Below are 115343 nucleotides of genomic sequence, written 5' to 3'. Positions count from 1 at the left end.
CGGGTCCTGCTCTACGCCGCCCTGATTGTGGCCTTTGTGCTGGGTAAATACCTTTTTTTGGAGGTAATGGGCTATATTTTCGACGTCACGCAGCTGGTAATGGTCCAGTACCGCGAGTTTATGCGCACCATCCTGTTCATGGGCCTTTTCTTGCCGGGCGTCATGCTCCTGTACCTGGGGTTGAACCAGACGCTGCCCGAAACTGTCTTGTGGGTATCCAATGGAGTGGTTTCCTTGATGTTGATTGGTACGGTCATCCGGATTGCCCGCACGCTGCATCGGCGGGCCTCCCTACTAAATCTGCATTTGTTTTCGTACCTTTGCGCCACAGAAGTGATTCCTTTGATCGTTCTGCTCAAGTTGATAGTATTTACTTACTAGCCTGGCCTTAGCAGAAGCTTTCTATTACTCCCAGCGCCGCCTTATTGCCCTAGCTTTACCTTTTTTCTACCTTATGGCCGAGAGCACAGACAAACCGGGGACGGGCCGTCATGCCAAGCGTATCTCCAGCATTCTGGTTACCCAGCCTAAGCCCGCAAACGACGTCTCCCCATATTTTGCCATTGCTGAGAAGTATGGCATCAAAGTCGATTTTCGCGAGTTTATCCAGGTTGACCCCGTTTCGTATAAGGATTTTCGCAAAGAGAAAATCAACATTGCGGAGCACACGGCTGTCATCTTTACCAGCCGTAACGCGGTAGACCACTTCTTCCGCATTTGCCAGGAAGCCAAGTTGGAAATGCCGGCAGAGATGAAGTATTTCTGCATCTCGGAGCAAACCGCCAACTACCTGCAGAAGTACATTGTGCTGCGCAAGCGCAAGCTATTCGTCGGCCAGCGCACCGCCGTCGACCTGTTCGACGTTATCAAGAAGCACAAAAGCGAAAAGTTTTTGTACCCTTGCTCCGATATCCGCAAGGATGATATTCCGGAGTTTATGCGGGCCAACGGCTTCAAGTTTACGGAGGCCGTCATCTACCATACCGTCGCCAGCGACCTGTCGGATTTGTCCGATGTGAAGTACGATTGCATCGCCTTCTTTAGTCCCTCCGGTATCAGTTCGCTCTTTATCAACTTCCCCGATTTTGAGCAGAATGGCACCCGCATCGCGGCTTTTGGCCCTACTACCGCCAAAGCCGTGCTGGATGCCGGCCTCGAACTAGACATTGAAGCCCCGCAACCAAATGCCCCGTCCATGACCGGGGCTATCGAAGCCTACATCCGATTGCACCACGGGCCAGATGTCGGAAAAGAGAAAAATAAAAGCGGCAAACAGAACGCATAGCGCGTAAAACAAGCGGAAGAGCTTCTATGAGCTCTTCCGCTTGTTTTTTTGGTGGTTTGTTGTACTTGGTTTTTTCCATACATTTGGAAACCCCTACGTTGGCCCACCCAAGCCCTAACAGACCACTAATCAATCAGTTCTATGAAGAGAACTTTACTTTCTTTGCTGCTGACCTCAGCAGTTTCCGCCACTGCATTTGCGCAGCAGCAGCCTCAGTTCAGCCATTATGCCTTCAATGGCATGTATCTGAACCCCGCTTATGCTGGCATTAAAGGCCAGGGCGAGATTACGACATTGGGCCGCTACCAGTATTTGGGGTATGGCGGCTCGTTTGATGATGGGGGGTCGCCACAGACCTATGCCCTGACCGCCTCAATGCCGGTGGCAGCTGTTGGTGGGGGTGTTGGCCTGAGTGTCTTCCGGGATAAAATTGCCCAGGCCAGCATCACAAACGTGCAGCTTTCCTACTCCAAGCACATCAAAGTAGGTGAAGGCAAGCTTGGCCTCGGTGTCCAGGGTATCTTCAACCACTTGAGCAAAGGCCTGTATCGTGCCGCCGACCTGCGGCCTGACAGCAGCGTCCCACAGGACGGTTCCGACCGGAAGTTTGACGCGGGTGTTGGCGTGTGGTACGAGTCGGACAAGCTGTACGCGGGCTTGAGCGCCAACAACCTGTTGCGCGCTGAATACCGCTTCAAAAGCGACGGAGGAACGAAGGGGGCGAAGGCCATCGGAGAAAACCACGCTTATCTGACGGCCGGCTACAATATTGAAGCTTCTTCATCCGTTGTAGTCACCCCTACCGTGTTGGTAAAGATGGTGTTGCCCGGAAAGTTTGGCGACAACAATAAATTCAACTTGCAGAACAACTCGTACGAAGGCGGTGTTCGGGCTACGATCAACGACAAGTTTTGGGGAGGAGTTGGCTACCGTTACGATGAGTCGATAACGGGTATGTTGGGCATGAGCTTTGCTAAGGATAATGCTTTGCGCTTCGGTTACGCTTTCGACTTTATTGCATTTAACCAAGCTGCGCGTGCATTCAGCTCTCACGAAATCATGCTCTCCTACCGCCTGCCCAAACCGGGCTTGGCCACCCGTCCAGCCATCCGTACTCCCCGCTACAGCTTCTAGTTTTAGGGGCTTTTCTAAGGATTGTTGGCTGGCTGAATGCCTACACGATGAATTAAGAGGGGCATTTACACTAACTCACTGCTTACCATCGTTTAACCGGTATCCGTACCAGTTCGTAGACAAAAGGTAAGCATTGAGCGACAGGCTTGCGAACGAGCGTAATATTCGCTAGATTTGCCGGCTCATTAAATTGTAATCTTAGGGTATCGCCGCCTGAACAGTCTTTTTTTCCTTAACATGAACAAGTTTCTCGTATTGCCCCTAGTAGCCCTTTCGGCACTGTTTCTGGGAGGCTGTGGTTTCGGCAAAGGACCGCAAGGCGATTTGGTCGGAGCGGAGGACCGCCCCGAGTTCAATCCCCAGGAGGTACCCTTTGGTATGGTTCCCTGCCCCGGCGGCACGTTCCACATGGGCCAGACCGATCAGGACATATCTGCCTCTATGGTCAACATGAACAAGCAGGTGACTATCGCCGGCTTCTACATGGATGAGACCGAGATTACCAACAACGAATACCGTCAGTTCATGAATGCCATTCGGCAGGATTCGATTGACGTCCTCGGCGAAGAGTACGTGATGACCGAACTCTACCCCGATACTACGGTGTGGGTACGGGACTTCACGTATCACATGGGCGACCCGCTGATGGAGTACTACTACACGCACCCAGCTTTCGACGACTACCCAGTAGTGGGTGTTGACTGGTTTGCTGCCAAGTATTTCTGCAACTGGCGCACGAAGAACAAAAACGCGGCTAATGCCGAAGCCGGCTTGGCTCCAACGCCGAACTTCCGCTTGCCTTCCGAAGCTGAGTGGGAGTATGCCGCTCGTGGTGGTCGTGACCTCGCTACTTATCCCTGGGGTGGTCCTTACCTGCGTAACTCGAAAGGCTGCATGCTGGCGAACTTCAAGCCCGGCCGTGGCGACTACGCCAGCGACGGATATGCTTACACCGCTCCAGTAGGTGCCTTCTTCCCGAACGACTTTGGCTTGTACGATATGTCGGGCAACGTATCGGAATGGTGCGATGATGCTTACATGGAAGCTTCGGTGCCGGTGGTATGGGATATGAACCCCACCAACCCTGACGACAACGAACCCCGCAAAGTGGTGCGTGGCGGCTCTTGGAAAGACATTTCTTACTTCCTCGAAACCGGTACCCGCAACTTCGAATACCAAGATTCGGCTCGCTCTTACATTGGTTTCCGGACGGCTATGATCCAGATTGGCTCAGCTCTCTAGCGAAAACTCAATACCAGCATTCCCCCACGCGTTTACATCATCACACAACATTTTTTCAATTTCAAATTCAAATGGCAGCAAAAGGCGGTAGTTTCCTGTATGACGTGGTTATGCCCAAGGTGTACGGCATCGGGGCCGCAGTCGTAATCGTCGGGGCTTTGTTTAAAATTCAGCACTGGGATGGCGCTAGCGAAATGCTTATCGTGGGTCTCGGTACTGAGGCACTGATTTTCTTGCTGAGCGCATTTCAGCCCGCTTCGCACGAGCCAGACTGGTCGTTGGTGTATCCAGAATTGAGCGAAGGCTACGACCCTTCCACGAACAGCAACAGCTTCTCTACCTCGGATAACAACAGCAAGGGTCTGACCAAGAAATTGGACGACATGCTGAAAGATGCCAACGTAACTCCCGAGGCCATTTCCTCGCTGGGCGCTGGCCTGAATCGTCTGTCGACGACCACGCAGCAGCTTTCTTCGCTGGGCGACGCTACTAACGCTACCGAAGAGTACACGACTAAGGTTCGCTCGGCGGCTCAGTCGCTGGAGAAAATCAACAGTGCCTACTCGAACACGGTAGAGGCCATCACGGCCATGTCGAGCGCTACGGCTGATGCTAAAGAGTACCACCTGCAGGTACAGAACGTTACCAAGAACCTGGGCGCTCTGAACGCAGTGTACGAAATGGAGCTGCAGGATGCCAACACGCACCTGAAGTCCATGAACAAGTTCTACGGTACGTTGAGCCAAGCTATGGAGAACCTGACCGAGGCTGGCAAAGAAACCGACCAGTTCAAGCAGGAAGTAACGCAGCTGACCAGCAACCTGGGTTCGTTGAACCGGGTGTACGGCAACATGCTGAACGCCATGCGCGCTACCAGCTAATTTGGTAGCAGCGATACTAATTTCCGTCCACTACATATAGATTAGGCACGACACGATGGCGGGAGGAAAAGAAACTCCAAGGCAGAAGATGATTGGCATGATGTACCTGGTACTGACTGCTCTTCTGGCCCTTCAAGTAAACTCAGCAATACTGCTCAAATTCAAGTTCCTCGACGATAGCCTTTCTGCTATTAACAACAAGGTATCGAAGTCGAACGATGGAACGGTAAAGGGTATTCAGGCACAGGTTGAGAAGAACCGTAATCAGGCTTCCGACTTAGCAGTTCTGAAACAGAGCGAAGAAATTCGCAAGACTACTCAGGAAATGATAGCCTACCTGGGCAGCGTTCGTGAAAAACTCCTGGCAGCCACTGAAAACAAGGGCAAGAACGAGTTCAAAAACATGAGCGCCGAAGACAAAGTTGCCAGCACTATGCTTGGCGGCAAAAAGGACGGCGTGGCATACGAGATGAAGAACAAGCTGAATGCTTACTCTTCTTACATCCAGAAGTACGTTCCGGGCATTCCTCCGCTGGCACTCGATGCCAAGGATGATCCGATGGTTACGGACAAAGAACAGCGCAATAAGAACTTTGCTGAGCTGAACTTTGAAAACACTCCGGTAGTAGCGGCTCTGGCTACGTTAGCCCAGAAAGAAGCAGAAGTTCTGAAATACGAATCGGATGCTCTGGCTGCTCAATCGGCTAAGGTTGGTGGTAACATCATCGTATTTGACAAAGTTGGTGCTTTCGCCAGCGCTGAGTCGAACACGGTAGCAGCCGGTACCAAATACAAAGCTGAACTGTTCCTGACGGCTTCAGCTACGGGCCTGAAGCCCTCGATGACCCTGAACGGCAGCCCGCTGGCAGTTGGTCCCGATGGCAAAGGCAAAGTAGAGTTCACGGCTCGCCCTGGCTCGTTTGACGCTGCCGGCAACGCCAAAGCCCAGTGGACCGGTACTATCCGCTTCAAGCAGAATGGCCGCGACACGACCTTCAAAGTGACGGTTCCTTACACCGTTACCAAGCCGGTAATGCAGATCCAGTCGGCTTCGGTGCAGGCGCTGTATTTCAAGTGCGGCAACAAGCTTAGCGTACAGGTGCCCGCACTGGGTGCTCAGTACAAGCCAGGTTTCTCGGCTTCGGGTGCTTCGGTAATCACGGGTGCTAAGACCGGTGATGTAACGCTGGTGCCAAACTCGCGCGAAGTAACCCTGAACGTGAGCAGCGGCGGCAACGCTATTGGTTCGCAGACCTTCCAGGTTCGTCCGATTCCCAAGCCCGAGATTAAGTGCATCGTGGGTGGCCGTGAGGCTAACGAGAAACAAGGCACGCCCATCACTGCTGTGCGTAACATGAGCCTGAAAGCTGTGCCGGATGCTGGTTTCGCCACCTTCCTGCCCGACGACGCTCGTTACCGCGTAACGCGTTATGAAGTAACGCTGGTGCGTGGCAAGCGTCCTGCTCTGCCCACGCGTACCATCAGTGGCCCCGAGGCTAACCTGTCGGATGTAGTTAACTCAGCCCGCGAAGGCGACCGTCTCTACATCGAAGTGAAAGAAGTTCGTCGTTTGAACTTCCAGGATCAGCAGGAAGAAGTTAACGTAGCGAAGCAGTTCAATATTCCGTTGCTGTAAGCGTTATTCATCTGAACTAACTGCAGCGCTTTTTTGATTACCACGGTATGAACAAATTCCTTTCCTTCGCCGCTTTGGCGGCCAGCCTGACGCTGTCGGTCTCAGCATCGGCTCAGGAACAAGCTACGACCGCCAGCAGCAACGGCTCGTATCGCCCGATTCCCAATTCGGACATCATGTTCCGGAAAACGATCTGGCGTGCGGTTGACCTTCGCGAAAAGCAGAACAAGCCCATGTTCTCGGAAGGCAAAGAAATCAGCCGGGTAATCCTGGAAGCCGTCAAGCGCGGTGAACTTCAGGCATACCGGAATGACTCTCTGACGTCTACGTTTACCCCCACGGAGGTTTCCGGTCGGATGTCGTACGTAGAGGCCAGTGCCGGTCTGAGCGAAGAGGAAAAAGCCGCTGGTTTCAGCGAACAAACCTCCGACGACGACTGGGGAACTCCCAAGCCTAAAGGCAAGAAGGGTAAGACAACGGCTGCTAAGCCCAAGGCTCCTGCTGCGCCCCCGAGCTACGAGTACCGTTACAAGGACTTGTACCAGATGGAATTGAAGGAGGATATGATCTTTGACAAGAAACGGTCACGGATGTATCACGATATCAAAACCGTTACGCTGCTGGTTCCTTCCACGCTGAGCTCAAACGTGTCGGGCATTGAAACTCCGATTGGCACGTTTAAGTACAGCGACTTGGTTCGGGTATTCCGCGCTAACCCTGATAAGGCTATCTGGTTTAACTCGCAGAACGACGCCCAGCACAAGAACTTGGCTGATGCTTTTGAGCTGTGGCTGTTTAACTCCTACATCGTGAAGGTTTCGAACCCCAACGACTCTCGCCTCGACGAAGTGTACGGTGGTCCTCAGCAAGGGGTGTTGGCTGCTCAGCAGGCTGCTTCCGACCTGATCGAATACGAATACAACCTCTGGAGCTTCTAACAAGCGCCAGACAAACAACAAAAAGGCCCCGCTGAGAAGCGGGGCCTTTTTGTTGTTTTGAATTGTAACGACTCTACTGACTTTCCTGGTTCTGCTCCTGCGCCTCAAAGTACGCCAGCAGAATACGGGCTTTCGCTTTGCCTACTTCTTCGATGAGTTGAGCTTCCGTCAGTTCCTTGATCTTCTTTACGGACTTGAACTTAGTCAGTAGCTTATCCGCTGTGACAGGGCCCAAACCTTTGACGTCGGTTAGCTCCGTTTTGAGCGTGGCGGCGTCGCGGCGGCTGCGGTGGAAGGTGATGCCAAAGCGGTGTACTTCGTCGCGCATACGCTGAAAAAGCCGCAGGGACTCGCTCTTTTTGTCGATGTACAGGGGCAACGGGTCGTTGGGGACGTAGATTTCCTCGAGACGTTTGGCAATGCCGATGACCGGAATCTGCCCCCAGAGGTTGAGGTCCTTTAGGGCTTTGACGGCCATACTGAGCTGGCCTTTGCCTCCGTCGACGATGACGAGCTGGGGTAAGGAGGCGCCTTCATCTACCAGCCGGCGGTAGCGGCGCGTCACGACTTCGTACATGGAGTCGAAGTCGTTGGGGCCTACTACCGTTTTGATGTGGTAGTGGCGGTAGTCTTTCTTGCTGGGCTTCGCGTTGCGGAAACATACCATAGCGGCCACCGGATTGTCGCCCTGGAAGTTGGAGTTGTCGAAGCACTCGATGTGCTTGGGCAGCTCGGTCAGGCGCAAATCCTTCTTAATCGTCTCCATAATGCGAACCTCGTTGAGGTCTTTGGAGCGGTCATTCATGCTTTCCTTCTCCTTGCGCAGGTACATGACGTTCTTGATGGACAGCTCCAGCAGTTTACGCTTATCCCCAATCTGGGGCACCGTAACGGTGGCCCCGGGAATCGGTAGCTCGGGCAGGGCGACGTTCACCAGGATTTCCTTGGACTGGCTTTCAAATTCCTCGCGCATCTGCATCACCATCGGGGCCAGAATCTCGGCGTCGGTTTCGTCGAGTTTCTTCACTACTTCCACCGATTGGGTCAGAATGATGGAGCCGTTCATCACTTTGAGGTAGTTGATAAAGGCATTTTTCTCGTTGGCCGCAATACTGAACACGTCGATGTTGGACAGCGAGGCATTTACCACCGTCGACTTGGCCTGGAACTCGTCGAGCCGGTCGAGCTTCTGCTTGAAGGAGTGGGCCAGCTCGAACTGCTGATCCTGGGCGGCGGCCATCATTTTCTCGCGGAAGTAAGCCTTCGGCACGCTCAGGTTGCCGCTGAGAATATTGCGAATCTGCTGGATGTTCTGGTTGTACGCATCCTCATCCACCAGTCCTTCGCACGGGCCCTTGCAATTGCCCAGATGATACTCCAAACACACTTTGAACTTGCCGGCCGCCACGTTTTCGGGCGACAGGTTGTAGGTGCAGGTGCGGAGCGGATACAGGGCCCGGATCAGCTCCAGCAGAATGTTCATGGCCGTCAGGTTGGCGTAGGGGCCGTAATAGCGCGAGCCGTCGTTGATTTTCTTGCGCGTGGGCAGCAGGCGCGGAAACCGTTCGTTGGTCAGGCACAGGTACGGATAGGTTTTGCCGTCCTTGAGCAGGATGTTGTACTTGGGCTGGTTCTGCTTGATAAGGTTGTTTTCCAGCAGAAACGCGTCGGACTCACTATCCACGATGGTAAACTCGATGCGCTTGATGTTGCGCACCAGCTGCTGAGTCTTCTTGTTGTGGTCCTGCTTGTTGAAGTAGCTGCTGACCCGCTTGCGGATGTCAATGGCCTTGCCCACGTAGATGATGCCTTCATCATCGAAGAACTTATAGATGCCCGGCCGGTGGGGCAGATGCCGAATTTGCTCTTGCAGGTGGTCTTTGGCTGCCATAAGGAATAGGCGTGTGCGGAGGTATGTTTAACTCTGAAAACAAGCTGGAGGTTAGGATAATTCGGCGGGCCGCCCTGTGCGGGCTACGAAGAAACAAAAAGTGGCAGGCGAAACTCACCTGCCACTTTTCGTTCGGCTACAGTAACCTGCGGCTTAAATATCCTCGTCGTCGATGTCCTGCAGATCAGTCTGGTTGAGCTTCTGCTCGTAGGGAATCGTGTCGCGCTGGCCGCCGTAGTAGCGGCTGCAGTCGATTTCGATGGACAGCGGCTGAGCCGGCTTGGGGAAGGGGCTGGTGCTGACGCCGATGCTCTTGTCGGCGTAGACTTTGCGCATAAACAGGCCGTAGATGGGCAGCGCCGCCCGGGCCCCCTGACCATAAGAGCCCGACCGGAAGTGGATGCTACGGTCTTCGCCGCCCACCCACATGCCGCACACCAGGTCGGGAGTGATGCCCATAAACCAGGCGTCGGAGTAGTTGCTGGTGGTGCCGGTCTTGGCCCCGATTTCGTAGGGAAACTTGAAGCCGGTTTTCAGAATAACGGACGTGCCGCCCTGCTCCGTGGTCGAGGCCTGGAGCATATAGGTCATCAGGTAAGCCGTTTCTTCGCTGAGCGCCTCCCGGGTCTGGGGCACGAACTCGCGCAACACGTTGCCGTTCTTGTCTTCGATGCGCGTCACCATCATCGGAGCCGTCCAGACGCCTTTGTTGACGAAGGTGCTGTAGGCGCCGCTGAGCTCGTAGATGCTCACGTCGCTGGAGCCGAAGCCCACGGCCGGCACCGCTTCGATAGGGGAGGTGATGCCGAGGCGCTTGGCGTAGGAAACCACCGTTTCGGGGCCCAGCTTCTGCACCAGCCACGCCGTAATCGAGTTCATCGAGCGGGCCAGGGCCTGCCGGATGGTAAAAGTGCGGCCCGAGAAGCCGCCCTCGAAGTTTTTGGGCGTGTAGGGCGCGCGGCCCGCCACGGCGGGGAAGGTCGTAGCCACGTCGGGGCGCTGGTAGCAGGGCGAGTAGCCCTGGTCGATGGCGGCCGTGTAGACGATGGGCTTAAACGTGGAGCCGGGCTGACGCTTGCCCTGCTTCACGTGGTCATACTTGAAGTACTTGAAGTTGGTGCCGCCCACCCAGGCCTTGATCTGGCCGTTGAGCGGGTTCATGGCCATAAAGCCGGCGTGCAGGTAGCGCTTGTAGTAGGCCAGCGAATCCAGGGGCGACATCAGCACTTCCTTTTCCCCCTTCCAGGTGAAAACCATCATCTTGTACTTCTTCTTCAGGTAGTAGTTGATGGAGTCCTTATTGCCCTCGAAGCGGTTCGACAACGACCGGTACCGCTCGGTACGCTTGATGGAGGTTTGCAGGAAGTTAGGAATGATCTTGCCGTTCTCGTCACGCCAGGGCAGCTGGCCTTTCCAGTGGGCATCAAACAGCTTCTGCTGCTGCTTCATGTGCTCGGCCACCGCCGACTCGGCGTATTTCTGCATGCGCGAGTCGATGGTGGTGTAGATCTTCAGGCCGTCGGCGTAGAGGTCGTGGTCGGTTTCCTTGGCCCACTGCAGCAGCGACTTGCTGACTTCGGTGCGGAAATACGGGGCAATGCCTTTGTTGGAGTTTTCCACGCTGTAGTGCAGCACAATGTCTCTGGCGGCGGCTTTGGCGTGTTCCTCGGGGGTGATGTAGTTGTACTTCCGCATCTGGTAGAGCACCCAGTTGCGGCGGGTTTTGGCGCGCTCAGGGTTCTGCACCGGGCTGTAGCGCGAAGGCGCATTGAGCACGCCCACCAGCAGCGCCGACTCTTCCAGGTTCAGGTCTTTGGGCTTCTTGTTGAAGAAGGTCTTGGCGGCTACGTTAATACCAAAGGCGTTGGAGCCAAAATCGTTGGTATTAAGGTACATGCGCATGATTTCGCGCTTGGTGTAGCTCCGCTCGAGCCGCACGGCCATAATCCACTCCTTGGTTTTAATGATGAGCATCCGCAGCCCGGGCACGTCGTTGAGCGTGCCGTCGTTCAGGTCGTCGCGGGTGCGGAACAGCACCTTGGCCAGCTGCTGGGTGAGCGTGCTGGAACCGCGGCTCCGGCCCGTGGCCACGTAGTAAGGAATGGCGAACAGACCTTTGAAGTCGATGCCGGAATGGCCTTCGAAACGCACGTCTTCGGTGGCAATGAGGGCATCAATCAGGTTTTGGGGCAAATCTTCGTAGTCGACCGGCGTGCGGTTTTCGCGGAAGTATTTGCCCATCAGCACCCCGTCGGCCGAGTAGATTTCCGAGGCCAGCTCACTTTTCGGGTTTTCCAGCGTCTTCAGGTTGGGCATGCGCCCAAACAGGTTCAGGAAGTTGATGCTGACGGCCAGGATGTAAAGAATCAGGCCCAGCACGCCGCCGCCAAACAGCAGCCACAGGGTCCGGGTAATGTTGGTGAAACGGCCCGGGCGCTGGGGTTTCCGGGGAGCCGCTTTAGGCTTGGTGGCGGGGTATGCCATGTATGCAATTCTGAATGATGAATGCGGCGGCGGAAAGCAAATCACCCCGCGTACGTGGGGTTCCTCTCAATCCGGGGGCCGCACCCAAAATTATTTGTAGATCTTCTCGTAGAAGCGCTGATACTCTTCCACATCCTTGCTTTGCAGCAGCAGGGGCAGGTTATCAATACCAATAATGATGGTTTGGTAACCCGCGCCGCGCAATTTGCTCAGCGGCGACTGAGGGCCGCGCAGCTTCAGGGCGTAGCTCTGCGCCACTTTGGCGCCCGGCAAGGATTGTACCACCACCAAGTCCAGATTGTCGCCCAGCACCACCTGCTGCACCTGCAGATTGTTGGCCCGGTAGAAGCGGCCATTGTAGGTACCTAGCTGCGCGGGCAGGGTTTGCACCGGCGCTGCTCCTTTTGGGAAAGCCAGCACCACCGCGTGGCCGGCCGCCAGGTTGGTAGCGTAGGCCGTGGCTGGCTTAACCGGCTCGGAAGCCGGAGCCGTCGGGTTGGTTGGAGCCGGAGTGGTAGTAGCCGGAGTGGTAGTAGCTGCCGGGGTAACGGGGGCGGGCGTTTCGGTTGGAGCCTTAGCTGGCGTTTTGGCCGCCGGCGCGCCTTTCTTCGCGGGAGCTTTGGCCGGTGGCGTGGGCAGCGTGGTTACGGGCGCTGCTGTGGCCGGTGCAACGGGCTGCGGCACCGTAGGCGCGGGCAGCGGCAGGCTGGCGGGCGTTTCGTCGGCCCCGTAGAAAATGCGCAGACGGTTATCTACCTCCCCGGGCCGGAACATCGACACGGATGGCTTATCGGTGGAGGCCAGGGCCCCGGCAATCTGCCCTTCCTCGTAGCGCTTATAGCTGCTGAGCAGCTCCCGGGCCTGCAAGCTCAGGGGGCTTTCCGGGTAGTCTTTGCGGAACTTCTCCACGGCCGCTTTTGCCGCTGCCGGCGGCTGAGTCCGGATGATGAGGAGCATGTTCAGGTAGTCCACCCGGTCGTTCAGGTCATTTACCGGGTTTTTCTTCTTCGCCCGGTTCAGGACGGCCGTAGCCTTCTTGAACTCCTGCTTTTTGTAGAAGGCAAACGCCGAATCGAGCTGAACCGCTACCTGCTCGTTGGCAATGGAAGCCCGCCGCAGATACTCCGGGTCGGCCACTAGGCGGGCATACGACGAGTTCGGGAACTCCTGGCGCAGCCGCTGGGCGTAAGCTTCCGCTTTGGGGTCGTTCAGCTCCTTATAAATCAGGTAGAGGCTGTAAAATACCTCGGGCGAGTGGCTGCTCTGCGGAAAGCGGGCCACCAGCTTCTCGTAGGTTTCGGCGGCCCGGGCCGGCTCCTTCAGCTGCTGGCTGTAAATGCCGCCCAGGGCAAACAGGGCTTCCTCCACCAGTTTCTGCGAAGCCTGCATCTGCGCTTCGGTCAAGGGTAAGTTCTGCCGGTATTGCTTCACCAGCTGCTGGGCCTGCACCGCCGGATCCACGGCGGCGGGCAGCGTCGCGCCCGAGGCCGGGTTTACCGTCGTGCTGCTCGAGCCGGCAATACTCACCGGCACGTTGCCGCCCTGGGCCGTCGTCGGCGACGAAGAGGCCTGGCTGCTGATGCGCCAGTTGTCCTGTAGCTGCCGGTCGCCCCACTTCCGGATAAAGTCCGATTTGGCCGTGCTCAAGGCCGTCGGGTTGTCAAAGTAAAAGAGGGCGCCCGTGGCACCATTGGCCAGGGCCAGCGGGTCAATATCCGGGTCGCCGGGGCGCAGGGCGCTGGCATTGCCGTTGGTGGCCTGCCGCTCGCGCCGCGCGGCCAGCTCCTGCTGGGCCGCCTTTCGCTCGGCCTCGGCTTTGCGGGCCGCCAGCTCCGCGTTGGCAAAGCTCAGCAGCTGGGTGCGCAGGGCCGCCGAGTCCAGGCGGGCCAGGGTTTGCAGGCTGTCCTGGGTTTCGATGGTGGTAATCTGCTTGGCAAACTCCTTGAGCACCTCACTGCGCTCGGCCGTCGCGGCGTATTCCGGTGCTTCCCGGGCCAGGTTCTGCACGGTGCTGTCGTAGTAGGCCGCGGCCAGGCGGTATTTCTGCAGATTTTCGTAGTAGATGCGCCCGGCCAGCAAGTAGGTATAGGCTTTCTGGGCCCGGTTGGTGCTGTTGGCCCGGGCCGCCTTACGCAGCAGCGGCAGCGCGGCTTCGTAGCGCTGCTGCCGGTACTCCAGGCGCGCCATTTCGTAGTATATCTTGTCGGTATACTCCTTATTCTTGGTGTCCTTCAGCAGCTTGGCGAAGTACTTGTCGAGCCGGGCCCGGTCGGTGGCGTTCAGGTCCGAGACTTCGCCCAGCATCAGCTTCGAGAAGAAATCCAGCTCGTAAGGCGGGTTCTTCTTCAGAATCTTGTTGAGCTGCGCGTAGGCCTCCTTGTCCTGCCCGTTGGCCTGGTAGAGCTGAGCCAGGATGTAGCGCGTGCGCGACTGTTCATTCTTGGGCGAGATATACGGAATGGCCTTTTCCAGATTCAGAATGGCCTGCTGCTGGTCGCCGGTCAGCAAAAAGTACTCGGCCCGGGTCAGAAACAGCTCCCGGGCGTTCTGCTCGGCGCCCGTCTCCTTGTCCAGAATGTCGGATACGGCCGCCGCGCTTTCGTATTCCTTCAGCGCCAAGAAGGTGCGCATCAGCCAGATCAGGGCCTCGTGCTTGGTGTTGAGGTCCTTGGCCGTGGTGTTGACGTACTTAAAGGTCTTGCCCGCGTCTTCGTACTCCTTTTTATAATAGCGCGCCTTGCCGATCAGCAGGTAGCTGTCGTCGGTCCAGTCGCTACCCGGGCGGTGCTGAATCGGAATCGACGCCTTCTTAATGATGTCGTCCAGGTCGGCCGTGACGCGGCCGACTGTGGCGTCGTCCAGGGTCGGGAACAGCGGCAGCACCCGGTTGTAGTCGTTCAGGCGGGCCTTGTACAGGGTTTCCTCGACCGCGCGCAGCTTTTCGCGGGCCAGAAAGAAGCCGTTGTCACGGGCCACGATGTTCTCATAGGCATGGCCCACCACGGACTTACGTTCCGAGGAGCAGGCCCCGACGCCGAGCAGCACGGGCAGCAGGGCAGCAGAAGCGGAAAGCAGGCGGAAAAGCGGATACTTCGTCAAAGCAGAGAGTAGGGTCGGGGCCACGGATTGCAGATTGAAACGCGCATTCCCAGCTGATTCGTTCGTTCAGCAAAATGGCGCTCCTTCCCTACAACGCAGCAGGTTGGGTAAAATTACGGTTTTTCCGTAGCCGCCACCCTTTGCCTGCGTATCTGGCAACCATAGGCGCTGTCAGTGCCCGGAAAATCAATACTTTCGCACCCCCAAACCTGCTCCCCTCATGGCCGCTACCCCTTCTTTGCCCCCAGATCCCAACGAGTCGGACCGGCTGCGGGCCTTTGCCAAGTACTCCGGCCTGGGCTTTCAGATGCTGGCTATTATAGGAGTCTGCGCCTGGGGCGGGGTCAAGCTCGACGAATACGTCCACAACGACAAGCCCTGGTACACCATCGGCCTGATGGTCTTCGGCCTGATTGCCGCCACCTACCAGGTTATCCGCTCCCTTTCCCGCAACGACTAATTACCGTACAGTGCTTTTTCTTCGCAACTTTTTGATTTTCTGCGTCGTCCTCTGGGCCATTATCTACGGCCTGCACCTGCAGTTCGGTGCGGCCGTGGTTCACCCCTTGGCCTACTACGTCTTCGGCTTCTTCGCCGTGCTCACCGCCATTACCTATTGGCTCACGGCTCTGCTGCTCAAAGCCAACCCCGACGGCTTCATGGTCGCCTTTTTCGGGGGCATGGTCGTGCGCCTGCTCTTGTCGGTAGCCCTGGTGATGATCTACCTCTATAAAGGGGGCGCCAAAGAGGGCCACGGCACCTGGACGTTCCTCGGGAGCTTCTTCCTCCTGTATTTCTTGTTTGCCGGGTTTGAAATCTGGAGCATCCTGAGTAACTTGCGCCCGTTTTCAAAACCGGGTGAAAGCCCATTGTGAAGGTTTTGTGAGCACCACCCTAACCCTCTTTGAATGAAGCGTTTACTGATAGCTCTCTTTTGCATTCTTTCGCTTCCCGTGTTTGCCAACGAACCCACCGCAACACAGGCCGAAGCAACCGACAAGGAGGCCTTCAGCCCCGGGGAGATGATTCTGCACCACATCGGGGACGCGCACGAATGGCATTTCGCCACCCTCGGCGACGAAGAACACGGCACGCACCTCACCATTCCGCTGCCCGTTATTGCCTACCAGCCCGCCAAAGGCCTGAGCGTTTTCTCGTCCTCGAAGCTGGCCCACGGCGAAGCCTACAACGGCCTGAAGCTGGAGCACGAGCACCTCGTAGCCGAAGACGGCGGCAAGGTATACGATTTTTCGATTACCAAAAACGTAGCCTCGCTGCTGCTGAGCGCCGCTATTCTGCTGCTCGTGTTTACGGCCGTCGCCCGTGGCTACCGCAAAAACCACGGCGGTGCTCCCCGCGGCATTCAGTCGTTCTTCGAGCCCCTGGTGGTTTTCATCCGCGACGAAGTAGCCAAGAAGTCCATCGGTCCGAAGTATGAGCGCTACATGCCCTACCTGCTGACCATCTTCTTCTTTATCTGGTTCAACAACCTGCTGGGCCTGATGCCCGGTGCCGCCAACCTCACCGGCAACATCGCCGTGACGATGACCCTGGCCCTGCTGACCCTGATTATCACCCTGGCCAGTTCCAACTCCAACTACTGGCACCACATCTTCGCGACGCCCGGCGTACCGAAGCCCCTGCTGATCATTATGATTCCAGTGGAACTCATCGGCGTGGTGGTAAAGCCCTTCTCCCTGATGATTCGACTGTTTGCCAACATCACGGCCGGTCACATCGTGGTGCTGAGCTTCATCAGCCTGATCTTCATCTTCGAAAGCATCTTCATCAGCCCCGTGACCCTGGCCTTCGGCCTGTTCATTAACATCCTGGAGCTGCTGGTTGCCATTCTGCAGGCCTACATCTTCACCCTGCTGACCGCCATGTACATCGGTGGCGCGGTAGAAGAGCACCACGATGCCGACTACCAGATGGGCGGCGGCGACGGTGCCGATGAAGCCCACGTAGCGGGCGCTGCTCACTAAGTTTTCCTCACCCTGATTTTTTCGTTTTTCACTTCTCTCTAATTTCTGTTTTATGCTTCTTTCTCTGTTGTTGCAGGTTGCGAATTCTGTTGGTCTGGCTGTAATGGGTGCCGGTATCGGTGCTGGCCTGGTTGCTCTGGGCGTAGGCCTGGGTATCGGCCGTATCGGCGGTAGCGCCATGGAGGCCATCGGCCGCCAGCCAGAAGCTTCCGGCAAAATTCAAACGGCTATGCTGATTGTAGCGGCTCTGATCGAAGGTCTGGGTCTGTTCGCAGTAGTAGTTTGCTTGCTGATTTCGTTCAACCTCTAGAGCTAGGGGCAATGCTAAGCAGCCCGCTGCGCATCGCTTCGGCGCACGGCGCGGCGGGCTGACTTGGCTTTTTTGGGTTGCTGGAAAGGCGCGTAAGCCGCCTTTCTTCTCCTCGATACTCCCACTTTCTACTCTGAGTATATGGAATTGATAACCCCCAATATTGGTCTGATTTTCTGGCAGCTGGTGATTTTCCTCATCGTGCTGTTCCTGCTGGCCAAATTTGCTTGGAAACCCATTCTTGGCTCCCTCAAAGAGCGCGAGGATTCGATTGAAAGCGCCCTGCGCATGGCCGACCAGGCCAAGCTGGAAATGCAGCAGCTCAAAGCCGGTAACGAAAAACTCATCGCCGAAGCCCGTATGGAGCGCGACAAGATGATGCAGGAAGCCACCCAAATGGCCAACCAGCTCATCGAGCAGGCGAAGAACAAAGCTACCGAGGAAGGCAGCCGCATGATCATGCAGGCCCGCGAAGCCATCCAGAACGAGAAACACGCTGCGCTGACCGAGGTGAAAAACACGGCCGCCAAGCTTTCCATCGACATTGCTGAGCGCATCCTGCGCCGCGAGCTGACTGATTCCAGCTCCCAGCAGCAACTGGTGGACTCGTACCTGAAGGATGTAAAGTTGAATTAGTAGTGAGTACTCGGTGCTAATTCGGCTGGTGTGCATCACCTTGCGTTTCGGTACCAACTACCAGCTACTCAATACTAATAACAATGTCTGAACAACGAGTTGCCTCCCGCTACGCCAAGTCCTTGCTGGATTTGGCCGAGGAGCGTGGAACGCTGGAGCAAGTAAAGCTCGACATGGACCTGTTCCGCAAAGCGCTGGAGCAGAACCGTGACCTGCGCCTGCTACTGCGCAATCCCATCGTGAAATCCGATAAGAAGCTGGCGATTCTGCGGGCTATTTTCGGCGGCAAAGTGTCGGAAATCACGGAGAAGTTTTTCTCCATCGTGACCCAGCACAAGCGCGAAAGTGCCCTGGAATGGGTAGCCACCGAGTTTCAGTCGCAATACGACGCGCTGCGCGGCATGCAGGTAGCCCAGGTTACCACGGCTGCCCCGCTGGCCCCCGAGCTGCGCGAGCAGCTCAATACGATTGTTCGCCAACAGTCGGGCCTGCAGAACGTTACGCTCCAGGAATCGGTTGATGAGTCGCTGATCGGTGGCTTCATCCTGCGCGTCGGCGACCGTCAGCTCGACGAGTCGGTGCGCAACAGCTTGCGCAAGCTGCGCAATTCTTTTAAAGAGAACCCCTACCAACACCATATTAATTAACAACATGGCAGACGTGCGTCCGGATGAAGTATCCGCCATTCTGCGGGAACAGTTGTCGAACTTCAAAACCGAAGCCGAACTCGAAGAGGTTGGTACGGTTCTGCAGGTTGGCGACGGTGTAGCCCGCATCTACGGGCTGGGCAATGCCCAGTCGGGGGAATTGATTGAATTTGAAAACGGCCTGCAAGCGCTGGTTCTCAACCTGGAAGAAGACAACGTAGGGGCCGTAATGCTCGGCGACTACAGCGAAATTCGGGAAGGGGCTACCGTAAAGCGGACCAATAAGATTGCTTCTATCCAGGTTGGCGACGGTATCATCGGCCGGGTAGTAAACACGCTCGGTCAGCCCATCGACGGCCGCGGCCCGATTGCCGGCGAAACCTACGATATGCCCCTGGAGCGTAAGGCTCCCGGTGTAATCTACCGTCAGCCCGTAAACGAGCCCATGCAGACCGGTATCAAGGCTATCGACGCCATGATTCCAATTGGCCGGGGTCAGCGGGAGCTCATCATCGGCGACCGTCAGACGGGTAAGTCGACGGTTGCGCTTGATGCCATCCTGAACCAGCGCGAGTTCTTTGAGCGTGGGGAGCCGGTTTTCTGCATCTACGTGGCCGTAGGTCAGAAGGCTTCGACCGTAGCCCAGGTAGTAAACGCCCTGCAGCGCGGTGGCGCCATGGACTACACCGTGGTAGTAGCCGCTTCGGCTTCCGACCCGGCTCCGATGCAGTTCTTCGCGCCCTTCACCGGTGCCGCCATCGGCGAGTTCTTCCGCGACACGGGCCGTCCGGCCCTGGTGGTCTACGACGACTTGTCGAAGCAGGCTGTTGCGTACCGCGAAGTGTCGCTGCTGCTGCGTCGTCCTCCCGGACGTGAAGCCTACCCCGGCGACGTATTCTACCTGCACAGCCGCCTGTTGGAGCGCGCCGCGAAGATCAACGCTTCGGACGTTATTGCCGCCGACATGAACGACTTGCCCGAAAGCATCCGTCACCTGGTGAAAGGTGGTGGCTCGCTGACGGCTCTGCCCATCATCGAGACCCAGGCGGGCGACGTTTCGGCCTATATCCCGACCAACGTAATTTCGATTACGGACGGCCAGATCTTCCTCGAAACCAACCTCTTCAACTCGGGTGTGCGTCCCGCCATTAACGTGGGTATCTCGGTATCGCGCGTAGGTGGTAACGCCCAGATCAAGTCGATGAAGAAGGTAGCCGGTACGCTGAAGCTCGACCAGGCTCAGTTCCGCGAGCTGGAAGCCTTCGCCAAGTTCGGCTCCGACCTCGACGCCTCGACCAAGCTCACGATTGAGCGGGGCCGTCGTAACCTGGAAATCCTGAAGCAGCCCCAGTTCTCGCCCGTCAAGGTGGAAGATCAGGTGGCCATCATCTATGCCGCTACCAACGGCCTGCTCGACCAAGTGCCCGTCAACAAGGTGCGGGAGTTCGAAACCGAGTTCCGTCAGGTGATGCAGTCGCGCCACCCCGAGGAGCTGAAGGCCCTGAAGGCTGGTAAGTTGGACGACAACATTACCAACGCCATCCGTCAGGTAGCCAAAGACCTGTCGGCGGTATACGCTTCTAAGTAATTGATTGATTGCTGGTTGTTGATTGTTAAATATTCCGTGCCATAAGCCGGTTCGTTCAACAATCAACAATCAGCAACTAACAATCAACAATCAACAACCGAATGGCTAGCTTAAAAGAAGTCCGCAACCGCATTGTATCGGTGCAAAGCACGCAGCAGATCACCAAAGCCATGAAAATGGTGGCGGCGGCCAAGCTGCGGCGGGCGCAGGATAACATCCTGCGCATGCGCCCCTACGCCCAGCGGCTCAACAGCATTCTGAGCAACCTCACCAGCCTGGCCGGTGACGACGTGGTGAGCGAGTACGGCGTGCAGCGCGAAGTGCGCCGCGTGCTGATCATCGCCATTACGTCGGACCGCGGTCTGGCAGGCGCCTTCAACAGCAACATCTTCAAGGGGGTGAATGCCCTGATTGCGGAGCGTTACGCTGCGCAGGCGGCGGCCGGCAACATCACGGTGCTGGCCATCGGCAAGCGGGCCCACGAGTACTTCACGAAGCGCGGCCCGGTGCTGGGTAACTACAACCACGTATTCGGTCAACTGTCGTTTGATACGGTGCGCGTGGCGGCCGAGCAGGCGATGGAAGGCTTCCGCACGGGGCAGTTCGACGAGGTGACGATGGTCTACAACGAGTTCAAGAACGTGGCGACGCAAATCGTGCGGGCTGAGCAGCTGCTGCCACTGGTAGCCGCTGAGGCTCCCGCCGCTGCCGCCGCTACCTCGAACGTGGACTACATCTTCGAGCCCTCGAAAGAGGAAATCGTGCAGACCCTGATTCCGCAGTCGCTGAAGGTGCAGCTCTATAAGGCCGTACTGGAAAGCAACGCTTCGGAGCACGGCGCCCGTATGACGGCCATGGACAAGGCTACCGACAACGCCGGTGAGCTGCTCAAGTCGCTCAAGCTGACTTACAACCGTACGCGTCAGGCGGCCATTACCACCGAGATTCTCGAAATCGTGGGTGGGGCCGAAGCCCTGGCGGCCAGCCGCGGCTAAGGAAACGCTGAAAGAATCTATAAAAGGCCCGCTTCCGGAAGGAGGCGGGCCTTTTTTCGTGGCTGGCCCGGTCGTGTGCCTCACCCCGACCCTCTCCCGAGGAGAGGAAGCCTGATGGCGCGTACGGACGAAAGCCGCAGCATCTCAGCTGCAACTTTCGTGTTTCTACCAGCTCCATACTTCAGTAGCAGTTGCGGAGGCGCAAGCTGACGTAGCTGCGTAGAACAATGTCGTCAGGCTCCCTCTCCTCAGGAGAGGGTCGGGGTGAGGATGATGCCCGCCGAACAGAAACCCGGGCTGCCTTCGTGCTTCAGCTTCGACGTCTGATTAGTACTCCGGCCTCAGCCCGCGAGATTTCCTGGGCTCCGCCCGAAGCGCAGAAGGCCCGGAACGACGTTTCTTTCGGCTTCCGGTCCCCACCGCTTAGCTCCCCGAACTCAGTTCGGCCAGCAGGGCTACCTCGGCCCGCAGGGCGGCCACGCGGGCGGCCAGCAGCAGACGGTCGGCGGCAGCCTGGGTGGGGTCGGGCTCGTCGCGGGCCAGGTCGGTGGCCAGCTCGCCCAGCCAACGGGCGTAGCGGGCCGTTTCGGCGGGCTCGGTGGGGAAGGGGGCCGTCTGGAGCTGGGCTACGCCCCGGCGGCGGCGGGCCAGCAGCACGGCGCGGCTTTGTTGCTGGGCCAGGCGCTGCCCATACTGCAGCAGCTGCTGGCGGGCGTCGCGCAGCCGCTGGCGCAGGGGCTCGGGGGCGGGCGTAGTAGCGCCGCTCAGCTCGGTGGCCGCCAGCAGCGCGTCGGGGGCGGGCAGGGGCGCCAGCGTGTCGTAGATGGCCGACTCGGGGGGCTCGGGCGGTGCCGGCGGGCCCTGGCCCAGGGGCGGAGGCAGCAGGCGGCTGAGCACGGTCAGGCGCGGGGCCAGGGCCGCCGGCAAGCCTTTGCGGCCGGTTTCGAGGTGGCTTACAAAGCCGGCCGACACGCCCAAGTAGCTGGCCAATTGGCGCACCGAAAGCCCGAAATGGGCCCGCACGGCCGTTATGATGTTGACTTCCGAATCGGTGGAAAAGGTTGACATGCGCGTGAAAAAGTAGTCTAGGGGCTATGTGAGGCTTTTTAGGAGCAGAATAGTATGGTATACAAAGAAGTAGTAGTTTCAATTACTGTATACTTCAGCAGGTATACGAATACCACTTCTTTCGTCTATAGGTATACCCTCGTTGGTATACTCTTATATGATTTTACCCTACACGTATACAAAAGTGTTTAGTTACCTTTCCCCTCAACCTTCTGCTTATGGACTCGCGCGTTCTAAAATTTTCCCCGCTGCCCTATGCCCGCTTAGGCGGCGCGCTGTATCTGGTCATCATCCTGTGCGGGCTGTTTGCCGAAGGCTTGGTGATGAGCAAGCTGGTGGGGGCCGATGCGGCAGCTACTGCCCGTAACATCTTGGCCGCACCGCTGCTGTGGCGCGTCGGGGTAGCGGCCAACGTGCTGGTGGTGCTGTGCGCGCTGCCCCTGCTCTGGATTGAGTACCTGCTGTTACGGCCCGTGAGCCCGCGCCTGGTGCTGCTGGCCCTGATCCTGAATCTGGCGTCGTTGGCGGTGGAGGCCGTCAGCAAAGTATTTATGCTGGTGGTTGAGCCCCTGCTAAGCAACGCCGGCTACCAGGCCGCTTTTAGCGCCCCGCAGCTGACCGCGCTGGCCAGCCTGGCGCTACGGCTCCACGATATTTCCTTCAACGTTGCGCTGGTGTTCTTTGGCTTTACCTGCGTGCTGAACGGCTACCTGCTGTTCCGGTCGGGCTACTTTCCCCGGCTGTTGGGCGTGCTGATGCAGGTAGCGGGCGGGTGCTACCTGGTGGCGTGCACGGCGGCGCTGTTTGCCCCGGCCCTGGCCCAGAAGCTGCTGCCGGGCATATTGCTGCCCTGCCTGCTCGGCGAGCTGTCGATGGCCCTGTGGCTGCTGATAAAGGGTGTGGACCGCGCCCAGTGGCAGGCCCGGGCGGGCGAGGCTGCCTGACGTTATCCGCACCAGCAACCAGCGGCGGTCTGTCAGCTACTCACTACCTTACGTACTACATTATTACGCTTGGTCCAGCTCAACTATTTCATCTTCTACCCGTGAAAACATCCTTACTACTGGTTGTTGGTTTGCTGGTCTCCTGCCCGGGCTTTTCTCAAAGCTTCGCCATCACCGGCCTGCTACCTGCCCGCAATGCCCCGGCCCCTATGTCAGCCGACCTGAACGTGACTTTTTCGCAGCCCTTGAGTGCGGCCAGTACCGGCGCGGTGCGGGTGTTCGGTAGCCAGCGGCACGGGCGGCTGCCCGGCCAAGCCCTGGTGACAGGCAATACCCTCGTATTTAACCCCCTCTCCGGCTTTATGCCGGGCGAGCTGATATCCGCCACCATCACAACCGCCGCGCAAAGCAGCACTGGCACGGCGCTGGCTACGCCTCAGGTGTTTCAGTTCCGGGCGGCCGCTGTGGGCGGAACGGGGATGTTTCCGAGCGGCAACGAGTTCAATGCGGCATCTCTGGCTACCGTATTTGAGATGGCCGTTGCCGACCTGGATGGCGACGGGGACCTGGACGTGGTGACCCCTAGTAGCGAAACACGGGTAGTTGTAAGAAAGAACGATGGCCGCGGTGGCTTTCCAGTAACGAACGCCACGGTTGCTGAAGTAGGGTATAAGCCAATTAGCGTCATCCTGGCTGATGTTGATAGTGACGGAGATGTAGATATGCTGGCCGTTAACTCCGAGAGCCTCCTGCCGAATCAGCAGAGCACAACGGTCACTGTGCGGCTGAACGACGGCAATGGCGCCTTTGCGGCCCCGACAATAGCCGCCAATGGGATTGTGACCGTGCAGGCCCGGCCTACCGCTCTGGCTGCTGCCGACGTGGATGCCGATGGGGACTTGGATCTGGTCGTGGCGACGGCCGGCAGCTATGCCGGTGGTACCGGCCGGGTGAGCATCCGTTTGAATAACGGCGCGGGGGTATTCGGTGGCAATACGGAAGTAACGGTAGCAAAACCATGCAACGGCCTGGCAGTAGCCGACATCGATAATGATGGGGATGTGGACTTGCTTAGCGCTGACTATGACAGCAATACCCTGAGCGTGCGTAAAAACGACGGTACCGGGCAGTTTTCGGGTACCGGGAGCATTAGCATCATTGCCGGTGGCACCGGCGTGTGGAGCACCCGTGACATTAAAATGGGCGACCTGGACGGCGACGGCGACCTGGACGTGATAATCAGAAATAAGCAGGGGGAGTCAGTCGATATCTTCCTGAACGATGGGCAAGGAAATTTCAGCAGTGGCCAGCGGATCTACTCGCAGGGAACGGCCTGTTTGGGATTAAGTGACCTGGATGGGGACGGTGACCTCGATATTCTGACCCAATACGGGCAAGATGGCACGTCCAGCGCCATCAGCACCTATTTCAACAACGGCCAGGGACGGTTCACCACCAACGTCACCAGAAAGGTGACGGGTAGTATCTACACCCTGTCGACCGGCGACCTGGACGGGGACGGGGACCTGGACTGTGTCACGTTGGCATTCACATCAGTGACGGGAGTAGGCCTCGGGGTCTTTTTCAACGATGGCACCGGCCCCTTGCTGCCCACCGCCAAGCCCACCCACGCGCCGCGGCTCGCGGTGTATCCCAACCCCGCCCAGGGTGAAGCCCGACTGCGGGTGGCCCGGGGCACGCGGGAGGTTGCGGTACTGAATGCCATGGGCCAGCGCCTGCGCGTGGTAGCCATGGCCGCAACCGAAACGGAAGTGCTGCTGCCCTTGAGCGGTTTGTCGGCGGGCGTGTACACCGTGCAGGCCGGTGCGGCGGCCGGGCGGCTGGTCATTCAATAGGGGCAACACAGCCGGAACCAAAAACCGCCGCACGAGCCGACACCCCGCTACCAGCGGCCCGGCTGCGTTTCAGAGCTTCATGTAGTTGCGCTTCGCCCTTTCCTTGCTCGGCTTGGGCACGGGTGAGTGTTGCGCCAGCAGCTCGCGCACCTGCTCCGGGGTAATTTCCGTGAAGTCTTTAATGACCCGTAGCGGGGCTTGGAAGTCGCGGGCTTTGAGGGAGGAAAGCACGGCAATGCAGCGCATGCGCGCTTTGTAAGCGGCCTGCTCGCCCAGAACGGCATCCTCGAACACCACGCACCGCTCGGGCGGTACGCCCAGCTTGTGGGCCGCTGCCGTGAAGGTATCGGCGTGGGGCTTGCCCTTGTCCACGTCGTCCTTGCCCACCACCACATCGAAGTACTGGCGCAGGTCGAGGTGGTCGATGATGTAGCCGATGGTTTCGGGGGCCGAGCCCGTGCCCAGGCCCAGCCGGAACCCGGCGGCGCGGGCGGCCCGCAGAAATACCGAGAGGCCGGGCGTTTGGCGGCGCTTATCCCAGTAGAGCACCCGGTAGAGAAACTCGCGCTGGGCGGCATACTCTTCGAGCTGCTTTTTCGGGACGGGGCCGGTGAACACCGTCTTCAGAATGTTGGTGGCCGGCATGCCGTTCAGGCGCTTGAGCAGCTGGCGGGCGTTGGTGGTCAGGCCCAGGTCGCGGAAGAGCAGCTGAAAGGCTTTGGCCTGGTAGGGCGTGTTGTCGATCAGCACGCCGTCCATGTCGAAGATGAGGGCGTAGGGCAGAGGGGAGGAGGGCATAGTTGGTGGGGGAAAATAACATTGAACCTCATGCCGAGCAGGTGGCGCCTCAAGCCAGGGATGAAGCAGCTCGCTCGGCTGACGTTGTGCTGCCATTACATTCGCATTGCCCGCCAGATGCTTCGGCTGCGCCTCTGCCTGACGTGCTGTAAAAGCAACTACAAACTACGGCGGCGCGGCTATTTTGGCCGGCGGCACCATGATTCCGGGCGCTGGCTGTTACCTTTGCGGCCGCTGTTGGCTATCCGGTGCGTAAAAGCCGGGCCGGCAGCGGCCTAACCGCGTTACTGATTTGAAAAAGAGCCTGTTCCTATTGTGGGCCGCTGCCCTGGCAGTGCCCGCTTTTGCCCAGAAAAAAGCCAAGCCGCTGGAGCGGCCCAAGCTGGTGGTGGGCATCGTCGTCGACCAGATGCGCTACGACTACCTGTACCGCTACTGGAACAAGTACGGCACCGATGGTTTCCGCCGCCTGCTGGGCGAAGGGTTCAGCTTCGAGAACACGCACTACAACTACGTGCCGACCTACACCGGGCCCGGCCACGCCAGCATCTATACCGGCACCACGCCCTCCATGCACGGCATCGTGGGCAACAACTGGTTTGAGCGCGAAACCGGCAAGGGCACCTACGTCACCGAGGATAAAACAGTGCAGCCGGTGGGCGGCTCCCTGGAGGCGGGGCAGATGTCGCCGCGCCACATGCTGACCACCACCATCACCGACGAGCTGCGCCTGGCCACCAACTTCCAGAGCAAGGTAATTGGCGTCTGCATCAAAGACCGGGGCTCGATCCTGCCGGCCGGGCACGCGGCCAACGCCGCCTACTGGTACGACGGCACCAACGGGGCTTTCATTAGCAGCACCTTCTACCAGAACGCGCTGCCCGCCTGGGTCACGCAGTTCAACAGCCAGCAGCGGGCCGCCCAGTACCTCGACCAGCCCTGGGAAACCCTGCTGCCCATCGGCCAATACACCGAAAGCTCCCCCGACGACGTGGCCTGGGAGTCGGCGTTCCGGGGCGAAGACAAGCCCGTGTTTCCGCACGATTTGCCCAAGCTGAGCGCCCTGGCCCCCAAGGCCGTGCAGGGCGCGCTGAAGGCCGAAGGGGAGAAGGCCCCGGTGGCCACGCCCCGCAACCTGGATCTGATTCGCTCCACGCCCTTCGGCAACTCTCTCACCCTGGACTTTGCCCTCGAAGCCGTGCGCGCCGAGCAGCTGGGCCAGCGCGGCCAAACCGACTTCCTGGCCCTGAGCTTTTCCTCGACCGACTACGTGGGGCACCAGTTCGGCACCACGGCCATCGAAACCGAGGACACCTACCTGCGCCTCGACCGGGAAATTGCCCGCCTGCTGACCTACCTCGACAAAAACGTGGGCAAGGGCCAGATGCTGGTGTTCCTCTCGGCCGACCACGCCGCGGCCCAGTCGCCGAACTTTATGCTGGAGCACCACCTGCCCGCCGGCTCGGTGGGGCCGCGCCTGATGCGCGACTCGATTCAGCAGGCGCTGGTGCGCCGCCACGGGGCCGGCAACTGGGTGCTGAGCTACGAAAACCAGCAGGTGTACCTCAACCGCCCCCTCATTGCCCAGAAGCAGCTCGACCTGCGCAAGGTGCAGGACGAAGTGGTGGACATTGCCACCACGCTGGCGGGCGTGACCCGCGCCCTCACGGCCGACGACTTGCAGAAGTCGCACTGGGAAAGCGGCATGCTGATGTACCTGGAAAACGGCTACTTCCCCAAGCGCAGCGGCGACGTGATGGTGGTGCTGGAGCCGGGCTGGCTCGAATCGTACTCCTACCCGGTCAATAAAGGCACCACCCACGGCTCGCTGAACAACTACGACACCCACGTGCCGCTGCTGTTCTGGGGCTGGCACGTGAAGCGCGGCGAGTCGAGCGTATCGGCCAAAATCACGGATATTGCGGCGACGATGGCCCGCCTGCTGCACATTCAGGAGCCCAACGGCTGCACCGGCACGCCCCTGCTCGAAGTTCTTAAATAGCCGGTTTTTCGTTGTTGGTTTTTGGTTTTTGGAACAGACACGTCTTTTGTCTGAACCCCGATTCTTGAAGGCCAAAAACTGAAAACCGAAAACCAAAAACCAATTCAAACAACCCAACAATGGCTCATTTTAACCCTTGGCACGACGTGGAGCGCGGCGAAAACGCCCCCGCCGTCGTGAACGGTATCATTGAAATTCCCAAAGGCTCGAAAGGCAAGTACGAGCTGGACAAGGACAGCGGCATGCTCAAGCTGGACCGGGTGCTGTTCTCGGCCGTGCACTACCCCGCCGCCTACGGCTTCATCCCGCAGACTTACTGCGACGACAAAGACCCGCTCGACATTCTGGTTATCTGCTCGGTCGACATCGTGCCCATGTGCCTGGTCGATGCCAAGGTAATCGGGGTGATGCAGATGATTGACGGCGACGAGGAAGACGACAAAATCATTGCCGTGGCCGCCAACGACATTTCCGTGAACCACTACAACGACATTGCCGACCTGCCCCCGCACACCCTGCTGGAAATGCGCCGCTTCTTCGAGGACTACAAAGCCCTGGAACACAAGCAGGTAACGGTAGAGCGTTTCATGGGCCGCGAAGATGCCTACCGCATCATCGAGGACAGCATCAAGCTCTACAACGAGACCTTCGACGCCTCGGGCGTGAAAAAGTCGACCGGCGTGGAGCTGTAGTCCATTCGACTGCCAATAGGTAGATTCCCCGCTGACCGGCCCGGTTGGCGGGGATTTTACGTTATGGGCCTGTTGCCCGGCTGTGGCTGCACGCCCAGGGTGGCCTGGACGTGTATAATGTATAATATTGAGCATCAGCAAGGGAAAGGTGCCGTTTCGCTCCGGGAGTTTCTGGCCACGTCCCGGTTCTGGTTTCAGTCGTTCCAGAACTGGCAAAGCGAGTTTCTCTCCATCGTGTCCATCGTGGGGCTTTCCATCTTTCTGCGGCAGCAAGGCTCGCCCGAGTCGAAGCCGGTGGATGCCCGCCACGCCGAAACCGGCCGGTAGCGGCCGGAACCCTATCTTTGCGGCGGGGCGTTCTTGCTTTTTGATTCTTACTCCCAGACGCCCGGAGCCATGCGCCAAGTCAGCGACAAACCAGCGGCCGCCGTTCCTGCCTTTTCTGCCGGCCTGAAGCGCTGCCTCGATGCCACGCTGTACAGCAGCGTGCTGGTCGCCGCCGCCGCTACCAGTCTCACCTGGGCCACGTTCCTGTTCTGGCGCGTGCACATTCCCTTTCGGCTGGCCACCCTGATTTTCACGGCCACGCTGTTTCTCTACAACATCGACAGCGTGCTGCCCTACAAGTTCCGGCAGCAGGCGGTATTGTCCGGGCGCAAGCTCTGGATGATTCAGCACCGGCGGGAGCTGTTTCTGCTGGCCCTGGGCTCGTTGGCCGTGGCCGCGCTGCTGTTCTGGCTCGACGGCTGGCGCCACCTGACCTTGTTTCTGGGGCATTTGGCCGCTATTTCCCTGCTATATTCCTTTCCCATTCTGAAGCTGCGCGGGCACTGGCGGGCCCTGCGCGACCTACCCCTGCTCAAGGTATTCCTGATTGCCTACGTCTGGGCGGCCATTACCGTGTGGGTGCCGGCCTTGTATCTGGGCAAAGCCCTGATGGCCCCGGTCGTGATGGTGCTCTTCAGCCGCCGCTTCTTCTTTATCCTGGCCCTGGCCTTCGTGTTCGATATTCGTGACTACACCAAGGACCTGCTCAGCGGCACGCGCACGTTTCCGGGCATTTTCGGGATTCGGGCCGCCAAAGCCATAGCCCTGCTCAGCCTGGCCGTATCGGCGCTGCTCATCCCGCCGGGCCTCAGCGCCACCCACCTGCTCGTCCTGACCCTGCCCACGGTGCTGACCGGGTTCATCATCTGGTTTGCCGACGAAACCCGCCCCGATTACTACTTCGCCCTGCTGGCCGACGGCATCATGGTGGTGCAGTTTCTGGCCGTGTACTGGGCCACGTAGAGCAGTTTGTTAGGGTAGTAGAGACGCAATATTTTGCGTCTCGTCGTTGCACGGTGACGACTGGTAGTTTTCCGCTACGAGAAGGCGCGGTTCTCGTCGTTGCACGGTGACGACTGGTAGTTTTCCGCTACGAGAAGGCGCGGTTCCGGTCGTTCAACGACGAGACGCAAAATATTGCGTCTCTACAGCCCGACGCTGACCGGAGAAATTAGTCAGAATGCTTCGGCGGTAGTCAGCTCCTGTAGGGCCGGGCCCAGAAACCGGGTCAGGTCGCCGGCAACGAGGCCGGCCTCGCCCGTGTGCTGGGCGGCCAGGTCGCCGGCGCGGCCGTGGGCATAGATGCCCAGCAGGGCCGCGTCGAGGGCCGATAGATGCTGGGCGCGCAGGGCGGTGAGCACGCCCGTCAGCACGTCGCCGCTGCCGCCGGTGGCCATGCCGGGGTTGCCGGTGCTGTTGAAGTACAGGGCTCCATCGGGCGTGCCCAGGCAGGTGTAGGCCCCTTTCAGCACGGTGTAGCACTGGTGGGCGCGGCAAAATTCTTGCAGTAGGTCCAGGCGGTGGTAGTCGTCGCGGGCCGGGCCGGCCAGGCGCTCAAACTCCTTGGGGTGGGGCGTCAGGATAGAATCGGGGGGCAGCAGGGCCAGCAGCTCGGGGTTAGCGCCCAGCATGTTCAGCGCGTCGGCATCAACGACCAGCGGTACGGTAGCCGCGCGCAGCAGCTTTTCCAGCACCTGCCGGGCGCTGTCGGCCTTATCTAAACCGGGACCAATGCCAATGGCCGAGTAGGATTTCAGGTCGGGCAGCTCGCTGAGGTAGTCGGGGCTGGAGTCGGGGAGGGCCATAGCTTCGGGGGCCGCGGTTTGCAGAATGTCGTAGCCCACGGCCGGGGTGCGCACCGTGAGCAGCCCCACGCCGCTGCGCAGGCAGGCCTGGGCGGCCAGCAGCGCCGCCCCGATTTTGCCCCGGCTGCCGGCCAGCAGCAGGGCGTGCCCGTAGGTGCCCTTGTGGCCGAACTTGGCCCGCCGGGGCAGGCGCCCGGCCAGCAGCGTGGCATCCACGAAGTACCGGTTGCCGTCGGCCGCCGCCTGAAACTCGCGGCTCAACCCAATGGGCACCGTGTGCCACTGACCGACGTAGGGCGCGTTCTGGGGCAGCAGAAACGCCAGCTTGGGCAGCTCGAAGCTAACCGTGTGCCGGGCCCGGATGATGGGCGAGTCGGGCGGCTGGGGCGCGTCGGCCAGCAGGCCCGAGGGCATATCCACGGCCACGATGCGGGCCCCGGCCTGATTCAGATGCTGCACCAGCGCCGCCGCCAGCCCCGACAAGGGGCGCGACAAACCCGTGCCAAACAGCGCGTCGATGACCAGGGCGGCGGGTGGCACGGCGGGAAGCGCATCGGCCCGCACGGTGCTGATGGGCACCGGCGCCGGCAGCCGCTGCCGGTTGGCTTCGAAGTCGGCGGAATACCGGTCGGCGGGCAGCTCGAACACGCGCACCGCGTAGCCGGCCCCGTGCAGCAGGCGCGCCGCCACCAGCCCGTCGCCGCCGTTGTTGCCGGGGCCGCAGAACACCAGCACTTCCCCCGCTTCGGCCGGGCTCTGGCGGGCCATCAGCCACTGGGTGAAGGCCGCGGCGGCGCGCTCCATCAGGGTGGCCGACGAAATGTTCTGTTCCCGTAGCGTGGCCTGGTCGGCCTGGCGGGTTTGGGCGGCGGTAAGGATTTTCATGGCGGGTAATGTGGATTCTTCCGTGTTGTGGCATCTTCGAGAAAACACCGGCAAGTATAGAGTATGCGTTTTTATGTATTTGTGCTTCTATTGGTAAGCCTGCGAGCCACGGCCCAGCCCGCGCCCACAGCCTCCTACGATACGGCCACTATCAACTTCATGCGCTGGAAGCTGACCAGCGTAAGGCAGAAAACCACTATTCGGCGCCTGTATGAAAAGCCTGTTTACTGGCCCGTCGCTGACCAAAACGGCCTTACCGCCTTGTTTCCTGGTGACAGCAGCATGGCCTACAAATACGCAACGGGCAGTGATACCAGCCGGGTTTTCAAGTATCGACTATTTATTCTGCACTCGGCCGACACGACAATTTACGCGCCGGCTCAACGGTCTGGTTTCCGGGAAACATGGCGCCGGCTGCACTGCCCGGCTGCGTTTAGCCTCGCCGACTTGCGGCAGATGGAGGCTGCCTACCGCCGGCGGATGCTGCCCCGGTGGCCGACTTTCAGGACCATCCACCGCACCCGGCGCCGCGACCGGCAGCAGTCCTATTGTGCCTTTACGCTGCCGTTGTTTAGCGCCGATTATAACCGGGTTGTTGTTTGGCAGTACAGCGGCTGGGTAACGGGCGAATCCCGTTCGCTGCTACTCTACCGGCGCAAGCCCGGGGGAGGCTGGGATGAATGCGTGCTATGGAGTTGGGGAATTGACGAGTAGCAAAACTTCCCGCCCACTCGCCGCGTTTGGCAAAAGGTAGTTTCTCTGAATTTCACCCCCAACCTAGATATGCAAACCTGGAATGATGTTATCCGGCTGGCCAACCACGGCAGCCCGGCGCCCGACCGGCGCGTAGAAAAGACCGATGCCGAGTGGAAGCAGCAGCTCACCGCCGAGCAGTACCACGTCACGCGGCAGCACGGCACCGAGCGGGCCTTCACCGGCGAATACTGCGAAGCCCACGAGGCGGGCCTCTACGCCTGCGTGTGCTGCGGCACCCCGCTCTACGACTCGCGCACCAAGTTCGAAAGCGGCACGGGCTGGCCGAGCTTCACCCAGCCGGTGCAGGAAAACGCCATCCGCTACAAGAAAGACACCAGCTACGGCATGACCCGCGTGGAAGTGCTCTGCAACGTCTGCGACGCCCACCAGGGCCACGTTTTTCCCGACGGCCCGCCGCCCAGCGGCCTGCGCCTGTGCATCAACTCGGCCGCCATTAAGCTGGTCGGCGAGCCGCAGCAGGCGTAAGTAAAACGGCCCTAATTACCCACCAAACCCCGGACTCAAGCGGTGCTGCACGGCTTGGATCCGGGGTTTGGTGCGGAAAATCGGGTCGGGGCTTAGCGCAGGAAGGCGTCGGACTGGATGTTGTAATTGATGATTTTTAGGGAGTCGTGCTCGGTTCGCAGCCCGAAGGTTTCCAGCGCCTCGCCTTTCTCATACTGGTTTTTATACTGCAGCTGAAACGTACTCGAGGGGTTGGAGCCAGTAACCACTTTGCTTTGCCAATCGGCCAGCACCGCGTGTTGCAGGCGGCCCAGCACTTCACCGCGCTTCCGGAACAGCTGCTGCATCTTTTCCTGGGGTGTTACCGTCCAGACTTCCTTCGAATACGCCTGTATCATAGCGGCTTGGTGGCCTTGCTTTTGGTTTATCAGGTAGGCATCGACAAACAGCTCGGCCGCTTTTTTGTCTTCCTCGACATTGACGCGGGTGGAGTTGACCTGGCAGCCTGTGAGCAGCAGAAATAGCAGGCAGCGGCTGGCATTGACGGTAAGAGCGGAAATAGTGGAGCGCAAAACGGACGAATAGAAATAAAGCATTGTTAAAGGTAGATACTAATTGGCGAGGCGACTCGTAAAAAAGTTCGATTTTCGCCTCCCGTTTGCGTACACGCACTACTTTCCCACCCGTAGCTCCCACCCATCATGTCGCTTTTATTCACTGATTTTGCCTCCTGGCAGGCCCATTGCGAGGCCACCGGCGAGGCGCTCTACCAGCCCGTGCTCGACTACGAAATCGAGCAGAAGGGGCGGGCCGAAGCCGATATCTGGCCCGGCCTGCAACGGGCCTACGACGTGATGCGCGACGCGGTGAAAACCGGCCTGACCGAGGACATGACCTCGCGCTCGGGCATGATAAACAACGGGGCCAAGAAAATTGCCGCCTCGCCCGTCACGGTGCTGTCCCCCGAGTTCAAGCAGCTCATCACCCGAGCCCTGGGCGCCAAGGAAGTAAACTCCTGCATGGGCCGGGTGGTGGCGGCGCCCACGGCCGGGGCCTCCGGTATTCTGCCCGGCGTGCTGGTCACCATTCAGGATCTGCACAAGCTCGACGACCACAAGATTCTGGAGGGCCTGCTCGTGGCCGCCGGCATTGCCCTCATTATCGAGCAGAATGCTTCCCTGGCCGGCGCCGTGGGCGGCTGCCAGGCCGAAACCGGCAGCGCGGCGGCTATGGGCTCGGGCGCCATCGTGTATTGCCTGGGCGGCAGCATCGACGAGGTGTTTGCGGCCGTGGCCATTACCATTCAGTGCATGCTGGGCCTGGTCTGCGACCCGGTGGCCGGCCTGGTGGAAGTGCCCTGCGTGGTGCGCAACGCCTCGGCGGCGGCCATTGCCTTCTCCTCGGCCCAGATTGCCATTGCCGGCGTCAACCCCGTTATTCCTGTCGACCAGTGCGTGGCGGCGCTGGGCGAGGTGGGGCAGAGCATGGAAACGCGCTACAAGGAAACCGCCCTCGGCGGCCTGGCCAACACGCCCCGGGGCCGCGAAATCGAGAAGATGGTGCTGGTGCAGGACGTAAACATTCTGCCCGACGAAGACCAGATGTAATCAAGCTGTTTAGAAAGTGGCTCGTAACACGTCAGGCCGTCATGTCGAACGCAGTGAGACATCTCGCGTGCAGTGGTAATCAGATTACTCTGGCAACGTCAGCACGCGAGATGTCTCACTGCGTTCGACATGACGCGCTGTTTTGACTTTCTAAACAGCTTCAGTGTAACGTCACGGTCATAGTACGCCCCAAAAAAAGCCCCGCCGGTAGTACCAGCGGGGCTTTTTGCTTGAGTGGTGAAACGCTTATTCGCGCACCAGCTTCAGGGTTTGCGTACCGGTGTCGGTACTGCTCACGCGCAGCCAGTACATGCCCGCCGGCAGCGCCGACAAATCCACGGGCTGAATGCTAACCGAGCCGGCCGCCTTTTCGGGGTGCAATACCTGCGTCCGGACCGTCTGGCCGAGGGCATTTACCACGGTCAGCTGGGCCGCTTTCGAATAGCCGCGCAGCTCCAGGTGTACCTGGCCGTCGGGCGAGGGGTTGGGGTAGAGCAGGGTGCTTACGCCCGCCACGCCCATCTGGCCCGAGGCCGTTACCACGATGCTCAGCGAGTTGGAAGCCGCCGAAGGGCAGCCGCCCGTGCCCGTCGTCACGACGGTGTAGGTGCCGTTCTGGGCGCCGGACAGCAGCAGGTAGGTCTGGCCCGTGGCGCCGGGAATCAACACGCCGTTGCGGTAGAACTGGTTGCCGGTGGCCGCGCTGGAAGTCAGCTGCACGGCGCCCGAAGGCTGCACGGTGCTGGTGAGCGTGGGCGTGGCCGGCGTGGGGTTCACCGTGACGGTCGTAGCGGCCGAAGTAGCCGCGCAGCCGCCGCCGTTGGTTACTACTACCGAGTAGCTGCCGCTGGCCGAGGCCGTGTAGGTGGCCGCGGTAGCGCCGCTGATGGGGTTGCCGTTGAGCAGGAACTGGTAGGTGTTGCCCGTCCCGGCCGGCGCGGTCAGCACCACCGAGCCGCCCTGGCAGAACGTGGTAGCGCCACCCGCCGTGAGCGTAGCCGTCGGCGCGGCCGTAATCGTCAGCGTGGCCGTGGCCGTAGCCGTGGCGCAGCCGCCCGAGGCCGCAATGGTGTTCGTGATGGTGTAGGTGCCCGCCGTGCTGGAAGCCAGCGTTACTACCCCCGTGGTGGCGTTAATGCTCAGGCCGGCAGCCGGCGAAACCGAGAACGAGCCCGCGCTGCTGTTGGCCCCGAAAGTCGGGGTAACGGTAGCCGCGCTGCCTGGGCAGTACGTGGCGCTGGGGTAGGCGAAGGCCGCCGAAGGAGCCGCTGTAATGGTCAGCGTGGCCGTGGCCGACGAAGGGCAGCTGCCGCCCACGCTATACGTCACGGTGTAGGTACCGGGCGTGGAAGCCGCCAGGTTGATGGCCCCGGTCGTAGCATTCAGGCTCAAACCCGAGGTCGAGCTGAACGTGCCGCCGCTGGTGCCCGTGATGCTCGGCGTGGGGTTGGTGCCGCTCACGCAGAACGTGCTACCCGAGTAGCTGAACGTAGCCGTTGTAGCCGGGTTGATGGTCAGCGTGGTCTGGGCCGTAGCGGCCGAACAGGCTACCGGGCCGGTCGTGGTCAGCGTCAGCGTTACCGAGCCGGCGGCAATATCCGCGGCGGAGGGCGAGTACACGGCGTTCAGGGCAGTGGCGTTGGGCGAGAAGGTGCCCGTGCCGCTGGTCGTGAAAGTGCCACCCGTAGCCGAGCCGCCCACTACGCCGGCCAACTGGTAGGTGGTGCCGGCGCACACCTGGGCCGTAGCCGCCGCCAGACCCGCCGTGGGCAGGGCAATGACGTTGACCGTACGGGTAGCAGAAGTAGAGCAGCCGCCAGCATTGGCCGTTTCGATGGTGTAGGCATTGCTGCCCACCGGCGCGCCGGTAACGGTGAAGGTGCTGGTCGTGCCGCTAACCGCGGGAGCCGAGATGGTGCCGGGGCCGGTCAGGGTCGTGGGCGAAATGCTGGGGTCCGAAATGCTCAGGCTCCAGTTGACCAGCGTGCCGGTGTCGCCGCTGGCGTCGTCATACACATACAGCTTCCAGTCGCCATTGATGGCGGCCCCGTTCAGGGCCGTGGCCGGCAGGGTGTAGGTGCCGGCGGGCGTGCCGGTGCCGCTGGCCAGGCCCGGAGCCGTGGCCGTGGTGCCTTCCGGGGCGTAGGTGCCCGTGAAAGGAGCCGTGCCGGCCGTAATGGCGCCCGTAGCGCCCGTCACCAGCACCGTGTTGGTGTAGTTGTCGCCGCCGCTGCCGTTGTCGGTGGTCAGCTCCAGGGTGCCCGCGTCGCCGGGGCCTACCAGGTACACGTCCACGTCACCAGCGTAAGTGTGGGTGATGTTGAGCGTAACCCGGACCGTGCTGGCCGCCGAAATCGTGGCCGTGGCCGGGGCGCCGCTCAGGGTGATGGTCGACGAAGCCCCGGTCAGGGAGTTGTCGGGAATCGCCACGTTGGGCGCCTGGGTGCCGCTGATGCTGCCGGCGGTGCTGTTGGTCGCCACCGCAATGGTGAAGGGCGCATTCACGCAGGCCGCGGCCGGAGCCGTGATGCTCTGGGTGGGCGTGGCGTTGAGCACGGTGCGGGTTGGGGCGGGCGTCAGCACGTCGTTGCTGGTGTTGCCGTCGCCCTGCACCGTGGCCGTAATGGCAAACGAATACGTGCCCAGGGTGGTCATGTCAACCGTGCCGGGCAGCGTGACGACCTGGGTAGCACCCACGGCCAGCGTACCGCTCGTGATGATGCCCGTCAGGGTCTGGGCCGCACCGGTGGGCGGCGTTACGACTACCGTAACGGTAGCGGGGTTCTGGCCGAAGTTCAGCACTTCCGCACCCACGCTCCGGATGCTGACCGACACCGTTTCGGCGGGGCCGTAGCAGGCCGTGGTAGCGGCCGGCGTCAGCAGCGCCACGGGCGCGAGGTCGGTGGCGACGGGCGTAAACTCGTAGGCACCCAGGTCGGGCGGCGAGGTGCGGGTCGTGCCCAGATAGTCGGTCGTGATGCCGGCAATGGCCACGCCGGCGCCGTTCAGGGCCAGGGCCGAGGGCGTCAGGTTGTAGGGCGCGGTAGTCGTTTGGGCGAAGCCGGGGTCAACGCTGACCGAGTTGGCTTCCTGCGCGGTAGCCGTGCGCCAGGCGGCCAGGTCGGCGGCATCCACGGCGTTGAGGCGGCCGATGCGGGCCAGCCCGGTAGCGCCGGGGGCTACGTACAGGTCGTTGTTGTCGAGGGTGCTGCCGGCGTAGGTGGTAGCCTGGGTGTAGTGCGCATACAGCGGGGTGGTAGCCGTGCCGGCCGTGGCCCCGATGATGCTGAAGATGTTGTTGCGTACGTCGATGTTCGTGGCGAAGGCCGTCACGCTGGGGTTGCCGTTGGCAAAAGCCGCCGAGCCCGCCGTGCCGGAAGCCGCGCTCAGCTGCCCGCTCAAATACACCGTGTTGAAGTAGTACTTGTCGCCGTAGCCGGCTCCGCTGTTGATGCCCACCGTGTTCCAGGTGCTGCTCGTGGCCGAGGAGTTGATGTTGTACACCAGATTGTTCACGACGGTAGCGGCGCTGGGCGCGGCAGCCGTAGCGAAGGCCGTGTTCGAGAGGAAAATGCCCCAGGCTTTGGTGGTGCTGGTGCCGGTGTAGGCCACGTTGTGCACCGAGTTGCGGCTGAGCGTGGCGTTGCGCGAGTCAGCCAGGAAGATGCCGTACACGTTGCTGGTCGTGGTGCCGTTGCTGATGTTCTGCACCTCGTTGCCTTCCAGCAGAATGCCCTGCTGGTACACGGCCCGGATGCCTTCCTGCCCGAAGCCGTTGCCGGTGCCCTGCCCAAACTGGTTGCCGGCTACCACGTTGCCCTGGTCGGGCACGGTGGCCGATACGCCGAACATGAACAGGCCGTAGTAGCCCTTCTGAATCAGGTTGTTGCTGAGCGTGTTGTTGGAGTTGGAAGCCGGGGTGCTGGTGGTGGGCGAAGCAACGCCCGCGCCGCCGCCGCCCACGAACACCACGAACTGGGGCGTGCCCGTGGCCGAGCTGCCGCGCAGCACCGAGTTCTTCACCGTGTTGTAAGTGGCGCCGTCGGTGGCCGAAGCCGCCGCTACCCATACCACCGCGTTGCCGGCCCCGGTCGTGGCCGTATTCTCGATGGTCAGGTTCTGGCTGGTGCCATTGGCCGTGTTCGAGCCGTCGATGGTTACGTAGTCGGCGCCGTTGAGCTTGAGCACCGCGCCGGCCGCCACGCTACCCGAAATAGCGGCCGTAACGCCGCTGTTGGGTTTAATGGTCAGAGTGTTGGCGGTGCTGGCATCGGGGTTGGCGTTCAGTACGACCGGGAAGGTTTCGCCGGTGGTAGCCGAGTAGGCCGCGTCGAGGAGCAGGAACGATACCGCGCCGCTCAGGCCGCTGTTGTTGTAGGCCGTGGCCGCTGCCGTGAGCGTGGCGTAGGTGCGGGCCGGGTTGGGCGAGGTGCCGCTGCCCACGTAGTACACGCCGCTCAGGATGCCCTGAATGGTGTAGGCGTTGGGCGCGGCCGGGGCCGTGCTGCCGGGCGGCGTCGCGCCCGAGCCGCCAATGGGGCTGGTCGACACGTTGCCGGCGTTGTCCTGGGCCGCCACGTAGTACTGCACGACGTCGCCGGCCGTTACGCCGCCGAGGGCCGCGTTGTCGATGGTGAAGGTGTAGCTGCTGCCGCTAATGCTGGTCGCCAGGGCCGAAATGTAGATTGGGCTGGTGCTCTTGCGGTAGTACAGGCGCGGGGCGCCGGCACCGGTAGCCACGCCGCTGGGGTCGGTGATGGTGACGGTCAGGGTGCGGTTGGCGGTGCTGGGTGTGCCAGCCAGGGCCGCGTAGACAATGGCCGGACCGGTAATGTCCTGGGGCGTGAAGGTGCCCTCGTCGGCCCCGATGTCGGGCGTGGTGGTGCTACGGGTTTCCGCGTCGTAGTCGGTAGTAATGGCGCTGATGGGCGTGCCGCCGCTTTCTACCTGCGTGGCCGTGGTGGCGCTGATGTGCAGGAAGGTGGCGTCGGTGCCGGTGGTGCTGCTGAAGGGCGCGTCTTCCGTCACCGAGCTGCTTTCCCGGCTGGCCACGAAGGTTTTGTAGTCAGCCAGGGTTTGCTTGGTGTTGGTGGGCGTAGTGGTGCCCTCCACGTAAATGACGTTGGTAGCCGAAGGCGTACCGGCGAAGTACAGGTTGTTGTTCGAGGCCGCGGCCAGGCTGGCCGGGGCTGTGCCGGCCGTACCCGTCGAGCCGCGCAGGGCCGCCGTGTAGCCGGTGCCGGCCGCCGTGCTTTTATTCACGACCAGGTTGTTGCGCAAATCCACCGTCGAGGTGGCCGTGACGGGGAAGTAGATGCCCGACGTGCCAAACGTGGCCCCCGAGCTGGTAGCGGCCAGGTTGATGGTGTTGTAGTAGGCGTTGAGCGTGGTGCCGGCCGTGAGGTAGAGGCCCACCACGGCGTTGAGGCCCGTGGCGGCCGGGTTGCGCAGGTCGCCAATCAGGTTGTTGTGCACCGTCACGGTGGTGCCGCTGTTCACGTAGAGGCCATACACCAGAGCGCCGGCCGTGCTGCCCGCCAGGTTGTAGATCTTGTTGCGGGAAATGGTTGGCGTCAGGGCCGCCGAGTACAGGCCGTACACCGTGCTGCTGGCCCCGGAGGCGCTCAGGTTGCCGATGGTGTTCGAAAAGATAGCGCCGCCTTGCAGCGAGGAGCCCAGGTAGAGGCCGTAGATAGCGCCGCCGCCACTCAGCCCGGTTGTCGTGTTGCCGCTGATAGCCGAGGTAGCCGCGCCGTAGCCGATGTAGAGGCCATATACCGCGCTGCTGCCGCCGCTGATGCCGGTTACGGAGTTGTTGGTCACGGTCTGCACCTGCGAAGTCGAGGTGTTGACGTAGATGCCGTAGAACGTGGTGGCCCCGGTCAGGGTGATGCCCGCGAAGGTGTTGCCCGAAATCGTCTGGGTGGCCGTGGGCGAGGAGTTGTTGTAGTAGCCGTACACCGTGCCGCCCGCGCCGGTCTTCGAGAAGTTACCGAACGTGTTGTTGCTGATGGTCACGGCGCCGGTGTTGCTGACGCTGTTTTGCAGGAAGTACAACGAGCCGGTCGTGGCCAGGGCCGCCGGGCTGCTGAACTGGTTGCCGGTCACGTTCAGGGCTACGCTGGTCGTGCCGCTGTTATACACCACGTCGTACTCGCCCGAGCCGGTGAGGGTGTTGCCCGTCACCACGTTGCCCGTCACGTTCAGCGTAGGGGCCGAGGCCGAGTTGCGCAGGGCCATGAACGTGCCCGAGGTAGCCGAGGAGGCGTTGCCGGAGATGGTGTTGCTGTTCAAATTCACCACCGCCGCCGAGGCCGTATTCTGAATGGCATAAAACGCCCCGCTGGTCGCCGTAGCGTAGGTGCTGTTCTGAATCGTGTTGCCGGTGATGTTGACCGTGTTGGAGGCCGCCGTCGAGCCGATGCCGTTGTCGATGCCGATAACCGACGAGGTCGTAGCCCCGCCCGCCAGCGTCACGGTGTTGTTGGTGATGTCGATGTTGGACGAGGTGCCGGTGTTGCCGTAGATGCCGCGCAGGGTGGAGGTACCCGCCGTGCCGCCGGCGCTGTTCACCACGTTGTTGGCAATCCTGGCCCCGTTCTGCATGTTCACCCCGATGCCCCAGCCCGACGTAGCCACGCCGCCGAAGTTGGTCACGGTATTCCCCGCCGTCACCCCGATTTCGTTGTTGAGGTCGTAGTTGGCTACCGCTGTCGAGCCGTTGGCCGTCAGGTACATGCCCGACACGGCATTGCTCACCGTGTTGCCGTAGATGCGGTTGCCCGAGTTGGCCCCGGCCGGCGAGGTAGCCGCCACCGAGGTAGCCAGAGCCGCCGTGGAGGCCGCGCCGTAGATGCCGAACGTGCCCGTGTTGGCTTTGTTCAGCGTCACCACGCAGTTGCGGATGGTGTTGAACTGGCTGCCGTCGGTGGGCGAGGGGCGGAACAGGGCAAAGCCGAATTCCATCTGGGTCGTAGCCGTGGTGTTGGCCGGGTTTTCGGCCAGCTCCAGCCCGTCAAACGTCACGTAGTCGGAGCCCGACAGGCCAATGATGGCGTCCAGGTTGGTGGTGGTGCCCACGCCCGCCGTGATTTTGGGGTTGGCCCCCGCCCCGGCTTTCCGGAACACCACCGGGTTGGCGGCCGTGCCCGTGGCCGTGAGCAGCAGGGGTGCGCTCAGGGTTTCGGCGTAGCCCGCCGCCACGTTGATGGTCACCCCGCCGGCCGGTACGCCGCTCGTGTTCAGGTCGGTGAAGGCGGCCTGGAAGCTGGCGTAGTCGCCGGGCAGGGTTTTGGTCGTCTGCGCCCACGTGAGCTGGGTGCTCAGCGTCGTCAGCAGCACGCTCAGGCCCAACAGCCGCGGCCAGGAGGCACTACGGCGGTCAGCACCCGGTGGCGCCACAGCAGGCTGCGGCACCAGGAGTAAAGGTTGTTGCATAGAAAAGTGGTAAGAATGGAAAAAAGAGAAGCACGGGAAGCCGGCGTTCAGCTGAACCGCCGGTAAAAGGATGCGTCCGGTGGTTAGCCGACCAGCATCAGGGCAGAAAAAGGGGAGGCAGGCGCGTAGCAAGCCAGTCGGAACGACTCGCTACAAACTCGGCACCGGGGCCGGATACTCAGAAAATACTGCTGGCGCATGCCGAAGGAGAAGGGAAGAAAAACCTGTATTCCTGGTCGACAAGACGCAATTATACATAGGTAATATCCTAAAATAACAGATTTATAATATTGCCTACAAGTAATTTAGCCAGAATATAAGTCCGGCCGGCCAAAGCAGTTCTTTTAGCGGATAATCAGGTGATAAGCAGGGTGGGCGCGGGGCCGGGCCGCCGGTCGGCCGGCGGGGTTAGCTCTGGTTGCCGCCGATGGATTTCAGCTCGGGCGCCATCACCAGCCGGGCCATAAACCGGGCGGCTTCGCTGTAGCGCGAGCGAAGCTCCTGGTATTTGTGCCAGGCTTCTTCCCGGTCGGGGCGCAGGCTTACGCCCTCTTCCCGCAGCTGGTCGTAGGTGCGGAAAAAGTCGCGGCGGGTGGGGTCCTCAATCGGGTCCTCGGAGCTGATGGCCTCGGCCGGCTCGGCCTGGGCCCGGTCCTGGAAGTAGCGCGACACCCGGTTGACGGCCACGCACCCGGCCTTGAAGCACAGCTCCATGTCCGGGTCGCGCTGCTGCTCCACGGTGCTGATGACCACGGCCGCCGTTTCCAGAATCAGGTCGGCAGTCGTTATCCAGGAGCGGCCCGGCTGGGGCGAGCGGAAAAACGAGAGGATGGGCAGGGAAGTGTGCGTTTCCTCGATTTCGACAAACCACTCCTCCCAGATCTTCCACTGCGGACCGTCGTCGGCTAAGGAGCCGGTGCGGTTCAGCCACAGAATCAGCTCGGTGGCGGTGCGGTTGGTGCCGCAGCGCAGCTCCACGCGGGCCACCACCAGCTCGCGCCGGGTGAAGGCCTGGTACATGGTGGGCAGATAGGAAATCAGCAGCGTGATGAGCAGCAGCCCGAACGTGGCCTCGGAGTGGGTGAAGACGCTGATAATGAAGCTGGAGGCTTCCACCGAGCCCAGCGTCAGCAGGGACGAGGAGCTGAGCAGGTAGCTCACGCTCAGGCTGCCTTCGCCCAGGGCCCAATAAATGCCGGTGTAGCCGAGCGACAGCAGAATCAGCCAGGCAATGGGCAGCATCACCAGGGCCACGGGCGCGTACAGCGCCATGACCCGGTCGCGGGCGGCGTAGGTGCGGTGCCGCGCCGCCAGAAAGCTGAACAGGTAGCGGATAGCCATGAACACCCAGTTGTTGACCAGCACCGACTCGTTGCGGGGCAGTACAAACGACCGGATGGCCGACAGAATGATGGTAACAACCAGAAACGCGCCGCCCAGAAAGGCCGCAATCCGCAACAGTAAATCGAGCATAGGGTATCGGCAACCGCGTGGCTCCGTGCCCGCTACCCCTAGTACCGCTTTGCGGCCGAATAGTTGGGCCGAAGCCGTGGAGCGCGGCCCGTCCGTTAGCTCGGCGGGGCCGCCGAATAACGCAGCCGCTGCCGCCGTTCGGCCAGCACGGCGGCGTAACGAGTCTGCAGTTCGGGGGGTAAAAAAGACCGGTCAATCAACGCCTGAATCTTGTCTTCGTGCTGCACGATGTCGGCCAGCAGCTTTTTTACCCGGGAAAGCGGCAGGCCCAGGCGGCGGCCCAGCTCCAGGAAATCGTCGTAAGCTAGAAAGCCATTGGCTTCAAAGCTTGGTGTTACATACTCATCGGCGAATAGTTCTAACGCCAAACCATTGCCATCGTTTACGTGCAGGGCCGTGTTGAGCAAGTCGTAAGCGGGCGTGAGTTGGTATTCGCCGTTGGGAAGCCGGAATACCGAGAAGTTCTTCAGGTGAGCGTCGCCGTTGGAAATGAGGTAGTTGAAAAGCGTCAGCCGGAAAAACTCATCCAGCGCTGGGGGCACAGCCGTTACGAAGCGCCGAATCAATGCGGCAATGTGCTCGTGGCTGGTTTCGTACTTGAAATTTGTGCCGTTGGTAGCGCGGCTGCGGTTATCGGCCTGGGCAAAGTCTTCCTGGGCAAGCCGGCCGGCCGGCGTTACATCAAAGCGGCGGGTCAGGTAAGCGGCGGTCTGTGCGTCGGCGAAGTACAGACAGGCGTTAGCCGCCGTGCGCAGCCCGAAAACCTGGCGGGCAATCTGCATCGTCAGGTGCTCATTAGCGGGCACGGCTTCCGGGTGTTTGATATCGAAGCTGCGTGGCGGCGGCTTCAGAATAAATTCCAGTGGCCCACGATTGCCATTGATTTCCAGTTGTTTGTCGTTCAGTAGCAGCGGGACTTTGAACTGCACGCCGGAAATCGAAATGCGCTTGATGGTTTCTACTGCCGCCTGCTCGGGCTGGCGAGGAATATCGGTGAGGGAGAAAGCCAGAACCGGCGCTACGTTTCTACTGTCAAACAGCAGGGCCCCGCATTTGGCGCAAAACTGGGGCTTCGCGGCCTTCAACTGCTTCAGGCAACCGGGGCACTTATTCATGATCTGGTAGTTCCCGCACTGTTATGGCTCCGATGGTTTGAGTATGAGCGGTCAGCAGCAACCGGGCAAAATCGTCGGTTTCATCCAGTTGCAATTGTCTGGTCTGCAATGATTTGTTAGTTCCTTCAGCCAGCAGGCCGGCGAAGAATGGGAACAGAAAGTTCGCAATGTAGGTCTGGCGCGTTTTGGGCAAGCTCAAGCTGATGGGTGGCCCATCTGACTGGAAGTAGTCGTCGTCGTACCGAAACGTATATTTCGTGGCTTCCCGAGTCAGCAAGCCCACGCGCTGCCCGTTATCAAGTACCTCCGCTTGCCGTCTTTTCATCAGTAATACGTTTGCTAATCGTGAGCTGAAGGCCAAGGGTATGCAGCAGCGTCAGCAACGTATTGAGTCCCGGATTGGCCTGGCCACTTTCAATTTGCTGCAAAGTGCGCCGGGAAATACCAACCAGCTCGGCTACGTAAACCTGGCTGAAGCCCAACTCGCTTCGTCGGGCTGACATCAATGTGCCTAACTGAGTGGAAGATGTAAGCACACGAAGTTACATTAATTTCTTGAAGGCGCAATATTTTGCGCTAATTGAATTTTGCTTTGGCTTTAATGTGTGTAATTTACACACATTAAAGCCAAAGCGCAATATTTTGCGCTTTTCTAGGTGCTAAGATAGTACGCTCTTTTTGTATAAAATTACCCCCGCGCCTTCCAGAGCTGCTTGAACGACTTGGGCGCAATCTGCAGCCCCTCGCGGCGCTTGTTCCAGCCGGTTTCGCCCAGCAGGCGGCTCAATACCCAGTTTTTACCGCTCACCGGGGCCATGTCCCAGAGCCAGCGGTGCTTCATGCCGTGCAGCCACAAGGTAATGGCGCGCTGCTCTTCCTTGTCGGAATAGCCGGCCTGCACGCTCTGCTGGCGGTTTTTGAGCAGAATGTTGTGGATGTTGATCTTGACTGGGCACACCGAGGAGCAGGCCCCGCACAACGAAGAGGCGAAGCTCAGGTGCTTGTTTTCCTGCAAGCCCGAGAGGTGGGGCGTAATCACCGAGCCGATGGGGCCGGAATAGGTGGCTTCGTAGGTGTGGCCGCCGATGTTCTTATAGACCGGGCATACGTTCAGGCAGGCCCCGCAGCGGATGCAGTGCAGGGCTTCGCGCTTGTCGGGCTGGGCCAGCAGATTGGTGCGGCCGTTGTCGAGCAGCACCACGACCATTTCCTCGGGCCCGTCTTTTTCCAGGGGCTGACGCGGACCGGTATAAATGGTGTTGTACACCGTGACCTGTTGCCCCGTGCCGCTGGTGCTGAGCAGGGGCCAGAACAGATTCAGGTCGTGGACGCTGGGAATGACCTTTTCGATGCCCACAATGGCAATGTGGGTTTTGGGAAAGGTGGCCGACAGGCGGGCGTTGCCCTCGTTTTCGGTCACGGCAATGCCGCCGATGTCGGCCAGCAGGAAGTTGCCGCCCGTCACGCCTACTTCAGCCGAGGTGTACTTGCTGCGCAGCAGGTGGCGGGCCGTGAGCACCAGCTTCTGCGCGTCGTCGGTGGGCTCGATCTTGAGGTGCTTGACGAAGATATCGGCAATGTCCTTCTTGGAAAGGTGCATGGCCGGCGTCACGATGTGATAGGGCCGCTCCCCGTTCAGCTGCACGATGAACTCGCCCAGGTCGGTTTCCACCGAGTCGATGCCGTTTTTGCCCAGGTACTTGTTGAGGTGAATTTCCTCGGTGGTCATGCTCTTGGCCTTCACCACGGTGCGGGCCTTCTTGCGCTGCATGATCTTGCCGATTTCGGTCAGGGCCTCATCCGCATTCTGGGCCCAGATTACCTTGCCGCCGCGCTTGGTGAAGTTTTCCTCCCATTGCAGCAGGTACTGGTCGAGGTTGTTGATGGCCTTGGCCTTGAGGTAGGAAGCCCGCTCCCGCGCCAGCTCGTGGTCCTGGTACCAGCCCAGGCCGGTTTGCACGGCCGCGTTGTACTTGCCGATGTTGAAGCGAATCTTGCGGCGGTGCTCCAGGTCGAAGGCTTTGTGCTCGGAGTCGGTCAGGAATTGGGCAACTTTGGTCATAGCAGTAGGTCGTGAGAAGGAGAAGGGGCGGAGTACAAACAAATATAAAGCGTGGCAGCCAGCGAAGTACGCATTACTTCACCAACTGCCACGCTCCGGACAAGTTTAGACGCGCTTAGGGCTTGGGGGCTGACACGGCGGGGCGGGCGTCGCGGTTGGCCAGCTCCCAGGCCGTGAAGAACACCAGCCGGGCGCGTTCCGTCAACTTGTCGAACTCAATCTTGCTCAGGTCGTCGGTGGCCCGGTGGTAGTCGGGGTGCAGTCCGTCGGTGTAAACGATGCCGAGCACGCCGTTGCGGGCGAAGTTGTAGTGGTCGGAGCGGTAGTAGAGGTGCTCCGGCTCGCGCGGTGCATTGTACTTGTAGTCGAGGCGCAGGCGGGCGTATTGGACGTTGGCGTCCTCGCTGAGCGTGTGCAGCTCCGGGCTTAGCCGGTCTGAGCCGAGCAGGTAGAGGTAGTTGGGCTTGCCGGCGTGGGCTTTGTCGGTGCGGCCGAGCATGTCGATGTTCAGGTCGGCCACGGTGCTGGACAGCGGGAAAACGGGGTGCCCGGTGTAGTATTCCGAGCCCAGCAGCCCCTGTTCCTCGCCCGAGTCCAGCAAAAACAGGATGCTGCGGCGCGGGCCCTGCCCGGCGGCTTTGGCGGCCGTGAAAGCGCGGGCCAGCGCCAGCACGGCCGCCGGGCCCGAGCCCCCGTCGTCGGCCCCGTGGTAGATGGTATCGTGGCGCGTGCCCAAATGGTCATAGTGCGCTGAAATAACCAGTAGCTCCGCCTTTTTGTCGGTACCTTCCAGCAAGCCCAGCACGTTGGTGGTCGTTACTTCCTCGCGCTTGTGGGGCATGGCCACCCGGAAGGCCACGGGCTGAAACCCGGTCGGCGGGTGCCCAAGCTTATAGCTTTCCTTGTCGTAGCGCCACAAGTCGGCCAGAGTAGTGCCCAGCAGGGCCGCACCCAGCGGGCCGTGGGTAATAGTGGTGGTAATGTAGCCCGGCGGCACTTCCTGCCGGTAGGTGTTGTCATCGGGCTGCACTACTGGCGCGGTCAGGAAATAGGTGGGGTGGGCCAGCTCCGGTTGCACGGGCTTGGTCAGTTTCTGGAAGGCCGACGGCGTGGCGTAGGTAACAACCGTCAGGCTGCGGGCGCCTTTGTCGCGGGCCAGCGCGGCCTTGCGGAACACGGAGCTCCACTCGCTGTCCTGCTTGCTGCCCGAAAACAGGTAGCGGCCCAGGCCGTTGTTGGGCTCGCCCTGCAGCACGATTACGTCGCGGCCACGCACGTCGGGCCGGCCGGCGTAGTCGTTGTATTTCTCCGTTTCGATGCCGAAGCCCATGAATACCGGGTCGGCGGGGGCGGAAGTGGCCGGCAGGGTAGCGGCCCCGAAGCTTACGAAGTCCTGCGGGCTAGCGAAGGTGGCGGTGCCCACCTGCATGGTGCCCGGGCCGGTGGGCGTGGTGCTGGCAATGCCGAACGGCTGCTGATAGGCGCTGCTGCCGCCCAGCGGCCCGCTCAGGCCCAGCTGTTGCAGCTGCCGGGTCAGGTAGTCGGCCGCTTTGGCTTGTCCCGGCTTGCCCGACTCGCGCCCCTGGTAAGCATCCGAGGCCAGCTCGCTGAGGTCCCGGCGAATTTCGTCGGTAGTAATTGCGGCGGCAAAGCGCGTTGCCGGACCGCCGGAAGCCGCTGGCGCGGCCGGGTTCTGTCCGGAAGCCTGCCCGGCCAGGCCCACGCCCAGCATCACCAGTAGTAAAGATTTGTTCATGAAAAACAGCCGAAACGGAGGAGTAAAGTGGAAAAGAAGCTGAGCGCAGCCCAGACCACACCGCAGTGGGGCGGTCCAGGTCCGAGCTACGCTCAGAATCGAAAGCGGAAGCGGGAAATTACTACGGCTTGTTGGAATCCACCACGATTCGCTCGTTGCGGTTGGCCAGCTCCCAGGCCGTGAAAAACACGAGGCGGGCGCGCTTTTCCATCTTCGGAAACTCAATTTTCTCTACTTCGTCGCCGGCGCCGTGGTAGTCGTCGTGCACGCCGTTGAAGAAGAATGCCACCGGAATCTTGTGCTTGGCGAAGTTATAGTGGTCGGAGCGGTAGTAGAAGCGGTTGGGGTCTTCGGGGTCGTTGAAGCGGTAGTCCAGGTCAATCTGGGTGTACTTCTTGTTGGCCGTCTCGTTGATGGTGTGCAACTCGGAGGAAAGCTTGTCGGAGCCGATAACGTAGACGTAGTCGCCCTTGCCCTCGTGGTCCTTATCGGTGCGGCCCACCATGTCGATGTTGAGGTCGGCAATGGTGCGCTCCAGCGGGAAAATGGGGTGGTCGGTGTAGTACTCCGAGCCCAGCAGGCCCTTTTCCTCCCCGGTTACGGTCAGGAACAGGATGCTGCGGCGCGGGCCGTGGCCTTCGCCCTTGGCTTTGGTAAACGCCTGGGCCAGCTCCAGCACCGATACCGTGCCCGAGCCGTCGTCGTCGGCCCCGTTATGCACCTGCCCGTTAATCACGCCGATGTGGTCGAAGTGGGCCGATACCACCAGGATTTCGTCCTTTTTGTCGGTGCCTTCCAGGAAGCCCAGCACGTTTTCGGTCGTGAACTGCGACTTTTTCTTGGGCGCCTTGATGGTGACTTTGGCGATTTTGAAGGGGCTGGCCACTGGTTTGCCGGCCTTGTTCACCGCGCTCTGGTACTTGCTCAGGGTAGCGGCCGTGGTGCCCAGCATCTTGTAGGCCACGGCCGGCGACACGAAGAAGGCCGACCGGGCGGCTTCCTTGCTGTCGAGGAACGCCACGGTGGGGCGGCTGATGTAGGGCGCCATGCGCGCGGCGGCCTTGTTGAAGCTGTTGCCGGGCGCGGTTTCCACGAAAAACACGCTACGGGCGCCTTTCTCGGCGGCTTTGGCGGCTTTGGCCCGGAAATCCATGCCCCACTTGCTGCCCTGTCCGTCTTTGCCCAGTACGGGCTTGCCGGCGGCGTTCAGCGGCTCGCCCAGCAGCACAATCAGGTCTTTGCCTTTCACGTCGAGGCCGGCGTAGTCGTTCCAGCCATCCTGCTCGATGCCGTAGCCCGCGAATACCGGCTGAATGGTCGTCTCGTTCTGAAAGGGCGAGCTGCCGTAGGCGTAGAAATCCGTTAGCCAGCCGTAGGTCGAGCCGCCGACTTTCAGGGCCGCGTCGCCGGTCCAGGTGCTGCGCTCCATCGTGAAGTGCTGCAGGTAGGGGTTGTCGGAATCCTGCACCGGGCCGGTCAGGCCCAGGCTCTTAAACTGGTTGGCAAGGTAGTCGGCGGCCATTTTCTGGCCTTTCTCCCCGGTTTCGCGGCCTTCGTAGGCATCCGAGGCCAGAATGGTCAGGTGCTCGCGCAGGTCGGCCTGGGTGATGGTGGAGCCGTAGACGTTGGCCCAGTCGGCTTCTTCGGGCGCCTGGCGGGTGGGTGGGGGCGTGGCCACGGTTTCGGCCGGCGCGGTGGCCGCCTCGGTTTTGCCGCGCTTGTGCTTGACTTTGATTTTCTCCGGGGCCTGCTGGGCTACCGCCGAGGTGGCGCAGCACGCTGCCAGGAGCAGGGTGTAAAGGGAAGTTTTTTTCATATAGGAATGAATGAGTGGATGAGCGAATGAGTGAATGAGTGAAGTACTACGGCCGTAATGGTGCGAGCCGAACGACTACTTCACTCATTCACTAAATCACTCATTCACCGCTAGGGTTGCATGATCAGGACGCTGGCGTAGGCGGCCACGCCCTCGCGCTTGCCCACGAAGCCGAGCTTTTCGGTGGTGGTGGCTTTAATGGAGATGTCGTCTTCGGGAATGCCCATCACCTCGGCCAGCACGCGCTGCATCTCGGCAATGTGGGGGTTCACCTTGGGCGCTTCCAGGCAGATGGTCGAGTCGATGTTGCCGATGCTGTAGCCTTTGGCGCGCAGCAGGCGCATCACCTCGGCCAGCAGCCGCTTGCTGTCGATGCCCTTGTACTGCGGGTCGGTGTCGGGGAAGTGGAAACCGATGTCGCGCAGGTTGGCCGCGCCCAGCAGCGCGTCGCAGATAACGTGGATGAGTACGTCGGCGTCGGAGTGGCCGAGGGCGCCGTGGGTGTGGGGTACCTGAATGCCGCCGAGCCAGAAAGGCAGGCCCTCCTGCAGCTGGTGCACATCGTAGCCGAAGCCGGTGCGGATTTTCATACGGAAAGAAAGAAGTAGAGCCAGAAAAGAATGGGCCCCAAGGTACGGGAAATGGCGCATGAGTGCCGTGGTGCAGGAGCGAAGTAGCCTGCTCGTACTACCGCGCCAGACGAATACTTCACTCCTGCACCACGGCACTCCTTCGCTGTCGATAGAAATATAGTTGCGCCCGCATAAAGTATTTGCCGCCGCTGATCGTCACTCAGAACGGACCCACAGGCCGGAAAATGGATAGCAAAAAATTGATGGAAACTTTGGAATCGTTAAAAGTTTCCGTTGTACCTTTGCCCCGTGAGTATGGAAATCAAGGACCGGATCTTAGTAGCTGCCATCGAGCTGTTCATGCGCAACGGCATCCGCAGCGTTTCGATGGACGACATTGCCACGCACCTGGCCATGTCGAAGAAGACCCTCTACAAATGGTTTGAAAACAAGGACCAGATCGTGCTGGCCGTGATGCAGAGCCGCCTCACCCGCGAGGAAGGCGACTGTGAGCAGGCTTTTGCCACGGGCAGCAACGCCATTGAAGCTATGTTCAACCTGGTTACCTGGCACAAGGAAATGCTGGCCAGCATTCACCCCAGCATTTTCCACGACCTGCAGAAATATTACCCCCAAGCGTGGCTGCTGTTCGAGCAACACAAGAACACCTTCATCCTGGAGAAAATCCTGACCAACCTGGGCCGGGGCATGGCCGAGGGCCTCTACCGCGCCGACCTGGACGTGGAGGTGCTGGCCCGCCTGCACCTGGCGGAAATCGAGCTGATGTTCAACAACGTGGTGTTTCCGCCCAAGCAGTTTGGCCTGCAGCGCGTCAACATTGTGATGATTGAGCACTTCCTGACGGGGATTTCCACCCTGAAAGGACACCGGCTCATCAACCAGTACCGCCAGGTAACGGAACCCGAAGAATAACCCTGCCACCTGCTCTGCCCCCTTTCCTTTCCGCTTATCGTTTTTCGCGCTTTATGAAAAATACGCTTCGCTTTCTGTTCCTGCTGGCGGCTCTGGCCTTCATCGGCGTCCAGCAGCTTCTGGCACAAACGCCGGCTCTCAGCCAGTCGGCGCCTGCTATCAACTCGCAGTATTCCCTGCAGCAGGCCATCGACTACGCCATTAAGAACAAAGCCTCGCTGCAGGCCACGCGCCTGGGCGAGCAGACGGCCGCCGCGAAGGTGGGGGAAATCCGCTCGGCCGGCCTGCCCCAGGTGAACGTGGCCGCCAACCTGGCCGACAACTTCAAGCTGCAGAAAAGCCTGGTCGACTTCGGGGCGCTGGGCGGCGGGTCTTCGGCCACGCAGCTCAGCTCCACCGACATCACCAATGCCCAGAACGGCCAGACGGTGAACCTGAAAACGGTAACCGTGGCCTCTGACCCGGTGCCGCCCCAGGCCTTCGCCTTCGGCCTGCAGTACGCCGGCAACACCAGCGCCTCGGTGTCGCAGCTGCTCTTCGACGGGGCCTACCTCATCGGCCTGAAAGCCGCCAAGGTGTATACGGAGCTGGCCAAAAAGCAAACCCAGCAGGCCGAAATCGACGTGGTGGAGCAGGTGAGCAAAGCCTACTACAGCACGCTGGTGGCCCGGGCCCGCCTGGGCCTGCTGGCCCGCAACGTGCAGCGCCTCGACACGGTGCTCTACCAGACCAGTGAAACCTTCAAAGCCGGCTTTGCCGAGAAAATCGACGTGGACCGGCTGCGCGTGCAGCGCAACAACCTGGTGGTGGAGCAGCAGAAAGCCCAGCGCCTCACCGAGCTGAGTCTGGCTTTGCTTAAGTTTCAGATGGGTTTGTCCCAGGATCAGCCCGTGCAGCTCACCGACTCGCTCGGCTCGGCCGTAGTCGATGCCAGCAGCCTGCGCCAGCGCCTGGGCGCGGCCAACTTCAACACCGGCGGCGGCGTGGCCGGCCAGGCGGGCGTGCCCACCGGCACGGCCCCGGCCAGCACCACCCCCGACCAGAGCCGCCAGGACCAGCAAGCCGCACTGAGCGGGGGCCGCACCGGCCAGCTGGCCGCCGCCTTCAACTACAACAACCGCATCGAGTTCAGCACCCTGGAAACCCAGCAGGCCCTGGCCGGCCTCGACCTGGCTAACCGCCGCGCCGGTGCTTACCCCCGCCTGCTGGCTACGGCCGCCTACGGTTTCTCGGGCTCGGCCAAGAGCTTCGGCGACCTGATGGCCTTCCGCGGCCCCGATTCGCGGGCCGGCAACGGCTTTCCTAACCAGAACTGGTTTGGCTTCGGCAACGTGGGCCTGAGCCTGCAGGTGCCGGTGTTCGATGGTTTCCGCCGCAAATACCAGGTGCAGCAGGCCCGCGTGGCCCAGCAGTCCATCGAGAAAGGCTTCGAAACCCTGCGCCAGAGCATCGACCTGCAGGATGCCCAGAGCCGCACCACGCTCATCAACGCCCTCGACGTGCTCGACAACCAGAAAGCCAACCTGGACCTGGCCTCCGACGTGGCCCGCGTGTCGCGCATCAAGTTTCAGGAGGGCGTGGGCTCCAACCTGGAAGTAGTAACGGCCGAAACCGAGCTGCGCGCCGCCCAAACCAACTACTACGCCGCCATCTACGACGTGCTGGTAGCCAAGGTAGACCGCGACAAAGCCACGGGCGAATTGTATAATCAAGCGAAGAAATAAAGGAGCGGCCGGCCCGGAACTATACGCTAGGAGACTCCTGGCCCGGCTGCTACCTCGTTGTCTTCTAGCTCCTTTCTCTTTTCTGCCTTATGAAATACGTATCTTCTGCTGCTGTCCTCGCCCTGGCTTTCCTCGCTGCCTGCGGCGGTGCGCAAGACCCGGCCACCGAGCTGGCGAAGCTGAAAAAAGAACAGGCCGCCAACCAGGCCAAGATTGCCGAGCTGGAAGCCAAAGCCGGCGGAGCGAATAAAACGGAAGTGACATCCACGCCCGTGAGCGTTATCAAGGTGCAGCCCGAGAGCTTCAAAAGCTTCCTCGAGGTGCAGGGCCGCATCGATTTCGACGAAAACGCCGTGGTATCGCCCCGCGTGCCGGGCGTGCTGACCAGCATCCGGGTGCAGCGCGGCGACCGGGTGAGCAAGGGCCAGGTGCTGGCTACCCAGGATGCGGCCGTGCTCGAGTCGGGCATTGCCGAGCTGCGCACCCGCCTGGAGCTGGCTAAAGTGGTCTACGAAAAGCAGGACCGCCTCTGGAAACAGCAGATCGGCACCGAAATTCAGTACCTGCAAGCCAAGAACAACTACGAGGCCCTGCAGCGCAGCCTAGCCACCCAGAACCGGCAGCGGGCCCAGTACAACGTCGTAGCGCCCTTCAGCGGCGTCGTCGACGACGTGCCGGCCAAGGTGGGCGAAAACGGGGCGCCCGGCGTGCCGGTGGTGCGCCTGCTCAGCGGCAGCGGCGGCAAAATCGTGGCCGACATCTCCGAAGCCTACGCCAACCAGATTAAAGTCGGCGACCAGGCCCTGATCAACATCGGCGACCTGGGCCGGGAAGATATTCCGGCCTCGGTACGCGTGGTGAGCCGCACGATTAACCCCACCAGCCGCACCTTCTCGGTGGAATTCCGGTTGAACAAGGCCGTGCCCGAGCTGCGCCCCAACATGGTAGCTACCGTGCGCATCCAGAACTACACCCGCGCCAACGCCATGGTCTTGCCCGTGGATTTGGTGCAAAAGGACGAGCAAAACAGCTACGTGTTTGTTGTGGAGCAGAAGGACGGCCAGAAAGTGGCCGGGAAGCGCGTCATCCAGACCGGCGCTACTTACAACGGTAAAATTGAAGTGACCCAGGGCCTCGCGGCCAACGACCAGGTGATTTCCGCCGGGTATCAGAATCTGAACGAAGGACAGGTCGTAAACCTGTAACGAAAGAAGCTAGGAGTTAGGAGCTAGGAGTTTATGGAAGATCAGCGGGAAAAAGCTAAGAACTTTCAGGATTTGCTGGTGTGGCAAAAGGCCCATCAGCTGGTTCTGGCAGTGTACCGGCTTACCGACGCCTTTCCTAAACATGAACTTTTTGCCTTGACTTCTCAGCTGCGCCGAGCGGCGGTATCAATACCTGCCAATGTAGCCGAGGGCTTCCGTAGAAGAGGCCTGAAAGATAAAATCAGGTTTTTCAATATAGCAGAAGGCTCTTTAGAAGAGGTGCAGTACTACTTCATCCTTGCCAAAGACCTGGGTTATGCTGATACACGCCTGATAACTGAACAAGCGAATGAAGTGAGTCGATTGCTGGATTCCTACAGCAGGACCATGCGAGCCAGATTAGCGGCCGATTCTAACTCCTAGCTTCTAACTCCTAGCTCCTTTTAACATGCAAGACGTAGAAAAAGAGTTCGGACCAACCAGTTGGTCCATCAATAATAAGACGAGTATCTACATCATCACGGTGCTGCTGTGCGTGGCGGGGATTTTTGCCTACATCAAGCTGGGCAAAGAGAAATTTCCCGACATCGTCATTCCCCGCATCATCGTGGCTACGGTGTACCCCGGCACTTCGCCGGCCGACATCGAAAACCTGGTGACGCGCCAGCTCGAGAAGGAAATCAAGAGCGTGAACGGGGTGAAGAAAATCAACTCCACCTCCAACCAGGACTATTGCATTCTGGACGTCGAGTTCAACTCCGGCGTGGACGTGCAGTACGCCAAGCAGCTCATCAAGGACGCCGTCGACAAGGCCGCTACCGAGCTGCCCAACGACCTGCCCACCGCCCCCACGGTGAAAGAGGTGAACATTTCGGAGCAGCCGATTATGTACGTCAACCTGAGCGGCAACTTCCCCGCCGCCCAGCTGAAAAAGATTGCCGACGACTTCCAGGACAAGATTGAGGCCCTGCCCGAAATTACCCGGGTCGACATCATCGGTGCCCTCGACCAGCAGGTGAACGTGGACGTGGACCTGAACAAGCTGCGGGCCTCGCGCCTGGGCTTCTCCGACATCAGCCGGGCCATCGGCGGCGAAAACCTGACCATTTCGGGCGGCTCCATCGACGTGGGCCAGCAGAAGCGCGCCGTGCGCGTGGCCGGGCAGTACGCCCGCGCCGCCGACATTGCCGATATCCAGGTGAAAAACCTGAACGGCGCGGCCGTGCGCCTCGGCGACATTGCCACCGTGGAAGACGGCTTCAAGGACCGCGAATCCTACGCCCGCCTCGACGGCAAGCCCGCCATTACCCTGAACGTAGTGAAGCGCCAGGGTGAAAACCTGATTGACGCCTCCGACAAAATCAAGGCGCTGGTCAAGGAAACCGAGAAGACGCTGCCCAAGGAGCTCAAAGTCACCATCACCGGCGACACCTCCAACGACACCCGCGTCACGCTGCACGATTTGATCAACACCATCATCATCGGCTTCCTGCTGGTGACGTTCATCCTGCTCTTCTTCATGGGCACCACCAACGCTATGTTCGTGGGCTTGTCGGTGCCGCTGTCGATGTTCCTGGCCTTTTTGATTATCCCGGGCTTCGACTTCTCGCTGAACATGATTGTGCTCTTCGCCTTTTTGCTGGCGCTGGGTATTGTAGTGGACGACGCCATTGTGGTTATCGAAAACACCCACCGCCTGCTGCACGAGCACCCCAACCTGAGCACACCCAAAGCGGCCAAATTCGCCGCCGGCGAGGTATTCGTGCCGGTACTGGCCGGTACCCTGACCACGGTGGCGCCCTTCGTGCCGCTGCTGTTCTGGCCCGGCATCGTGGGGTCGTTTATGTACTACCTGCCCGTCACGCTGATTATCACGCTGATGTCGTCGCTGGTGGTGGCCTTCATCATGAACCCGGTGTTTGCCGTGAGCTTCATGCAGCGCGAGGAGCACTTTGAAGAAGACCTGCACGGCAAAGCCAAAGTGAGCCGGGGCTTTATCATCACCATCGCGGCATTGGTAGTGCTGGGCGTGCTGTTCAACGTAATGGCTCTGGGCAAAACGCCCGAAGTTGGTGCCGATGGCGAAACGATTGGCTTGCTGGGCCACTTCCTGGGCAATCTGCTGCTGGCGCTGGCGGGCTTTATCCTGCTCGACAAATTCGTGCTCGTGAAGATGATTGCCTGGTTCCAGACCCGCGCTCTGCCCCGCTTCCAGAACGGCTACGCCAACCTGGTGCGCTGGTCGATCAGCCACCCGGCCCTGGTAATGATTGGCGTGCTGGTGCTCTTCGTCGGCTCGTTCGTGGCCATCGGTATCCGCGGCCCCAAAGTGGATTTCTTCCCCAAAGGCGACCCCAAATTCATCTACACCTACCTGCGCATGCCCGTCGGTACCCGGGTAGAGGTGACCGACTCGATAACGCGGGTGCTGGAAAAGCGCATCTACGGCGTAATCGGGCGCAACAACCCCGACGTGGAATCGGTGATTACCAACGTGGCCATCGGCGCCGGCGACCCTTCGGAGGCTACGGCTTCGGGCGTGTCACAGTCGCACATGGGCAAGGTGGGCGTGGCCTTCAAGGAGCTCAGCGACCGGACCGGCCCGGCCACCAGCACCTACATGGATAAAATCCGGGAAGAGGTGAAAGGCATTCCCGGCGCCGAGGTATCGGTCGACCAGGAGGCCAGCGGCCCGCCCCAGCAGAAGCCCATTGCCATCGAGGTAAGCGGCGACGACTACCCCACGCTGGCCAAGATTTCGAAGAAAGTGGAGCGCTACGTCGATTCGCTGCAAATTGCCGGCATCGAAGATCTGCGCTCCAACCTGGAAGACCGCAACCCCGAAATTGCCGTCAATATCGACCGGACCCGCGCCAACCGCGAGGGTATCAGCACCGGCCAGATTGGCCTAGAAGTGCGCACGGCCATCTACGGCTCAGAAGCTAGCAAATTCAAGACCCCCGACGACGAGTACCCGATTCAGGTGCGCTACGCCAAGCCCTACCGCGAAGACGTAGACGCCGTGGTAAATGCTCCGCTGACGTTCCGCGACGCCACCGGAGCCGTGCGCCAGGTGCCCATTTCGGCCATTGCCGACGTGACCTACGGCTCGACCTACGGCGGTATCAAGCGCAAGGACACCAAGCGCGTCATTACCATCTCGTCGAACGTGCTCAACGGCTTCACCGGTCCCGACGTGGCCGCGCAGGTGAAGCAGGCGCTGGTTTCGTTCCCCACGCCGGCCGGCTACAACATCAAGATGGGCGGCGCCGAGGAAGACCAGAAGGAAACCACCGACTTCCTGCCGCTGGCCGGTCTGGGCGCTCTGGCCCTGATCTTCCTGATTCTGGTCGTGCAGTTCAACTCGTTCAGCAAGCCGATTATCATCCTCTCGGAGGTCCTGTTCTCCATTGCGGGCGTGTTCTGGGGCCTGGCCATTACGGGCATGAACATCAGCATCGTGATGACGGGCGTGGGTATCATTGCCCTGGCCGGTATCGTGGTGAAAAACGGGATTCTGCTGGTCGAGTTCACCGACATCCTGCGCAGCCAGGGCATGCCGCTGCGCGAAGCCATTGTGCTGGCCGGCCGCACCCGCCTCAACCCGGTAATCCTGACGGCTACGGCCGCCACGCTGGGCCTGATTCCGCTGGCCATTGGTCTGAACATCGACTTCTACGAGCTGTTTGCCTCCGGCAACGCCCACTTCTTCATCGGTGGTGAGTCCGTTACTTTCTGGGGGCCGCTGGCCTGGACCATCATTTTCGGCTTGGTGTTTGCCACGGGTATCACCCTGCTGGTAGTGCCGGTGATGTATTTGCTCAGCGAAACGCTGAAGGCGAAAATATACGGCCGCTCTACCGATGGGCATGCAACCGATTCGACTGAAACCGAATCTCCAGTCCGGAGAGAGGTGTTGGCCGAAGCGTAATTCCTCTTTCGGCCCCCTTATCTTTTTGGTTCAACGTCGTTTATTATGCGTTCTTCAACGACTTCCGCCCCCAAATCCATTCAGCAGCAGGTACTGCGTATCATCAGCAAGCGTAAAGCTATTAAACCAACTCGTTTGCGCGTGAGCAGTGAACTGAGCCGGGAACTGGGTTTCGACACCGTCGACGTGGTGGATATCATCCTCGAAATCGAGCGTAACTTCCACATCACCATTCCCGACGAAGTGCCCCTGAGCACCGTCGGCGACTTCGTGACCTACGTAGCTACGCACACGCCTTCCCACCACTGGGCGGCGTAACAGCAGAGTTTGTAAAGCATAAAAAAGGCTCCCAACGCAGGTTGGGAGCCTTTTTTATGGCCGGGTGCCGGCTTGCTTAGCGCACGTTGCCGCCGGTATCCAAAGCACCGTCGTTGCCGTTGCGGCTGCCGTCACCGCGGTTGGCAATGTCGTCGGCGTGGGGCTTCACGTCAGTTTTCGGAGCCGGGTCCGTGGGGCCGGTCAGGCTGGGATTAGGATTGCTGCTGTCAGGCGAAGAAATACCCGAGTCGGTATCCGACAAGCGGCTGTTGGTCGACTGGCCCAAGTCGGTTTTGCCGGCCCGCTTCGATGATTCCGAGCTTTCCTGACCGTGATTATCCATCAGGGCCGCATCGGAGGTTTGCTGCACCGAGTGCTCGGGCTTGGGGCCGGAGTTGGCCGTCGTGCCGTCCGAAGTATGCATGGTCGTGGCGGGGCCGGGCTTCACGTCCGTGGCTTCCGTCACCACAATCGGGCGGGTCCGTTCCCACTCCTTGAACTTGTCCATCTCGCCGGTCAGGGTGCTGGTAAACCAGGCTACCAGCGCCACGTCGTCGAGCAGGCCCAGCACCGGAATAAAGTCCGGAATCAGGTCAATCGGGCTCAGGAAGTAGATAACCACGGCCACGGCGGCAATAATCGTGGGGGTCGGCAGGCCGGTGTACTCGCCGGAAACCGAGGTTTTAATCAGGCGAAACAGGATCTGCAGGCTTTCCCAGGCTTCGTGGGCCATGGTGCCCACGTCGTTTTTCTCGCTGGCCTTCTGGTAGGCATCGTTCAGCAGCTGCTTCACGCGCGTGGGCTTCTTGATGTATTCTTCGGCTTTGCCAACGAACTTCTTGAAGAGCGGCGAACCGGCAATATCTGCGCCTTTGGGGTTGTTCTTATCCATGGGGGAGAGGGTTGGTAAAATCGGGGCGAAGCTACAAAACGGCGGCTTCAACGCCGCCGGATCTACCTTCTTAGCCCTATACTGTATCGGTCCGAAATGGTTATCCGGCCGGCCACTACCGCCCCAAAACGCCAAAAGCCCCGTTCGGGGGAACGAGGCTTTTGGATATAGTACGGTCGGCGGCCGGTTAGTTGGTTTCTACGCGGCCGGCGGCGTAAAAGTTGCGGTGATAATAGGGCTGGTTCAGCGAGCTGATCATCACGCCGCCGTTGGTGGCCGAGTGGGCAAACTTGCCATCCTGCAGGTAGATACCCACGTGGTAGATGGGCTGACCGGGGCCACGGCGGAAGAATACCAGGTCGCCGCTCTGCATCTCGTCTTTGCCCACGCGCTTCACCTTCTCGAACATCGAGCGGGAGCTGCGCTGCAGCGTGATGCCGTATACTTCTTTAAATACCCGGGTCACGAAACCCGAGCAGTCGGTGCCTTTCTTGGAGTTGCTGCCGTAGCGGTAGGGAGTGCCGATCCAGTCGGTGACGGTACGGAGCAGGTTCTGGTCTTCGTTGTAGTCCAGCTTCAGGCCCAGGGTCTGGGAGTAGTAGCCGTAGGCGAGCGAGTCGCGGGTGGTGGCGGGATGCGTGTCGTCGCCATTGTCGCCCGAGAAGTCGGGCAGGAGGGAGGCCGTGGCGGCGGAATAGGTCCGGCCGGCGGTGTTGGGGGAATCGGGAGCGTATTCGAAGAAAAAAGACAGGGCCAGCGAGGCAGCGGCGAGGCAATACAGGATACTGTTTTTCATTGTCCGTCGTAGGGTGGCAAAATCTCCGGTTCCGAGCGGGGCAGGGAGGCCGAAGCACTTTGTTTTTTTCGTGAGGTTTGGAGTCCTTAAACCACCGAAAAAGAGATGCTAATCAAGGGTTAGAATGGTCAAAAACAGATGCTTTCTATTCCGGCCATTTGTTAAAGCTAGTTCATAAAATTTTAAACGTCCTAGTTTTTACCCCTAAACAGCCAAAAGTTCTTTATAAAGTTTAATTTAATATGGAAATAATGGTTGAGCTTGTTGCAACTTCCCCGAAATATTCGGCGTATACTCCGCCCTGTATTTCCGCTCCATGAAATCCTCCCGGATAATCGAGAATTCGCCGCTGGCGCGCATCGCCCGTCTGAAGCTGCACGCGGGCAGTGTGGCTATGGTGCTGGGCCACAGCATTCATCTGAGCGGCGCGACCCGGGAGCAGTTTCTCAGCGACCCGTATTGGGTGGCGCACGAGATGGAGCACGTGCGGCAGTTTGAGCAGTACGGCTACTTCGGATTTCTCTGGCGCTACCTCGTGGGCTGGGCCCGGCACGGCTACTACAACATCCCGTTTGAAGTGGCTGCCCGCGAGGCCGGGGAGCGGGATGCCGTGCTCTATGCCCGCGGCCAGCCCCTGCCCGGCCCCGAAGCGCGGCACCCAACGCCCAAGGCGGGGTAATAATGTGCTCAGGTGCTAATGTGTTTTGAATGTGCTAAATGTGGGGAATTGTCATTGCGAGGCCAAAGGCTGAAGCAACCCGTCTTCTGCCAATTGCAAACAGCCTTCTACCAGAAAGCCCTTTATCGGTGGTTCGATAAAGGGCTTTTTCAAGTAGAGCTACACATTCGCGTCGCTACAACGGACCGCGGAAAGGACTCAGTGGGGAAAGGGCGTGACTACCTTCGTAGAGCACGGATTGCTTCGCGTTGCTCGCCATGACACGTTCCCCGCATTCCCCACATTCAAAACCCATTAGCACATCAGCACATTCAACCACATTAGCACATTAGTTAAAGCGCTGCCAGGCGGCCGCCGTCGACGGCTAGGGTGGAGCCGTTGATGAAGTTGGCTTCCGAAGAGGCCAGAAAGCAGATGGCGGAGGCCAGCTCCTCGGGCGTCCCGACCTGGCCGGTGATTTTCTCCTTGCCGCTTTTCACGTTGGGGTTGCTCCAGAGCATGGGCGTATCGACGGCGCCGGGGGCAATGGCGTTGATGCGGGCCTGGGTATGCGGAATTTCCAGGCTCAGGCCGCGCACGAAGGCTTCGATGGCGCCTTTGCTGGCCGCGTAGGGCACCACGTTGGGCGTGGTCTGGTGGGCGTGCACCGAGCTGATGACCACGATGCTGCCGCCCTGCATGTGCGGCAGACACAGCTGGCACAGCCGGAAAAAGGCGCGCACGTTCACCGTCATCAGCGTATCCCACTGCTTGGGGTCGAGCTTGAGAATGGGGTCGAAGGTCATCATGGCCGCGTCGTTGATCAGCACGTCGATGCGCTGCCAAGTGGCCAGGGTCCGCTCGACGGCTCGGCGCAGCTGGGCGTCCTTGCCCACGTCGGTGCGGATAAAGATGGCCTCGCCCTGCTCGGCCTTGATCTGGCTGACGACCTCGCGGCCTTCTTCGGCATTGCGCCCCAGCACGGCTACTTTGCCGCCTTCGCGCGCCAGCTGCAGGGCCGCAGCCCGGCCGATGCCGGAAGTGGCCCCCGTTACGAAGCATACTTTATCCTGAAAACGCTTTTCCATTATCAAACCAACTCAAGTAAGGCCCCGGCCGCCGCGCCAAACGCCAGCTGAGCCGTGGGGCTGTGAGCCTTACCGTACTGACTGCCTGCGGGAAAAGTTGCCGCCTGATTAGGAATAAAAAGAGGTTTTTTATGAAACCCCCGCGCCTTGGTTTACGAATAGAGACACGCCTGGCTTGACTGCCAGCACCCTTCTTTTTCCGTACTAACCCACATATTCGTCATGGAAAACAAGCAAAATCAGCCCAACGCCGGCTCCAATAAGAACTCCAGCACTTCCGCCCAATCGGCTTCAACTACTCCTTCCCCGGCTTCGCAAGGTGCCTCGGGCGCTCCGAATACCTCGGCCTCAACCAGCACCTCCAGCGGCTCGGCAAACTCCCGGACGGCCACCTCGGAGGCGGCCTCGACTGAGAACCGCACCAGCGCCAGCATGGGCGCCCAGTCGCATAGCCAAGACCAGGACCGCACCCCAAGTGGTAACCAGTATGGCCAGGACAAGCAGCAGAGCAGCGGCCAGTCGTGGACCAGCCTGTCGTCGTGGCTGGATGGCAGCAAAGAAATTCCGCAGTCGGTGAAAGATTTGGGCACCAAAGCCCTGGATCAGGTAAACAAGCTCAGCACCACCCAGAAAGTAGTGGGCGGCGCCCTGCTGCTGGGCGGTATCGGCTGGCTGTCGATGCGGGGAAGCTCCTCGAAGTCGCAGAGCCAGAGCCGCAGCGGCTACCGCTCCAAATCGTCGGGTACCGATTACGGCTCCGGCAAATCGTACGCCTCCGGCCAAAAAGACCACACCTCGAACTACGGTTCGAGCAGCCGCACCCCCGAAAGCCGCTCCGACCGTTACGACTACGGCTCCAGCGCCAGCTACGGCTCGGCCTCGGGTAAGGACAGCACCTCGGGCTACCGCAGCGGCAGTGCCAACACCAGCAACTCGTCGAGCCTCGGCGATGATGACTACAGCGGCAACCTCTAAAACGGGAAGCTTGCAGTAGAAAAGGCCAGGAGCAACCGCTCCTGGCCTTTTTTGTTTGCCGCCAAATCGGCTTATTCGTCTAAGTAATTAAGCCTGTTGGGCTAAGATTGTGAGCCAAGCGCTACGAGGCGTTTTCAACTTCAGGTTTTCTACAGAAATTGCCCATTACTTTCCCTTAAACCGCCGCGTATTCCGAAGCACTTCTACTTTTCATGCAGTTTCTGTTTGTTCGCCTCCTCTTCGCTATTCTGTTAGTTGTAGAGTCGTTTTCTATTGGCTGCGCCCAGACTCCCCTGGCGGCCTTCACCGATACCCTGCACAAATACGAAACGCCGCCAGGGCATCAGCTTTCCAAAGCCTGGTACCAGCGCAATCTGGTGAGGGCCAGTGCCGTGCCCCTGGTACTGATTGGCTGCGGGGTGGCGGCGCTGCACAGCCATACATCCGTCAGCAACGAGGCTATGCGGGCGGAAGTGCGGGAAAACCTACCCGGTTTTCGCACCCACATTGACGATTACCTGCAATACGCGCCCTACCTGGAGCTGGGGGCCGCTACCTTGCTGGGCATCGACTCGCGTAATGACCGCACGAACACCCTGCTCGTCATTGCCAAAGCGCAGCTGTTGATGTGCGCCGCCGTGACGACGGTGAAGTACAGCACCCGGGTGTGGCGCCCCGACGGCTCGGCCCAGAATTCGTTTCCCTCGGGCCACACGGCCCAGGCCTTCCTGGCCGCCAGCATCGTGCATGCCGAACTGCGCCACCGCAGCCAGTGGTATGGCATCGGGGCCTACACCGTGGCGGCCAGCGTGGGGGCGCTCCGGATGCTGAATAACAAGCACTGGGAATCGGACGTGCTGGCTGGGGCGGGCTTCGGCATTTTGTCGGCTCACGTGGCTTACCTGAGCCACCGCAACCGCTGGGGGCGTAAGCCCAGCCGAAACGACAATCTGTACCTGGCACCTACCTGGCAGCCCGGGGGCGGGGCGGGGCTGAGCATGAGCTGGCAGCCCCGGTAAGGCCCGCCAAGGCTGAAAACGCCAAAAGCCCGTCGGGTGCCGAAGCAGCCTGACGGGCTTTTGTGTTTGTGAGCCTCTTATTGGACTCGAACCAACGACCTGCTCATTACGAATGAGCTGCTCTACCAACTGAGCTAAAGAGGCATTTTCCGCATCCCGCAGTGGGGGTTGGGGTGGCAAAGATAGGCAGCCCGGGGAACAAGGCGCAAGAGGTAGCCGTAAATTTTTACGAGTTGCGGCCGATTTTTTGGCCAAAACCCCACCCGAAGTAGTAGCGTTAGCCAAAGATGACCTCCTATCGAGGTGCTTAGTCGCTGTTTACCACCTTTCTATCCGGTATGAAATCCAACAAACCTTCCGCGCTTCCGCAAGCCCTGGGCAGTGGCCTGGCCGGGGCCCTGGTCCTGACGGCTATTCACGAAACTGCCCGCCGCCTCACGCCCGACGCGCCCCGTATGGATGTGCTGGGCATGCGCGGGCTGCGCAAGCTGCTGGGCAAAGCTCACGCCTCCCAACCTGACGTACCCACCTTATTCACCCTTACGATGGCGGGGGATATCCTTTCCAACGGCCTTTACTACAGCCTGGTGGGCCGGGGCCGGAAAGCCTGGCGGCGCGGGGCGCTGCTGGGTCTGGCCGCCGGCGTGGGCGGCGTGGTGCTGCCGGGCCCGATGGGCCTGGGCGAAGCGCCCAGCAACCGCACCCGTCAAACGCAGCTGATGACGGTGGCCTGGTACCTGCTGGGCGGCCTGGCCGCCGCCGGGGCCTCGCGACTGTGGAGCAAAAGCCGTCGGAAGTAATAGCGCGGAACCGTTACTTTAGCGGCTATGCTGGTTTCTTCGTCCTCCGTGCGCCGCTTGGGGCTGCTGTTATTTCTGCTGCTGATGCCCCTGCTGACCCGGGCCGACGCGCTGGACGGGGCCATGCTGATGCTGGAGCTGCTGGCGGCCGTGGCCGGTATTGCCCTGACGGGCGTAGTGCTGACGGTACTAGCCTATGCGCGGCCCCAGTCGCGGGCGTTGCGGGTGCTCAACTACGTGGTGGCGGGCCTGAATATCGTGCTGGGAATGCTCTGGGAGCAGGTGTTCAGCCGCTCTGCCCTCGACCCGATTTTTCTGGGCATCAATCCTTTTCTGAGCGTGGCGGTGCCGCTGGCCCTGTGGCTGGGCGGGGTTACGTGGGCGCGGGAAGAGCAAAAGCCCCTGCGGCAGCTGGTGTGGGTGAGCGTCGCCGTGTTCGGAGCCCAGCTATTGATAAACCCCGTGGTCCAGCAGCTGATGTGGTCCGTCGTTGGCCAGGGAACTTACACCAGCGGCGGAATTTCCTGGCTGGGGTGGGGCCTGAGTCTGCTGCTATCCTTCGCCTGCTGGTGGCTGGTGCTCGAACAGGTGCAGCGCCAGTGGCAGCTGGGTTGGCAGGCCATGCGCCCCCGGCTGCTGGCCCCGGCCCTGGAAGCCGGCTTTGGCTTGGTTTTCAGCATTGTCTCGGTGCTGATGATGCTGGGACCGGGCGACCAGCTGGCCAACCCCGGCTCGTATTGGACCTCTTTGCTGGGCGGGGCCGTGCTGAGTTGGGCGGTGGGCGTGCTGGCCGTGTGGCTGAATCAGCGGCGGTACGCGGCCCCGGCGCCGCTGGAGGAGTAATTCCGTGCTTTGCCGCATCTTTGCAGCCTGATGAAAGAACTCCGTAAACTTCTGGTTCGGGCCCTGGGCTTCGAGCGGTACATCCGCCTGGTGAGCCGCGTGTATCTGCGGCTGGTAGGCGCGGGCTGGGGCAAGGAGAAGTACCCGGAGCTGTTTTTCCTGGAGCAGATTATCAAGCCCGGCTTCGTGTGCCTGGATATTGGCGCCAACCTGGGCTATTACTCCGTGGCATTGTCGCGGCTGAGCGGGCCCCAGGGCCGGGTGCTGGCCGTCGAGCCGATTCCGCTGTTTCAGGAAATCTGGCGCGACAACGTGCGCCTGAGCGGCCACGACAACGTGACGCTGCTGCCCTACGCCCTGGGCGGCGAAAACATGACCGTGCGCATGGGCACGCCCGAGCGCAACGGCCTGCTTCACCACGGCATGACCAAAGTAGCGGCCAGCAATACGGCCGAAACCTACGCCCGCACCTACGAAGTGCCCATGCGCGTACCAGATGAGCTGCTGGCCGACCTGCCCCGCCTCGACTTCGTGAAGTGCGACGTGGAGGGCTTTGAGTCGGAGGTGTTTCGCAACATGCAGGCCACGCTGCGCCGCTTCCGTCCCCTGATTCAAACCGAGCTCAACGGCCTGGAAAACCGCCAGACGGTGGTCCGCATCCTGGCCGGGCTGGGCTATAAACCATTTGTGCTGTCCGAGCGTTTGGAGCTTGTGCCCTGCTCCGACGAGCAGCTGCGCAGCCCCGTGACAGCCGACTTTTACTTTCAACCCACCGCTACTGCCTAAGCCTGATGATCATCAAGTTTCTGCTTATTTTCCTTGTTCTCTCCTTTGCCGTGCGCTTTATCCTGCCGGTGCTGCTACGCTTTTTCGTGGGCCGGTTCGTGCAGAAGCAGGCCCGGCGCTACGGCCAGCAGTTTGGCGGCGGCTCGCCGTTCGAGGCGGCGTTTGGCACCCCGCCGCCCCAGCCCCGCAACCCGGCCCCCGGCAGCGGCAACGTGCAGGTCGATTTTGTGCCGCCCAAGCCGCAGAAAGGCAAGAACCAGGAGTTCCGGGGCGGTGAGTACGTCGACTTCGAGGAAGTGAAATAAGGCTTCTTGCTCAACGATATAGATGCAAAAAGGCCCGCTGTAGCGCTACAGCGGGCCTTTTTATGTTCACTGGGATAGTGCTTAGATGCCGATACCGATGCGGATGCCCGAATCCAGGCGGCGCGCCGACTGCAGCCCCGTGAAGAAGTCGACGCGCACGGCCTTGAGAATGTGCTCTACCCCCACGCCCAGCTCGGCGTAGTGGCCGGCGGCGGGCGTGTAGAGGTAGTTCAGGGTGGCTACTTCCTGCCACTTGAGCCGGCGCAGCAGCGGGACTTTATTGAAGAAGAACCCGTTGAAGTGGTGGCTGAAATGGCCAATCAGGTACCGGTCGGCGGTGCTGTAGCGGTAGTAGTCGAGCAGCTGAAACTGCTGCTCGAAGCTGATGGCGAGGGCGGTGCGGTTGCCGGCGAAGTGGCGGAAGTCGATGAACGTCAGCTCGGGCGTGCCCAGGTAGGAGCCGGCCGTGGCGCTGAAGCGGGTTTCGCCAAAAAGCCCGAAGCCGATTTCCTTGCGCACGCCCAGCTCCAGGCGCGTGAAGCGCACGTCGGAGCCCAACACGCCGCGCACCCCCTGGCGCAGGCCCAACGATAGGCGCGGGTAGCGGGAGCTATAGAGGTTGAACTTGCCGTCGGGGCGGGTAACGTACTTCTGGCCCGGCTGCCAGTTCAGGCTCAGGTCGAAGGTCAGGGCCTGGCTGCGGCCGAAGCCGGTGCCCTGGGGCAGCTCGGCGGCTACCGGCTGGTTGGGCGTAAAGGCCCGGCCCAGCACGTCGCGCAGCAGCTCAATGGTGGTGTTGTACAGCTCGCGCCGGTCGGCGTAGGCCGCCGCCACGCTCATCGACAGCCCATTGACGACCTCCATGCGGTAGTTCAGCTCGGCCCCGTCGTGCTGGTAATATTTGTAGTAGTTGCGGTTGGAGAGCAGGGTGTAGGTGGTGTTGATGAGGGGCGAGTTGAAGGGAACGTGCGGCAGGTTGTTGTAGGGGTCGAAGTCGAGGATGGTGCGGCCCACGGCAAACCCGACGCGGCTGAACGACTCGGGCCGGAACGTGTAGCTGCCCCGCAGGCTGGGGCTGAACTGCCGGCTCGAAAAGCCGTAGCGCAGCGCCGGCTCCAGGGAGTAGGCGCGCCGGTCCTCGTAGGTTTGGGTCAGGGTGGCGTTGAGGTTGATAACCACGCCTTCCACCGTGTTATACACCATCTTGTCGGTCGGCGACTCGACGGAGATATAGCGGCGGCGGAAAGTGTTGCTGTAGGTGTAGCCCCCCAGCAGCAGGCTGGTAAAGTCGGGCTTGTTGCGGATCCGGTCCATCGAATCCTGGTAGGGCTTCGACTTCTGAATGACTTCCACGCTGTCCTTCACCCGATAATCCTTCACCTCTTCCTCGCTGAGCGGGATGGGGCGGATGGAGTCCCAGTAGGCCATGCCCCGCTCGTTGGCGCCCTTTTCAATCAGCATGACCTGGCCTTTGGCCATCGGCTCGAAAGCAATGCCGCCCTCGGGCAGCGGAATTTCCTCCTGGGCCTTGGCGCGGGCGTCGCGGCGGATGGTGCGGGTGAGGCCGCGCAGCTGGGGCCGCTGCTGCTTGGCTTCGGCCACGGTTTCGCGGTGGGCCGGCTCGGCGGCGGGTGGGGGCGTGGCCGCTATGGCGGGCGGGTTGGGGTAAGTCGGCGTCACGCGGTAGTTCGACAGCACCGCGTTGATGCTGCCGTTGCCCTTGAAGCCCAGGCCGCCGGCACTCAGGCTCACTTTCTGCGACTGAATAATCCAAGCCTGGGGGTGGCCGGGGGCTGGGGCGTAGAGGATTTCCACCCGCAGCTTATCCACGTACTCGATGCCCGCGTTGGAGTCCAGGCTCAGGTCGAGGCTGTGCAGGCGCCAGGTGCCGTCCTCGGCAATGTAGATGAAGCCCGTAAACGCCGGGTCGATGCGGTGGCGGGGCGTCACCCGGATTTTGTTGATGGTCACGCCGTTCTGCTGGGAGGTGCCCACCAGCTCGTAGCGGTAAAACTGCATGGCGTTCTGGGCCACCGGCGACACGAAGCCCCGCTCCGAAAAGCCCGACTGCAGCAGGTTGTCGTAGAAGTTGAAGTTCTTGGAGGCCCGGTTGAAGCTGAAGCCCTTGCTGCTGCCGCTCACCCGCGACGAAATCATGCGCTCCTGAATCTTGTTGGGCTGGCGAAACGTCATATCCGACAACGACTCCGACAGATACACCACGCCGGGCTTCAGGTCGGGGCCCACTTTCATCAACCCCAGAATCTTGTTGGGCACGTCGGTCAGCCGGATGATGGACTTGATGTACATGCGGGCCGTGAAAGCCGCCACCTCGGCCCGGTGGTACTTGCGCCAGTCGATGGCGTGCTGCACGATGGCGTAGGCCGGGTCCCGGTCGCTGGCCCGGATGAGCACCTCGCCCAGGTTGTAGTTTTCGGGCGTGAGCGTCACGTTCAGGGTCACGGCCGTGTCGCCGCCGGCTACCGTCAGGGTTTCTAGCCGGGGCTTGAAGCCCACGTACTGAAACACGATTTCGTAGCGGCCGGCCTCCAGGCGCAGCTGGTAGCGGCCCTGGTCGTTGGAGGCGGTACTGGTGGCCGAACCCCGCACGGCCACGTTGGCGAAAGCCAGCGCCTCGCCCTTGGGGTCGGTTATCAGGCCCCGCACGATACCGGCCTGGGCGGCGGCGGCGGTCAAAACGAAACTTAGAAACAGTAAATAACGGCGCATTGGGCGAACTGGTGATAGGGATGTGAAGGTAGATGAAATACCCCGGGCAAAGGTTGCCTACATAGGCAATTTCATATGTTTGACATTGGCTACTAGTAAGATAAGCGCTAAATCAAGCAGAGCAGCCCTCAAAAAAAGGCCGACTCAGAGGCGCGTCCTTTTGCCGATAATAGCCTTATCCTTCACAGAGCACGGCGGCTCAGTTGAAAGTCTTCCAGGTGTCGTCTGGCTCAGGCCACCACCTCTTCGGTCGGCGCCAGGGCCGCGGCCTTGGCTTGCCGGCCCGTGTACCAGGTGTTCAGCACCACGCCCACCAGCACCAGCGCCATGCCCAGATAGGACACCACCGGGAAAGATTCGTTGAAGAACAGCAGGCCTAAGCCTACGGCGTACAGAATGCCCAGGTAGTTGAGGTTGGCCACGCTCGAGAGCTTCTCGGCCTGGTAGGCTTTGGTCATGGCCAGCTGGGCGCCCTGGGTAAACAGGCCGGTGAGCCCGAGCCAGAGCCAGTCGGTGCCGTGGGGCGGCACCCACTCCAGCAGGCAGTAGCCGGCGGCAATAGGCAACGCCACCAGCGGCATGTAGAACACGACCACCAGCGGGTTTTCCTTGCCTTTGAGCTTGCGGATGGAGTTGTAGGAAAAGCCCGCAAACAGCGCCGAGGCCACGCCCAGCGCCAGGTACAGCGGGTCGGCCCGGGTATCGACGCCCTCCACCACCAGCACGCCCAGAAACGACAGCAGGAAGAATACCCACTGCCAGGGCCGCACGCTTTCCTTCACGATGAAAATCCCCAGAATAGCCGTGAAAATCGGGGCCAGGTACTGAATGGTGACGGCCGTGGCCAGAGGCATTTTCTGGAGCGTGAAGTAGTAGAGAATCAGTGACAACACGCCCGTGATGCCCCGGGCCACGAGGTAGAAGTGGTTGGAGCCCCAGGGCCGGATGCGCAGGGCCCGCAGCATGGCGTAGCTCAGCAGCACCGACAGGATGGAGCGGAACAGAATGATTTCCAGGGGCGGCAGGTGGCTGAGCAGCTTCACGCACACGTTCATCAGGGCGAAAAGCGCCGTGGACAGCAGCATGTAGCGGGCTCCTTGGGTCAGGGGCATGGGCAGAAAAGGTAGGGGCCGCCAGCCCGGCGCGGGCGGCGGTACGGGCAGAACAAAGCTAGGCGTGGTTTGGCTTAGGCCCCGGTAGCAGTGGGCGTGGGCACGGGGTTGGCCAGCTCCTGGTAGCGTGCTGCCAGCACCAGCGCCGAAGCCACGATGAAGGCTCCCAGGGCCGCGTAGCCCCACACCACGTTGGTGCCGCGCGTGAAAAGGGGCAGGGTAAAGAGCAGAATAAAGCCGGTGCGCAGCAGCACGTTGGCCACGTTGAAAATACTGTTCACCCGCCCGCTGACTTCATTCGGAACGTGGGCAAACAGGTAGCTGACCCGCAGAATGCGCGTCCCGGCGTTGGTAAAGCCCAGCACCAGGTGAAAAGCCAGGAACAGCCCCACCGAGCGGGTAGCCGCCGCCCCGCCAAAGCCCAACCCCGCCACCAGCATCAGCACGATGATGGAGCGCACCGGCGGCTGCCGCAGAAACACGCGCTGCACAAACAGGCCCGCACTCAGCGCGCCCAGGGCGTAGGTTACCTCGGCCGCCCCGAAAGCCCCGGCCCCGGCTTGCAGGTGGTTGTGAATGTACATCGGCATCAGGGCGTTCAGCTCGACGAGCAAACCCACGAACACCGAGAAGGAAAACAGCCCGAACAGCCAGATGGTGCGGTGCTCCCGCAGGTAGGTGATGCCCGTGCGCAGCCGCTTCCAGAGCGTGCCCAGCTCCACCTGCGCCGCCAGCACGGGCGTGTGCCGAATGCCGGCAATGAGTACCACGGCCACCACGTAGGTCAGCCCGTCGAGCAGGAAAATCTGGTGCATGGGCCAGGCCCGCACCGCAAATGGCAGCGTGAGGGTGGTGCCCAGCAGCTGGTACTGCCCGCCCAGCGGCAGGCCCTCCAGCAGCAGCGCGGCCAGGGCCCCGCTCACCACCGACGTAGCCTGCCCCACGATTTCGATGGTGGACGTGATGCGCCCGTAGTCCTCGGGCCGGCTGATTTCCTGGGCGAAGGCGTAGAGGTTGGGGTAATGAATGCCGTAGCCAAACACGGTGGTGGTGAAGGCCAGCAGAATGCCGGCCATCGGCAGGGAGCCGTGCCAGAACCCGTAGGCGGCCACGCCCAGCAGAATAGCGCCCTCCACGATGTTGGTGACCAGAAACACCCGCTTCCGATCGAACCTATCGACCAGGGCCCCGGCGTACATGCCCCAGAACAGGGAGACAAACGTGACCAGGGCGTACACCAGGTTGAAGGTGCCCGACGCGCCCTGCCGGGCAAAGTACCAGGGCACGGCCAGCATAGAAATGCCCTGCGCAAAGCCCGAAATGGCGTTGGCGGTAAACAAAAAGCGCAGGGCCCGACGGTTTTCTTCCACGCGGCAAAGATGAGAAACGGTAGCTTGCAGCCGAACGACAAACGCCGGCCGCGCGTTGTACCAAACCGGCCATTCGCACCCCGCGCCGCCCACCGACTATGTATTCAGAGCAACCTAAGAAGAAGTTTTACACCCCCGGCGAGGCCCTGCCCAAAATTGCGGCTTACTGCGCCTACCAGGAGCGCACGACCAAGGAAGTAGAGGCCAAGCTGCGCGAATACGGCCTGAACGAGGACGAAGCCGGCGAAATCGTCATCCGCCTGAGCCGGGAAAAGCTGCTCGACGAGGAGCGCTTCGCCAAGTCCTTCGTGCGCGGCAAAGTCGGCATCAAGAAGTGGGGCCGCCGCCGCATCACCCAGGAGCTCAAGCAGAAAGGCCTGTCCGACTACTGCATTAAGGCCGGCCTGAAGGAAATCGACGGCGACGTATACTACCAGAACCTAGTGGATACCCTGGAAAAGCGTAACCGCGTCGAGAAGGAAGGCAACCAGCGCCTGCGCCGCCAGAAGCTCACGATGTTCCTGACGGTGAAAGGCTACGAAAACGACCTGATCAAAATGGCTTTGGATGATCTGGGCAAGGAGCCGGAAGGGGAGGAGTAGCTAAGAAAGAACGTCATGTCGACTGCAAGGAGACATCTCGCGTGCAATGCTAGCCAAATTACTTTGGTAACGTCAGCACGCGAGATGTCTCCTTGCAGTCGACATGACGTTCTATTTATTGTCGTCCTATTACCGCCGTTGCGGCACCAGCGGCGCAGCCGTCTGCTGGGTCAGCACCACCCGGCGGCCGGTCATGGTTTCGAGCATGGGGCGCAGGATCTGCTCGGCGTTCTGCGTCGTCTGGGCCAGGATGCCCGACTGCAGCGCGGCGCGTTGCACATTCTTCTCGGCGTACTTGTAGCCTTCGTCCACCAGTTCGGCATCGTTGAAAAACGAGTTCTGGGTGCTGTATACCCGGCTCTGGCTGTGGTCGACCTGCCAAGTGCACAGCTCGGCGGCGGGCAGGGCCACGCGCACCACCGAGTCGCCCTCGAATACCACGTCCTGGGCCTTCACCTTGCGCAAGTCCAGGCAGCCAATGGCGTTGCCGGCCACGATGAGGGCCACCTTCGAGTCGGGCAGAAACCGGTAAGTGCTCTTGCGGTACTCCACCACGTCTTTGAACTGGTAGCGCACCAGCTCCAGCCGGCCCAAAGCTTCAATCTTGGTCAGCACCGTGTTGTGGGTCACCGTCACGCGCGGCTCGGGACTCAGCGGATTCTCGAAGTCGAACAAAGCGGGCTGGACTTTCTTCCAGAGAAACCACCCCAGGGCCACCAGAAACAGCAGGGGCAGCAGGCGGCGAAGCAAACGGGCAAGGGGCATAGGCGAAAAGCGGCGGAATGGTCGAGGTTGAGAAGAATACGGCTCTGGCTCTGGTTTGGCTGCCCAAATTAACCCAGCGCCGGCCACCAGGCACTACGGGACCCAAACCGTTGCCGGAAACCCTGCCAGCCCTGTAGCCCCCCGCTGTGCACCGCCGCTACCGTGGTGCCCGGCGCAAACCGGCCCTGGGCAATCTGGTCCAGCAGCCCCCACAGCAGCTTGCCGGTATACACCGGGTCGAGCAGCACGCCGTGCCGGGCCTCGAAGCCCCGGATGAAATCCAGCAGCTCGGCCGAAAAGTGCGCGTAGCCGCCGCCGTGGTACTCGGTCAGCAGCTCGTAGTTGTCGTAGGCGCGGCCCGTGGTCTGCCGGGTCAGCGCGTCAATTTCTGCCCGCAGGAAGCCCCCGTTTTTCAGGGCCGCCACCCCCACGGCCCGCCGCTGCCCGGCCAGCCCGGTCAGCAGGCCGGCCAGGGTGCCGCCCGTGCCGCAGGCCACCCCGATGACGTCGAAGTCGGTGCGGGCGGCCAGCTCGGTTACCAGCTCGGCGCAGCCGGGCAGGGCCAGGGCATTGGTGCCGCCCTCGGGCAGCACGTAGGCCGGCCCGGTCTGGGCGAGCAGGGCGGCCAGCACCGCCGGTTCGTGCTTGCGGCGGTATGTTTCCCGGTCGAGGTAGCGCAGGTGCATGCCGTCGGCCGCGGCCTGGGCCAGGGTGGGGTTCAGCGGCCGGGTTTCCTCGCCCCGGATAAGGCCGATGGTGCGCAGCCCCCGCAGCCGGCCGGCGGCAGCCACGGCGGCAATGTGGTTGGAAAAGGCCCCGCCGAAGGTCAGCAGCGTATCGTAGCCCTGCTCCTCGGCGGCCATCAGGTTGTATTTGAGCTTACGCCACTTGTTGCCCGGCAGCTCCGGGTGCGTCAGGTCGTCGCGGATGAGCAGCAGCCGCACCCCGCGCTGGGTGGCTACGGGTTCCTGGAGTTCCTGAATGAGCATGGTGATTAATGTGCTAATGTGTGGAATGTGCTGATGTGCTAATGCTTCATCGTGTCATTGCGAGGAGGCAGCCGTGGCAATCCGGCCTCTGAAAGGTGCTGAGTGCCCTTAAGTGAAAAGCCCTTTACTCCAGCTGGAATAAAGGGCTTTCTGGTAAAAGGTCATTTCGTCCTGCGTCCTCGCAATGACAGATTATTTACGCGGCCAGCCGCACTTCCTCCGTTACCGGCGCGGTGGGCTTGCGCTTCACGGCGTAGAAAATAGTGCCCAGTAAGGCCAGAATCAGCAGCACCGACGACACGAGCGACACGGTGTTGCCGATGGCGTACTCCTTGGGCTCAAACTTGAACTCGATGGTGTGGCTGCCGGCCGGCACGGGCAGAGCGCGCAGCACGTAGTTGGCCCGCAGGTGCGGCACCAGCTTGCCGTCGAGGTAGGCGTTCCAGCCGTCCTGGTAGTAGATTTCCGAGAACACCACGAAGCCATCCTGCACGGCGTTGGCGCGGTAGGTCAGCTCGTCGGGCGAGTACTTGGTCAGGGCAATGGTGGAGCCGGCGGCGGTGTAGGCCGTTTTGTTTAGCGGAAACTTCGAGGCGTCGACTACGGCCGCGGTAGCCACGTTCAGGCCGGTGAGGGCCGCAATTTCCTGGTCGGGGCTCTGCACTTTCTGCACTTCGCTCACAAACCAGGCGTTGCCCAGCGCGCCGGGGTTGCGCTGCACCGGCTGCTTCGGGTCGCCGGTAATCACGTAGCGCGTGTTCAGCATGGCCAGCACCTGGGGGTTGTTGGCCGAAATCTGGCGCTCAATCAGATCCTGGTAGCGGCGCAGCTTGGCCCCGTGGTAGCCCCCGATGCTCTTGTGGAAGTAGGAGGTATTGGCCTCGTTGAAGGGGTTCTGGAGGTTGAGCACCCGGTAGCTCAGGTCCTTGTCCTGCAGAATCTGCTCGTCGGCGGGCGTGGGCACAAACTGCTGGGCAATGGTTTCGCGCTGGAAGTTCGTGTCGTTCAGGTAGCGCTTGTCCACGCCCCAGAGGTCAACCAGGGTGAGCACGCCCACCAGCAGGGCCGCCGCCGTCACCGAGAGCTTGCGTTGCAGGTAGAAGTAGAGCACGCCGCCGGCCAGCAGGATAAACACGATGGAGCGCAGCACGTCGGTGTGCATCAGGCTGGCGCGGTCGGCGCGCAGCGCGTCCAGCGGGAAGCCCTGCTGCTGCATCTGCGCATCGACCGGCGAGGCAAAGTCGGCCCCGAGGCCGGCCAGGTAGGCCAGCACGCAAATGCCGGCCGTGATGCCGGTGGCGTACAGCAGCTTGCGCTTCAGCTCCGTGGCTTCGGGCGAAGCCGTCGGCGCACCGCTCAGCGCGGCCAGGCTGGGGTGGGTGCTGGTGCCGGTGGCGGGCACGACGGCCGCCTGGGGGCGCAGCACGCGGGCCAGGGCCAGCACGGCCAGCAGCGGCATGGCCAGCTGGGCAATCACCAGGGCCATGCTCACCGAGCGGAACTTGTTGTAGCCGGGGAAGTAGTCGAACATCAGGTAGTTGAACGACTCGAAGTTCTTGCCCCAGGCCAGCACAATCGACAGGATGGTGCCCACCAGCAGCCAGGTGCGGGTGCGGCGGTCGGCCACGAACAAGCCAAGCACGAACAGGAAGCACACCACGGCCCCGATGTACACCGGGCCGCTCGTGACGGGCTGCGCGCCCCAGTACAGGGGCAGCTGCTGCAAATAGTCGCGCAGCTGCACCGGCGGCACGCCCAGGCCGGCCAGGGCCTTGCCCGTCGCCGAGCTTTCGCTCAGGGCGCCCGAGCTGGCCCCGCCGTAGTAGTTAGGAATCAAGAGAGTAATGGTTTCGCCCACGCCGTAGCTCCAGCCGAAGGCGTAGTCCCGGTCGAGGCCGTTGCCGGCGCCGCCATCCTCACCCCCGGCCGGGGCCTGGGCCGCCGCGGGCGAGGGCGTCGTCAGCTCCGACTTGCCCCGGATGGAGTACTTGCCGTACTCGGCCGTCACGTAGAGGCGGCCGAAGCTCACGCCCACGGCCAGCACGGCGGCGGCACCCAGCAGGGCCGTGCGGCCCAGGAAGTCCGACAGGCGCTTTTCGCGCAGGGCTGCCACCAGCTCCACGATGCCGAACACCACCACCAGCAAGAGCAGGTAGTAAGTAATCTGCAGGTGGTTGGAGCGCACGTTCATCGTCAGGCCCAGGGCAAACAGGGCTGCGCCCAGCCACCGGTTGCGCCGGAACGTGACCAGCAGCCCGCCCAGCACCAGCGGCGCGTAGGCCAAAGCCAGCGACTTGGTGTTGTGGCCGGCGGCCAGGATAATCAGGTTGTAGCTGCTGAAGCCCAAAGCCACGGCCCCCACGGCGGCCAGCAACGGCCGCACGCCCAGGGCCACGAACAGCACGTAGCCGCAGAGCAGGGCCAGAAACAGGTTGGCCACCACCGCCGGCAGGTGCAGCGTGAAGATGTTGTGCAGGTAGATGGACAGGTCGCCGGGGAAGCGGGTGCTGATCAGGTAGGTCGGCATGCCCGAGAACATGGAGTTGGTCCAGAGGGCTTCCTTGCCGGTGGCTTCGCGGTAGAGCTGGGCCTCGTGGGCCCCGCCGTTGAACTGCACCACGTCGTGCTGGGCCAGGGTTTTGCCATCAAACAGGATGGGGGAGAAGTACACGGCGGCCAGCACCAGGAAGAACACGACGGCCAGCAGGTGGGGCAACAGCCGGCGCCACAGCGGCACCGCCGGGGAAGAAACAGTAGTCATCAGACGAAAAAAGAGTCGGAAAATGGCCCGACTGCCGCCGCCGGCAGTCGGGTAGCCCGAAGGTAGCCCGTTTATTTTATTTGCGGAACGCCCGGCAGGCAGAATGGGGCCACCACCGCCGGTTGCGTCTATCCAGCCGGCCCCGCCTTCCCAGCTGGCTGGAAGTAGGATTATACCTGGCTGGTAGGTATAGGGTGGTTCCGGGGTGCTTCTAGAGTGGCTCTAGACTGCTTCTAGACTACTTCCAGTCAAAGTCCATAGTAAGCAGGGAGTAGGCATAGGGCGAAATTGGACAAAAGCCGGGTGAGGCAGCACGGCAAGCCTCGCTAAGCCGCCCGCCGGCCCACGTTCCAGCCGGAGTTATACAACCCCACCGACAGCAGAATCACGCCGTAGGCCAGGCCCTCCTGGAGCGTAGCTTGCTCGCCGAAGTACAGAAAGGCCAGCACGAAGCTGATAATCGGGTTCAGATACATCAGGATGCCGACGGTGCCGGAGGGCAGGGCGTTGAGGGCAAACAGGTTCAGAAACAGGGGAATGACGGTGAAGCCCAGGCTCAGTACCCCGGCCATCAGCAGCAGGTAGTGGTCCTGGAGGCCGGCCACCGGGTCGGCGCCCAGCAGGCGGGCCGTGGGCAGAATCACGAGGGCCGCCAGCAGCAGCTGCACCGTGAGCAGCACCAGCCGGTCGTAGCCCTGGAGCTTGCGCTGGGTAATGAGGTAGGCGGCGTAGGTGAAAGCCACTACTAGGCTCATCAGCACGTTTTTCCAGGCTCCGGTGCCCAGCAGCGCGCAGCTCACGGCGCTCAGCCCGATGGCCAACCACTGGTTGGGCCGCAGCTTTTCGCCCAGCACCACGAAGCCCAGCAGGGCCGTGAGAATGGGGCAGATGAGGTAGGCAAACGAGCCGGCCTGCACGCTCACCTTGTTCACCACGTAAATGAACAGCAGCCAGTTGGAGGTCAGCAGCGCCCCGCCCACCACGGTGCTCACCAGCACCCGCCGCCGCTCCGGGGCCCCGGCCCGCTGCCACTGCCGGCCGGTAGCCCGCACCGTCGCGCGGCGGGCCGTCAGGTTGATCAGCAGCAGCAAGGCCAACGAGAGCAGCACCCGGAAAAACAGAATCTGCCCGCTGCTGTAGCCGGCCATCAGGCGCAGCGGAATCGGGAAAAAGCCCCAGATAAGAAATGCCGACAGCGCGGCCAAGTGGTGACGGGAAGGTTTCAAGGGAAGCGTAAGGCGGAGAAAGACCCCAAAGGTACGCTGCCGGGCCGCGCCAACCAGCATGCCGGGCCCGAGTCGGGCCCGGCCACCGCCCGAAACCCTGCTACCTTTGTGGCGGTTTTCCTTCCGTTATGCTGCTTTTCTCCGATCTGCCGGCCCTCACGGGCGGCACGCTGCTTCAGGCCCCGGCGGCCCCGGCCCGCATTCAGCACCTGCTGCTCGACAGCCGCCGCGTGGGCCAGCCCGCCGGCTCGCTGTTTTTTGCCATCCGCGGCGCGCAGCACGACGGCCACCGCTACCTGCCCGACCTCTACCGGCAGGGCGTGCGCCAGTTCGTCGTCGACCACCCCGCGGCCATTCCCGGCGGCGTGGCGGCCTTTCCCGAGGCCGGCTTCCTGGCCGTGCCCGACACGCTCACGGCCCTGCAAGCCCTGTCGGCCCAGCACCGGCGGCAGTTCCGCATCCCGGTGTTTGGCATTACGGGCTCCAACGGTAAAACCATCGTCAAGGAGTGGCTGGCCCAGCTGCTGAGCCCCGATGAGCTGCTCTGCAAAAGTCCGCGCAGCTACAACTCCCAGGTGGGCGTGCCCCTGAGCGTGTGGGAGCTGAACGCCTCGCACACGCTGGGCATCTTCGAGGCCGGTATCTCGGAGCCCGGTGAAATGGCGCGCCTGGCCCGGGTGATTCAGCCCACGCTGGGCATCTTCACCAACCTGGGTACGGCCCACGACGCGGGCTTTGCCTCGCCCACGGAAAAGGTGGCCGAGAAGATGCAGCTATTCCAGGACGTGGACACGCTCTTCTACTGCCGCGACCATGAGGCCATTCACGCCGCCGCGCAGGCCCGGCTGGGCCCAGCCCGCACCTTCACCTGGAGCCGCCACCACGGCTACGATACCCACGTGGCCGTGTCGGTGCTGGAGGCCTCGGCCCAGCGCACGGTGGTGCGCGTGCTGCTGGAGCGGCCCCTGAAGCAGGAGCACACCTTCACGCTGCCCTTCGCCGACGAGCCCTCGGTGGAAAACGCCCTGCACGGCCTCACGGTGCTGCTCTGGCGGCAGGTGCCGGCCCCCGAAATCCAGCGCCGCCTCGACCGGCTCCAGCCCGTAGCCATGCGCCTGGAAATGAAGCAGGCCCTGAACGACTGCTACGTACTCGACGACACCTATAATAACGACCTGGCCGGCCTGCGCCTGGCCCTCGACGCGCTGGCCCGGCAGCCCCGCCGGGGCCGCCGCACACTCATCCTGTCCGACGTGCTCGAATCGGGCTTGCCGGCGGCCGAGCTGTACGGGCTGGTGGCGGCCCTGCTGCCCGCGCACGGCGTGGAGCGGCTGGTCGGCATCGGGGAGGAAATCAGCGCCCACCGGGCCGCGTTCCGGGTGGGGCAGGCCGAGTTTTACCCTTCCACCGAAGCTTTTCTGGCGGCCTTTCAGTCGGAGCAGTTTCGGCAGGAAACCATTCTGGTGAAGGGCGCCCGGCGCTTCGGCTTCGAGCGGATCGTGGCGGCCTTCCAGCAGAAGATCCACGGCACGGTGCTCGAAGTCAACCTCGACGCGCTGGTGCACAACCTGAACTTCTACCGCGCCCGGCTCCAGCCCGGCACCCGCCTGATGGTCATGGTCAAGGCCTTTGCCTACGGCAGCGGAAGCTACGAAGTGGCGAACCTGCTGCAGTTCCACCGCGCCGACTACCTGGCCGTGGCCTACGCCGACGAGGGCGTGGAGCTGCGCCAGCACGGCATCAGCCTGCCCATCATGGTGATGAACCCCTCGCCCGACTCGTTTCAGAAGCTGCGGCAGTACCACCTGGAGCCCGAAATCTACTCCTTCGAGCGGCTGCAGGAGTATCTGCGCGCCGCCCGGGAGCAGGCCATGCCCGCCATTCACCTCAAGCTCGACACCGGCATGCGCCGCCTGGGCTTCGCCGAGGAAGACCTGCCCGAGCTCTGCGCCCTGCTCGGCACGCACGCCGCCCACCTGCGCGTCGCCAGCGCCCTGACCCACCTGGCCGGGGCCGACGAAGAGCAGCACAACGACTTCTCCCGCCAGCAGCTGGCCGCGTTTCAGCGCATGGCCCCGCAGGTCGAGGCGGCCCTGGGCTATTCCATCATCAAGCACGCGCTGAACTCGGCCGGCATCGTGCGCTTCCCCGCCGCGCACTACGACATGGTGCGCCTGGGTATCGGCCTCTACGGGGTGGAAGCCAGCGGGCAGGAGCCCGACGCCCTGCGGCCCGTCAGCAGCCTGCGTACCACCATTTCCCAGATCAAAACCCTGGCCCCGGGCCAGACGGTGGGCTACGGCCGCCGCGGGGGCCCGGTGGCCCACGAGCGGCGCATTGCCACCCTGGCCATCGGCTACGCCGACGGCTACGACCGGCGCTTCGGCAACGGGGTGGGCGAGGTGGTTATCCGGGGGCAGCGCGCTCCGCTGGTGGGCAACGTGTGCATGGATATGTGCATGGTCGACGTCACCCACATTGCCGCCGCCCAGCCCGGCGACTCGGCCGTGGTATTCGGGGAAGAAATGCCGCTGCGCGACGCCGCCGCCCGCATCGGCACCATTCCCTACGAGCTGCTGACCAACGTGAGTGAGCGGGTGAAGCGCGTCTTCTTCGCCGAGTAGGAGCAGGAGCAAGGGCTATTACGGACGAGCAGCCAACCTGCGCGGGCATCCTGCGTAAGCGTCTCCACTTTCCGTTCCACCCCTTCCTCCACAACCACATGAAAAAGCATCTTCTCTCCGTCGTGGCCCTCATTGCCCTGCTGACGGCCTGCGACAACCTGAAAAACCCCGAAACCAAAGACCAGCCCCAGGAAGCCACCGCCGATACGGCCGTGGTGTACCGCGACGGTCAAACGGCCGGTGATGCCGTAGCAGGCGCCGCCGACGCAGCCGGCAATGCCGTAAGCAGCGGCTGGGACATGACCAAGCAGAAGCTGGCCGACGTGAAATACCCCGAAGTAAACGTGTCCGACGTATCGGTACGCGGCAATGACGAGTACAGCGTCTACGGCGTCGAGGAAACCGTCCTGTTCGATACCGACAAGGCCGACATCAAGGCCGGGGCCAGCAAGGCCCTGGAGCAGATTTCGGCTTCCATCGGGCAGCGCTACGCCACGGGTCCGGTCTACATCATGGGCTTTGCCGACTCGCGCGGCGACAAAAGCTACAACCGGGAGCTGAGCGAGAAGCGCGCCAACGCCGTGAAAACCTGGCTGAGCCAGAACGGCAAAATCGACGCCTCGCGCGTGAGCGTGGAGCCGATGGGTGAAAGCCAGCCGGTAGCTTCCAACGCCACCGCCGAAGGCCGCCAGCAAAACCGCCGCGTCGAAATTGCCGTCCGCACGAAATAATCTTAATGTGCTAATGTGGTTGAATGTGCTTAGGTGCTAATGAATAGCGCTACGGCCGTTGCCCCGCACTACAATTCAGTAGAATGGAAAAAGGCTGCCTCCGTCCGGAAGCAGCCTTTTTCGTTGTTGCCTGGCTAGTGAAGAAAAGCCGCAGCACTATTCATTAGCACCTGAGCACATTCAACCACATTAGCACATTGAACACTAGTCCTTGATCATGTCGACCTCGGCTTTGATCATGGCGTTGTAGCGCATGCCGTTGTTGGCCAGGGTAATCAGGCTCCAGCCTTTGCCGATGGAGTAGGTCCAGGTGCGGCTTTCCTTGAATTCGAAGGTGGGGCGCATGATCTGGCCGTAGGGCGTGTAGGTTTCCATAAAGTTGGTGGTGTAGAACTTGTCACCACTCACAATCCATTCCATCGCCACGAAGAAGCCTTCTTCCGGGGCCGGCACGTTGTACTGGGTCAGGTCGATGGTATACCACTCGCCGCCTTTCGGGGCCGATACTACCACGTTGTCGGTCAGGATGTCGGTGTTGGGCGAGTTGTAGTTACCGTCGGCCTTGTAGAGGCGCACCCGGAACGGCTCGCGGGGGAAGCCGTTTTCGCCGATGTAGAACGATACCGAGCGTACGTTGCCGAGCTTTTTACCCTTGTCGTTTTTCACGAAGAAAGCGTACTGCTGGCCGGGCAGGCCCTGGATCATGCCCTCGCCGGGCGTGCTGCCCTTCGAGCCCAACGACAGATCCTTGATCTTGCCGCCCTGCACTTTTACTTCGCTCAGCTCGATGACGCGCTTGGGCACCTCGATGATGAGGTCCTGCACGTTCGTGCCTTTTTTGATGAGGATAGCCTTGCGGAAATAACCCAGGGCCAGCACGACCAGGGAGTCCTGGGCGTTTTTCTCGGGCATCGGCATCTGGAAGAAGCCGTACTCGTTGGTCAGGGCCCCACTTTGTTCCTCTTTCAGGCCAATGGAGGCGAAGGGAATGGGTTCCTTCGTCTTCTGGTCTACAATGCGGCCCGAGATTTTATTCTCTTGAGCGAAGCCTAGTGCCGGAAACAGCAGAACGAAGGCGAAAAGAGCAAGTAAGCGTTGGAGCATAGGTAGGCAGACTCTTAATTATATGCCAAAACTACAATGAAAAGGGCGAAGAAAAGCAATACCTCCCTGAATATTTATAAATATGCAATTGCAGTTCGGAATAATTCTAAATCAAATACTTATAGTCTTTCACCCCCTTCTCCGCGCCAACAATCTGCGTTTTGGCCGAAACCTAAATGGGTAGTACCTTTGTTTGAACAGAATCTAAATAACGCCCCCGCCCGTGTCCAGCCGTTCCGCCCAAGTGAAGCCCAATGCACCCCGCAGCGTGAAAGACCTGCGCCTGGGCGAAACCGGCACCATCTGCTGCCTCCAGGACCCGGAAATGGCGCTTAAGCTGTTGGAAATGGGCTGCATTCCTGGTACGGCCGTGCGCCTCAACAGCCGGGCCCCGCTGGGCTGCCCCATCACGCTGGTCGTCGGCGACGACGACTACACGTTGTCGTTGCGGGTAAGCGAGGCGGCCACCATCCTTTTGAAAGACTAGCCGCCGCCGCATGGCCCGCGCAACCTTCATATCTGACCCTACCGGCGCAGCTGCCTCGGCCTTGACGCTGGAAGCCCTGCGCGACGTGCCACCGCGCAGCCACCGGGAGCTGACGCGCATTGCCCTGATTGGTAACCCCAACTCGGGCAAGTCGTCCTTGTTCAACCAACTCACGGGCCTCAACCAGAAAGTCGGCAACTTCCCCGGCGTTACCGTCGACCGGAAAACCGGCATCAGTCAGCTCACGGCCCAGCACCGGGCCGAAATCATCGACCTGCCCGGCACCTACTCGCTCTACCCCAAGAGCCTCGACGAGAAGGTAATTACCGACCTGCTCTACGACCAGACCTCGGATCAGTACCCCGATTTCGTGGTGGTGACGGTGGACGCCTCCAACCTGCGGCGCAACCTGCTGCTGTTTACGCAGCTGGCCGACCTAGGCCTGCCCGCCGTGCTGGCCCTGAACATGATGGACGTGGCCGAGCAACACGGCGTGCAGATTGACATCATGGCCCTGCAGCAGGAGCTGGGCGTGCCCATCATTCCGATGAATGCCCGCAAGGGTGTGGGTATTGCGGCCCTCAAGATTGTGATGTCGCGGCAGCTGGGCGCGCCGACGCGCAGCTTCTACGCGCCGGGCGAAGACCTGCTGCCCATGATCCGGCAGATTCGCTACTACTTCAACCTGCACAACGACTACCTGGCGCTGCACTACGCGCACCAGTTCCGGCAGATCAGCTTCCTCTCGGCCGACGACAAGGCTTACGTTGCCGAGCTGGTCGAGAAGTACGACTTCCAGCCCACGCCCCGGCAGGCCCAGGAAACCATCGACCGGTACGCCCGCGTCAACGAAATCCTGCTGAACACCGTGACGGTGGTGCGGACCGAGAAAAACGAGCCCTACAGCAACAAGCTCGACAAGGTGCTGACCCATAAAGTGTGGGGCTACCTGATTTTCTTCGGCATCCTGTTCCTGATGTTCCAGGCCGTCTTTGCCTGGGCCAGCTACCCCATGGAGCTGATTGACGAGGGCGTGACGTGGATTAACCAGCTGGTGCAAACCAACTTCGACGGGCCGCTGGTGAACCTGCTCACCGAGGGCGTGCTGGCCGGCCTGGGCGGCGTGCTGATTTTCATCCCGCAGATTGCCCTGCTCTTCGCCTTTATTGCGGTGCTCGAAGAAACCGGCTACATGGCCCGCGTCACGTTCATGATGGACCGCATCATGCGCAAGTTCGGGCTGAACGGCAAGAGCATCGTGCCCCTGATTTCGGGGGTGGCCTGCGCCGTGCCGGCCATTATGAGCGCGCGCACCATCGAAAACTGGAAGGACCGCATCATCACCATCTTCGTGACGCCGCTGATGAGCTGCTCGGCCCGGATTCCGGTGTACACGGTGCTCATTGCCCTGGTGGTGCCGCCCACCAAGGTGCTGGGCATCTTCAACCTGCAGGGCATTGCCCTGATGGGGCTGTACCTGCTGGGCTTCTTCGCGGCCATTTTCTCGGCCTGGGTTTTGAAGCTGATTTTGCGGACCCAGAACAAGAGCTACTTCATCATGGAGTTTCCGGTGTACCGCTGGCCGCGCTGGAAAAACGTGGGCATTACCATCGTGGAGAAGGTGAAGGCCTTCGTGTTTCAGGCTGGTAAGGTCATCGTGGCCATTTCCGTCATTCTGTGGGTGCTGGCTTCGTATGGGCCGGGCAACGCCCTGGAGCAGGCCGAAACCCGGGTGCGGGCCACGGCGGCCCGGCAGCAGCTCTCGGCCGAGGAAACCGACATCCGCATTGCCTCCGAAAAGCTGGAAAGCTCCTACGCCGGCGTGTTCGGGCGCACCCTGGAGCCGGCCATCCGCCCCCTGGGCTTTGACTGGAAAATCGGCATTGCCCTGATTACCTCGTTTGCGGCCCGGGAAGTATTCGTGGGCACCATTTCCACCATCTACAGCGTGGGCCAGGATGCCGACATGCGCACGGTGCAGCAGAAGCTGGCCGCCGAGAAAGACGACAACGGGCAGCCGTTCTTCACCCCGGCCCGAGCGTTTTCGCTGCTGGTGTTCTACGTGTTTGCCATGCAGTGCATGAGCACTTTGGCCGTGGTGTACCGCGAAACCAAAGGCTGGAAATGGCCCCTGCTCCAGTTGCTTTACATGACCGGCCTGGCCTACGCCTCGTCACTGGTAGTGTATCAGCTGTTCAAGTAGTTAGTTGTTCGTTGTTCGTTGTCAGTTGTTAGTAAGGTTATGGCCTGACAACTGACAACTGACAACTGACAACTGACAACGAACAACGAACTACCGCCCAATCAGGAATACGGCGGGCTGCTTGTGAATCTGGGGGAGCTTGCCTTTCCAGTTGGCCACCGTGTCGGTGCGGACCAGCTCGTCGGGGGCGGTGAGGTTGGCGGCAATGCAGAGGCGGGTAGAGGGGTTGAGCTGGGTCAGCAAGTCGTCCAGCATCTGCATGTTGCGGTAGGGCGTTTCGATGAACAGCTGGGTCTGGTGCTGACTCAGGGCCTGCTTTTCCAGAGCCTTGATGGCTGCGATGCGCTGGGCCCGCTCGATGGGCAGGTAGCCGTGAAACGCGAAGCTCTGCCCGTTCATGCCCGAGCCCATCAGGGCCAGCAACAACGACGACGGCCCCACCAGCGGCACTACTTTTATGCCCAGCTTGTGGGCCAACCGGGCCACTTCCGCGCCGGGGTCGGCCACGCCGGGGCAGCCCGCTTCCGAAATGACGCCGGCATCCTGCCCGGCCACCACAGCCTTCAGCGCCTCCTGAATCTGGGCTTCGGTCGAATCTTTGTCGATGACGCTGATGCGCAGACTCTCGATTACCTGGGCCGGGGCCACGCTCTTGATGAAGCGCCGGGCCGTGCGGGCATTTTCCACCAGAAAGTACGACAGGGCCGCTACCTGCGTAGCCACCTGCGCCGGCAGCACCTGGGCCGCCGTATCGTCGGCTAGCACGGTGGGAATAAGGTAGAGGGTACCCTTCATTGCAATGGGAGAATAATGGAAGAGTGAATGGGTGAATGATGTAACGAGAGAGCGGGGCAATTAACCATTCTCCCATTCAGCCATTCAACTCTTGGCAAAGGCCTCGACCAGGGCGTAGACTTCGTCGGGCTTCTCGGCGTGCAGCCAGTGGCCGACGTCCACCACGGTTTCGACCTGGCTGTTGGGAAACAGGGCCGGAATGGCGTAGAGCTTGTCTTCGGTGCTCACGTAGTCCGACTTGCCACCGCGCACAAATAGAGCGGGCTTCAGGAAGGGCGTGGGGCCGGTGATTTCGGCGCCGATGGCGGGCATGTGCTCCGTGAGGGCCGCCAGGTTGGGGCGCCAGGCAAAGGAGTTGTCGTCGCGGCGGTACAGGTTCTTGAGCAGGAACTGCCGCACGCCGAGCTGCGGAATGTGCTGGGCCAGCGCGTCGTCGGCCTGCTGCCTCGATTCAATCGTGGCCAGGTTCACGGCGTGCAGGCCGGCCAGAATATCGTCCTGGTGGCGCATATCCGACAGGCGGGGGGCAATGTCGAGCACGATGAGCTTGTCGAGGCGGGTGGGGTGGTCGAGGGCGAAGCGCATGGCCACTTTGCCGCCCATGCTGTGGCCCATCAGCGTCACGTGCTGCAACTGCAGCTGGTCGAAGAGCTCCAGCACGTCCTGGCTCATCAGCTCGTAGCTGTGCTCGGCCGTCTGGGGCGAGCGGCCGTGGTTGCGCAGGTCCACCACGATGACGCGGTGGGTTTCGGCCCAGCGCTTGGCCAGGGTCTGCCAGTTGTCGGAAGTGCCGAAGAGGCCGTGCAGGATAACGAGCGGATTGCCGGCGCCCAGTTCGCGAAAGTGAAGTTGCATGGGGCAAAGGTCGGAAGAAGCGGGCAAACAAAACGGGCCGGCCGCTTAGACAGCAGCCGGCCCGGGCAACTCGGGCAGAAGCTAGTCCTGTCTGATGACTTTCAACACCTGCTGCTGCTGGCCCTGGCGCACGGTAAGCGTATACACACCCGCCGGCCACCGGGCCGCCTCGGGCAGCATCAGGGCCGTCTGGCGGGCCCTAAGCGTGAGCTGTTGGTGCAGCCACTGGCGGCCCGTCACATCGTGCGCCGTGATATCCACCACCCCAGCCACGGGAGCTAATAGTTGCACCGTTAGCTGATGGGCAAAAGGGTTGGGAAAAGCCTCGGCCAGCGTCATTGTTTTGGCCCGCTGGGTATTCCCCGTAACGGTACCGTTCAGGCGGGCCAGGAAACCCACCGAATGCTCTGCGGCCGGGCTGGTCAGGGCCAAAGTGCCGAAGGTGGCGCGGATGCCGCCGTAACGCCCCGCAAACTCGCCACCCAGGTAGATAGTGCCGGCATTGTCGAGGGCCAGGCTGTGGGCGAAGTTGGTGCCGCCCGAGCTTTTGGCCCACTGCCACTGCCCGGCCGGGGTCAGCTTGGCGACGAAGGAGTCGTAGAGGCTGCTGCGGCTGTACGGCAGCGTGGCAGAGCCGAAAATAGCTCCCGCGCTCCGGAAGTTGCCGGTTACGTACGCACTGCCGTCCGTCCCGACGGCTATGGCCCGGCCCTCATTTGAGCCCCGCATGCCGCCCTGCGCGGCCCACTGCCACTGGCCGGCCCTACTGATTTTGGCTACGAATATGTCGGAGGAGTCGGAGCTGGTGAAGGTGGTGGGGCCGAAGGTAGCCGACGTGCGGAAGGAGCCCGTGACGTAGGCATTGCCGCTGGCATCGGCGGCAATACCCCTCGCGTAGACGCTGCCGCCGGTGGCTGGCGTGGCCCACTGCCACTGCCCCGCCGTGCTGATCTTGGCCACGTACGAGGATGGGGAGCCGGGATTGGTGAGCGTGGTGGTGCCAAACGTAGCCGTTGGGGTTGCATAAGGGCCCGTTACGTAAGCCCCGCCGGCCGCATCGAGGGCCAGGCCGGCTCCGTTGCCGCCGCCCGTAGTGGCCCAGAGCCACTGCCCGGCGCTGGTCAGCTGGGCCACGAAGGTTGCGCCACCAAAGCTGTTCTGGTTGGTCAGAGTACTAGTGCCGAATCCGGCCGTCGCACTCTCAAACGAGCCGGTAACGTACACCCGGCCGGTGGCGTCTACTGCCACTCCGTTGCCTCGGTCGTCGTTGTTGCCCCCGGCCTGCCGGCCCCACTGCCATTGCCCGCTGCCATTCAGCTTGGCCACGAATACATCGAAACCCTTATAGCCGCCCACAATGCTGCTTAGAGCGGAAGGGCCAAAGGTGGCGTCCCCCTTGAAGCTGCCCGTGACGTACACGTTGCCATCGGCATCCAGGGCCAGCCCGTGCTTGTCGTCGAAATAGGCGGTGCCGTAGCTGGCCATGCCGCCGGCCTGCGTTATCCAGAGCCACTGGCCAGCCGCGTTGCGCTTAGCCACAAACAGTTCGTTGATGTTGTGGCTGCTCAGCACGGTGGAGCCAAAAGCCAGCGTGCCGGTAAACGAGCCGGCCAGGTACACGTTGCCGGCCGCGTCGGTAGCCGTGGCGTGCACCGCGGCGTCGCCACCACCGTTGCCCTGCCCGGCCCACTGCCACTGCCCGGCGCTATTGAGCTTGGCCACGAAAAGGTCGGCCACGCCGTTGCTGTTGAGCGCGCTGGAGCCGAAGGAGATGGTGCCTTCGTAGAAAGTCCCGGTCAGAAATACGTTGTTGCCGGCATCCACGGCAATGCTGCTGCTGCTGGCGTCGCCCACGCCCGTGTTTTCGGTGGCCCACTGCCACTGGCCGGCCGCATTGATTTTAGCGACGTACGTGGCCCACTGCGGGCCGGTCTTATCCAGGGTGACGCTACCCAGCGTGAGGCGGCGGCTGTTGCTGGTACCAGTCAGGTAGGCATTGCCGCTGGCATCCGTTGTCAGGTCGCTGGCGGTTTCGACGTCGCTGCCGCCGGCCCGCGCAACCCACTGCCATTGGCCGGCGCTGTTCAGCTTGGCGACGAAGGCTTCGTTGGTGTCGGGACTGTTCAGGGCAAGGCTGCCAAACGTGACCGGGCCCCGTTGCGTCTGCCCCGCCACGTAGGGGTTGCCCGCCGCGTCGAGGGCTAGGCCGCTGGCCTGCTCGTTGTCTCGGCCGCCGGCTTTCACCGCCCAGAGCCATTGGCCTGCCGGGTCCAGCTTGGCCACAAACAGGTCGGACAAGCCGCTGCCCCCAACGGTGCTGGTGTTCGGCAGGGACAACGCGCCGAAGACGGCCTCGTCCCCGTAAAAAGTTCCGGTCACGTAGGTGTTGCCGCTGGCGTCGACCTTGAGGCCGGTGACGTAATTTGCCTTGTTGCTGCCCGCTTTCATGGCCCACTGCCACTGGCCGGCCGGCGTCAGCTTCGCCACGAAAATGTCGCCGGTAGTGTAGGTTAGGGTGGTGGTGCCGAAGGTGGCCCCGGAGCCGAAGTTGCCGGTAACGTAGACGTTGCCGCTGGCATCGAGGGCCAGGTTGCTGGCTTGCTTGCTACCGGGCCCGCTGGCCTGGTAGGCCCAGAGCCACTGCCCGGCGCGGCTAAGCTTGGCGACAAACAAATCGGAGCCGTAGAGGCTGGTGGAGGTGCTGGTGAGCGTCGTGCTGCCCAGCGTGATACTGGGGCCGTAAAAGTTGCCGGCCACGTACAGGTCCCCGGCGGCGTCGACGGCCAGGTTGCCGGGCCCCACTTTCGGCAGGGTGAGGATCCACTGACTGGTATTGGCGGCATCCAGCCGGGCAATAAATGAAGTATACCCTTCGCTGCGCAGCGTGCGGCCCCCCAGGCTGATGACCCCCTGAAAGGTGCCCGTCACGTAGAGGCCGCCGCTGCCGTCGGCAATGGTGCGGGCCCCGGTTGACTGCCCGTTGAGTTCCGAGGTGCCTACGGCCGTGGCCGCCTCCCAGGTTTGGGCCGCGCCGGAACCGCCAGTCAGAAGCAGGGCAAAAAGTAGCCACAAGCCCAGCAGGCGCGGCGCGAAGCGTAAGGGTTGAAGCATGCAGACGGCAATAAGAACGGAGAGAAGAACAGACAGAATCCGCCCGAACACTGGGGGGGAAACAGGAGCCAAAAGCCGAAAGTACGGCGCTGGCCAGGCCCGACCAAGCTGGGGCGGCAACTAAGCCGCCACCAGGGGTAGCTCGACCAGCACGCTGGTGCCCCCGCCCGGCACGCTCCGGATGTCGAGCGTGCCGCCGTGGCGCTGCACGAAGGCCTTGCACAGCAGCAGCCCCAGGCCGGTGCCGGTGCGCGGCCCCAGCGGAGCGGTGGGCGTGGTCAGGGCGCTGGCGCTCAGTACTTCCGCCACCAGGTTGGCCGGCATGCCGTGGCCCGAGTCCGTGACGGTGAGCAGCACCGTGCCGGGCCGGGTGCCGGGCGCGGCCGAGAACTGCACGGTGCCGCCCAGGGGCGTGAACTTCAGGGCGTTGCCCACCAGGTTGCGCAGAATCGTGCGGGCCATGTTCTGGTCGGCCCAGAGCACCAGGCCGGCGGGGTTGCGGGCCTCCAGCGTAATCTGCTTGGCCTCGGCCGTGGTATGGTACAGCTCCTGGCTTTCGGCGAAGAGGGCGGCCACCGGCACCCGCTCGGGGCGGTAGGCCAGCTCGCCGGTCTGGCTCACGGCCCAGTTCAGCAGGTTGTCGAGCAGGTTGTTCAGGCTCTGGGCCGACTGCCGCACCAGGGCCGGCAGCCGTTGCAGGCCTTCCTGGTCGCCGCGCTTGAGGTAGAAGCCAATCAGCTCCGTGACGCCCACGAACGACGTGACCGGGCCGCGCAGGTCGTGGGCCACGATGGCGTAGAGCCGGTCTTTGGAGGCGGCCATCTGGCGCAGCTCGGCGGTGGTTTCGTGCAGGGCCCGGTTGTTGGCGGCCAGCGCGGCCCGGCTGCGGCGCAGCTGCCAGTACAGAAAGCCGAACCCGGCCAACCCCAGCACCAGGGCGGCAATAGCGCCCCACAGCTCCCGGTTGCGCAGCTGTTGCAGCTCGGTTTGCTGGGTCAGCAGCTGAATCTGGTTTTCCTTGTCCTCGCTGTCGTAGCGGCTTTGCAGGGCCGTGAGCATGGCCAGGCGGCGGCCGTTGTTGAGCGAGTCGTTCAGGGCCACGTACCGCTCCTGCCAGGCGTAGGCCTGCCGGTACTGGTCTTGGCGGGTGGCCACGGTGGCCAGCAGGCTGTAGGCATCCAGCACCCGCTCCTGACTTTGGCCCAGCCGGGCCTGCCGCAGGGCGCGCCGGGCCAGCACGCCGGCCTCGGCTACTTGGTTTTTCTCCAGGTTCATCAGGCTCCACAGCTCCAGGTTGCCGGCCTCAAAGCGGGGCTGATGCGCCTCCTGGGTCAGGCGCAGGGCCCTTTGGATCAGCTCCTCGGCCTGGGCGTAGCGCTTGGCGTTGAAGTGGTAGGTGCTCAGATTGGCCAGGTAAATCGACTCGTGTACGGCGCTGCCGGTGCGCCGGGCCAAAGCCAGGGCCCGCTCGGTGTAGTGCAGGGCCTTGGCATTTTGCTCCAGGTAAAAGAAGAAGCTCGACAAGTTGCCGTACAGCAGCAGCTGCGTGGCGGGCCGCACACCCGGCCGGTCGGCCAGGGCCAGGGCAGCCCGGTAGTGCTGGCCCGCCTGCACGGTATCGGCCCGCTCGTGGTGCACGGCGGCCATCGAGGCGTGGCTGCGCACCAGGCCGTCGGCGCTATTCAGCTGCCGGGCCAGCCCCAGGGCCTGGGCGTAGAGCTGGAGCGCGTGCGCCCCGTCCGAGAGCACCGCGTAGCAGCTGCCCAGCGTGTTCAGGCTCTGCATCAGGCCGCGCTGGTCGTGCAGGCGCTGGGCCAGGGCCACGGCCTGCTCGCCGTAGCGCCGGGCCGTGTCGGGCGAAAGGTCGTGCAGGGCGTAGCTGAGCGAGTCCAGCACCAGCACGCGGCCGGGCGAGGCGGGCAGGTGGGGCAGCTGCCGGCGCAGGCGCTGCACCGTGGCCTGGTCCTGGGCCCGCGCCACCGGCGCGGTGAGCCCCCACAGCAGCAGAAAAAGTAAACAGTGCCGCATCAGGCCAGGCAGAAAAAAGTAAGCAACAAAAGTAGCACCCCGGCCGCGAATCCCGGCACGAAGCGGCTGCTTTGGGAGCTTGCCGCCGCCGGCTTACAGAAAGCAGGCCCAGCGCTGCCGCCGCTCCAGGCTGGAGTTGCGCAGAAATTCGGCCACCGGCTCCAGGTTGGTCAGCAGGGAGGTGAGCGTCAGGATCTGCCCCGAGGCCAGATGCAGCCGCAGGAAGTTGTAGTTGCTCCAGAACGCCCGCTTCGAGCGACACGTCACGTACTCCACCCGCACCAGGTCGCGCCGGGCGAAGGGCACCAACTGCCGGCCCTCGTACACTTCCAGCTTGTTCTGCTTGGGGTCGAACACCAGGGTGGTGTGCAGGTTGCGGGCGTAGTACTGGGCGTGCAGAATAAGAGCCGGCACCGAAAAACCCAGAATCACGCTGGCCAGGGCCACCAGCAGCACCAGCTCGTAGGCGCTGAGGGTGCCCAGGTAGAGAAACGACACCAGGAAGGGCAACCCCACGCTCATGCACAGCAGGGGCCAGAACAGCAGGTAGAACTGCCGCAGGAACGTGGGCCGGTACACCCGACTGGCCTGGGTGAAAAAGCCCGTAATAAAGCGCAGCCCGAACACGATGGCGCAGACCGCCACCGTAAATTCGAGCAGCGGCCGCAGGAAGGGAAACAGCTTCACCGCCTACTTCACCTCAATCCAGGGCTCCCCGGCAACGTGGGCCCGCAGCGTGCCAAACGATTCGAGCTGCAAGCCATACTGCTCGAACACGGCCTGCACCTGGGCCCGGCCGCCGGGCTCCACGCACACCAGCAGGCCGCCCGAGGTCTGGGGGTCGCAGAGCCACTGGCGCTGCTCCTCAGTAATCTCGCCGATCTTGTGGCCGTAGCTGTCCCAGTTGCGCACCGTGCCGCCCGGAATGGCCTTTTGCTGGCGGTACTGCTCGGCCTCGGCCAGCAGCGGCACCTTGCCGAAGTCGATTTCGGCGGTCAGGTTGCTGCCTTCGCACACCTCCGAGAGGTGACCCAGCAGGCCGAAGCCCGTCACGTCGGTCATGGCCCGCACGGCCTCCAATTGGCCCAGGTCGTAGCCGATCTTGTTGAGCTGCATCATGCTCTGGGGGGCAATCTGCTCGTGCTCGGGGAGCAGAATGCCGCGCTTCTGCGAGGTCGTCAGCATGCCCACGCCCAGGGGCTTGGTCAAATACAGCTCGCAGCCGGCCGTGGCCGTGTCGTTCTGCTTCAGGTTCTTGATGTCGAGCATCCCGGTCACGGCCAGGCCGAAAATGGGCTCCGGCGAGTCGATGCTGTGGCCGCCGGCCAATGGGATGCCCGCCTCGGCGCAGATGCTGCGGCTGCCCTCAATCACCCGGCGGGCCACTTCGGGGGCCAGCTTGTCGATGGGCCAGCCCAGCACGGCAATAGCCATAACCGGCCGCCCGCCCATGGCATACACGTCGCTGATGGCGTTGGCCGACGCTATCCGCCCGAAATCGTAGGCGTCATCCACGATGGGCATGAAGAAGTCGGTGGTGCTGATGATGGCCTGCCCGCCGCCGATGTCGTACACGGCCGCGTCGTCGCGGCTGCTGTTGCCCACCAGCAGCTTCTCGTGCTCGGGCTGGGCGATGCTGGTGTGCAGAATCTGGTCGAGCACCTTGGGCGCGATTTTGCAGCCGCAGCCCGCGCCGTGGCTATACTGGGTCAGGCGAATCTGGTCGGTGGCGGGGGAGGAGGTATCGGAAGACATGAGGAGGAAAGTCAGAGGTTGGCGAAGATAACCGGTAGAAGCGGCAAAAGTGAGAACGGGCTCCGTGGCTCGAGCGTTCCGGCGGCAAAAAAGTAGCGGCGCTTACGATGCCGGTAGCATCAACCAAGGCTGTTATCCAGGCCTTTCTTCCTGAAGGGGACTACTGCAAGCGTTGCCGGAGGTATTTTGCGGCTTCTTTTTCTCCGCTTGCCTATGCCCGCTGTCCACAATATACCCAATACACCTGCTGCGCTACCGTCGGCCACGCCACATTTCGCCGTGCTCGATGGCCTGCGCGGTATTGCTGCCCTGGCCGTGGTGGTATACCACTTCATGGAAATCGTGGTACCCGACTATGAGCACCTCTTTATTGCCCACGCTTACCTGGCCGTCGACTTTTTCTTCTGCCTCTCCGGCTTTGTGATGGCCTGCGCCTACGACACGCGCCTGGCGAAAATCGGTATTGGGGCCTTCCTGCGTCGCCGGCTGATTCGCTTGCATCCGCTGGTGCTGGTAGGCTCGGTGCTCGGCTTGCTCACGTTTCGTCTCGACCCCTTCAGTGCCGTGTATGCCGCGTATGCCGAGCGGGTCTGGCAGGTGTTTCTGGCCTCGTGCCTGCTGATTCCCTACCCGATAATGCCCGAGCGCACCTTCAATCTTTTCCCGCTCAATGCGCCCACGTGGTCGTTATTTTGGGAGTACATCGCCAACGTGGTCTACGCCCTGGTGCTGGTGCGCGTGCGGCCGCGCCTACTGTACGTGCTCACGCTGCTGGCCGCCGGGGCCCTGGTCTACCAGGCCACGCTGGTGCCGAATCTGAGCATTGGCTGGGACCGGAATACGTTCTGGGGCGGGGCCGTGCGTGTGAGCTATTCGTTTCTGATGGGCCTGGTGCTGTACCGGGCCCGCTGGATCGTGCCTAACCGCCTCGGGTTTGTGGGCGTGGGGCTGCTGCTACTGGCGGGCCTGCTATTTCCTTACCGCAGCAATCTGACCGGGCTTACGGACTCGCTGACCGTGCTCGTCTATTTTCCCCTGCTCGTGGCACTGGGTGCCGGCGCTCACCTGAACCCACGTCTGGCCAAGACCTGCCACTGGCTCGGGGAGCTTTCCTACCCGCTTTACATGGTGCATTACCCGTTTGTGTGGGTATTTCTGAGCTACGTGGCCACGCAGAAGCCGCCCATGAGCACGCTGGCCTGGCTGGTGCCAACCGCTACGCTGGCCCTGGTGGGGCTGGCTTACCTGCTGCTGGTAACCGTGGACGCGCCGCTACGCCGCTACCTGAGCAAGCGTTAGTCCCTGACGAAGGCAACAAGCTACGCTGACGCAGCAGGCCAAGGGCAGGATTCGCAGCCTTAGCGCGTACAGCCGCCCCATTGGTAGAAGCACTCTTCTAAGAACTGATACAACGGTTGTCGTTCCGGCACGTCAACTACCAAGTGCGTGCTACAGCGCCCAGGCGGCCTGCTGCAGCACCACCCGGTAGCCGTCGGGGTCTTCGAAAGTGCGGCCCCGCTGGTCCCAGTAGGGATTGTAGGAATGCACGGGCGGGTAGCCGTGGTCGAGCAGGCGCTGCACGGCGGCCTGCCACTCCATAGCGTCGGGCAGGTAGAAGACCAGCAGGTTGTCCTGGGTCGGGGCGCGGCCCACGGGGTGGCCGGGCTGGTGGGTAAACTCGAAGTGGTAGGGCCCGGCCGGGTGGCCCAGCATCACCCCGTCGAAGCCGTTGTGGGCCGCGAAGGACGTCAGCTCGGGCAGGCCCAGTCCGTCGCGGTAGAAGCGGACCACGGCCGCCAGGTTGTCGGTGGGGCGGGCCACCCGCAGCGTGGGGGCCAGCATCTAGGCGGTTGCCAGCAAGCCTGCCTGCGCCACGGCGGCCAGCACCAGGTCGGCATTCACCCGCGGGTCGCAGGTGTCGGACGGAATCCGGACGACCTGGCTGTTGACCTTGTTATCGAGCCCGAAGCCGTAGGTTTTGTCGTAGTAGGAGAGGGCAATGTCGACCATCTGCTCCATGTCGCCGGCCGCAATGGCGGCCAGGGCCTGCTTGGTAGCCAGGCCGCCCAGCCGCTTGCTGATGCGCTGAATGGCCTCGGCCAGCTGCTGCGGGTCTTCCTTGCCGTACTCGGCCGCCAGCTTGCGGGTGCGCACCGGGCGGGGAATGTCGAGTACGAAAAGGGGAGCCGCCCGCATCTGTTCGAACAGCGCCTTGGGAATGTTGAGCCGCCCGATGGTCAGGCTCTCGTCTTCCAGCCAGGGCGTCACGTCCGCTGGCAGCTGGCTCAGCTCCAGGGCCAGGTTATTCTCAAACTGCTCGGGCGTGGGCTGGGGCGGCAGCCCGATGGCCCCGAACGAGGAGCCCTTGTGACTGGCCAGCCCTTCCAGGTCCACGATGGTTTCGCCGCGGCGGGCCAGCTCGTGCAGCACGTCGGTCTTGCCCGAGCCCGTGAGGCCGCCCAGAATCAGCATGGGCCGGGGCTCGGCGAACTGCGCCAGGGCCCAGCGGCGGTAATCCTTGTAGCCCTTATCCAGCAGATGCACCTTGAAGCCGGCCAGCTCCAGCAGCCAGTGCACGGCCCCGCTGCGCATGCCGCCCCGCCAGCAGTGCAGGCGCACTTCCTTGTTGGGCGCCAGCTTCTGGGCCTGCTTCACCATGCGGCTCATCTTGGGCCCGAAGAAGTCGAGCCCGATGTGGATGGCCCGGTCCTGGCTGACCTGCTTGTAGGCCGTGCCGATGCGGGCCCGCTCCGCATCCGAAAACAGCGGCAGGCTCAGGGCCCCCGGAATGTGGCCGTGGGCGTACTCGATGGGCGCGCGCACGTCCAGAATGGGGGCGTCGGCGGGCCCGGTCAGGAATTCGGAAAGCGGAATACGAGGCAAAGGCGAAGTGGTGAAGTAGTGAAACGGTGAACTAGTGGCCCGGGCTGCCCTACAGCCGCGTAGCGGCACCATGTCTATAGAAACAGTAGCCTTGCTGGAAGCGAGCCGCAGGGCGGCGGCATAGCCTTACGGGCGGGAATGCCGCCGCGCGGCGGCTCAATCAATTGTGCCTGGTGGTTTCTATAAACGTGGCGCCGCTACGCGGCTGTGCTGCCTCAGCAGTGGTTACGCCAGCTGCCGGCGGTAGAGCTGGATGGTGTTTTCCAGCCCGTAGTACAGCGCGTCGCACACCAGCGCGTGCCCGATGCTAACCTCGGCCAGGCCGGGTAAGTTCTGCTTGAGGTAGGCTAGGTTCTCCAAATCCAGGTCGTGGCCGGCGTTCAGGCCCAGGCCGAGCTGCTGGGCCAGGGTGGCGGCCACGGTGTAGGGGGCAATGGCCTGGGCGGGGTCGTGGGGGTACTGGCGGGCGTAGTCCTCGGTGTAGAGCTCAATCCGGTCGGTGCCGGTGGCCACGGCGGCCTTCACCATGGCCGGGTCGGGGTCGAGGAAGATGGACACCCGGCAGCCGATGGACTTGAGCTCGGTGACCACGCCAATCAGATAAATCTGATGGGTGATGGTGTCCCAGCCGGCGTTGGAGGTAATGGCGTCGGGCGCGTCGGGCACCAGCGTCACCTGCTCGGGCCGCACTTCGCGCACCAGTTCCAGGAAATCCGGCGTCGGATTGCCCTCCACGTTGAACTCGGTGGTCACGATCTGGCGCAGGTCGCGCACGTCCTGGTAGCGGATATGGCGCTCATCGGGGCGGGGGTGCACCGTGATGCCCTGGGCGCCAAACCGCTCACAGTCACGGGCTACCTGGAGTACGTCGGGGCGGTTGTGGCCGCGGGCATTCCGCAGCGTGGCTATTTTATTTATGTTTACGCTAAGTTTCGTCATGAGAGAAGGCGAAAAACTGACTCCAAAACGGCCAGCGTGGGTCATCAATACGCGGCCAGTCGGAATCTACGGGTTCCAGACATTTACTACTACAAACTTATGGCTCTGAAGGAAACCATCGACGCGGATATCAAAAAGGCTATGCTGGCCAAGGACAAAGTTCGGCTCCAGGCCCTGCGCAGCATCAAGTCGCAGATCATGCTGGCTGAAACGGCGGAAGGCGCCCACGGCGCGGCCCTGACCGAGGACGCCGAGCTGAAGCTGCTGACCAAAGCCGCCAAGCAGCGCCGCGAAGCCGCCGAGATGTACCAGAAGCAGTTCCGCTCCGATCTGGAAGAAATCGAGCTGGCCGAGCTGGCCATCATCGAGGAATACCTGCCCCAGCAGCTCTCCGAGGCCGACCTGGTCGAAAAGCTCGTAGCCATCATCCAGCGCGTGGGCGCCACCGGCCCCTCCGACCTGGGCAAGGTAATGGGTGCCGCCGCCCGGGAGCTGTCCGGCCAGGCCGACGGCAAAGTCATTTCCCAGGTGGTCAGCAACCTGCTCAACAACACGAATGTCTAAGGAGTGATTTAGCGACTTAGTGATTTAGTGAGTGTGGTTCTGGCCGCGCGAATGGCGCGAGTCTGCGCAAGCCGAACGTCAAACTCACTAAATCACTAAATCACCACCTCACCGCATGTCCGGCTTCGATATTCTGCTGCTGCTTCCGCTGGGTGTGGGGGCCGTGAAGGGCTTCCGGCGCGGGTTGGTGCTGGAGGCGGCTTCGCTGCTGGCCTTCGTGCTGGGCATCGTGGGCGGACTGGCGTTGCTGAACGACGCCATTCCGCTGGTGCGCAACTACGTGGGCGAGGCTTTCGGGCTGCTGCCCATCGTGTCGTTTCTGCTGGTGTTCGTGCTTATTACCTGGGGCGTACATCTGGCGGGCAGCTTCGTCAAGACGGCCGTGCACCTGACCCCGCTGGGTATGCTCGACAACCTGCTGGGCGGCGCGGCCGGGGCCCTGAAGTGGGTGCTGGGCATCAGCCTGCTGCTGCACGGCATCGGCTTCGCGGGCCTCAAGCTGATTTCGCCCGAGGTCGTGGCCGACTCCCAGGTGCTGCCCGTGGTGCAGCAGGCCACCCCCTTTGCCCTCGACATCGTGGGCTTTATCATGCCCTTCGCGGCCACGCTGCTCGAGCAGCTGCGGGGCGTATTCTAAACAACTGCCGGCGGGCCCGGGTTGCTACCCCGGCCTTGCTGGGGCCGCTGCCGGGCGGGCAGGCAACCTTGGCGGAGAAAATCGGCTCCATACGCTGCTATGCACCTGCTGCTGCTCGACAACTTCGACTCGTTCACCTTCAACCTGCTGGATTACTTCCAGCAGCTGGGCGTCAGCGTGGAAGTGGTGCGCAACGACGTGCCGCTGGAAGTTATCCGGCAGCTACGCTTCGACGCCATCGTGTTGTCGCCGGGGCCGGGCACGCCGGCGCGGGCCGGCTGCCTGCTGGACGTCGTGCGCGAGTACCACCACCGGGTACCGATGCTGGGCGTGTGCCTGGGCCATCAGGCGCTGGGCGAGTTTTTCGGCGCCCACCTGACCCGGGCCGCGCGGCCCATGCACGGCAAGGTGTCGGAAGTGGCCTGGACCGAAGCGGACCCGCTGTTTGCCGGCTTGCCCCGGCAGTTTCGGGTGACGCGCTACCATTCACTGATTATCAACTTATTGCCCCCTGACTTACGGCCGCTGGCGTACACCACCGACCCGGCGCACGAACTGATGGTATTCCGGCACCGTACGTACCCGCTGTACGGGGTGCAGTTTCATCCCGAAGCATTGCTCACCGCCCACGGGCTGGCCCTTCTCCGCAATTGGGTCAAGTGTTGTATCATTGCAAAGGATGGTCATTCAGCCCTTGCCGGCCGCGAAATCCCCCGAGAAGATGGAATTGCAGATTAAGGAACAGAACGGTTTTCAATACGTGGAGGGCGGCTCCGGCCAGGTGCTGCTGCTGCTGCACGGCCTGTTTGGCGCCCTCAGCAACTGGCAGGACGTCATTTCGGAGTTCAGCACCGACCACCGGGTAATTATTCCGCTGCTGCCCATCTACGACATGCCCCTGACCCAGGCCGGCGTGCCGGGCCTGGTCAACTACGTGGAGGATTTCCTGCGCGAAATGCACCTCGACCAGCCCCTGACGGTGCTGGGCAACTCCCTGGGCGGCCACATTGCCCTGGTATATGCCCTGCGCAACCCCCGCATGGTGCAGCGCCTCGTGCTGACCGGCAGCAGCGGCCTGTTCGAAGACTCGATGGGCGGCTCGTTCCCCAAGCGCGGCAACTACGATTTCGTGCAGGAGCGCGTGGCCTACACCTTCTACGACCCCAGCATTGCCACCAAGGATCTGGTAGATGAGGTATTCAACGTCACCAACTCCAACACCAAGGTGCTGCGCATCATCAGCATTGCCCGCTCGGCCCAGCGCCACAACCTGGGCAAGGAGCTGACCAAGATTACGGTGCCCACGCTGCTGGTCTGGGGCCTGAACGACACGATTACGCCGCCCGTGGTAGCCCACGAGTTTGAGCGGCTGCTGCCCAACGCCGAGCTGCACTTCCTCGACCACTGCTGCCACGTGCCCATGATGGAGCGCCCCCAGGATTTTAACCGCCTGCTGCGGCAGTTTCTACGCCGCACGGCCCCGAAACCCGCCCTTACCCCCACAGTCTAAACAAATCAGCCCCGCCACCGCTTATTGGTCGCCCCGCCCTCACTAGTTTATTTCTGGCTCTCAGTTCTTTCCACCCATGCATTCGATGATTGCTGAAGACTTGCTCAACCAAATGATTCCGCCCCTGAAGGTGTCGGATTCGGCCGGGAAGGCAGCCAAGTGGCTGGAGGAATTCCACGTTGGCCAGCTGCCCGTGCTCGACAACCGCCTGTATCGGGGCCTGATTACCGAAGCCGACCTGCTCGACCACGACCAGCCCGATGAGCCGCTGACCAGCGTGGCCTTCGGCTTCGCCGACGTGCACGTGCAGCGCGACCAGCATTTCTACAGTATCATGGAGCTGGCCATTCAGAACAAGGTGCAGCTCGTGCCCGTGCTCGACGACAAGCAGGAATACTTGGGCGTCGTGACGGTGGGCGACACGCTGGCAGCTTTCGGGCAGCTGCCCATTGCGGCCGGCCAGGGCGGCATTCTGGTGCTTTCGATGGACGAGCGGGACTACTCGCTCACCCAGATCAGCCGCTACGTCGAGGAAAACAACGCCAAGGTGCTCAGTGCCCACGTGGCCCAGGATGAGCACGACCCCTACAAAATCCGGCTGACGCTGAAGCTCAATACTCCCAACATGGCCCGTATTACGGCTACGCTCGAGCGGTTTGGCTACCTCATCACGGCCCAGTTCAGCGGGGCCGGCGAAGTAGGGGAGAACGAGCAGGAACGCCTGGATGGGCTGCTCAAGTACCTGAGCTTATAACGCCGCGCCCGTAAGTGCTTGCCTATCTGCTCGTCCTGCTGCTAGGCTGGCTGCCCACGGCGCCGGTATCGGCCCCCACGGCCCCGCCCGACTCAGTGCGCCGCTCGCCACTGGATAGTCTGGTGCGCGCCCGGTGTCCCGAGTACGCGGTGCTGCATGTGGCCTCCATTTTGTTTGTGGGCAACGAAGTCACCAAGGAGCGGATTCTGCGGGCCGAGCTGGATTTTCGGGAGGGCGACACGCTTTCGGCCGCTCACCTGGCCCGCCGCCTCGAAGCCAACCGCCTGCGCCTCTTCAACCTGCAGCTGTTTCACGGCGTGCTCACCCAGACCGTGTGCCGCAACGGGGAAATAACGGTGCTCTTCAGCGTGCAGGAGCGCTGGTACACGTTTCCCATTCCCATCCTGTCGTTGGCCGACCGTAACTTCCGCTCCTGGCTCGACCGGCCCGACCGGTGGCGGCGCGTCGATTACGGCCTGCACCTGGAGCGCAAAAACTTCCGGGGCCGCAACGAGGAAGTGCGGGGCAACCTGCAGCTGGGCTTCAACCGCAAATACGAGCTGTTCTACGACACGCCCGGCTACGGCAAGCTCCGCCGCCTGGGCTTCGGCATCGGCGCTTCCTACTTCCGTAGCCGTTCCCTCGATTACGCCACCGTGGAGGATAAGCTCGTCAACTTCCGCGACGATTCTGGCTTTCCCATCGAGCGGCAGTACGTCACGGCGGGCTTGCGCTGGCGCTACACCGTGCAGCGCCGCACCCTGCTCGACGTGTCGTTGCACCGCGAGGCTATTTCCGACTCGGTGCTGCGCCGCAACCCCGACTACTTTCTCGGGGCCGCCCGCCGTACCTACGTCGACATGGCCCTGACTTCTATCTTCAACCACCGCAATACGTTTGCCTACCCGCTCACGGGCCACTACCTGCAAGTGGGCGTGGTGCAGCGGTTTTTTACGAATGCCGCGCCGCCCATTACCACGTTTCGGGGGCAGGCCGCCAAGTACCTCGACCTGGGCCGCGGCTTCTACTATAGCGCCGGGGTGCAGGCCCAGGTGCGCGTCGGGAGCCGCCTGGCCTACGCCGACAACCGGGCCCTAGGTTACGCCGACCTCGTGCGCGGCTACGACCCCTACGTCGTCGATGGGCGCCACTATGGACTTGTGCAGCAGGGCGTTTCCTACCGCCTGTTCGATGCCGGGCGCATCCGGCTGAAGGGAATCAGCAACCCCAAAATCAATAGTATTCCGCTGGTTCTATATTTAAATACCTTTGCCGATGCCGGCTACGTGGCCAGCCGCGGAGCCGAGCGGGGCAGCCGGCTGCCCAACCGGGTGCAGGCCGCCGCTGGCATCGGTTTGCACCTGGTCACGTATTACGACCGGGTTTTTACCCTCGAGTACACCCGCAATGCCCTGGGGCAGGGCGGGTTTTTTCTGCGCACCGAATTTCCCATCTGATCCGGCCCGTCTCTTCCGGCTACCTTTCTGCTATGAAAATCGCAATTCTCGGCAAACCCTTCGATGAAGAAACGGTCCCGTTTCTGCAGGCCCTCCTCGACGACCTCGTGGCGCGCCAAACCGAGGTTATCATTGTCGAGTCGTTTCGGACCTACCTCGACAACCGCCTGACCTTGCCCGACGGTATCGGCACCTTCCGGCGCGGCGACTCGCTGCGCGGCGTGCAGTTTGTCTTCAGCATCGGCGGCGACGGCACGCTGCTCGACACGGTCACCTACGTCGGGGCCCTGCAGATTCCCATTCTGGGCATCAACACCGGCCGCCTGGGCTTTCTGGCCACGGTCACCGTCGAGAAAATCTCTCAGGCCATTGATGCCCTGTTTAAAGGCCATTTTGTGCTCGAAGAGCGCAGCCTGATTCGCGTCGATACTGATCCGGAGGTATTTGAGGGCATCAACTTCGGGCTCAACGAATTTTCTATTCTCAAGCGCGACACGTCCTCCATGATTGTCGTGCACACGTATATCGACGGCGAGTACCTCAATTCGTACTGGGCCGACGGGCTGATTGTGGCTACGCCCACGGGTTCCACGGGCTATTCGCTCAGCTGCGGCGGACCAGTAATGTTGCCACAAACCAACAATTTTATCATTGCTCCCGTATGTCCGCACAATCTGAATGTTCGCCCGCTCATCGTCTCCGACCGGAGCGTGATATCCTTCGAGATTGAAGGCCGCAGTAACAACTTCCTGTTGTCGCTCGATTCGCGCTCCGTCACCGTCGACGCGGGTATTCAGATTGCCGTCCGCCGCGAGAATTTTGCGGTGCGTCTCGTCAAGCTCAACCACGTTAACTTTCTGACTACGTTACGCAGTAAGTTGAATTGGGGGCTCGACAAGCGTAATCCGGTGGGTATCTCGCTCTAATACATTGACTTTTTCTAGTATTTCTTTTTTAAGTTCCCGGCAACTTCTACTTTTGTCACTAACTGAACTCGTGCCCGTACTGGTTTCACGATGCTCTTCACCTTCGCATATCTCTAATCTCGCTCAATATGAAGCAATTCTTCACCCACATTTTGGCTCTGCTGCTAGTGGTTTCACTAGTTGCCTCAGAGGCAAATGCGCAACAGTTCAGTAAGCGGAAGCAGTACAACTCCGTGGGCGTGAGCCTGAATGCCATGAACTACTTTGGCGACATCGTGCCGAAAGCCAGCATTCCGAGCCTGCGCTTCGCCGCCACGCGTCCCAACATCGGCGTCAATATCACGCACCGCTTCGCTCCCCGTATCTCGGCTCGCGTGGCCCTGGCATATGGCCAGATCACCGGTGACGACGAGAAAGCCGCTGACAAGACGGATCCGGATGCTCGTTTCCGCTATCACCGGAACATGAATTTTCGTAACAACATCTTTGAAGTGTCGGCAGTGGGTATTTTCGACCTGATTGCGAACCGCAACAACTACATCAAACGGCCCGACTTTGTGCCCTATGTGTTTGCTGGGGTGGCTGTTTTTCATCACAATCCACGCGGCGAGGTGCGCGGTGGCGATATTGCCGGTACAGGTGTAACGCAGGGCGCAATCGTGAACCTGCAGCCCCTGCGCACGGAAGGCGTTGACTACGCCCTGACCAACATTTCTATCCCTTTCGGTGGTGGTGTTCGTTACAAACTCAACAAAAGCTTTGATATTGGCCTGGAAATCGGCTGGCGCAAGACGTTCACCGACTACCTGGACGACGTGAGCGGTGTATACATCGACCAAGCCAAACTGGGCAGCGCCGAAGCCCGCTACTTCGGTCGTGGCATCACCCGCACTGATGACGGCACGTTCATCAACTTCAACGTTCCCGGCGAAATGCGCGGCAAGGGCAATGAGAAGGACTGGTACATCGTTACGGGTCTCAATGTAAACTACATTCTCGCTCCCCGCGTTAAAAGCCCCAAATTCCGATAGCCAGCTGGACTGGCTGTCAAGTTTCACTTACAGCCAGTCTAATGACGCATTCGAATCCCTTCAAAACACTCCTTGTTTGCCTGGTGCAAGCAGGGAGTGTTTTTTTTGCTTTCTCCGCTGCCGCCCAGAATACCAGTGAGCTGGGCATTGGCGTGGGAGGAATGGTATACAAAGGAGAAATAGCGCCAGCGTATCGGTTTGCCAACAACCGCCCTGCCGCCACGATTTTTTACCGCAAAGATATGTCGGCTCCCATTACGCTGCGCGGCAGCTTCCTGTGGGGACTCGTGCGGGCCGACGATGCGAATGTGCCGGGCGTGAACGGCAATACGGCCCCGCTGCACGCTCACCGGCAGGCCAACGTGAAAGGCAATATCCTGGAAGCCGCCGGCGCCGTCGAGTATAACTTCTTTGACTACCGCAACCGCAAGGAGAAAGTACACTTCACGCCCTACGTGTTTGTGGGCGTAGCCGGGTTTCTGGCCCGTACCCGTACCATCAGCACCGCCGGGGGCCTCGCCGCAGCGGAGCAGAGCGGCAGCACCTTGGGCATTGCCATTCCGGCCGGTATTGGCATGAAGCTGGCGTTGTCGCCGCGCTGGAACCTGGGCCTGGAGGTAGGAGCCCGCAAAGCCTTCACCGACGAGCTGGACCAACTGGGCACCGAAACCCCGTTGCTGGTGAATACCCACGACCAGGACTGGTATTTCTACAACGGCCTGAGCATTTCCTATACTTTTTATAAAATCAGTTGTCCCGACTCCTATAAGGCCAATCCTAAGCTGCTGCGCTAGAAGTGGGAGGGGGCCGGGCTTAATGCAACCATTTGCGTAACTTGCAGCCTCTTTACGCAAAAAGTACTGATGGCCGCCCGGTCCGAACTAGACACTCAGAATATACCTGCCCACGTTGCCGTCATTATGGATGGCAATGGCCGTTGGGCAAAACAGAAAGGCGGCCTGCGCATCTTCGGGCACCAAAGCGCCATTACGGCGGTTCGGGATACGGTGGAAGGCGCCGCCGAGCTGGGCGTGCAGTATCTGACGCTCTACGCCTTTTCGACGGAAAACTGGGGCCGCCCCAAGCACGAGGTAATGGCCCTGATGCAGCTGCTGGTGCACACCATCCGGCAGGAAACGCCTACGCTGCTCAAGAACAGTATCCGCCTGGAGGCCATTGGCCAGATTGAGCAGCTGCCCGAATCGTGCCAGCGGGAGCTGCGTGAAGCTATGGAGCTGACCAAAGACGGCAACCGCATGACGCTGGTGCTGGCCCTGAGCTACAGCGGCCGGTGGGACCTGACGCAGGCGGCCCGGCGCCTGGCGGCTGACGTGGCCGCCGGTAAGCTGCGGGCCGAAGAACTAACCGAAAGTACCCTGGCCGGCTACCTGACCACCGCCGGCATGCCCGACCCCGAGCTCCTGATCAGGACCAGTGGCGAGCAGCGCATCAGCAACTTTCTGCTGTGGCAGTTGGCCTACACCGAGCTGTATATTACGGAAATACTGTGGCCAGACTACCGGCGCGAGCATTTCTACGATGCCATCCAAGCCTACCAGCGCCGTGAGCGGCGCTTTGGCAAAACCAGTGAGCAGCTAACCGTTTCGTAAGTTTTTCGAATGATTTCTTTCCGCAATAAATTTTTCCTGCTGCTAACAGTGCTGGCGGTGTCCGGTGGTGCTGCCATGCCCGAGGCGTGGGCCCAGGTACCGGCCGCTAGTGGGGCCGAGCCTCAGCGCTACGAGTTGGGTGGCATTACCGTCAGCGGAGCTACCTATCTGGATACCAATACGCTTATTGGCCTGTCGGGCCTGAAAATAGGCGACCCTATTACGGTGCCGGGCGAAGAAATCGGCAAAGCCATTCGCCGCCTCTGGGACCAGGGCATTCTGGGCGACGTGAGTGTATCCATCACCCGCACCGAGGGCACGAAGATTTTTCTGGATTTCAATCTGAAAGAGCGGCCCCGGCTGTCAAAGTTTGAGTTCAGCGGCATCAGCAAAGGCCAAGCCGATGATCTGAAGGACAAGATCAAGCTGATCCGCGGCAAAGTGGTTACCGATGCCCTGCTCAACAATACGAAGGCGCAGGTCCGGAAGTTTTACACCAACAAGGGCTTCCTCGATGCCAAAGCCACGATCGTGCAGTCGCCGGATTCGAGCTTGCCGAACAGCGTGGTGCTGAACATCAGGGTGGATAAAGGCGACAAAATCCGCATCAAGGACATTGCCTTCGAAGGCAACCAGGCTTTCAGCGACCGGAAGCTGAAGGGCAAGCTGAAGAAAACCAAGGAGCGCAAGCCCTACAAATTCCTGACCTCGGCCAAGTTTCAGAAGACTGAATACGAAGAGGACAAGCAGAAGCTGATTGAGTTTTACAACTCCGAGGGCTACCGCGACGCGGCCATCGTGTCGGATACCGTAATGCGGACCGAGGACGGCCTGGCCCTGCGCCTGACCGTGGATGAAGGGCCGAAGTACTACTTCCGCAATATCACCTGGAACGGCAACTACCTCTACGACGACAAAACGCTGGCCTCGGTGCTGGCCATCAAGGAAGGCAGCACCTACAGCAAGGAAACGCTCGACAAGCGCCTGAATTACAACCCGACCGGCCAGGACATTACCTCGCTCTACATGAACGACGGCTACCTGTTCTTCAGCATTGAGCCGGTAGAAACCAAGGTGGAAGGCGACTCGATTGATATCGAGATGCGCATCAGCGAAGGGGTGCAGGCCCGCATCAAGGAAGTCAACATTGCCGGCAACACCAAAACCAGTGACCATGTGCTGCGCCGCGAACTGCAGACGCTGCCCGGCGACAAGTTTAACCGGGAGCTGCTGATTCGTTCCCAGCGCCAGATTGCTACGCTGGGCTACTTCGACCCGGAAAAGATTGGTCTGAACCCCGTGCCGAACCCGGCCGAGGGCACCGTGGACATCAACTACACCGTAGTTGAAAAGCCTTCGGACCAGATTACGCTGTCGGGTGGCTGGGGCGGCTACGCGGGCTTTATCGGCACCGTAGGTCTGGTGTTCAACAACTTCTCGCTACGCAAAGCCGGTAGCCTCCGCAACTGGACGCCGGTGCCGGCCGGCGACGGGCAGCGCCTGGCCCTGAACGTGCAGGCCAACGGCTTGCAGTACCAGGCTTACTCCTTCTCGTTCACGGAGCCCTGGCTGGGTGGCCGCAAGCCTAACTCGCTGTCGTTTAGCCTGAACAAGAGCATTCAGCGCGTGGGCACCAGCCTCGACGCCAACAACGACCAGTCGATTAAGGTAAACAGTGCCACCATTGGTCTGGGCCGTCGTCTGCGCGTGCCGGATGACTACTTCACGCTGAGCAACTCGCTGTCGGTGAGCCAGTACAAGCTCAAGAACTACCCCTACATCCAGGGCTTTGCCAACGGCACGGGTAATGCCGCCAACATCACCTTCAACACGACCCTCTCGCGCAACAGCATCGACAACCCGACCTACACCCGTCGGGGCTCGTCGCTGGCTCTGAGCGTGAACCTGACGCCGCCGTACTCCGTCTTCAAAGGCTCGCACCCGAGCGTGAACGAGTGGGTGGAATTCCACAAGTGGATGTTCGACGCTTCCTGGTTTACGCCCATCGTGGGTAAGCTGGTGCTGAACACCCGGGCTCACTTCGGCTTTATCGGCACCTACAACTCGAAGCGGGAAATCGGCCCCTTCGAGCGGTTCAAGCTGGGCGGTGCGGGCCTGGGCTACGGGGGCTCGTCCAACTTCCTGGTGGGCACCGAATACGTGGGTCTGCGGGGCTACGAGGACCCCAACAGCGCCAACGCGGTGCAGAACCCCAACTCCAGCGGTGGGGTAGCCTATAATAAATACGTACTGGAAATGCGTTATCCGGTTTCGCTGAACCCAGCGGCTACGGTCTACGTGCTGGGCTTTGCCGAAGCGGGCAATGCCTTTGAAAGCTACAAGGATTACAACCCCTACAAGCTGTACCGCTCGGCGGGGGTTGGCGCCCGGATTTTCATGTCGGCATTCGGTTTGCTTGGCTTCGACTACGGCTACGGGTTCGATGCCGTACCCCGCTACTCGGCCACCCAGGCCGTGCAGGACAAAGGCCAGTTCCACTTCATCATTGGTCAGCAGATTCGCTAACGGTTCGGCGGTCTGCTTCGCCAGCTCACTTTCTACTTGACATGAAAAAGCTACATTCTCTGCTGCTGGGCGCGTTGCTGCTCCTGACGGGGCCGGCCGCGCTGGCCCAGAAGTTTGGGTACGTCGACTCCGAGTTTGTGATGGGCAAGATGCCCGCCTACGCCCAGGCGCAGCAGGAGCTGAACACGTTGTCGAATACGTGGCAGAAAGAAATTGAAAGCCAGAAAAAGGACCTCGACAAGCTTTACCGGAACTACCAGGCCGAAGAAGTGCTCCTGACCGAGCCCATGAAAAAGAAGCGGCAGGATGAGATTCTGAAAAAGGAGCAGGACGTGAAGGCCTACCAGAACAAGATCTTCGGTTACGAAGGCCAACTGTTCAAAAAGCGGCAGGAGTTGACCAAGCCCGTGCAGGATCAGGTGTTCGAAGCCATTGAAAAGGTGGCCAAGAAAAAGCAGCTGGCCATTGTTTTCGACAAAGCCGGCGACCTGACCATGCTGTATACCAACCCCACCCACGACTACACGGAATTTGTCTTGGAAGAATTGGGTTTAGCTTCTGAAGACCGGAACCAGCCGGGCCAGAAGGGCGCTACCCGCACGGTGACGACGCCCAAAACGCCCGCCGGCGACGCGGACGTGGACACGGACCAGGACGCGGCAGCCCCGGCCAGCAAGACCCGCCAGCCGGCCCGCCCAACAAATACGCGCCCGGCTAGCCGAAAAAATTAACTTTGCTTTTGTAACCCTACTTTCTGAAAGTTTCCCCTTAATGAACATCATGAACAAATTCCGTCTTGCCCTGGCTGCGGCCGTCCTCTCGTTCAGCACGGCTACCACGGCACTGGCGCAAGCCCCGCTCAAAATCGGCTACACCAGCGTAGAATACGTTCTGAGCCAGATGCCGGAGAGCAAGCAGATCGAGTCGGATCTGAAGGCCTACAGCACCCAGCTCGAAGCCCAGCTGAAAAGCAAGTATTCGGACTATCAGGCCAAAGCTGAAGCCTACCAGAAAGGTGCTCCGACGATGACGGAAGTAGTGCGCGCTGATAAGGAGAAAGAGTTGACCGGCCTGCAAACCTCCATCCAGGAGTTCCAGCGTAGCGCCGACCAGAGCCTGCAGCAGAAGCAGCAGACCCTGCTGAAGCCCGCCCTGGACAAGCTCCAGAAGACCATTGACGCCGTAGCCGAAGAGAATGGCTATACCTACGTGCTGAACTCGGACGGTGCCAGCCCGGTGCTGCTGCACGGCCCCAAGGATGGCGACATTTCGGATCTGGTGCTGAAGAAAATGGGTGTTACGCCTGGCGCTGCCGCGGCTGCTCCTAAAGCGGCTCCCGCTGCCGCTCCGGCCGCTACGCCCGCCGCTGGTACCACCAAAACCAAGACTAAATCGAAGAAGTAGGGTTTCCCTCTTTTCGTAAGCAGAAAGCCGGAGCACTATGCTCCGGCTTTCTTATTTCCATTCCGCAATACCTGGTTGCTTTGCCATGACCTCCGTACCCGATTCTCTGCTGCCCGACCCTGACTTGCCCGATGACGACAACGAGGAAGGCGACGAACTCTACGAACACCACCGCATCCGCGTCGACCGGGGCCAGGAGCTGCTGCGCCTCGACAAGTTCCTGATGAACCGGCTGTCGAATGCCTCCAGGACCAAAATCCAGGATGCCATTCGGGCCGAAGCCGTGCAGGTAAACGACAAAGTGGTGAAGTCGAACTACCGCATCAAGCCGTTCGACGTCATTACCATCACGCTGCCCGAGCCCCCGCGCGATGTGAAAGTGGTGCCCGAGCCGATGGATCTGGACATCCGCTACGAAGACGAATCATTGCTGATTGTCAACAAGCCGGCGGGTCTGGTCGTGCATCCGGCCTTCGGCAACTGGAACGGTACCCTGGTCAATGGGTTGGCCTACCATCTGAGCAACCTGCCCACCGGCCGCAACGGCGAAATCCGGCCCGGCCTGGTGCACCGCATCGACAAGGATACTTCCGGCCTGCTGGTCATCGGCAAAACGGAATGGGCCATGACGCATTTGTCCCAGCAGTTTTTCCACCATACCATCGAGCGGACGTACCTGGCGCTGGTGTGGGGCATCCCGAAGGAAACGGAAGGCACGATTCAGGGCCATATTGGGCGCAGCCTGAAGGACCGCAAGGTGCAGGCCGTGTATCCGGACGGTGACCAGGGCAAGCACGCCGTAACGCACTACAAAGTGCTGAAAACGTTCCGGCACGTGGCCCTGCTCCAGTGCAACCTCGAAACCGGCCGTACCCACCAGATCCGGGCCCACATGAAGCACATTGGCCACCCGCTGTTTTCGGATGCTACCTACGGTGGCGACAAAGTCCTGTACGGGCAGCGTACCGGCGCCTATAAGTCGTTCGTAGAAAATGTATTCCAGCTAATGCCCCGGCAGGCCTTGCACGCCAAGTCGCTGGGGTTTGTGCACCCGGTAACCCACGATATCCTGCACTTCGAAGCCGAGCTACCGGCCGACTTTGAAGCCGCCCTAGCCAAATGGGAGCAGTACGCCGACTCCGACGAGTAGTGCATAACCCGCTTACAACAAAAAGGCCTGTCGTGCGTGCACGACAGGCCTTTTTAGTGAGCTAGGTTCCCGGCAGAATTACTTCTTCTTAACGGGGGCTTTGGTAGCGGTTTTCGGACGAGCCGACATGCTTTCTACCACCGACTTGGCGTTCTGGTTGTTGGGGTCCAGGGCCAGTACTTGCTGGTAGTAGGGCAGTGCAGTGGTCTTGTCACCTTTCTGGTAGTAGTAATAGCCCAGGTAGCTGTTGGCTTCCACCAGGCCATCCTTGTACTTGTCCGGATCAGCTTTGGCCATTTCTACGTATTTCTCATAGTACGGCTTAGCCAAACCCTGCTTGGAATCCGGATCCATGAAGTAGTTGGCTTTGGCACGCATCAGGTAGCCGGGTACGTACGTCGGACGAGCATCCAGCACGGCACCATACAGGCTGTCGGCCTTGGTGTACTGCTTATTGCCGCCGTAGGCTACCGCCAGGCGGATCTGGTCTGTCAGAGCCGGGGTGCCATCTGCTTTCATCTTCGCCTTGTACGTAGCAATGGCCGCCGGATAATTCTTCATCTGCATGTAGCTCGATGCCAAATCATTCTGCAGCTCCGTATTCGTGGGGTCAGCAGCTACAGCCTTCTGGAGCATGGCAATGCCTTGCTCGCCTTTGCCACCCTTGGTCAGCATTTTGGCGTAGTACACATTGTCCTCCTTAATGATCTTATCAGCAGGAGCAAGCTTCATGTACTTGTCCATTGCCGCAATAGCCTCATCGTTCTTGCCAACTTCGTACAATGAATACGCTTGCAGACGGTTCATCGTGAGGTTGTTGGGCTCCCGGGCCAATACCTTCTGCACTTCAGTTAGTGCTTCGGGGTATTTCTTGGTCAGGAACAGGAAGGAGGCATACTTAGCATCCGTATCCGCCGACTTCTCGGCCAGGGAGGTGTACTTCTGGAAGTTCGACAAAGCATCATCGTACTTACCAGCGTAGAAATACGTTTCTGCCAGGGCGTTGTAAGCCGGCGCGTAGTTGGCATCCAGGCTGATGGCCTTTTCGAACGCCGTGCGGGCTTCGTTGTAGTTGCGCGAACGAACGTTCAGCTGGCCTTTGCGGTAGTACGCCAGCACATTGTTAGCGTCGGCCATTACGGCCCGGTCGTAGCTGTTCATTGCCTCACCGCCGCCATTTTCCTGCTTCAGGTAAATGTCGCCGCGGGCAATCATCAGGCTGGGCTCATCCTTCAGCTTGTTGGCTTTGTGCGCTGCCTCCACATACGAGAGTGCCTTCGACACGTCCTTTACGTTGGACTCAGCATAGGCCTGGGCAATCATGGTCAGCACCTTGGCATCTTTGCCCTTGGTGGCCTTCACCGCGTTGTCGAATTGAATTTCAGCTTCGGCCGTTTTGCCCTGGGCCAGAGCGGCCCGGCCAGCGGCTACCATCGTGGTAGCATCTTTGGGGTTCAGCGAAATTCGGTTGAAGTAGTAAGCTGCCGAGTCGGGCATTTCCCGCATCTGGTACAGACGGCCCAACTCGAACGAGGTTTCGTTCGATGCGCCCTGACGCAGCAAAGCCGCGCGGGCTTCGTTGTAGCGTCCGAGTTCAATCGATTTCTGAGGAGTCGTTTGAGCAAAAGCGGCAGAGCCGGAAACAGACAAGGCAGCGAGGAGCGAGAGCTTCCAGGGCTTGAAGTTCATGAGCAAAAGGTTTGGTGGAAAGCGTTTGTAATGGAAAGACTAAGGGAAAGGCTAGCGCTTATTCGTATCAATGATTCGCATCTGGCCGGTAGCGGGTACTAGCCCAGACTTGAGTACGATAAGCTGCCCTTTATTCCCTGCCGCAAAGGATGCAAAACCGGTGCCAAGCCCCGCCCGGGCCTCCCGGCTGATAAGGTAGACCTCCCGCCGCAACGGGTACGTTTTCAGGGCCAGGTACGCCTGGTAGGGCTGCAGGTAGTCGTCGGGCTTCTGCGGATTGGGCTGGGCACTGACGCCAACAATCCGCACTTTTTTCAAAAAGCTTTGTACCGCCGCATCATCCCGGTCACTGATCCAGTTAACGCCAATAATCCCAATGGCGTTCGGATGAGTAGCAACGTAATCCAACAAGGCAGGGTTCGATTTGGCGGCAAAAACTCGCTTGGTAAGGGCCGCGCCCTTGGTCAGCGAGTCCTGCACGTAGCGGGTAGTGCTGGAGTGGTTGTTGTCAAAAACCACGTTGATAGTGCCCAAACCGCGCTTGCCGCTTACCTGCGCCCACTCCTGGATTTTGCCCGTGAAAATATCCTGCAGCTTCGCCACGGTGAGCAGCGAGTCGGCGTTGCTCGGATGCACGACGATGGCCAAGCCATCGACGGCAAGCTTAGCCGTGCGGGGTACAATTTTCAGGCGCTCGAACTCGGCCTGCTCGGCGGTGTTCAGCTGCCGCGACACCACGGCTACCCGGATCTTATTAGCCATCAGGTCCCGCATTACCTCCTCCTCCGGCTTGTAGGTCGCCGTGATGCGGGCTGCTGGGTACAGCTTCTGGAAGGTATCGACCTGCGACTTCAGAATCGGCTCAAACGTCTCATCGACGCTGATGCCGAGTGTGCCGCTGGTGGGCGTGTCGGTCGCCGTTTCAGCCGGTCCCTGGTATTGGTTGCAGCTGGCCAGCAGGAAGCCGCCGGCTACTAACGCGGTACCTATGTTGGTTAAATTAACGCGCATCGCGGGGGTTGTTGCGTTGGAAGTGCTGGCGGTAAGTGCGAGCAAATCTAATGATTCCGTAAAAAATGAAAACCACACCCAACACGCGCCGAGCGGTAGTGGGCAGGGCAAATACATTGGCCATGGGTAGCCACATCAGCACGCCCAAACCCATGTAGATTAGGGCCATCATCAGCGTAAAGTACTGCACAAGCCGTTGGGGCGACTTGCTATTGAGGCGTTCTTCGGTGGTTGAACGGTTCAGCATAAGGAGGTCAAAAGAAGAAGGTCTGGGGCTAGAACAAAAAAATACCGCTCCTCCGTTCGATTTGGCAGCTTACTTCCCCGACAAACCAGAAAAAGCCGACCCACAAAAAAAGCCAAAAATCACCCGGTATAACGTATGCCGGGTGATTTTTGGCTATATATAAACAGCGTATTCTAGTAATGTTCTCAAATTGAGAGGCTAAGGCAGTTAAAGCAGCTGCTTATTCATACTGGAAGGTGATGGGCAGAGTGTAGCGCACGGCTACGGCCTGGCTGTTTTGCCGGCCCGGCGTCCAGGCGGGCATTTTGCCTACTACCCGGGCCGCCTCTTCGTCGGTGCCGTATCCAAGGCCTTTGATTACCTGCACATCGGCAATGGAGCCATCGGCCTGCACCGTAAACGACACGAATACCTTGCCCGATACGGCCGCCGCCAGGGCTTGGCGCGGGTAGCGCAGGTTGCGCTGCATATACTGGCGCAGGGCCCCGATACCACCGGCAAATTCGGGCATCACTTCCACGTGGGTAAAGGGCTTGGCCGGTGGGGCGGGGGTGGTTACTCCGGTGTCTTTGCCCATCGTGCCCGGGCCGGTTGCTGCTCCCGGACCTACTTCACCCGTTCCGGGTTCCATCGTTGTTGGGTTGTTGTCGTTCGGTACCGAAGCCTCGACATCAAGCACCGGTTTCGTTACCAGTTCGTCTTTCACCACGGTAGGAGCAACATCCGTCCGGGGTGTTACGACTACCGGCTGATGATGCGCGACAGGAGGCTGCGCGGGGGCAACGTCCTGTTGCGGCATGATGTACACTTTGGGTTCGATAATGACTCCTTCAGGAGCTTTGGTTATCGGCATTACCGTAGGCCAGATGCGCTGCACTACCAGCGGAATGCTGACCAGCAGCAGGCAGAGGGCCACGGTGATGGCCAGGGCGCGGGCCAGGTGGCGGTTGTAGAGCTGGCGCAGGACGAAGGCGCCGTAAGCTTTGTTGCGCCCCTCAAATACGATTTCGTCGAAGGAGGCGGTGTGCAGGTTGGTGGTGTTCATGGGTACGGTATAAAAGGTGAAACGGAATTCACGAGGACGCACTACCCAAGCCATTGCTCCCGCTCATTTACTCATCCGGCTGGCTTTCAACTTCAAAACGACAGCCCGCCGCCGGAAAGTATGCGGCAAGCCGAATTCTTTTTTACACGAAAAAGCCCGAACCGAGCAATTGCTCCATTCGGGCTTTTTTGCTGAGCAGCCGAGGCTGTTTCAGGCTTTTTACTTGATAGCGAAGGTCACTGGAACCGTGTA

Annotated in this window: 97 protein-coding genes, 1 tRNA gene and 1 pseudogene (2 of these 99 running past the window's edge); 57 read left to right on the top strand and 42 right to left on the bottom strand. The window is 61.2% G+C overall.

What is annotated here, in order from left to right; all coding sequences use genetic code 11:
• From E5K00_RS20785 to porN, 7 genes are all read left to right on the top strand, one after another.
• A protein-coding gene (locus E5K00_RS20785; protein WP_135465234.1) for a DUF4271 domain-containing protein crosses the window boundary here: on the top strand, positions 1 to 381 show its end. 804 nt of this gene lie to the left of the window's left edge; only the last 381 of its 1185 coding nucleotides appear in the window; its start codon lies off the left edge, out of view; its stop codon occupies positions 379 to 381.
• A gap of 73 nt (positions 382 to 454) precedes the next feature.
• Positions 455 to 1285 (top strand): uroporphyrinogen-III synthase, encoded by an 831-nt coding sequence (locus E5K00_RS20780; RefSeq protein WP_135465233.1) that lies wholly within the window; start codon positions 455 to 457, stop codon positions 1283 to 1285.
• Positions 1286 to 1426: 141 nt separating this feature from the next.
• On the top strand, positions 1427 to 2419 hold the full coding sequence (locus E5K00_RS20775) for a PorP/SprF family type IX secretion system membrane protein (protein ID WP_135465232.1): 993 nt from the start codon (positions 1427 to 1429) through the stop codon (positions 2417 to 2419).
• 237 nt (positions 2420 to 2656) lie between these two features.
• Positions 2657 to 3661, top strand: coding sequence for a T9SS ring complex lipoprotein PorK/GldK (gene porK, locus E5K00_RS20770; protein WP_135396255.1), 1005 nt, complete (start codon positions 2657 to 2659; stop codon positions 3659 to 3661).
• 110 nt (positions 3662 to 3771) lie between these two features.
• Positions 3772 to 4542, top strand: coding sequence for a type IX secretion system motor protein PorL/GldL (porL, locus tag E5K00_RS20765; protein WP_245328379.1), 771 nt, complete (start codon positions 3772 to 3774; stop codon positions 4540 to 4542).
• Positions 4543 to 4597: 55 nt separating this feature from the next.
• Positions 4598 to 6178, top strand: coding sequence for a type IX secretion system motor protein PorM/GldM (gene porM / locus E5K00_RS20760; RefSeq protein ID WP_135465230.1), 1581 nt, complete (start codon positions 4598 to 4600; stop codon positions 6176 to 6178).
• A gap of 47 nt (positions 6179 to 6225) precedes the next feature.
• Positions 6226 to 7116 (top strand): type IX secretion system ring subunit PorN/GldN, encoded by an 891-nt coding sequence (gene porN / locus E5K00_RS20755; RefSeq protein WP_135465229.1) that lies wholly within the window; start codon positions 6226 to 6228, stop codon positions 7114 to 7116.
• A 73-nt stretch (positions 7117 to 7189) separates the two neighbouring features.
• On the opposite strand, the gene uvrC is transcribed toward porN, so the two are convergent.
• The 3 genes from uvrC to porW form a co-directional block, all read right to left on the bottom strand.
• Positions 7190 to 9007 carry an excinuclease ABC subunit UvrC gene (gene uvrC / locus E5K00_RS20750; protein ID WP_135465228.1) on the bottom strand — a complete coding sequence of 606 codons (1818 nt, stop codon included), beginning with the start codon at positions 9005 to 9007 and terminating at the stop codon, positions 7190 to 7192.
• 153 nt (positions 9008 to 9160) lie between these two features.
• A complete protein-coding gene (locus tag E5K00_RS20745; protein ID WP_135465227.1) occupies positions 9161 to 11491 on the bottom strand; it encodes a penicillin-binding protein 1A in 2331 nt (776 codons plus the stop codon).
• A 90-nt stretch (positions 11492 to 11581) separates the two neighbouring features.
• Positions 11582 to 14590, bottom strand: a complete 3009-nt coding sequence (porW, locus tag E5K00_RS20740; RefSeq protein WP_135465226.1) for a type IX secretion system periplasmic lipoprotein PorW/SprE — start codon at positions 14588 to 14590, stop codon at positions 11582 to 11584.
• A gap of 238 nt (positions 14591 to 14828) precedes the next feature.
• Between porW and E5K00_RS20735 the strand changes: the two genes are divergently transcribed.
• The 8 genes from E5K00_RS20735 (at position 14829) to atpG (ending at position 20751) form a co-directional block, all read left to right on the top strand.
• Positions 14829 to 15050 (top strand): AtpZ/AtpI family protein, encoded by a 222-nt coding sequence (locus tag E5K00_RS20735; RefSeq protein ID WP_167856979.1) that lies wholly within the window; start codon positions 14829 to 14831, stop codon positions 15048 to 15050.
• A gap of 31 nt (positions 15051 to 15081) precedes the next feature.
• On the top strand, positions 15082 to 15465 hold the full coding sequence (locus E5K00_RS20730; protein ID WP_167856978.1) for a hypothetical protein: 384 nt from the start codon (positions 15082 to 15084) through the stop codon (positions 15463 to 15465).
• 33 nt (positions 15466 to 15498) lie between these two features.
• A complete protein-coding gene (atpB, locus tag E5K00_RS20725; protein ID WP_135465223.1) occupies positions 15499 to 16575 on the top strand; it encodes a F0F1 ATP synthase subunit A in 1077 nt (358 codons plus the stop codon).
• 52 nt (positions 16576 to 16627) lie between these two features.
• On the top strand, positions 16628 to 16885 hold the full coding sequence (atpE, locus tag E5K00_RS20720; RefSeq protein ID WP_100338570.1) for an ATP synthase F0 subunit C: 258 nt from the start codon (positions 16628 to 16630) through the stop codon (positions 16883 to 16885).
• 141 nt (positions 16886 to 17026) lie between these two features.
• Positions 17027 to 17521, top strand: a complete 495-nt coding sequence (locus tag E5K00_RS20715; protein ID WP_135465222.1) for a F0F1 ATP synthase subunit B — start codon at positions 17027 to 17029, stop codon at positions 17519 to 17521.
• Between the two features lie 83 nt (positions 17522 to 17604).
• Positions 17605 to 18168: an ATP synthase F1 subunit delta gene (gene atpH / locus E5K00_RS20710; protein WP_135465221.1), complete on the top strand. Its 564-nt coding sequence runs from the start codon at positions 17605 to 17607 to the stop codon at positions 18166 to 18168.
• 4 nt (positions 18169 to 18172) lie between these two features.
• The gene (gene atpA / locus E5K00_RS20705) at positions 18173 to 19756 is read left to right on the top strand and encodes a F0F1 ATP synthase subunit alpha (protein WP_135465220.1); all 1584 of its coding nucleotides are present in this window, start codon (positions 18173 to 18175) and stop codon (positions 19754 to 19756) included.
• 101 nt (positions 19757 to 19857) lie between these two features.
• Positions 19858 to 20751 carry an ATP synthase F1 subunit gamma gene (gene atpG / locus E5K00_RS20700; protein ID WP_135465219.1) on the top strand — a complete coding sequence of 298 codons (894 nt, stop codon included), beginning with the start codon at positions 19858 to 19860 and terminating at the stop codon, positions 20749 to 20751.
• A gap of 423 nt (positions 20752 to 21174) precedes the next feature.
• On the opposite strand, the gene E5K00_RS20695 is transcribed toward atpG, so the two are convergent.
• On the bottom strand, positions 21175 to 21819 hold the full coding sequence (locus E5K00_RS20695; protein WP_135465218.1) for a helix-turn-helix domain-containing protein: 645 nt from the start codon (positions 21817 to 21819) through the stop codon (positions 21175 to 21177).
• A gap of 218 nt (positions 21820 to 22037) precedes the next feature.
• Here E5K00_RS20695 and E5K00_RS20690 point away from each other — a divergent pair, with 218 nt between their 5' ends.
• Both E5K00_RS20690 and E5K00_RS20685 read left to right on the top strand, forming a co-directional pair.
• Positions 22038 to 22763 (top strand): DUF4386 domain-containing protein, encoded by a 726-nt coding sequence (locus E5K00_RS20690; RefSeq protein ID WP_135465217.1) that lies wholly within the window; start codon positions 22038 to 22040, stop codon positions 22761 to 22763.
• 101 nt (positions 22764 to 22864) lie between these two features.
• On the top strand, positions 22865 to 24619 hold the full coding sequence (locus E5K00_RS20685) for an FG-GAP-like repeat-containing protein (protein ID WP_135465216.1): 1755 nt from the start codon (positions 22865 to 22867) through the stop codon (positions 24617 to 24619).
• Between the two features lie 69 nt (positions 24620 to 24688).
• On the opposite strand, the gene E5K00_RS20680 is transcribed toward E5K00_RS20685, so the two are convergent.
• Entirely contained in the window at positions 24689 to 25417 is a 729-nt protein-coding gene (locus E5K00_RS20680) for an HAD family hydrolase (RefSeq protein ID WP_167856977.1), read from the bottom strand.
• A gap of 292 nt (positions 25418 to 25709) precedes the next feature.
• On the opposite strand from E5K00_RS20680, the gene pafA reads away from it, so the two are divergent.
• The 4 genes from pafA (at position 25710) to E5K00_RS20660 (ending at position 29401) form a co-directional block, all read left to right on the top strand.
• Positions 25710 to 27419, top strand: a complete 1710-nt coding sequence (pafA, locus tag E5K00_RS20675; RefSeq protein WP_135465214.1) for an alkaline phosphatase PafA — start codon at positions 25710 to 25712, stop codon at positions 27417 to 27419.
• 119 nt (positions 27420 to 27538) lie between these two features.
• The gene (locus E5K00_RS20670; RefSeq protein ID WP_135465213.1) at positions 27539 to 28111 is read left to right on the top strand and encodes an inorganic diphosphatase; all 573 of its coding nucleotides are present in this window, start codon (positions 27539 to 27541) and stop codon (positions 28109 to 28111) included.
• A 117-nt stretch (positions 28112 to 28228) separates the two neighbouring features.
• Positions 28229 to 28438, top strand: coding sequence for a DUF6766 family protein (locus tag E5K00_RS20665; RefSeq protein WP_135465212.1), 210 nt, complete (start codon positions 28229 to 28231; stop codon positions 28436 to 28438).
• A 33-nt stretch (positions 28439 to 28471) separates the two neighbouring features.
• Complete coding sequence (locus E5K00_RS20660; protein ID WP_167856976.1) at positions 28472 to 29401, top strand: UbiA prenyltransferase family protein; 930 nt, start codon at positions 28472 to 28474, stop codon at positions 29399 to 29401.
• Between the two features lie 212 nt (positions 29402 to 29613).
• On the opposite strand, the gene E5K00_RS20655 is transcribed toward E5K00_RS20660, so the two are convergent.
• The gene (locus tag E5K00_RS20655) at positions 29614 to 31128 is read right to left on the bottom strand and encodes an NAD(P)H-hydrate dehydratase (RefSeq protein WP_135465210.1); all 1515 of its coding nucleotides are present in this window, start codon (positions 31126 to 31128) and stop codon (positions 29614 to 29616) included.
• 159 nt (positions 31129 to 31287) lie between these two features.
• On the opposite strand from E5K00_RS20655, the gene E5K00_RS20650 reads away from it, so the two are divergent.
• Both E5K00_RS20650 and msrB read left to right on the top strand, forming a co-directional pair.
• Positions 31288 to 31842 carry a hypothetical protein gene (locus E5K00_RS20650; protein WP_135465209.1) on the top strand — a complete coding sequence of 185 codons (555 nt, stop codon included), beginning with the start codon at positions 31288 to 31290 and terminating at the stop codon, positions 31840 to 31842.
• A gap of 69 nt (positions 31843 to 31911) precedes the next feature.
• Entirely contained in the window at positions 31912 to 32370 is a 459-nt protein-coding gene (msrB, locus tag E5K00_RS20645; RefSeq protein WP_135465208.1) for a peptide-methionine (R)-S-oxide reductase MsrB, read from the top strand.
• Positions 32371 to 32462: 92 nt separating this feature from the next.
• On the opposite strand, the gene E5K00_RS20640 is transcribed toward msrB, so the two are convergent.
• Positions 32463 to 32945 (bottom strand): hypothetical protein, encoded by a 483-nt coding sequence (locus E5K00_RS20640; protein ID WP_167856975.1) that lies wholly within the window; start codon positions 32943 to 32945, stop codon positions 32463 to 32465.
• Positions 32946 to 33050: 105 nt separating this feature from the next.
• Between E5K00_RS20640 and sdaAA the strand changes: the two genes are divergently transcribed.
• The gene (gene sdaAA / locus E5K00_RS20635) at positions 33051 to 33956 is read left to right on the top strand and encodes an L-serine ammonia-lyase, iron-sulfur-dependent, subunit alpha (protein ID WP_135465206.1); all 906 of its coding nucleotides are present in this window, start codon (positions 33051 to 33053) and stop codon (positions 33954 to 33956) included.
• Between the two features lie 246 nt (positions 33957 to 34202).
• Here sdaAA and E5K00_RS20630 read toward each other — a convergent pair whose 3' ends face one another.
• The 9 genes from E5K00_RS20630 to ispF form a co-directional block, all read right to left on the bottom strand.
• Entirely contained in the window at positions 34203 to 41393 is a 7191-nt protein-coding gene (locus tag E5K00_RS20630) for a proprotein convertase P-domain-containing protein (RefSeq protein ID WP_135465205.1), read from the bottom strand.
• 408 nt (positions 41394 to 41801) lie between these two features.
• Positions 41802 to 42866: a hypothetical protein gene (locus E5K00_RS20625; RefSeq protein WP_135465204.1), complete on the bottom strand. Its 1065-nt coding sequence runs from the start codon at positions 42864 to 42866 to the stop codon at positions 41802 to 41804.
• A gap of 95 nt (positions 42867 to 42961) precedes the next feature.
• A complete protein-coding gene (locus E5K00_RS20620; RefSeq protein WP_135465203.1) occupies positions 42962 to 43981 on the bottom strand; it encodes a type II toxin-antitoxin system HipA family toxin in 1020 nt (339 codons plus the stop codon).
• On the bottom strand, positions 43974 to 44306 hold the full coding sequence (locus E5K00_RS20615) for a HipA N-terminal domain-containing protein (RefSeq protein ID WP_135465202.1): 333 nt from the start codon (positions 44304 to 44306) through the stop codon (positions 43974 to 43976). The genes E5K00_RS20620 and E5K00_RS20615 overlap by 8 nt, the downstream gene beginning before the upstream one ends.
• Positions 44278 to 44517, bottom strand: coding sequence for a helix-turn-helix domain-containing protein (locus E5K00_RS20610; RefSeq protein WP_210114349.1), 240 nt, complete (start codon positions 44515 to 44517; stop codon positions 44278 to 44280). Before E5K00_RS20610 ends, E5K00_RS20615 begins: the two co-directional genes overlap by 29 nt.
• A 152-nt stretch (positions 44518 to 44669) precedes the next feature.
• On the bottom strand, positions 44670 to 46043 hold the full coding sequence (locus tag E5K00_RS20605; protein ID WP_135465201.1) for a LutB/LldF family L-lactate oxidation iron-sulfur protein: 1374 nt from the start codon (positions 46041 to 46043) through the stop codon (positions 44670 to 44672).
• Between the two features lie 115 nt (positions 46044 to 46158).
• On the bottom strand, positions 46159 to 47799 hold the full coding sequence (locus E5K00_RS20600) for a M28 family peptidase (RefSeq protein WP_245328377.1): 1641 nt from the start codon (positions 47797 to 47799) through the stop codon (positions 46159 to 46161).
• A 121-nt stretch (positions 47800 to 47920) separates the two neighbouring features.
• A complete protein-coding gene (locus tag E5K00_RS20595) occupies positions 47921 to 49615 on the bottom strand; it encodes a M28 family peptidase (RefSeq protein WP_135465200.1) in 1695 nt (564 codons plus the stop codon).
• Between the two features lie 110 nt (positions 49616 to 49725).
• Positions 49726 to 50205, bottom strand: a complete 480-nt coding sequence (ispF, locus tag E5K00_RS20590) for a 2-C-methyl-D-erythritol 2,4-cyclodiphosphate synthase (protein WP_135465199.1) — start codon at positions 50203 to 50205, stop codon at positions 49726 to 49728.
• Positions 50206 to 50502: 297 nt separating this feature from the next.
• Between ispF and E5K00_RS20585 the strand changes: the two genes are divergently transcribed.
• The 6 genes from E5K00_RS20585 to E5K00_RS20560 all read left to right on the top strand — a co-directional run bounded on the left by E5K00_RS20585 (position 50503) and on the right by E5K00_RS20560 (position 58298).
• Positions 50503 to 51120 (top strand): TetR/AcrR family transcriptional regulator, encoded by a 618-nt coding sequence (locus tag E5K00_RS20585; protein ID WP_135465198.1) that lies wholly within the window; start codon positions 50503 to 50505, stop codon positions 51118 to 51120.
• A 53-nt stretch (positions 51121 to 51173) separates the two neighbouring features.
• Entirely contained in the window at positions 51174 to 52844 is a 1671-nt protein-coding gene (locus E5K00_RS20580) for a TolC family protein (RefSeq protein ID WP_135465197.1), read from the top strand.
• Between the two features lie 89 nt (positions 52845 to 52933).
• Complete coding sequence (locus tag E5K00_RS20575; RefSeq protein WP_135465196.1) at positions 52934 to 54049, top strand: efflux RND transporter periplasmic adaptor subunit; 1116 nt, start codon at positions 52934 to 52936, stop codon at positions 54047 to 54049.
• 33 nt (positions 54050 to 54082) lie between these two features.
• Positions 54083 to 54472 carry a four helix bundle protein gene (locus E5K00_RS20570; RefSeq protein WP_135465195.1) on the top strand — a complete coding sequence of 130 codons (390 nt, stop codon included), beginning with the start codon at positions 54083 to 54085 and terminating at the stop codon, positions 54470 to 54472.
• A 25-nt stretch (positions 54473 to 54497) separates the two neighbouring features.
• A complete protein-coding gene (locus tag E5K00_RS20565; RefSeq protein ID WP_135465194.1) occupies positions 54498 to 57980 on the top strand; it encodes an efflux RND transporter permease subunit in 3483 nt (1160 codons plus the stop codon).
• Positions 57981 to 58025: 45 nt separating this feature from the next.
• Positions 58026 to 58298, top strand: coding sequence for an acyl carrier protein (locus tag E5K00_RS20560; RefSeq protein ID WP_245328376.1), 273 nt, complete (start codon positions 58026 to 58028; stop codon positions 58296 to 58298).
• A 538-nt stretch (positions 58299 to 58836) separates the two neighbouring features.
• On the opposite strand, the pseudogene E5K00_RS23230 reads toward E5K00_RS20560, so the two are convergent.
• Positions 58837 to 59031 (bottom strand): annotated as a pseudogene (locus E5K00_RS23230) (YkvA family protein); the annotation flags it as partial.
• Between the two features lie 346 nt (positions 59032 to 59377).
• Positions 59378 to 59986, bottom strand: coding sequence for a C40 family peptidase (locus tag E5K00_RS20550; RefSeq protein ID WP_135465192.1), 609 nt, complete (start codon positions 59984 to 59986; stop codon positions 59378 to 59380).
• A gap of 316 nt (positions 59987 to 60302) precedes the next feature.
• On the opposite strand from E5K00_RS20550, the gene E5K00_RS20545 reads away from it, so the two are divergent.
• Positions 60303 to 60665, top strand: a complete 363-nt coding sequence (locus E5K00_RS20545; protein WP_135465191.1) for a hypothetical protein — start codon at positions 60303 to 60305, stop codon at positions 60663 to 60665.
• A 332-nt stretch (positions 60666 to 60997) separates the two neighbouring features.
• Here the strand turns inward: E5K00_RS20545 and E5K00_RS20540 are convergent, their stop codons facing one another.
• Positions 60998 to 61732 (bottom strand): SDR family NAD(P)-dependent oxidoreductase, encoded by a 735-nt coding sequence (locus E5K00_RS20540; protein ID WP_135465190.1) that lies wholly within the window; start codon positions 61730 to 61732, stop codon positions 60998 to 61000.
• A gap of 222 nt (positions 61733 to 61954) precedes the next feature.
• On the opposite strand from E5K00_RS20540, the gene E5K00_RS20535 reads away from it, so the two are divergent.
• The gene (locus tag E5K00_RS20535; protein WP_135465189.1) at positions 61955 to 62707 is read left to right on the top strand and encodes a hypothetical protein; all 753 of its coding nucleotides are present in this window, start codon (positions 61955 to 61957) and stop codon (positions 62705 to 62707) included.
• 212 nt (positions 62708 to 62919) lie between these two features.
• Positions 62920 to 63726 (top strand): phosphatase PAP2 family protein, encoded by an 807-nt coding sequence (locus tag E5K00_RS20530; RefSeq protein WP_135465188.1) that lies wholly within the window; start codon positions 62920 to 62922, stop codon positions 63724 to 63726.
• Between the two features lie 71 nt (positions 63727 to 63797).
• Here E5K00_RS20530 and E5K00_RS20525 read toward each other — a convergent pair.
• Positions 63798 to 63870: transfer RNA gene (locus tag E5K00_RS20525), tRNA-Thr, on the bottom strand.
• A 194-nt stretch (positions 63871 to 64064) separates the two neighbouring features.
• Between E5K00_RS20525 and E5K00_RS20520 the strand changes: the two genes are divergently transcribed.
• Genes E5K00_RS20520 through E5K00_RS20505 form a run of 4 tightly spaced genes read left to right on the top strand, consistent with a single transcriptional unit; the run spans position 64065 to position 66460 of the window.
• Positions 64065 to 64526: a hypothetical protein gene (locus E5K00_RS20520; protein WP_135465187.1), complete on the top strand. Its 462-nt coding sequence runs from the start codon at positions 64065 to 64067 to the stop codon at positions 64524 to 64526.
• Positions 64527 to 64553: 27 nt separating this feature from the next.
• Positions 64554 to 65369 carry a hypothetical protein gene (locus E5K00_RS20515; RefSeq protein ID WP_135465186.1) on the top strand — a complete coding sequence of 272 codons (816 nt, stop codon included), beginning with the start codon at positions 64554 to 64556 and terminating at the stop codon, positions 65367 to 65369.
• A gap of 30 nt (positions 65370 to 65399) precedes the next feature.
• On the top strand, positions 65400 to 66155 hold the full coding sequence (locus E5K00_RS20510; RefSeq protein ID WP_135465185.1) for an FkbM family methyltransferase: 756 nt from the start codon (positions 65400 to 65402) through the stop codon (positions 66153 to 66155).
• Positions 66156 to 66160: 5 nt separating this feature from the next.
• The gene (locus tag E5K00_RS20505) at positions 66161 to 66460 is read left to right on the top strand and encodes a DUF4834 family protein (RefSeq protein WP_135465184.1); all 300 of its coding nucleotides are present in this window, start codon (positions 66161 to 66163) and stop codon (positions 66458 to 66460) included.
• Between the two features lie 81 nt (positions 66461 to 66541).
• Here E5K00_RS20505 and E5K00_RS20500 read toward each other — a convergent pair whose 3' ends face one another.
• From E5K00_RS20500 to E5K00_RS20490, 3 genes are all read right to left on the bottom strand, one after another.
• Positions 66542 to 69190: a DUF5686 and carboxypeptidase regulatory-like domain-containing protein gene (locus E5K00_RS20500; protein WP_135465183.1), complete on the bottom strand. Its 2649-nt coding sequence runs from the start codon at positions 69188 to 69190 to the stop codon at positions 66542 to 66544.
• A 230-nt stretch (positions 69191 to 69420) separates the two neighbouring features.
• Positions 69421 to 70302, bottom strand: a complete 882-nt coding sequence (locus E5K00_RS20495; protein ID WP_245328375.1) for a DMT family transporter — start codon at positions 70300 to 70302, stop codon at positions 69421 to 69423.
• A gap of 74 nt (positions 70303 to 70376) precedes the next feature.
• Positions 70377 to 71672, bottom strand: coding sequence for an MFS transporter (locus E5K00_RS20490; protein ID WP_135465182.1), 1296 nt, complete (start codon positions 71670 to 71672; stop codon positions 70377 to 70379).
• Between the two features lie 98 nt (positions 71673 to 71770).
• Here E5K00_RS20490 and E5K00_RS20485 point away from each other — a divergent pair, with 98 nt between their 5' ends.
• On the top strand, positions 71771 to 72274 hold the full coding sequence (locus tag E5K00_RS20485) for a regulatory protein RecX (protein WP_135465181.1): 504 nt from the start codon (positions 71771 to 71773) through the stop codon (positions 72272 to 72274).
• Positions 72275 to 72403: 129 nt separating this feature from the next.
• Here E5K00_RS20485 and E5K00_RS20480 read toward each other — a convergent pair whose 3' ends face one another.
• The 4 genes from E5K00_RS20480 to E5K00_RS20465 all read right to left on the bottom strand — a co-directional run bounded on the left by E5K00_RS20480 (position 72404) and on the right by E5K00_RS20465 (position 78015).
• Positions 72404 to 73039 (bottom strand): DUF4230 domain-containing protein, encoded by a 636-nt coding sequence (locus E5K00_RS20480; RefSeq protein WP_135465180.1) that lies wholly within the window; start codon positions 73037 to 73039, stop codon positions 72404 to 72406.
• Positions 73040 to 73107: 68 nt separating this feature from the next.
• Complete coding sequence (locus tag E5K00_RS20475) at positions 73108 to 74028, bottom strand: 1-aminocyclopropane-1-carboxylate deaminase/D-cysteine desulfhydrase (RefSeq protein ID WP_135465179.1); 921 nt, start codon at positions 74026 to 74028, stop codon at positions 73108 to 73110.
• A gap of 196 nt (positions 74029 to 74224) precedes the next feature.
• On the bottom strand, positions 74225 to 76789 hold the full coding sequence (locus E5K00_RS20470) for a YfhO family protein (RefSeq protein ID WP_135465178.1): 2565 nt from the start codon (positions 76787 to 76789) through the stop codon (positions 74225 to 74227).
• 326 nt (positions 76790 to 77115) lie between these two features.
• Positions 77116 to 78015 (bottom strand): EamA family transporter, encoded by a 900-nt coding sequence (locus E5K00_RS20465; RefSeq protein ID WP_167856974.1) that lies wholly within the window; start codon positions 78013 to 78015, stop codon positions 77116 to 77118.
• Between the two features lie 128 nt (positions 78016 to 78143).
• On the opposite strand from E5K00_RS20465, the gene E5K00_RS20460 reads away from it, so the two are divergent.
• Both E5K00_RS20460 and E5K00_RS20455 read left to right on the top strand, forming a co-directional pair.
• On the top strand, positions 78144 to 80639 hold the full coding sequence (locus E5K00_RS20460; RefSeq protein ID WP_135465176.1) for a bifunctional UDP-N-acetylmuramoyl-tripeptide:D-alanyl-D-alanine ligase/alanine racemase: 2496 nt from the start codon (positions 78144 to 78146) through the stop codon (positions 80637 to 80639).
• Between the two features lie 98 nt (positions 80640 to 80737).
• Entirely contained in the window at positions 80738 to 81370 is a 633-nt protein-coding gene (locus E5K00_RS20455) for an OmpA family protein (RefSeq protein ID WP_135465175.1), read from the top strand.
• Positions 81371 to 81574: 204 nt separating this feature from the next.
• On the opposite strand, the gene E5K00_RS20450 is transcribed toward E5K00_RS20455, so the two are convergent.
• The gene (locus tag E5K00_RS20450) at positions 81575 to 82474 is read right to left on the bottom strand and encodes a carboxypeptidase-like regulatory domain-containing protein (protein WP_135465174.1); all 900 of its coding nucleotides are present in this window, start codon (positions 82472 to 82474) and stop codon (positions 81575 to 81577) included.
• A gap of 223 nt (positions 82475 to 82697) precedes the next feature.
• Here E5K00_RS20450 and E5K00_RS20445 point away from each other — a divergent pair, with 223 nt between their 5' ends.
• The gene (locus tag E5K00_RS20445; RefSeq protein WP_245328374.1) at positions 82698 to 82961 is read left to right on the top strand and encodes a FeoA family protein; all 264 of its coding nucleotides are present in this window, start codon (positions 82698 to 82700) and stop codon (positions 82959 to 82961) included.
• A gap of 10 nt (positions 82962 to 82971) precedes the next feature.
• A complete protein-coding gene (gene feoB, locus E5K00_RS20440) occupies positions 82972 to 85164 on the top strand; it encodes a ferrous iron transport protein B (protein WP_135465173.1) in 2193 nt (730 codons plus the stop codon).
• 90 nt (positions 85165 to 85254) lie between these two features.
• On the opposite strand, the gene E5K00_RS20435 is transcribed toward feoB, so the two are convergent.
• The 6 genes from E5K00_RS20435 to selD form a co-directional block, all read right to left on the bottom strand.
• Positions 85255 to 85959 (bottom strand): SAM-dependent methyltransferase, encoded by a 705-nt coding sequence (locus E5K00_RS20435; protein WP_135465172.1) that lies wholly within the window; start codon positions 85957 to 85959, stop codon positions 85255 to 85257.
• 84 nt (positions 85960 to 86043) lie between these two features.
• On the bottom strand, positions 86044 to 86814 hold the full coding sequence (locus tag E5K00_RS20430) for an alpha/beta fold hydrolase (protein ID WP_135465171.1): 771 nt from the start codon (positions 86812 to 86814) through the stop codon (positions 86044 to 86046).
• Positions 86815 to 86895: 81 nt separating this feature from the next.
• Complete coding sequence (locus E5K00_RS20425) at positions 86896 to 89925, bottom strand: SBBP repeat-containing protein (protein WP_135465170.1); 3030 nt, start codon at positions 89923 to 89925, stop codon at positions 86896 to 86898.
• A gap of 120 nt (positions 89926 to 90045) precedes the next feature.
• Entirely contained in the window at positions 90046 to 91953 is a 1908-nt protein-coding gene (locus E5K00_RS20420) for a sensor histidine kinase (RefSeq protein WP_135465169.1), read from the bottom strand.
• 93 nt (positions 91954 to 92046) lie between these two features.
• Positions 92047 to 92640: a hypothetical protein gene (locus tag E5K00_RS20415; RefSeq protein ID WP_135465168.1), complete on the bottom strand. Its 594-nt coding sequence runs from the start codon at positions 92638 to 92640 to the stop codon at positions 92047 to 92049.
• Positions 92641 to 92643: 3 nt separating this feature from the next.
• Positions 92644 to 93708 carry a selenide, water dikinase SelD gene (gene selD, locus E5K00_RS20410; protein WP_135465167.1) on the bottom strand — a complete coding sequence of 355 codons (1065 nt, stop codon included), beginning with the start codon at positions 93706 to 93708 and terminating at the stop codon, positions 92644 to 92646.
• A gap of 213 nt (positions 93709 to 93921) precedes the next feature.
• Here selD and E5K00_RS20405 point away from each other — a divergent pair, with 213 nt between their 5' ends.
• A complete protein-coding gene (locus tag E5K00_RS20405) occupies positions 93922 to 95007 on the top strand; it encodes an acyltransferase family protein (RefSeq protein ID WP_135465166.1) in 1086 nt (361 codons plus the stop codon).
• 150 nt (positions 95008 to 95157) lie between these two features.
• Here the strand turns inward: E5K00_RS20405 and E5K00_RS20400 are convergent, their stop codons facing one another.
• The 3 genes from E5K00_RS20400 to E5K00_RS20390 all read right to left on the bottom strand — a co-directional run bounded on the left by E5K00_RS20400 (position 95158) and on the right by E5K00_RS20390 (position 97530).
• A complete protein-coding gene (locus E5K00_RS20400; protein ID WP_135465165.1) occupies positions 95158 to 95550 on the bottom strand; it encodes a VOC family protein in 393 nt (130 codons plus the stop codon).
• On the bottom strand, positions 95551 to 96591 hold the full coding sequence (gene mnmH / locus E5K00_RS20395; RefSeq protein WP_135465164.1) for a tRNA 2-selenouridine(34) synthase MnmH: 1041 nt from the start codon (positions 96589 to 96591) through the stop codon (positions 95551 to 95553).
• Between the two features lie 225 nt (positions 96592 to 96816).
• Positions 96817 to 97530: a pyridoxine 5'-phosphate synthase gene (locus E5K00_RS20390; protein WP_135465163.1), complete on the bottom strand. Its 714-nt coding sequence runs from the start codon at positions 97528 to 97530 to the stop codon at positions 96817 to 96819.
• Between the two features lie 99 nt (positions 97531 to 97629).
• Here E5K00_RS20390 and E5K00_RS20385 point away from each other — a divergent pair, with 99 nt between their 5' ends.
• The 14 genes from E5K00_RS20385 to E5K00_RS20320 all read left to right on the top strand — a co-directional run bounded on the left by E5K00_RS20385 (position 97630) and on the right by E5K00_RS20320 (position 111099).
• Entirely contained in the window at positions 97630 to 98094 is a 465-nt protein-coding gene (locus E5K00_RS20385; RefSeq protein WP_135465162.1) for a GatB/YqeY domain-containing protein, read from the top strand.
• A 115-nt stretch (positions 98095 to 98209) separates the two neighbouring features.
• Positions 98210 to 98731: a CvpA family protein gene (locus tag E5K00_RS20380; protein WP_135465161.1), complete on the top strand. Its 522-nt coding sequence runs from the start codon at positions 98210 to 98212 to the stop codon at positions 98729 to 98731.
• 99 nt (positions 98732 to 98830) lie between these two features.
• Complete coding sequence (locus E5K00_RS20375; RefSeq protein WP_135465160.1) at positions 98831 to 99469, top strand: anthranilate synthase component II; 639 nt, start codon at positions 98831 to 98833, stop codon at positions 99467 to 99469.
• On the top strand, positions 99453 to 100241 hold the full coding sequence (locus E5K00_RS20370) for an alpha/beta fold hydrolase (protein ID WP_135465159.1): 789 nt from the start codon (positions 99453 to 99455) through the stop codon (positions 100239 to 100241). The genes E5K00_RS20375 and E5K00_RS20370 overlap by 17 nt, the downstream gene beginning before the upstream one ends.
• Before the next feature lie 85 nt (positions 100242 to 100326).
• Entirely contained in the window at positions 100327 to 100995 is a 669-nt protein-coding gene (locus tag E5K00_RS20365) for a CBS domain-containing protein (protein ID WP_245328373.1), read from the top strand.
• A gap of 14 nt (positions 100996 to 101009) precedes the next feature.
• Positions 101010 to 102452: a POTRA domain-containing protein gene (locus E5K00_RS20360; RefSeq protein WP_135465157.1), complete on the top strand. Its 1443-nt coding sequence runs from the start codon at positions 101010 to 101012 to the stop codon at positions 102450 to 102452.
• A gap of 32 nt (positions 102453 to 102484) precedes the next feature.
• Positions 102485 to 103378, top strand: coding sequence for an NAD kinase (locus E5K00_RS20355; protein WP_135465156.1), 894 nt, complete (start codon positions 102485 to 102487; stop codon positions 103376 to 103378).
• 128 nt (positions 103379 to 103506) lie between these two features.
• Positions 103507 to 104409, top strand: coding sequence for a DUF6089 family protein (locus tag E5K00_RS20350; RefSeq protein ID WP_135465155.1), 903 nt, complete (start codon positions 103507 to 103509; stop codon positions 104407 to 104409).
• 41 nt (positions 104410 to 104450) lie between these two features.
• Complete coding sequence (gene porG / locus E5K00_RS20345; RefSeq protein ID WP_135465154.1) at positions 104451 to 105203, top strand: type IX secretion system protein PorG; 753 nt, start codon at positions 104451 to 104453, stop codon at positions 105201 to 105203.
• 69 nt (positions 105204 to 105272) lie between these two features.
• Positions 105273 to 106019 (top strand): isoprenyl transferase, encoded by a 747-nt coding sequence (locus E5K00_RS20340; protein WP_135465153.1) that lies wholly within the window; start codon positions 105273 to 105275, stop codon positions 106017 to 106019.
• A 9-nt stretch (positions 106020 to 106028) separates the two neighbouring features.
• The gene (gene bamA / locus E5K00_RS20335) at positions 106029 to 108545 is read left to right on the top strand and encodes an outer membrane protein assembly factor BamA (RefSeq protein WP_135465152.1); all 2517 of its coding nucleotides are present in this window, start codon (positions 106029 to 106031) and stop codon (positions 108543 to 108545) included.
• Between the two features lie 41 nt (positions 108546 to 108586).
• A complete protein-coding gene (locus tag E5K00_RS20330; protein WP_135465151.1) occupies positions 108587 to 109276 on the top strand; it encodes an OmpH family outer membrane protein in 690 nt (229 codons plus the stop codon).
• Positions 109277 to 109325: 49 nt separating this feature from the next.
• Positions 109326 to 109949 (top strand): OmpH family outer membrane protein, encoded by a 624-nt coding sequence (locus tag E5K00_RS20325; protein WP_245328371.1) that lies wholly within the window; start codon positions 109326 to 109328, stop codon positions 109947 to 109949.
• An 85-nt stretch (positions 109950 to 110034) separates the two neighbouring features.
• Positions 110035 to 111099, top strand: a complete 1065-nt coding sequence (locus E5K00_RS20320; RefSeq protein ID WP_135465149.1) for an RluA family pseudouridine synthase — start codon at positions 110035 to 110037, stop codon at positions 111097 to 111099.
• Between the two features lie 78 nt (positions 111100 to 111177).
• Here E5K00_RS20320 and E5K00_RS20315 read toward each other — a convergent pair whose 3' ends face one another.
• From E5K00_RS20315 to E5K00_RS20295, 5 genes are all read right to left on the bottom strand, one after another.
• The gene (locus E5K00_RS20315) at positions 111178 to 112788 is read right to left on the bottom strand and encodes a tetratricopeptide repeat protein (RefSeq protein ID WP_135465148.1); all 1611 of its coding nucleotides are present in this window, start codon (positions 112786 to 112788) and stop codon (positions 111178 to 111180) included.
• A gap of 51 nt (positions 112789 to 112839) precedes the next feature.
• Complete coding sequence (locus tag E5K00_RS20310) at positions 112840 to 113799, bottom strand: PstS family phosphate ABC transporter substrate-binding protein (protein ID WP_135465147.1); 960 nt, start codon at positions 113797 to 113799, stop codon at positions 112840 to 112842.
• Positions 113789 to 114046, bottom strand: a complete 258-nt coding sequence (locus tag E5K00_RS20305) for a hypothetical protein (protein WP_135465146.1) — start codon at positions 114044 to 114046, stop codon at positions 113789 to 113791. Before E5K00_RS20305 ends, E5K00_RS20310 begins: the two co-directional genes overlap by 11 nt.
• 220 nt (positions 114047 to 114266) lie before the next feature.
• On the bottom strand, positions 114267 to 115091 hold the full coding sequence (locus tag E5K00_RS20300; protein ID WP_167856972.1) for an energy transducer TonB: 825 nt from the start codon (positions 115089 to 115091) through the stop codon (positions 114267 to 114269).
• Between the two features lie 219 nt (positions 115092 to 115310).
• On the bottom strand, positions 115311 to 115343 hold the 3' end of the coding sequence (locus E5K00_RS20295) for an energy transducer TonB (RefSeq protein WP_245328370.1). The gene runs 795 nt beyond the window's last position; only the last 33 of its 828 coding nucleotides appear in the window; its start codon lies off the right edge, out of view — the gene reads right to left on this strand; its stop codon occupies positions 115311 to 115313.

Source organism: Hymenobacter aquaticus (genome assembly GCF_004765605.1).
GTDB lineage: Bacteria > Bacteroidota > Bacteroidia > Cytophagales > Hymenobacteraceae > Hymenobacter > Hymenobacter aquaticus.
The sequence above is the reverse complement of the archived record's forward strand: the minus strand, read 5'-3'. Positions and strand labels throughout refer to the sequence as shown.

Excerpts from the sequence above, each read along its gene's own strand:
- E5K00_RS20630 (WP_135465205.1), bottom strand. The coding sequence starts at position 41,393 with ATGCAACAACCTTTACTCCTGGTGCCGCAGCCTGCTGTGGCGCCACCG.
- E5K00_RS20520 (WP_135465187.1), top strand. The coding sequence starts at position 64,065 with ATGAAATCCAACAAACCTTCCGCGCTTCCGCAAGCCCTGGGCAGTGGC.
- E5K00_RS20385 (WP_135465162.1), top strand. The coding sequence starts at position 97,630 with ATGGCTCTGAAGGAAACCATCGACGCGGATATCAAAAAGGCTATGCTG.
- E5K00_RS20405 (WP_135465166.1), top strand. The coding sequence starts at position 93,922 with ATGCCCGCTGTCCACAATATACCCAATACACCTGCTGCGCTACCGTCG.
- feoB (WP_135465173.1), top strand. The coding sequence starts at position 82,972 with ATGGCCCGCGCAACCTTCATATCTGACCCTACCGGCGCAGCTGCCTCG.
- E5K00_RS20390 (WP_135465163.1), bottom strand. The coding sequence starts at position 97,530 with ATGACGAAACTTAGCGTAAACATAAATAAAATAGCCACGCTGCGGAAT.
- uvrC (WP_135465228.1), bottom strand. The coding sequence starts at position 9,007 with ATGGCAGCCAAAGACCACCTGCAAGAGCAAATTCGGCATCTGCCCCAC.
- E5K00_RS20325 (WP_245328371.1), top strand. The coding sequence starts at position 109,326 with ATGAACAAATTCCGTCTTGCCCTGGCTGCGGCCGTCCTCTCGTTCAGC.
- E5K00_RS20300 (WP_167856972.1), bottom strand. The coding sequence starts at position 115,091 with ATGAACACCACCAACCTGCACACCGCCTCCTTCGACGAAATCGTATTT.
- E5K00_RS20715 (WP_135465222.1), top strand. The coding sequence starts at position 17,027 with ATGGAATTGATAACCCCCAATATTGGTCTGATTTTCTGGCAGCTGGTG.
- atpG (WP_135465219.1), top strand. The coding sequence starts at position 19,858 with ATGGCTAGCTTAAAAGAAGTCCGCAACCGCATTGTATCGGTGCAAAGC.
- ispF (WP_135465199.1), bottom strand. The coding sequence starts at position 50,205 with ATGAAAATCCGCACCGGCTTCGGCTACGATGTGCACCAGCTGCAGGAG.
- E5K00_RS20680 (WP_167856977.1), bottom strand. The coding sequence starts at position 25,417 with ATGCCCTCCTCCCCTCTGCCCTACGCCCTCATCTTCGACATGGACGGC.
- msrB (WP_135465208.1), top strand. The coding sequence starts at position 31,912 with ATGCAAACCTGGAATGATGTTATCCGGCTGGCCAACCACGGCAGCCCG.
- E5K00_RS20535 (WP_135465189.1), top strand. The coding sequence starts at position 61,955 with ATGGAAAACAAGCAAAATCAGCCCAACGCCGGCTCCAATAAGAACTCC.
- E5K00_RS20780 (WP_135465233.1), top strand. The coding sequence starts at position 455 with ATGGCCGAGAGCACAGACAAACCGGGGACGGGCCGTCATGCCAAGCGT.
- porG (WP_135465154.1), top strand. The coding sequence starts at position 104,451 with ATGACGCATTCGAATCCCTTCAAAACACTCCTTGTTTGCCTGGTGCAA.
- E5K00_RS20510 (WP_135465185.1), top strand. The coding sequence starts at position 65,400 with ATGAAAGAACTCCGTAAACTTCTGGTTCGGGCCCTGGGCTTCGAGCGG.
- E5K00_RS20450 (WP_135465174.1), bottom strand. The coding sequence starts at position 82,474 with ATGCTCCAACGCTTACTTGCTCTTTTCGCCTTCGTTCTGCTGTTTCCG.
- E5K00_RS20625 (WP_135465204.1), bottom strand. The coding sequence starts at position 42,866 with ATGCTCGATTTACTGTTGCGGATTGCGGCCTTTCTGGGCGGCGCGTTT.
- E5K00_RS20550 (WP_135465192.1), bottom strand. The coding sequence starts at position 59,986 with ATGAAAAACAGTATCCTGTATTGCCTCGCCGCTGCCTCGCTGGCCCTG.
- E5K00_RS20570 (WP_135465195.1), top strand. The coding sequence starts at position 54,083 with ATGGAAGATCAGCGGGAAAAAGCTAAGAACTTTCAGGATTTGCTGGTG.
- E5K00_RS20580 (WP_135465197.1), top strand. The coding sequence starts at position 51,174 with ATGAAAAATACGCTTCGCTTTCTGTTCCTGCTGGCGGCTCTGGCCTTC.
- E5K00_RS20420 (WP_135465169.1), bottom strand. The coding sequence starts at position 91,953 with ATGCGGCACTGTTTACTTTTTCTGCTGCTGTGGGGGCTCACCGCGCCG.
- E5K00_RS20425 (WP_135465170.1), bottom strand. The coding sequence starts at position 89,925 with ATGCTTCAACCCTTACGCTTCGCGCCGCGCCTGCTGGGCTTGTGGCTA.
- E5K00_RS20640 (WP_167856975.1), bottom strand. The coding sequence starts at position 32,945 with ATGCTTTATTTCTATTCGTCCGTTTTGCGCTCCACTATTTCCGCTCTT.
- E5K00_RS20585 (WP_135465198.1), top strand. The coding sequence starts at position 50,503 with ATGGAAATCAAGGACCGGATCTTAGTAGCTGCCATCGAGCTGTTCATG.
- E5K00_RS20600 (WP_245328377.1), bottom strand. The coding sequence starts at position 47,799 with ATGAACAAATCTTTACTACTGGTGATGCTGGGCGTGGGCCTGGCCGGG.
- E5K00_RS20595 (WP_135465200.1), bottom strand. The coding sequence starts at position 49,615 with ATGAAAAAAACTTCCCTTTACACCCTGCTCCTGGCAGCGTGCTGCGCC.
- E5K00_RS20545 (WP_135465191.1), top strand. The coding sequence starts at position 60,303 with ATGAAATCCTCCCGGATAATCGAGAATTCGCCGCTGGCGCGCATCGCC.
- E5K00_RS20480 (WP_135465180.1), bottom strand. The coding sequence starts at position 73,039 with ATGCCCCTTGCCCGTTTGCTTCGCCGCCTGCTGCCCCTGCTGTTTCTG.
- atpH (WP_135465221.1), top strand. The coding sequence starts at position 17,605 with ATGTCTGAACAACGAGTTGCCTCCCGCTACGCCAAGTCCTTGCTGGAT.
- E5K00_RS20650 (WP_135465209.1), top strand. The coding sequence starts at position 31,288 with ATGCGCTGGAAGCTGACCAGCGTAAGGCAGAAAACCACTATTCGGCGC.
- E5K00_RS20655 (WP_135465210.1), bottom strand. The coding sequence starts at position 31,128 with ATGAAAATCCTTACCGCCGCCCAAACCCGCCAGGCCGACCAGGCCACG.
- E5K00_RS20305 (WP_135465146.1), bottom strand. The coding sequence starts at position 114,046 with ATGCTGAACCGTTCAACCACCGAAGAACGCCTCAATAGCAAGTCGCCC.
- E5K00_RS20340 (WP_135465153.1), top strand. The coding sequence starts at position 105,273 with ATGGCCGCCCGGTCCGAACTAGACACTCAGAATATACCTGCCCACGTT.
- E5K00_RS20460 (WP_135465176.1), top strand. The coding sequence starts at position 78,144 with ATGCTGCTTTTCTCCGATCTGCCGGCCCTCACGGGCGGCACGCTGCTT.
- E5K00_RS20430 (WP_135465171.1), bottom strand. The coding sequence starts at position 86,814 with ATGCAACTTCACTTTCGCGAACTGGGCGCCGGCAATCCGCTCGTTATC.
- atpB (WP_135465223.1), top strand. The coding sequence starts at position 15,499 with ATGAAGCGTTTACTGATAGCTCTCTTTTGCATTCTTTCGCTTCCCGTG.
- E5K00_RS20775 (WP_135465232.1), top strand. The coding sequence starts at position 1,427 with ATGAAGAGAACTTTACTTTCTTTGCTGCTGACCTCAGCAGTTTCCGCC.
- porN (WP_135465229.1), top strand. The coding sequence starts at position 6,226 with ATGAACAAATTCCTTTCCTTCGCCGCTTTGGCGGCCAGCCTGACGCTG.
- E5K00_RS20350 (WP_135465155.1), top strand. The coding sequence starts at position 103,507 with ATGAAGCAATTCTTCACCCACATTTTGGCTCTGCTGCTAGTGGTTTCA.
- atpE (WP_100338570.1), top strand. The coding sequence starts at position 16,628 with ATGCTTCTTTCTCTGTTGTTGCAGGTTGCGAATTCTGTTGGTCTGGCT.
- E5K00_RS20540 (WP_135465190.1), bottom strand. The coding sequence starts at position 61,732 with ATGGAAAAGCGTTTTCAGGATAAAGTATGCTTCGTAACGGGGGCCACT.
- atpA (WP_135465220.1), top strand. The coding sequence starts at position 18,173 with ATGGCAGACGTGCGTCCGGATGAAGTATCCGCCATTCTGCGGGAACAG.
- E5K00_RS20575 (WP_135465196.1), top strand. The coding sequence starts at position 52,934 with ATGAAATACGTATCTTCTGCTGCTGTCCTCGCCCTGGCTTTCCTCGCT.
- E5K00_RS20365 (WP_245328373.1), top strand. The coding sequence starts at position 100,327 with ATGATTGCTGAAGACTTGCTCAACCAAATGATTCCGCCCCTGAAGGTG.
- E5K00_RS20310 (WP_135465147.1), bottom strand. The coding sequence starts at position 113,799 with ATGCGCGTTAATTTAACCAACATAGGTACCGCGTTAGTAGCCGGCGGC.
- E5K00_RS20745 (WP_135465227.1), bottom strand. The coding sequence starts at position 11,491 with ATGGCATACCCCGCCACCAAGCCTAAAGCGGCTCCCCGGAAACCCCAG.
- E5K00_RS20620 (WP_135465203.1), bottom strand. The coding sequence starts at position 43,981 with ATGAATAAGTGCCCCGGTTGCCTGAAGCAGTTGAAGGCCGCGAAGCCC.
- porK (WP_135396255.1), top strand. The coding sequence starts at position 2,657 with ATGAACAAGTTTCTCGTATTGCCCCTAGTAGCCCTTTCGGCACTGTTT.
- E5K00_RS20455 (WP_135465175.1), top strand. The coding sequence starts at position 80,738 with ATGAAAAAGCATCTTCTCTCCGTCGTGGCCCTCATTGCCCTGCTGACG.
- E5K00_RS20330 (WP_135465151.1), top strand. The coding sequence starts at position 108,587 with ATGAAAAAGCTACATTCTCTGCTGCTGGGCGCGTTGCTGCTCCTGACG.
- E5K00_RS20315 (WP_135465148.1), bottom strand. The coding sequence starts at position 112,788 with ATGAACTTCAAGCCCTGGAAGCTCTCGCTCCTCGCTGCCTTGTCTGTT.
- E5K00_RS20500 (WP_135465183.1), bottom strand. The coding sequence starts at position 69,190 with ATGCGCCGTTATTTACTGTTTCTAAGTTTCGTTTTGACCGCCGCCGCC.
- E5K00_RS20515 (WP_135465186.1), top strand. The coding sequence starts at position 64,554 with ATGCTGGTTTCTTCGTCCTCCGTGCGCCGCTTGGGGCTGCTGTTATTT.
- E5K00_RS20355 (WP_135465156.1), top strand. The coding sequence starts at position 102,485 with ATGAAAATCGCAATTCTCGGCAAACCCTTCGATGAAGAAACGGTCCCG.
- E5K00_RS20530 (WP_135465188.1), top strand. The coding sequence starts at position 62,920 with ATGCAGTTTCTGTTTGTTCGCCTCCTCTTCGCTATTCTGTTAGTTGTA.
- E5K00_RS20485 (WP_135465181.1), top strand. The coding sequence starts at position 71,771 with ATGTATTCAGAGCAACCTAAGAAGAAGTTTTACACCCCCGGCGAGGCC.
- E5K00_RS20475 (WP_135465179.1), bottom strand. The coding sequence starts at position 74,028 with ATGCTCATTCAGGAACTCCAGGAACCCGTAGCCACCCAGCGCGGGGTG.
- E5K00_RS20605 (WP_135465201.1), bottom strand. The coding sequence starts at position 46,043 with ATGACCAAAGTTGCCCAATTCCTGACCGACTCCGAGCACAAAGCCTTC.
- E5K00_RS20615 (WP_135465202.1), bottom strand. The coding sequence starts at position 44,306 with ATGAAAAGACGGCAAGCGGAGGTACTTGATAACGGGCAGCGCGTGGGC.
- porM (WP_135465230.1), top strand. The coding sequence starts at position 4,598 with ATGGCGGGAGGAAAAGAAACTCCAAGGCAGAAGATGATTGGCATGATG.
- E5K00_RS20435 (WP_135465172.1), bottom strand. The coding sequence starts at position 85,959 with ATGAAGGGTACCCTCTACCTTATTCCCACCGTGCTAGCCGACGATACG.
- selD (WP_135465167.1), bottom strand. The coding sequence starts at position 93,708 with ATGTCTTCCGATACCTCCTCCCCCGCCACCGACCAGATTCGCCTGACC.
- E5K00_RS20370 (WP_135465159.1), top strand. The coding sequence starts at position 99,453 with ATGGAATTGCAGATTAAGGAACAGAACGGTTTTCAATACGTGGAGGGC.
- E5K00_RS20690 (WP_135465217.1), top strand. The coding sequence starts at position 22,038 with ATGGACTCGCGCGTTCTAAAATTTTCCCCGCTGCCCTATGCCCGCTTA.
- E5K00_RS20560 (WP_245328376.1), top strand. The coding sequence starts at position 58,026 with ATGCGTTCTTCAACGACTTCCGCCCCCAAATCCATTCAGCAGCAGGTA.
- E5K00_RS20470 (WP_135465178.1), bottom strand. The coding sequence starts at position 76,789 with ATGACTACTGTTTCTTCCCCGGCGGTGCCGCTGTGGCGCCGGCTGTTG.
- E5K00_RS20320 (WP_135465149.1), top strand. The coding sequence starts at position 110,035 with ATGACCTCCGTACCCGATTCTCTGCTGCCCGACCCTGACTTGCCCGAT.
- E5K00_RS20380 (WP_135465161.1), top strand. The coding sequence starts at position 98,210 with ATGTCCGGCTTCGATATTCTGCTGCTGCTTCCGCTGGGTGTGGGGGCC.
- E5K00_RS20695 (WP_135465218.1), bottom strand. The coding sequence starts at position 21,819 with ATGTCAACCTTTTCCACCGATTCGGAAGTCAACATCATAACGGCCGTG.
- E5K00_RS20670 (WP_135465213.1), top strand. The coding sequence starts at position 27,539 with ATGGCTCATTTTAACCCTTGGCACGACGTGGAGCGCGGCGAAAACGCC.
- E5K00_RS20400 (WP_135465165.1), bottom strand. The coding sequence starts at position 95,550 with ATGCTGGCCCCCACGCTGCGGGTGGCCCGCCCCACCGACAACCTGGCG.
- bamA (WP_135465152.1), top strand. The coding sequence starts at position 106,029 with ATGATTTCTTTCCGCAATAAATTTTTCCTGCTGCTAACAGTGCTGGCG.
- sdaAA (WP_135465206.1), top strand. The coding sequence starts at position 33,051 with ATGTCGCTTTTATTCACTGATTTTGCCTCCTGGCAGGCCCATTGCGAG.
- E5K00_RS20565 (WP_135465194.1), top strand. The coding sequence starts at position 54,498 with ATGCAAGACGTAGAAAAAGAGTTCGGACCAACCAGTTGGTCCATCAAT.
- E5K00_RS20505 (WP_135465184.1), top strand. The coding sequence starts at position 66,161 with ATGATCATCAAGTTTCTGCTTATTTTCCTTGTTCTCTCCTTTGCCGTG.
- E5K00_RS20375 (WP_135465160.1), top strand. The coding sequence starts at position 98,831 with ATGCACCTGCTGCTGCTCGACAACTTCGACTCGTTCACCTTCAACCTG.
- porL (WP_245328379.1), top strand. The coding sequence starts at position 3,772 with ATGCCCAAGGTGTACGGCATCGGGGCCGCAGTCGTAATCGTCGGGGCT.
- E5K00_RS20665 (WP_135465212.1), top strand. The coding sequence starts at position 28,229 with ATGTATAATATTGAGCATCAGCAAGGGAAAGGTGCCGTTTCGCTCCGG.
- E5K00_RS20495 (WP_245328375.1), bottom strand. The coding sequence starts at position 70,302 with ATGCCCCTGACCCAAGGAGCCCGCTACATGCTGCTGTCCACGGCGCTT.